This window comes from Azospirillum argentinense, from assembly GCF_000632475.1.
Taxonomy (GTDB): Bacteria; Pseudomonadota; Alphaproteobacteria; order Azospirillales; family Azospirillaceae; genus Azospirillum; species Azospirillum baldaniorum.
Genome location: NZ_CP007793.1, coordinates 2151778 through 2267120, shown reverse-complemented (window position 1 = coordinate 2267120; position 115343 = coordinate 2151778). Strand labels below are relative to the sequence as shown.

General features: G+C 68.4%; 90 protein-coding genes and 4 pseudogenes (2 of these 94 only partly in view). 30 read left to right on the top strand and 64 right to left on the bottom strand.

Annotated elements, in window-relative coordinates; all coding sequences use genetic code 11:
• From fliD to ABAZ39_RS10610, 16 genes are all read right to left on the bottom strand, one after another.
• Positions 1-901, bottom strand: the 5' portion of a protein-coding gene (gene fliD, locus ABAZ39_RS10685; RefSeq protein ID WP_038529254.1) for a flagellar filament capping protein FliD. It extends 797 nt beyond the left edge of the window; only the first 901 of its 1698 coding nucleotides appear in the window; the start codon lies at positions 899-901; the stop codon falls past the left edge of the window.
• Between the two features lie 159 nt (positions 902-1060).
• Positions 1061-1885: a flagellin gene (locus ABAZ39_RS10680; protein WP_038529252.1), complete on the bottom strand. Its 825-nt coding sequence runs from the start codon at positions 1883-1885 to the stop codon at positions 1061-1063.
• Between the two features lie 106 nt (positions 1886-1991).
• Positions 1992-2897: a flagellin gene (locus ABAZ39_RS10675; RefSeq protein WP_038529250.1), complete on the bottom strand. Its 906-nt coding sequence runs from the start codon at positions 2895-2897 to the stop codon at positions 1992-1994.
• A gap of 95 nt (positions 2898-2992) precedes the next feature.
• Positions 2993-4714, bottom strand: a complete 1722-nt coding sequence (flgK, locus tag ABAZ39_RS10670; protein ID WP_038529248.1) for a flagellar hook-associated protein FlgK — start codon at positions 4712-4714, stop codon at positions 2993-2995.
• Between the two features lie 22 nt (positions 4715-4736).
• The gene (locus ABAZ39_RS10665; protein WP_038529246.1) at positions 4737-5213 is read right to left on the bottom strand and encodes a hypothetical protein; all 477 of its coding nucleotides are present in this window, start codon (positions 5211-5213) and stop codon (positions 4737-4739) included.
• Positions 5214-5370: 157 nt separating this feature from the next.
• On the bottom strand, positions 5371-5628 hold the full coding sequence (locus tag ABAZ39_RS10660; RefSeq protein WP_038529244.1) for a hypothetical protein: 258 nt from the start codon (positions 5626-5628) through the stop codon (positions 5371-5373).
• A gap of 17 nt (positions 5629-5645) precedes the next feature.
• The gene (gene flgE, locus ABAZ39_RS10655) at positions 5646-6956 is read right to left on the bottom strand and encodes a flagellar hook protein FlgE (protein WP_038529242.1); all 1311 of its coding nucleotides are present in this window, start codon (positions 6954-6956) and stop codon (positions 5646-5648) included.
• Between the two features lie 58 nt (positions 6957-7014).
• Positions 7015-7674 carry a flagellar hook assembly protein FlgD gene (locus ABAZ39_RS10650; protein ID WP_038529240.1) on the bottom strand — a complete coding sequence of 220 codons (660 nt, stop codon included), beginning with the start codon at positions 7672-7674 and terminating at the stop codon, positions 7015-7017.
• A 365-nt stretch (positions 7675-8039) separates the two neighbouring features.
• Positions 8040-9188, bottom strand: coding sequence for an acetylornithine deacetylase (argE, locus tag ABAZ39_RS10645; protein ID WP_038529238.1), 1149 nt, complete (start codon positions 9186-9188; stop codon positions 8040-8042).
• Positions 9189-9298: 110 nt separating this feature from the next.
• Positions 9299-10258 carry an agmatinase gene (locus ABAZ39_RS10640; RefSeq protein WP_038529236.1) on the bottom strand — a complete coding sequence of 320 codons (960 nt, stop codon included), beginning with the start codon at positions 10256-10258 and terminating at the stop codon, positions 9299-9301.
• Positions 10259-10313: 55 nt separating this feature from the next.
• A complete protein-coding gene (locus ABAZ39_RS10635; RefSeq protein WP_038529234.1) occupies positions 10314-10736 on the bottom strand; it encodes a RidA family protein in 423 nt (140 codons plus the stop codon).
• A 116-nt stretch (positions 10737-10852) separates the two neighbouring features.
• The gene (locus tag ABAZ39_RS10630; RefSeq protein ID WP_051657945.1) at positions 10853-12976 is read right to left on the bottom strand and encodes a dipeptide ABC transporter ATP-binding protein; all 2124 of its coding nucleotides are present in this window, start codon (positions 12974-12976) and stop codon (positions 10853-10855) included.
• Between the two features lie 4 nt (positions 12977-12980).
• Positions 12981-13844 (bottom strand): ABC transporter permease, encoded by an 864-nt coding sequence (locus tag ABAZ39_RS10625; protein WP_247881570.1) that lies wholly within the window; start codon positions 13842-13844, stop codon positions 12981-12983.
• A gap of 1 nt (position 13845) precedes the next feature.
• On the bottom strand, positions 13846-14802 hold the full coding sequence (locus ABAZ39_RS10620; protein ID WP_038529233.1) for an ABC transporter permease: 957 nt from the start codon (positions 14800-14802) through the stop codon (positions 13846-13848).
• A gap of 67 nt (positions 14803-14869) precedes the next feature.
• Positions 14870-16372, bottom strand: coding sequence for an ABC transporter substrate-binding protein (locus ABAZ39_RS10615; protein ID WP_038529231.1), 1503 nt, complete (start codon positions 16370-16372; stop codon positions 14870-14872).
• A 322-nt stretch (positions 16373-16694) separates the two neighbouring features.
• Positions 16695-18110, bottom strand: coding sequence for an MmgE/PrpD family protein (locus ABAZ39_RS10610; protein WP_051657943.1), 1416 nt, complete (start codon positions 18108-18110; stop codon positions 16695-16697).
• A 164-nt stretch (positions 18111-18274) separates the two neighbouring features.
• Between ABAZ39_RS10610 and ABAZ39_RS10605 the strand changes: the two genes are divergently transcribed.
• Complete coding sequence (locus ABAZ39_RS10605; RefSeq protein WP_038529229.1) at positions 18275-19231, top strand: LysR family transcriptional regulator; 957 nt, start codon at positions 18275-18277, stop codon at positions 19229-19231.
• A gap of 12 nt (positions 19232-19243) precedes the next feature.
• On the opposite strand, the pseudogene ABAZ39_RS37850 reads toward ABAZ39_RS10605, so the two are convergent.
• Positions 19244-20191, bottom strand: a pseudogene (locus ABAZ39_RS37850) (AraC family transcriptional regulator).
• Positions 20192-20253: 62 nt separating this feature from the next.
• On the opposite strand from ABAZ39_RS37850, the gene ABAZ39_RS10595 reads away from it, so the two are divergent.
• Positions 20254-20988 (top strand): SDR family oxidoreductase, encoded by a 735-nt coding sequence (locus tag ABAZ39_RS10595; protein ID WP_038529227.1) that lies wholly within the window; start codon positions 20254-20256, stop codon positions 20986-20988.
• A gap of 20 nt (positions 20989-21008) precedes the next feature.
• On the opposite strand, the gene ABAZ39_RS10590 is transcribed toward ABAZ39_RS10595, so the two are convergent.
• The 6 genes from ABAZ39_RS10590 to ABAZ39_RS10565 all read right to left on the bottom strand — a co-directional run bounded on the left by ABAZ39_RS10590 (position 21009) and on the right by ABAZ39_RS10565 (position 29344).
• Entirely contained in the window at positions 21009-21923 is a 915-nt protein-coding gene (locus ABAZ39_RS10590; protein ID WP_051657942.1) for a sigma-70 family RNA polymerase sigma factor, read from the bottom strand.
• A 26-nt stretch (positions 21924-21949) separates the two neighbouring features.
• A complete protein-coding gene (locus ABAZ39_RS10585) occupies positions 21950-22285 on the bottom strand; it encodes an antibiotic biosynthesis monooxygenase family protein (protein ID WP_038529225.1) in 336 nt (111 codons plus the stop codon).
• A 168-nt stretch (positions 22286-22453) separates the two neighbouring features.
• Positions 22454-22873, bottom strand: coding sequence for a response regulator (locus ABAZ39_RS10580; RefSeq protein WP_038529223.1), 420 nt, complete (start codon positions 22871-22873; stop codon positions 22454-22456).
• A 30-nt stretch (positions 22874-22903) separates the two neighbouring features.
• On the bottom strand, positions 22904-26584 hold the full coding sequence (locus ABAZ39_RS32960) for a hybrid sensor histidine kinase/response regulator (protein ID WP_051657941.1): 3681 nt from the start codon (positions 26582-26584) through the stop codon (positions 22904-22906).
• Between the two features lie 16 nt (positions 26585-26600).
• Positions 26601-28247 carry an ABC transporter substrate-binding protein gene (locus ABAZ39_RS10570; protein WP_247881569.1) on the bottom strand — a complete coding sequence of 549 codons (1647 nt, stop codon included), beginning with the start codon at positions 28245-28247 and terminating at the stop codon, positions 26601-26603.
• 509 nt (positions 28248-28756) lie between these two features.
• Entirely contained in the window at positions 28757-29344 is a 588-nt protein-coding gene (locus ABAZ39_RS10565; protein WP_081862956.1) for a YajG family lipoprotein, read from the bottom strand.
• Between the two features lie 185 nt (positions 29345-29529).
• Between ABAZ39_RS10565 and ABAZ39_RS10560 the strand changes: the two genes are divergently transcribed.
• The 3 genes from ABAZ39_RS10560 (at position 29530) to ABAZ39_RS10550 (ending at position 33338) form a co-directional block, all read left to right on the top strand.
• Positions 29530-29919: a hypothetical protein gene (locus ABAZ39_RS10560; protein WP_144243502.1), complete on the top strand. Its 390-nt coding sequence runs from the start codon at positions 29530-29532 to the stop codon at positions 29917-29919.
• Positions 29920-29995: 76 nt separating this feature from the next.
• Positions 29996-31669: a glycosyltransferase family 2 protein gene (locus ABAZ39_RS10555; RefSeq protein WP_038529217.1), complete on the top strand. Its 1674-nt coding sequence runs from the start codon at positions 29996-29998 to the stop codon at positions 31667-31669.
• 139 nt (positions 31670-31808) lie between these two features.
• A complete protein-coding gene (locus tag ABAZ39_RS10550; RefSeq protein ID WP_051657939.1) occupies positions 31809-33338 on the top strand; it encodes a phytoene desaturase family protein in 1530 nt (509 codons plus the stop codon).
• 36 nt (positions 33339-33374) lie between these two features.
• On the opposite strand, the gene ABAZ39_RS10545 is transcribed toward ABAZ39_RS10550, so the two are convergent.
• The 19 genes from ABAZ39_RS10545 to ABAZ39_RS10455 all read right to left on the bottom strand — a co-directional run bounded on the left by ABAZ39_RS10545 (position 33375) and on the right by ABAZ39_RS10455 (position 51000).
• Positions 33375-34598, bottom strand: coding sequence for a beta-ketoacyl-ACP synthase (locus tag ABAZ39_RS10545; protein ID WP_038529215.1), 1224 nt, complete (start codon positions 34596-34598; stop codon positions 33375-33377).
• A complete protein-coding gene (locus tag ABAZ39_RS10540) occupies positions 34598-35323 on the bottom strand; it encodes a 3-ketoacyl-ACP reductase FabG2 (RefSeq protein ID WP_038529213.1) in 726 nt (241 codons plus the stop codon). The genes ABAZ39_RS10545 and ABAZ39_RS10540 overlap by 1 nt, the downstream gene beginning before the upstream one ends.
• Positions 35320-35796 carry a hotdog family protein gene (locus tag ABAZ39_RS10535; protein ID WP_038529210.1) on the bottom strand — a complete coding sequence of 159 codons (477 nt, stop codon included), beginning with the start codon at positions 35794-35796 and terminating at the stop codon, positions 35320-35322. The genes ABAZ39_RS10540 and ABAZ39_RS10535 overlap by 4 nt, the downstream gene beginning before the upstream one ends.
• Positions 35793-37004: a beta-ketoacyl-[acyl-carrier-protein] synthase family protein gene (locus tag ABAZ39_RS10530; protein WP_038529208.1), complete on the bottom strand. Its 1212-nt coding sequence runs from the start codon at positions 37002-37004 to the stop codon at positions 35793-35795. The genes ABAZ39_RS10535 and ABAZ39_RS10530 overlap by 4 nt, the downstream gene beginning before the upstream one ends.
• Entirely contained in the window at positions 37001-37615 is a 615-nt protein-coding gene (locus tag ABAZ39_RS10525) for a DUF3261 domain-containing protein (protein WP_038529206.1), read from the bottom strand. The genes ABAZ39_RS10530 and ABAZ39_RS10525 overlap by 4 nt, the downstream gene beginning before the upstream one ends.
• A gap of 49 nt (positions 37616-37664) precedes the next feature.
• Positions 37665-39983, bottom strand: a complete 2319-nt coding sequence (locus tag ABAZ39_RS10520) for an MMPL family transporter (protein ID WP_038529203.1) — start codon at positions 39981-39983, stop codon at positions 37665-37667.
• On the bottom strand, positions 39980-40597 hold the full coding sequence (locus tag ABAZ39_RS10515) for a LolA family protein (protein ID WP_038529201.1): 618 nt from the start codon (positions 40595-40597) through the stop codon (positions 39980-39982). Before ABAZ39_RS10515 ends, ABAZ39_RS10520 begins: the two co-directional genes overlap by 4 nt.
• Complete coding sequence (locus tag ABAZ39_RS10510) at positions 40594-41001, bottom strand: acyl-CoA thioesterase (RefSeq protein WP_038529199.1); 408 nt, start codon at positions 40999-41001, stop codon at positions 40594-40596. Before ABAZ39_RS10510 ends, ABAZ39_RS10515 begins: the two co-directional genes overlap by 4 nt.
• Positions 40998-42701, bottom strand: a complete 1704-nt coding sequence (locus tag ABAZ39_RS10505) for an ApeI family dehydratase (protein ID WP_051657938.1) — start codon at positions 42699-42701, stop codon at positions 40998-41000. The genes ABAZ39_RS10510 and ABAZ39_RS10505 overlap by 4 nt, the downstream gene beginning before the upstream one ends.
• The gene (locus ABAZ39_RS10500; RefSeq protein WP_051657937.1) at positions 42698-43279 is read right to left on the bottom strand and encodes a COG4648 family protein; all 582 of its coding nucleotides are present in this window, start codon (positions 43277-43279) and stop codon (positions 42698-42700) included. The genes ABAZ39_RS10505 and ABAZ39_RS10500 overlap by 4 nt, the downstream gene beginning before the upstream one ends.
• On the bottom strand, positions 43260-43508 hold the full coding sequence (locus ABAZ39_RS10495) for an acyl carrier protein (protein ID WP_014239597.1): 249 nt from the start codon (positions 43506-43508) through the stop codon (positions 43260-43262). Before ABAZ39_RS10495 ends, ABAZ39_RS10500 begins: the two co-directional genes overlap by 20 nt.
• A gap of 5 nt (positions 43509-43513) precedes the next feature.
• The gene (locus ABAZ39_RS10490) at positions 43514-43774 is read right to left on the bottom strand and encodes a phosphopantetheine-binding protein (protein ID WP_014239598.1); all 261 of its coding nucleotides are present in this window, start codon (positions 43772-43774) and stop codon (positions 43514-43516) included.
• Positions 43761-44543: a lysophospholipid acyltransferase family protein gene (locus ABAZ39_RS10485; RefSeq protein WP_038529197.1), complete on the bottom strand. Its 783-nt coding sequence runs from the start codon at positions 44541-44543 to the stop codon at positions 43761-43763. The genes ABAZ39_RS10490 and ABAZ39_RS10485 overlap by 14 nt, the downstream gene beginning before the upstream one ends.
• Positions 44533-45264, bottom strand: coding sequence for a beta-ketoacyl synthase chain length factor (locus ABAZ39_RS10480; protein ID WP_081862953.1), 732 nt, complete (start codon positions 45262-45264; stop codon positions 44533-44535). The genes ABAZ39_RS10485 and ABAZ39_RS10480 overlap by 11 nt, the downstream gene beginning before the upstream one ends.
• Positions 45265-45278: 14 nt before the next feature.
• Positions 45279-45686, bottom strand: coding sequence for a hypothetical protein (locus ABAZ39_RS10475; RefSeq protein ID WP_038529195.1), 408 nt, complete (start codon positions 45684-45686; stop codon positions 45279-45281).
• Positions 45687-45764: 78 nt separating this feature from the next.
• A complete protein-coding gene (locus ABAZ39_RS10470; protein WP_051657935.1) occupies positions 45765-46871 on the bottom strand; it encodes an alpha/beta fold hydrolase in 1107 nt (368 codons plus the stop codon).
• Positions 46872-46937: 66 nt separating this feature from the next.
• Positions 46938-47384 carry an excinuclease ABC subunit A gene (locus tag ABAZ39_RS10465; protein ID WP_081862952.1) on the bottom strand — a complete coding sequence of 149 codons (447 nt, stop codon included), beginning with the start codon at positions 47382-47384 and terminating at the stop codon, positions 46938-46940.
• 432 nt (positions 47385-47816) lie between these two features.
• Complete coding sequence (locus tag ABAZ39_RS10460) at positions 47817-48842, bottom strand: aldo/keto reductase (protein WP_038529193.1); 1026 nt, start codon at positions 48840-48842, stop codon at positions 47817-47819.
• Between the two features lie 349 nt (positions 48843-49191).
• Positions 49192-51000: an ABC transporter ATP-binding protein gene (locus ABAZ39_RS10455; protein WP_038529191.1), complete on the bottom strand. Its 1809-nt coding sequence runs from the start codon at positions 50998-51000 to the stop codon at positions 49192-49194.
• 896 nt (positions 51001-51896) lie between these two features.
• Between ABAZ39_RS10455 and ABAZ39_RS10450 the strand changes: the two genes are divergently transcribed.
• The 7 genes from ABAZ39_RS10450 to ABAZ39_RS37815 all read left to right on the top strand — a co-directional run bounded on the left by ABAZ39_RS10450 (position 51897) and on the right by ABAZ39_RS37815 (position 59647).
• Positions 51897-53831, top strand: a complete 1935-nt coding sequence (locus tag ABAZ39_RS10450; protein WP_038529189.1) for a sigma-54-dependent Fis family transcriptional regulator — start codon at positions 51897-51899, stop codon at positions 53829-53831.
• Between the two features lie 175 nt (positions 53832-54006).
• Positions 54007-55065, top strand: coding sequence for an ATP-NAD kinase family protein (locus tag ABAZ39_RS10445; protein WP_038529187.1), 1059 nt, complete (start codon positions 54007-54009; stop codon positions 55063-55065).
• A 40-nt stretch (positions 55066-55105) separates the two neighbouring features.
• Positions 55106-56089 (top strand): thiamine pyrophosphate-dependent dehydrogenase E1 component subunit alpha, encoded by a 984-nt coding sequence (locus ABAZ39_RS10440; RefSeq protein ID WP_038529184.1) that lies wholly within the window; start codon positions 55106-55108, stop codon positions 56087-56089.
• A 41-nt stretch (positions 56090-56130) separates the two neighbouring features.
• Positions 56131-57162: an alpha-ketoacid dehydrogenase subunit beta gene (locus tag ABAZ39_RS10435; RefSeq protein ID WP_038529182.1), complete on the top strand. Its 1032-nt coding sequence runs from the start codon at positions 56131-56133 to the stop codon at positions 57160-57162.
• Between the two features lie 18 nt (positions 57163-57180).
• Positions 57181-58314: an acetoin dehydrogenase dihydrolipoyllysine-residue acetyltransferase subunit gene (locus tag ABAZ39_RS10430; RefSeq protein ID WP_038529180.1), complete on the top strand. Its 1134-nt coding sequence runs from the start codon at positions 57181-57183 to the stop codon at positions 58312-58314.
• A gap of 60 nt (positions 58315-58374) precedes the next feature.
• Positions 58375-59160 (top strand): SDR family NAD(P)-dependent oxidoreductase, encoded by a 786-nt coding sequence (locus ABAZ39_RS10425; protein WP_038529178.1) that lies wholly within the window; start codon positions 58375-58377, stop codon positions 59158-59160.
• Positions 59138-59647 (top strand): hypothetical protein, encoded by a 510-nt coding sequence (locus ABAZ39_RS37815; protein WP_247881568.1) that lies wholly within the window; start codon positions 59138-59140, stop codon positions 59645-59647. The genes ABAZ39_RS10425 and ABAZ39_RS37815 overlap by 23 nt, the downstream gene beginning before the upstream one ends.
• A gap of 17 nt (positions 59648-59664) precedes the next feature.
• Here ABAZ39_RS37815 and ABAZ39_RS37810 read toward each other — a convergent pair.
• Positions 59665-59931 (bottom strand): annotated as a pseudogene (locus tag ABAZ39_RS37810) (transposase); the annotation flags it as partial.
• A 22-nt stretch (positions 59932-59953) separates the two neighbouring features.
• Here ABAZ39_RS37810 and ABAZ39_RS36810 point away from each other — a divergent pair.
• Positions 59954-60356 (top strand): annotated as a pseudogene (locus tag ABAZ39_RS36810) (hypothetical protein); the annotation flags it as partial.
• On the opposite strand, the gene ABAZ39_RS10415 reads toward ABAZ39_RS36810, so the two are convergent.
• Positions 60253-62166, bottom strand: a complete 1914-nt coding sequence (locus ABAZ39_RS10415) for a di-heme oxidoredictase family protein (RefSeq protein WP_038529174.1) — start codon at positions 62164-62166, stop codon at positions 60253-60255. The pseudogene ABAZ39_RS36810 and the gene ABAZ39_RS10415 overlap by 104 nt on opposite strands.
• Positions 62167-62531: 365 nt before the next feature.
• On the opposite strand from ABAZ39_RS10415, the gene ABAZ39_RS10410 reads away from it, so the two are divergent.
• The 3 genes from ABAZ39_RS10410 (at position 62532) to ABAZ39_RS32955 (ending at position 66403) form a co-directional block, all read left to right on the top strand.
• Positions 62532-63842 (top strand): ferritin-like domain-containing protein, encoded by a 1311-nt coding sequence (locus ABAZ39_RS10410; RefSeq protein ID WP_038529172.1) that lies wholly within the window; start codon positions 62532-62534, stop codon positions 63840-63842.
• Between the two features lie 61 nt (positions 63843-63903).
• Positions 63904-65757: a LodA/GoxA family CTQ-dependent oxidase gene (locus tag ABAZ39_RS10405; protein ID WP_051657934.1), complete on the top strand. Its 1854-nt coding sequence runs from the start codon at positions 63904-63906 to the stop codon at positions 65755-65757.
• 19 nt (positions 65758-65776) lie between these two features.
• Complete coding sequence (locus tag ABAZ39_RS32955; protein ID WP_051657933.1) at positions 65777-66403, top strand: hypothetical protein; 627 nt, start codon at positions 65777-65779, stop codon at positions 66401-66403.
• A 22-nt stretch (positions 66404-66425) separates the two neighbouring features.
• Here ABAZ39_RS32955 and ABAZ39_RS10395 read toward each other — a convergent pair whose 3' ends face one another.
• Positions 66426-68075 (bottom strand): Hint domain-containing protein, encoded by a 1650-nt coding sequence (locus ABAZ39_RS10395; protein WP_144243499.1) that lies wholly within the window; start codon positions 68073-68075, stop codon positions 66426-66428.
• Between the two features lie 521 nt (positions 68076-68596).
• Between ABAZ39_RS10395 and ABAZ39_RS36805 the strand changes: the two are divergent.
• Positions 68597-68921: pseudogene (locus ABAZ39_RS36805) on the top strand (transposase); the annotation flags it as partial.
• A 500-nt stretch (positions 68922-69421) separates the two neighbouring features.
• Here the strand turns inward: ABAZ39_RS36805 and ABAZ39_RS10385 are convergent.
• Positions 69422-70120: a response regulator transcription factor gene (locus ABAZ39_RS10385; RefSeq protein ID WP_038529166.1), complete on the bottom strand. Its 699-nt coding sequence runs from the start codon at positions 70118-70120 to the stop codon at positions 69422-69424.
• Positions 70117-72426 (bottom strand): hybrid sensor histidine kinase/response regulator, encoded by a 2310-nt coding sequence (locus tag ABAZ39_RS10380; protein ID WP_200885617.1) that lies wholly within the window; start codon positions 72424-72426, stop codon positions 70117-70119. The genes ABAZ39_RS10385 and ABAZ39_RS10380 overlap by 4 nt, the downstream gene beginning before the upstream one ends.
• A gap of 203 nt (positions 72427-72629) precedes the next feature.
• On the opposite strand from ABAZ39_RS10380, the gene ABAZ39_RS10375 reads away from it, so the two are divergent.
• The 6 genes from ABAZ39_RS10375 to ABAZ39_RS10350 all read left to right on the top strand — a co-directional run bounded on the left by ABAZ39_RS10375 (position 72630) and on the right by ABAZ39_RS10350 (position 88700).
• The gene (locus ABAZ39_RS10375) at positions 72630-74258 is read left to right on the top strand and encodes a c-type cytochrome (RefSeq protein WP_038529164.1); all 1629 of its coding nucleotides are present in this window, start codon (positions 72630-72632) and stop codon (positions 74256-74258) included.
• The gene (locus ABAZ39_RS32950; RefSeq protein WP_051657932.1) at positions 74255-74902 is read left to right on the top strand and encodes a TorD/DmsD family molecular chaperone; all 648 of its coding nucleotides are present in this window, start codon (positions 74255-74257) and stop codon (positions 74900-74902) included. Before ABAZ39_RS10375 ends, ABAZ39_RS32950 begins: the two co-directional genes overlap by 4 nt.
• 11 nt (positions 74903-74913) lie before the next feature.
• Positions 74914-77385, top strand: coding sequence for a trimethylamine-N-oxide reductase TorA (gene torA, locus ABAZ39_RS10365; RefSeq protein ID WP_038529162.1), 2472 nt, complete (start codon positions 74914-74916; stop codon positions 77383-77385).
• Positions 77386-77529: 144 nt separating this feature from the next.
• Positions 77530-78177 carry an acrylate utilization transcriptional regulator AcuR gene (gene acuR / locus ABAZ39_RS10360; RefSeq protein WP_038529160.1) on the top strand — a complete coding sequence of 216 codons (648 nt, stop codon included), beginning with the start codon at positions 77530-77532 and terminating at the stop codon, positions 78175-78177.
• 48 nt (positions 78178-78225) lie between these two features.
• Positions 78226-79218, top strand: coding sequence for an acrylyl-CoA reductase (NADPH) (gene acuI, locus ABAZ39_RS10355; protein WP_038529158.1), 993 nt, complete (start codon positions 78226-78228; stop codon positions 79216-79218).
• Positions 79219-79688: 470 nt separating this feature from the next.
• A complete protein-coding gene (locus tag ABAZ39_RS10350) occupies positions 79689-88700 on the top strand; it encodes a DUF4347 domain-containing protein (protein WP_038529156.1) in 9012 nt (3003 codons plus the stop codon).
• A gap of 614 nt (positions 88701-89314) precedes the next feature.
• Here ABAZ39_RS10350 and ABAZ39_RS10345 read toward each other — a convergent pair.
• From ABAZ39_RS10345 to ABAZ39_RS10335, 3 genes are all read right to left on the bottom strand, one after another.
• Positions 89315-90082, bottom strand: a complete 768-nt coding sequence (locus ABAZ39_RS10345) for a hypothetical protein (RefSeq protein ID WP_144243497.1) — start codon at positions 90080-90082, stop codon at positions 89315-89317.
• 559 nt (positions 90083-90641) lie between these two features.
• Complete coding sequence (gene mutL / locus ABAZ39_RS10340; RefSeq protein WP_038529152.1) at positions 90642-92540, bottom strand: DNA mismatch repair endonuclease MutL; 1899 nt, start codon at positions 92538-92540, stop codon at positions 90642-90644.
• Positions 92541-92616: 76 nt separating this feature from the next.
• Positions 92617-93459: a hypothetical protein gene (locus tag ABAZ39_RS10335; protein ID WP_038529150.1), complete on the bottom strand. Its 843-nt coding sequence runs from the start codon at positions 93457-93459 to the stop codon at positions 92617-92619.
• Between the two features lie 333 nt (positions 93460-93792).
• Between ABAZ39_RS10335 and ABAZ39_RS10330 the strand changes: the two genes are divergently transcribed.
• Positions 93793-94998: a hypothetical protein gene (locus ABAZ39_RS10330; RefSeq protein ID WP_038529148.1), complete on the top strand. Its 1206-nt coding sequence runs from the start codon at positions 93793-93795 to the stop codon at positions 94996-94998.
• 518 nt (positions 94999-95516) lie between these two features.
• On the opposite strand, the gene ABAZ39_RS10325 is transcribed toward ABAZ39_RS10330, so the two are convergent.
• A complete protein-coding gene (locus ABAZ39_RS10325) occupies positions 95517-96308 on the bottom strand; it encodes a hypothetical protein (protein WP_144243496.1) in 792 nt (263 codons plus the stop codon).
• Between the two features lie 235 nt (positions 96309-96543).
• Here ABAZ39_RS10325 and ABAZ39_RS35495 point away from each other — a divergent pair, with 235 nt between their 5' ends.
• On the top strand, positions 96544-97068 hold the full coding sequence (locus ABAZ39_RS35495) for a calcium-binding protein (protein ID WP_247881567.1): 525 nt from the start codon (positions 96544-96546) through the stop codon (positions 97066-97068).
• A gap of 5 nt (positions 97069-97073) precedes the next feature.
• Here the strand turns inward: ABAZ39_RS35495 and ABAZ39_RS33990 are convergent.
• Together ABAZ39_RS33990 and pgi are read right to left on the bottom strand one after the other, a co-directional pair.
• Positions 97074-97879, bottom strand: a protein-coding gene (locus ABAZ39_RS33990) for an IS5 family transposase (protein ID WP_088123925.1) whose coding sequence is annotated in 2 segments (ribosomal slippage) — positions 97074-97552 and positions 97552-97879 — 807 coding nt in all. Because the reading frame shifts where the segments join, the coding sequence is not laid out codon by codon here.
• Positions 97880-98172: 293 nt separating this feature from the next.
• Positions 98173-99816, bottom strand: a complete 1644-nt coding sequence (gene pgi, locus ABAZ39_RS10315) for a glucose-6-phosphate isomerase (protein ID WP_038529144.1) — start codon at positions 99814-99816, stop codon at positions 98173-98175.
• A 189-nt stretch (positions 99817-100005) separates the two neighbouring features.
• On the opposite strand from pgi, the gene ABAZ39_RS36500 reads away from it, so the two are divergent.
• Complete coding sequence (locus ABAZ39_RS36500) at positions 100006-100173, top strand: hypothetical protein (RefSeq protein WP_176025273.1); 168 nt, start codon at positions 100006-100008, stop codon at positions 100171-100173.
• Between the two features lie 90 nt (positions 100174-100263).
• On the opposite strand, the gene ABAZ39_RS10305 is transcribed toward ABAZ39_RS36500, so the two are convergent.
• From ABAZ39_RS10305 to ABAZ39_RS10270, 9 genes are all read right to left on the bottom strand, one after another.
• Positions 100264-101727 (bottom strand): M16 family metallopeptidase, encoded by a 1464-nt coding sequence (locus ABAZ39_RS10305; RefSeq protein WP_247881566.1) that lies wholly within the window; start codon positions 101725-101727, stop codon positions 100264-100266.
• A 1-nt stretch (position 101728) separates the two neighbouring features.
• Positions 101729-103147 (bottom strand): M16 family metallopeptidase, encoded by a 1419-nt coding sequence (locus ABAZ39_RS10300; protein ID WP_051657931.1) that lies wholly within the window; start codon positions 103145-103147, stop codon positions 101729-101731.
• A 139-nt stretch (positions 103148-103286) separates the two neighbouring features.
• Positions 103287-103889 (bottom strand): DUF3035 domain-containing protein, encoded by a 603-nt coding sequence (locus ABAZ39_RS10295; protein ID WP_051657930.1) that lies wholly within the window; start codon positions 103887-103889, stop codon positions 103287-103289.
• 84 nt (positions 103890-103973) lie between these two features.
• Positions 103974-104477 (bottom strand): signal peptidase II, encoded by a 504-nt coding sequence (lspA, locus tag ABAZ39_RS10290; protein ID WP_014239673.1) that lies wholly within the window; start codon positions 104475-104477, stop codon positions 103974-103976.
• A 150-nt stretch (positions 104478-104627) separates the two neighbouring features.
• On the bottom strand, positions 104628-107483 hold the full coding sequence (gene ileS, locus ABAZ39_RS10285; protein ID WP_038529140.1) for an isoleucine--tRNA ligase: 2856 nt from the start codon (positions 107481-107483) through the stop codon (positions 104628-104630).
• Between the two features lie 207 nt (positions 107484-107690).
• Positions 107691-108398 carry an orotate phosphoribosyltransferase gene (locus tag ABAZ39_RS10280; RefSeq protein WP_051657929.1) on the bottom strand — a complete coding sequence of 236 codons (708 nt, stop codon included), beginning with the start codon at positions 108396-108398 and terminating at the stop codon, positions 107691-107693.
• 88 nt (positions 108399-108486) lie between these two features.
• A complete protein-coding gene (locus ABAZ39_RS36495) occupies positions 108487-108663 on the bottom strand; it encodes a hypothetical protein (RefSeq protein WP_198129204.1) in 177 nt (58 codons plus the stop codon).
• A 6-nt stretch (positions 108664-108669) separates the two neighbouring features.
• Complete coding sequence (locus ABAZ39_RS10275) at positions 108670-109626, bottom strand: bifunctional riboflavin kinase/FAD synthetase (protein ID WP_038529138.1); 957 nt, start codon at positions 109624-109626, stop codon at positions 108670-108672.
• Positions 109627-109808: 182 nt separating this feature from the next.
• A complete protein-coding gene (locus tag ABAZ39_RS10270; RefSeq protein ID WP_014239679.1) occupies positions 109809-110258 on the bottom strand; it encodes a MaoC family dehydratase in 450 nt (149 codons plus the stop codon).
• A 353-nt stretch (positions 110259-110611) separates the two neighbouring features.
• Here ABAZ39_RS10270 and ABAZ39_RS10265 point away from each other — a divergent pair, with 353 nt between their 5' ends.
• Positions 110612-111433 carry an SDR family NAD(P)-dependent oxidoreductase gene (locus ABAZ39_RS10265; protein ID WP_051657928.1) on the top strand — a complete coding sequence of 274 codons (822 nt, stop codon included), beginning with the start codon at positions 110612-110614 and terminating at the stop codon, positions 111431-111433.
• On the opposite strand, the gene ABAZ39_RS10260 is transcribed toward ABAZ39_RS10265, so the two are convergent.
• Positions 111430-112062, bottom strand: a complete 633-nt coding sequence (locus ABAZ39_RS10260; protein ID WP_038529136.1) for a septal ring lytic transglycosylase RlpA family protein — start codon at positions 112060-112062, stop codon at positions 111430-111432. The two genes, ABAZ39_RS10265 and ABAZ39_RS10260, sit on opposite strands and share 4 nt — an antisense overlap.
• Positions 112063-112194: 132 nt before the next feature.
• Between ABAZ39_RS10260 and ABAZ39_RS10255 the strand changes: the two genes are divergently transcribed.
• The 3 genes from ABAZ39_RS10255 (at position 112195) to ABAZ39_RS10245 (ending at position 114834) form a co-directional block, all read left to right on the top strand.
• Positions 112195-113136 carry an alpha/beta fold hydrolase gene (locus ABAZ39_RS10255; RefSeq protein WP_038529134.1) on the top strand — a complete coding sequence of 314 codons (942 nt, stop codon included), beginning with the start codon at positions 112195-112197 and terminating at the stop codon, positions 113134-113136.
• Between the two features lie 121 nt (positions 113137-113257).
• The gene (locus tag ABAZ39_RS10250; protein ID WP_038529132.1) at positions 113258-114271 is read left to right on the top strand and encodes a DUF6352 family protein; all 1014 of its coding nucleotides are present in this window, start codon (positions 113258-113260) and stop codon (positions 114269-114271) included.
• A 98-nt stretch (positions 114272-114369) separates the two neighbouring features.
• Positions 114370-114834, top strand: coding sequence for a bacteriohemerythrin (locus ABAZ39_RS10245; protein WP_175428670.1), 465 nt, complete (start codon positions 114370-114372; stop codon positions 114832-114834).
• Positions 114835-114884: 50 nt separating this feature from the next.
• Here ABAZ39_RS10245 and ABAZ39_RS10240 read toward each other — a convergent pair whose 3' ends face one another.
• Positions 114885-115343 carry the 3' portion of a PRC-barrel domain-containing protein gene (locus ABAZ39_RS10240; RefSeq protein WP_051657926.1) on the bottom strand. The gene runs 51 nt beyond the window's last position, so 459 of the gene's 510 nt are visible here — the last part of the coding sequence; its start codon lies beyond the right edge, outside the window; the stop codon is at positions 114885-114887.

Below are 115343 nucleotides of genomic sequence, written 5' to 3'. Positions count from 1 at the left end.
TCGCACTCTTGATCGACGCCAGATCGGTGCCGATCTCCACCCCGATCGTCTGGCCGGGCAGGGCGGCGTAAAGGTCGAAGGTCAGCCCGTCGACGGCGTCGGCGATGGTGTTGCTGCTGCGCTCCACCCGCACCCCGTCCACGGTGACGACGGCGTTCCGTGCTGCCACCAGCTCGTTGGCGTAGCCGCCGTCGGCGTCGGTCAGGCCGAGGCCGGTCAGGACGCCGCTGCCGCCGTCATCAAGGGTGATCGCCTTGCCGGTGTCGTTGGCGGTGAGGATCAGCTGGTACTGGCTGTCCGTCACCTTCACGATGCTGGCGGTCACGCCGCTGGTGGATTTCCGCGCGTTGATGGCGTCGCGGATGTCGGTCAGGGAATCCCCGGCCTCCACGTCGATGGACACGGCGGTGCCGCCCGCGACGCCCAGCGTGAGGGTGCCGGACTGGCCGAGCGCGGCGCCCTGGCTGTCGGTGGTCGCGGCACCGATCTTGTGGCGGGTGGCGAGCTGCTCCACGACGATGGAATAGGTGCCGGTCTCCGCCCCGTCCGCCGCGGTCACCGACAGCACGTCGCCCGCCGCGGTGGAGCCGCCGCCCGACAGATAGGCGGTGCGTTCCTCGAACAGGTTGCTGCCGGCGCCGGTCGAGACGCTGCGGTTGCGCAGCCCGTCCAGCGACGTGTTCACCGCCAGCAGCAGCGACTGCATGTCCTCATAGGCGGCGATCCTGGCCTCGTTGGCGGTGATCGTCGTGTCGATGCGGTCGGCGCGGGACAGGCGCTTCTGCACCGACGCCTCGATCAACGCCGAATAGTCGATGCCCGTGCCCGACCCGCTGGCGATCAGCGACGAACTGCCGGTCGATGCGGCGGTCGAGGATGAGGTTGAGGACACCGTCGTCATGCGGGTCTCCGGGGACGGGAAGCCCTCTCCCCTTTGGGGAAGAGGGTGGCTCGAAGGGCCGGTGAGGGGGGTGTGCGTGGCGGTGCGTTCGGCGACAGCCCAACCCCCTCACCCTAACCCTCTCCCCGGAGGGGAGAGGGAAGGAGTGGGTAGACAGCCTTACCGCAGCAGCTGCAGCAGGTTCTGCGGCATCTCGTTGGCCTGGGACAGCACGGCGATGGCCGCCTGGGTCAGCACCTTGGTCGAGGCCAGCTCCGCCTGCTCCGCGGCGACGTCCACGTCCATGATCGCCGACTGCGCCGCCTCGGTGTTCTCGATGGAGGTGTCGAGCACCTGGCCGCGGAACTCGAAGCGGGAGATCAGGGCGCCCACGTCGGCCCGCGCGCTCGACAGCGTTTCCACTGCCGTGTCCAGCGCGGTCAGCGCGGCGCTCGCCGTGGCGGAGGTGCCGACGTCCAGCGTGCCGATGGACAGGCCGGTGGTGTTCACGTTGGCGATGGTGACGGTGATCTTGTCGGTGCTTTCCGTGCCGACGCGGAAATCCACGCCGTTGGCCCAGGCGCCGTTGCCGTCCAGCAGCGGGTCGTCGTTGAAGCGGGTGCCCGACGCGATGCCGTCGATCTCCTCGATGAGCTGCTGGAACTCGGCGTCCAGATAGCCGCGCTCGGTGTCGGTGACGGCGCCGGACAGCGACTGGGTGGCCAGCGAGCGCATGCGCTGCACGATGTCGGAGACGCGGGACATGCCGCCGTCCGCCGCCTGGAGGATCGAGGAGCCGTGCGAGGCGTTGGTCGCCGCCTGCTTCAGCACCGTGATGTCGGAGGTCAGCGAGGTGCCGACGGCCAAGCCCGCCGCGTCGTCCGACGCCTTGGTGATGCGCGAGCCGCTGGCGATCTTGGAGACGGAACTCGACTGGTTCTCAGAGTTGATGTTCAGGTAGCGCAGCGCGGAGTTCGCCGCCGTGTTGGTGGAGATGACGGGCATGATGTGCCTCCTGGTCGGAGCCTGATCGGATGGTGGGGCCGCCTGTGCATCAGCCCTCAGTGCGTCTCACGGCCGGCGCCGCGAAAGCTGGCGCGGAATCTTTGGCTCAGAGGAAATCGTTCAGGTTGGTCTGCTGGAGGATCTTCATCAGGCTCATGGTCGACTCCAGGTTGGCCTGAAGCTGCGACAGCCGCGTCGTCGCCTCGGCGAGGTCGATGTTGCGGATGTCCTCGACGTGGGTTTGGAGGACGAGCTGCTGTTCCAGGTGGCGGTCGATGGTCCGCTCCAGCGTGGCGGAGGCGGAGCCGAGCTTCGTCTGCACCACGGTCAGCCCGTCCGCCGCCGCGTCGGCGAGGTCGGACGCCTCGTCCACCAGGGCGGTGTCCACCGGGTTGGTCGGCATGTTGGCGATCAGGCTGATGGAGCGCAGCGCCTTCTCGATGGACGGGTCATCGGCGGTGACGCCGTACTGGACGATGAGGTCGTCGGCGGCCTGGAAGTAGGAAACGCTGCCGTCGCCCTTGTAATAGGTCGTGTCGGCGGCGGAGGGGCTGGTCGCCGTCGGCAGTCCGTCCAGCGACACCGGTGCGCGGTCGGTGCGCCCCCCGGCGAACAGGTAGCGGCCTTCCTGCTGGGTGTTCAGCAGCCCGGCGAACTCCGTCATCAGGGCCTGCGCCTCGCTTTTGATGCCGTCCGCGGCGCCGCTGCCCGCCCCCTGGAGGCTGGCGACGAGGCTGCGCACCCGGTTGGCGAGGTCGATCATCCCGCCCACGGCGTCGTGCATGGTCTGGATGCGCCCGTTGACCACCTCCCCCTCGTCGACGTAGCGCTCGGAGCGGCGGTAGTGGCTCTCCAGGTTGACGAGGCGCCCGCTGTCGCCGGCGATGCCCTTGTAATCGACCGACGCCTCGCCGGTCGCCGCCTGCACCTGGGCGGTGGCCACCCGTGACTCCGCCGCCAGCATGTAGCGGACGAGCTGGTTCTGGTGGTTGAAGGTCGCGATCCGTTCCATGCCGGCCCCTTTTCATATGCCTCATGCGCCGGCGGGCTCCGGCCGCATGCGCGGCCGGGACCGCAGTCGCGGTCCAAAGCGGATTGCAATCCGCTTTAGCGAACCAAATTCAACGCCGTGTCGAACATCTCCTGCACCGCCTTCATGACCGCGGCGGCGGCCTGATAGGCGGATTGCAGGTTGCTGATCGCGGCGGTTTCCTCGTTGACGTTCACGCCGCTCTGCGAGGCCATCGCCGACTCCAGCCCGCTGGCGTAGGAGTCCTGGTCTTCGTAGGCGGTGGCGGCGCGGGAGGCGGCGGTCGCCGCCCCCTGGATGATGGCGCCCGCATACTGGGAGAAGGTGCCCGTCCTCCCGGACAGGCCACCCGCCGTGTCGAAGGACTGCGCGCCCGAGAAGGCCGTCTTCAGCGCCTGCGCCACCGAGCCCTCCCCCGCGGACAGCGCCGATCCACCGGCGGCCAGCGTGGCGGAGGTGGAGAGCGCGCCGGTCGCCAGACGCCCGCTGTCCTGAGCGATCGCGTCGCTCACCTTGAGGTCGGCGGCGCCGGTGCCGGTCAGCAGGTCGTTCAGCCCGAAGCGGGCGGAGAAGCCCTTGCCGTCCGCCCCCGCGGTGCCGTCGCCGCCCAGCGCCACGCCGTTCGCGGCGTTGTCGGCCTGGATGACCAGCCGCCCCTGCGCGTCGAGATGGGCCGAGAGCGAGTCCATCGCGTCGATGGCGTCCACCGCGTCCTGCACGGTGGCGTAGGCGGAGAGGTCGAGGTCCAGAACCTCCACCGCCGTGCCGTCCGCCGCCGTGACGGCGACGCGCAGCGTACCGCCGCCGTTCAGCGCGTCGCTGCCCGACACGCCGGCGGTTCCGGTCAGCGCGTTGGGCGGGGGAAAGGCGGTGCCCTGGTTGTGGAGGACGTTCAGCGTGTCCTTCAGCGTCAGGGCCAGCTCGTCCAGCCGGGCCTGCTGCGCCGGCAGGTCCCTGTCGCGGACCTGGATCAGCCCGCCCAGCGTGCCCGAGGAGACGGAGGCGGTGACGTCCTTCCCGTCGATGGTGATCGGGTTGAAGCTCGTCCCGGCGCCGACCGTGGTGGCGGGCGTGTAGGACAGCCGGTGCACCGCGGAGTCCAGCAGCGACGTGCCGGAAGATGTGGAGACCCGGACCATGCCGTTGGCGTCGGTCTGGTAGCGGATGTCGATGTCCCCGGCGAGGCTCTTCAGCGCGGTGTTGCGCTGGTCCTCCAGGTCGCCGGTGTCCTGGCCGAGCGCCTTGCCGGTCTGGATGCGGTCGTTCAGATCCTTCAGCGTGTCGAGCGTGCCGTTGATGCGGGTCACCGTGTCGGCGACGGCGCGGTCGGCCTCGCCGCGCAGCTCCTGCACCGCCTTGGCGGTGGAGCGCAGCGTCTCCGCCACCGCGGTCAGGTCGTCCATCACCGCCGCCTTGGCGCTGCCGCTCTCCGGGGAGGTCGCCAGCGTGGCCAGCGTCTCGCCCAGCGTGTCGATGACCGAGCCCAGCGAGGACGTGGAGGTGGTGGCGCCCAGCCGTTCCTGGAAGCGGTCCAGATAGTCGCTGACCGTCCGGCTGAGGCCCAGCCCGGATTGTGCCGCGACCAGCGACGTCATCAGGTAGCGGTCGACCGTGCTGCCGATGCCGGCGACCTCCACCCCGGTGAAGCCGACGGCGGTGTCGCTCGCGGTCGACTTGGCGGTCTTGCGGGTGTAGCCCTCCGTGCCGGCGTTGGCGACGTTGGCCGAGGCGACCGCCATGCCCACCTCGTTGGTGCGCAGCGCGGAGGTGGCGATGCTGCCGGCGACGCGCAGGGACATGACGGATCTCCTGTGCAGCGGGTCAGGCGGTGACGGCGAAGTGCTTCGCCCCCGCCGCGCGACCGAGCGCCGCGTAGGAGCGCGCTGGGCCGGACACGGAGGCGGCGGCGCGCAGCGCAGCGCCGATGGCCGCCTGCCGGGCCTGTCGGGCTCTGGCCTGCGCCTCCAGCGCGCGCACCGACCGGCCGAGCGGGGCCAGCGCGCCGTCCAGCGCCTTGCGCACGGCCAGCCGGGTTTCCAGCGGCACGCGCTTGCTCTGCGCCGCGGCCAGCGCGTCGTGCAGCGTTCCGGCCTGGCTGTGCAGGAGCATCTGCATGGCACCCGCTGCCCGCAGGGCGTCCACCGCGCGCCCCTCCCGCGCGGCGCTGGCGGCGCGCTCCGCGTGCCCTTCCAACTCCGCGACGAAGCGGGCGATGACCGCCACTGGGTCCGGGCGGGAGGCGGGCCTGGGAGATGTGGGCGGGTTGTGCGGGGTGGGGAGCATGGCGGTCTCCTTCATGTGTTCCCTCTCCCCTCTGGGGAGAGGGTTAGGGGGAGGGGGTTGCGCGTGTGCCGGACAAAGCGCCATGCGCAACTCCCTCACCGGCCCTCCGGGCCACCCTCTCCCCACGAGGAGAGAGGGCTATGAAGGGCGAATGCGGGCATCCTTCGAGGCGTCAGCCGCGCAGGGCGCCGGTGCGGCGGTAGGCGGTGGCGGCGCGCTGGGCGCTGCCGGTCTGGCGAATCGCCGCCTGCACCGCGGCCCGTGCCGCGGCGATGCGCGCCCGCAGGCCCAGCAGGTCGTCGATCAGCGCGAGGCGCTCCGCCGGTACTGGGACCGGCTGGGACCGGTGATGGTCCACCCGCTGGGCGAGGCGGCGCAACTCGGTGTCCAGAGCGGCTTCGCCGTCGAGAAGCGGTTGCGCGGGCTGCATGGCCGTCACCGCCGCCGTCAGCGCTTCATGGCGATCAGCGTGTCCATCATGTCCTGTGAGGTCGTGATGACCTTGGAGGCGGCGGAATAGGCTTGTTGGGCGACGATCATGCGGCTGAACTCGTCGGTCAGCTCGACCGTGGAGCTTTCCAGCGCGCCCGCCGTCACCGTCCCGGCCTTGGCGTCGCCCGCCGTGCGGAGCTGGTACTGACCGGCCGCCGCCGTCTGGGTGAAGGTGGTGCCGGTGACGCTTTCTAGCCCGTCGGCGTTGGCGAAGGTGGCGATGGGGATCTGGTAGATCGCCCGCGTCTCGCCGTTGTCGAAGACGGCGCGGACGATGCCGTCCTTGCCGATGGTCGTCCCGGTCAGGGAGCCGGGCTTGTAGCCGTTCTGCGTCGTGGTCTCGACGCTGACCGAGGGCGTGCTGTCGCCCGATGCGTGCTGGGTCAGGCCGTTGTTGCTGTTGGCGGTGCCGAGGTTCAGCGCGACCGCGCTGCCGCCGGCCCCGGTGGTCCATCCATCGACGGTGAAGGACAGGGCGGACAGGTCGGCGGGGGTCGTCGTCCCGTCCGCGGCCACCGTGGCGGCGGAGGACAGCGTGCCGTCGGTGTTGAAGGAGAGCTGGATGGGGAAGCCGGCGATGGTCCCGGTGGTCCGGGTGGCGTCGGAGGACATGACGGGGTCGGAGGCGTCCAGCTCCCACGTGTTCTCGCCGGTCTTGGTCCAGCTCAGGGTGATGGAGTGGCTGACGCCCAGGCTGTCGAACATCTCCATGTCGGTGGTGAAGCTGTCGCCGGTGTTCGCGTCCGAGGGCAGGTTGGCGTCGATCCCCATGGTCGAGGTCGCCTTGGGCGTGCCCTTGATGTTGGCGACGTTGACCGGGACGAGGCTGTCCACCGATCCCTTGTTGCCGGCGGTGACGGCGCCGTTGGCGTTCAGCGCCCAGCCGTAGAGATAGTAGCCCTCGCTGTTCGACAGGTAGCCTTGGGCGTCGGTGGAGAAGGAGCCGTTGCGGGTGAAGGCGACGGTGCCGTCCGCCGTCTCCTCCGACACCACGAAGAAGCCCTCGCCGTTGATCGCCATGTTGGTGGAGACCGACGACGACTGGATCTCGCCCTGCGCGCTGATGTTGCGGTAGGTGGTGGCCAGCACGCCGCCGGTCTGCTCGTCGATGGTCGAGGTCTTGTTGATGTAGGAGTTGAAGTTCGTCCCGGTGCTCTTGAAACCGGTCGTGCTGGAATTGGCGATGTTGCTGGAGATGGAGGCGAGCGCCTTGCTCTGCGCCATCAGGCCGGACGTGGCGCTGTACATCGCGCTGGTGATGCTCATCGTCGCACCTGTCGCAAGAAAGGGGATGGGACTGCGGAGGAGGCCGGGAGGGGGCGGCTCAGCTCAGCGACAGCACGTCGTCGGCGGGCACGCTGACGCCGCCGATGCCCAGCGCCGCGCTGGTGCCGGAGGTGTCCACGGAGGTGACCGTGCCCTTGATCCGCGTCTCGGTGGCGATGGCGGCCTTGCTGGAGTCCAGCGCGGTGACGGTCAGGCTGTAGGTGCCCGACGTGTGGACCGCGCCGTCGCGTCCCGTGCCGTCCCAGGTGAAGGAATGGCTGCCCTGGCCGGTGGCGCCGCTGTCCTGGTAGACGATGGCCCCGTCCTCGTCGCGCACCGTCAGGGTGACCGACGCGGCCTCGCTGTTCAGCGAATATTCCCAGTTGGCCGCGCCGTTCTGCAGGGCGGTCGTGTCGCCCTCCGCCGTCACCGTCCGCCCGAGATAGCCCAGCGCCGAACTGCCGGTTCCCAGCGCCTGCACCGCCGAGGTCAGCTCGTCCAGCTTGTCGCTCATGGACATCTGCTGCTCCAGCGAGGAGAGCTGCACGAGCTGGCTGGTGTATTGGGCGGTGTCCACCGGGTTGGTCGGGTCCTGCACCTCAAGCTGCTTCAGCAGCAGCGTCAGGAAGGACTGGTAGCTGCCGGCCAGCGAGGCCGAGGAGCTTTTGGCGGACGAGGTGGTCGTGACGGTCGAGGAGCTGAGCGAGTCAACCTGCATGGCGGCCTCCGGGATGCAGCCTCCCCGTCGCGGGAATCGGGGATTCCGCGTCCGTTTCGGCGTGATGATCCAGCGTGTGGTCCGGGAGGAGGCGCCGCAGGGCGGAGCGTTGTCCCGTTCTGTGGCTATCCACGGAGGGGAACGGAAAAGCTGGCGGACTTTTTTCAGCGTGGGCGGAAAAGCGGCGGGAGAGGCCGCGTGGGGCGCGCCGTCGAGGATGGGTCCGCCGAGCTGGACGGGGTGCACGGCGCTGTGCCGCCGCTGTGCCGTTGCACCATCGGCCCCGATCGTGCGACGGGGAGAAACGGGATCGTCGCTTTTTGGTTTGCTAAGTTTGAATCACGTCAGCCCTGTGGCGGGCGCGGTCACGCCAGCCGGGCGAGCAACGCATCCAGCATGCGGTCGCAGGCGGTCAACTGGTCCTCCGCGACGAACTCGTCCGGCTTGTGGGCCTCGCCGATGCTGCCGGGGCCGCAGACGACGGTGGGAATGGACAGGCGCCGCTGGAACAGGCCGCCCTCGGTGCCGAAGGAAATCTTGCCCAGGCTGTTGCCGCCGGTGAGCGCCTTGACGAAGGACACCACCTCCGCATCCTCGTCGGTGTCGAGGGCGGGGTAGCTGGACAGCTCCGTGATGTCCACGGCGGCGGCGGGGAAGGCGGTGCGCAGACGCTTCTCCATGGCCTCCGCCTCGGCGCGGACGGCGTCGAGCAGAGGGTCCACCGGGTCCTGCGGCAGGTGGCGGATCTCCATGTCGAGACGGCACTGGTTGGGCACGATGTTCAGCGCGGTCCCGCCCTGGATGACGCCGGCGTGGATGGTGGTCCAGGGCACGTCGTAACCGGCGTCGCGCGCCCCCTCGGTCTGCACCCGCTCCTGAAGGCGGCGCAGGCCGGTGAGCATGTCGCAGGCCATGTGGATGGCGTTCAGCCCTTGCGGGGCGAGGCTCGAATGGCACTCGGCACCCCGGCAGTCGATGCGCAGCGCCGTCTTGCCCTTGTGGGCGGTGACCACCTGCATCAGGGTGGGTTCGCCGACGATGCAGAAACGCGGGCGGACCGGCAGGGCGGCCATCATGTCGATCAGGCGCCGCACGCCCAGGCAGCCGACCTCCTCGTCGTAGGACAGCGCGAGATGAAGCGGCTGGCTGAGCGTCCGCCCGGAGGCCCGTTCGGCCAGGGCCATCGCCGCGGCGATGAAGCCCTTCATGTCGGCGGTGCCGCGGCCGTAGAGATTGCCGGCCCGGCGGGTCAGGCGGAAGGGATCGCAGGTCCAGGCCTGCCCGTCCACCGGCACCACATCGGTGTGGCCGGACAGCAGGATGCCCGGACGGTCGGCCGGGCCGACGCTGGCGAAGAGGTTGGCCTTGCGCCCGTCCTCGCTCGGCACCAGCCGCGTGGCGGCGCCGACCGCCTCCAGCCGCTCCTTCGCCCAGAGGATGAGGTCGAGGTTGCTGTCGCGGCTGACCGTGGGAAAGGCCACCAGCCGCTCCAGAATGTCCAGCGTCGCACCCATGGCGGGATGGTCCTTCTTCCTTGGTCGTCGATCGGCTTCGGCTTTTCCGCGCCGACGGGACGGAGGCGGCCGTCGGCCGGCCTCCTCCGTTCCTCGTCAGGCCGCGCCGCTCACTTGGCGTCGAAGTAGCCGGCCTGGATGGTCTTGCCGATCAGGTTGCAGATGATGCGGCCGGCGGTGATCGCGGTGATGCCGTTCACGTCCTTCTTGGGCGTGATCTCCACGATGTCCATGCCGACGACGCGGCCCTTCTTCACCAGGCCGTGGATCAGCGTGCGGATCTGGGGATAGGTCACGCCGCCCGGCGCCGGGCCGTTGACGGCCGGCATGATGGTCGGGTCCATGCCGTCGGCGTCGATGGTCAGGTAATAGCGCCCGCCGTCGGGAATGCGGTCGAGCACCGCCTTCATGCCGACGTCCTGCAGCTCCACGTCGGGGATCAGCACGGCGCCGTAGGCCTGGGCCGCCTCGACCTCCTCCGGCCGGGCGCTGCCGGCGGAGCGCAGGCCGATCTGGAAGATCTGGCCGACATGGTCCATCTCCGCGGCGCGGCGGATCGGGCTGGAATAGCCGCCGCGGGCGCCGTTCACATGGTCGCGCCAGTCGAGGTGCGCGTCGATGTGCACGAGCGTGATCGGACCCTGATCGTTGTAGGCGCGCAGCACCGGGATCGGGATGCCGTGGTCGCCGCCGATGATGATGGGAAGCATGCCCTTGGCGAGCATCGCCCGCACCACCGCCTCCGCGTTGCGGTAATGCAGGTCGAGGTCGCGCGGGTTCGCCTTCACGTCGCCGCAGTCGACGACCTTGATGTCCTTCCCGCCGAGCAGCGGACCGCCGATGTCGAAGTCCCAGCGCTCCAGCTGGCGCAGCGCCCGCTCGGTGTAGCGGCGGACCCAGGTCGGGGCGTTGGTCTGGTCGTTGGTCACCTCGTCGATCGAGTAGGGATCGCCGTAGGGGATGCCGAGGATGCCGATGTGGCCGTCGAGCTGGTCGAGATCCGTGCAGATGGGGAAGTCGAGGAAGCTCTGCAGTTCGCGGCGCGGCGGATTGGTCAGGGTGCTGCTCATGGCGGGCGTTCCAGGTCTCTTTTGTGGCCAGGTTTCTTCTGTGTGATACGGGGGATCAGAGGGCGTCGGGGATCACGGCGATGGCATCGACCTCGACCACCCACTCCGGCCGCGCCAGGGCGCTGACGACGATGCCGGTGGAGACGGGATGGACACCCTTCAGCCACTTGCCGATGGTGCGGTAGACCGGCTCGCGGTAGCGCGGGTCGGTGATGTAGACGGTGATCTTGCAGATGTGCTCCATCTTCGCGCCGGCCTCGTCCAGCAGCATCTTGATGTTGCTCATGGCCTGCTCGGTCTGGCCGGCGGCGTCGCCGATGGCCACGCTCTCGCTGGTGTCGAGGTTCTGGCCGATCTGGCCGCGCACGAAGACCATCGCACCGCGGGCCACGACCGTCTGGCAGAGGTCGTTGTCCAGCGCCTGCTCGGGATAGGTCTTCTTGGTGTTGAACTTGCGGATGCGGGTGTGGGTGGTCATGGGTCGGTTCTCTCTTGGGTGAATGGGTGCGCCGGGCATGGTTTGGGCGTATCCGGGAGGCCGAAGCCGTCCCGGCCGTCACGCCGCCCGGAAAGGGTTGGCTGCGGATTAGGCGGTCAGTGCAGGGCCGCCAGTTCGGGAAAGACCGACGCCCGTTCCGCCAGCTCGGCCAGCGGGATGTGGCAGGCGATGCGGTGGCCGTCGGCGGCCGTCTGCACCGGCGGCGCGCGCTCGTCGCAGATGGCGCCGAGCTTGCGCGGGCAGCGGCCGCGGAAGGCGCAGCCCCCGCCGCCGGGCGGTGCGGTGGAATCCTCCAGCAGGATGCGCTCGGGCTCCGGCCCGTCCTCCGTTCCGCTCAGCCGCGGCACCGCCGACAGCAGCGCCTCGGTGTAGGGGTGGTAGGGCGGGCGCAGAACCCGGCCGATCGGACCCTCCTCGCAGATCGTGCCGCCATAGACGACCAGCACGCGGTCGGCGATGTGCGACACCACGGCGATGTCGTGGGTGATGAACAGGTAGGACAGCCCCAGCTCGTCCCGCAGGTCGGCGAGCAAATTGAGGATGTTCGCCTGCACCGAGACGTCGAGCGCCGACACCGCCTCGTCGCAGACGACGAACTCCGGATCGGTGGCCAGGGCGCGGGCGATGTTCACGCGCTGGCGCTCGCCGCCGCTCAGCTCGTGCGGGTAGCGGTCGGCGTAGGCGGCGGGCAGGCCGACGCGGGTCAGCAGGGCCGCGATCATCTCCCGGCGCTCCGCCTCGCCCTGGTGGCCGGCGAGGACGAGGGGGCGCTCCATGGCCGCCCCCACCGTCTTGCGCGGGTTGAGCGAGGCGGCGGAATTCTGGAAGACGAGCTGGGCGCGGCGGCGCAGGTCGCGGTCGCCCTCCTTGGCCTGCTTGATGAAGTCGGCGCCGTCGAACAGCACCGTGCCGGCGGTCGGCTCGATCAGGGCCAGCAGCGAACGGCCGATCGTGCTCTTGCCGCTGCCGCTCTCGCCGACCACGCCCAGCACCTCGCCGCGCTGGATGGTGAAGGAAACGTCGTCGACCGCCACCGTGCCGTCGCGGCGGAGCCACGGCAGGATCGACCGGCGCTCGCCGAAAACCTTGCGCAGCGCCTCGACCTGGACCAGCGGGGCGGAGCGGGTCGGCGGTGCCGCCGGCGCCCGGGACGCGGTCGACTCCTCCGGCCACGGTGTGCCGGACAGGGCCTCGGCCTTCCAGCAGCGCACGCTGTTGCCGGCGGCGTCCCCGCGCAGCGCCTGGGGCAGGCGGCGGCAGGTCTCCTCGGCGAACGGACAGCGCGGCGCGAAGACGCAGGAGTCGGGAGGACCCGACAGCTTGCTGACCGTGCCGGGGATTGAGGACAGGCGGTGCCGGCGGTCCGTGGTGATGCGCGGCAGCGCCGCCACCAGACCCTTGGTGTAGGGATGGACCGGCCGGGCCAGCACGTCGCGGGTGCGCCCGGTCTCCACGACCTCGCTGCCGTAGAGGACGCAGACCGAGTTGCAGATGCGGTTGACGATGCCGAGGTTGTGCGAGACGAACAGGGCGCTCAGATGGTGGCTCTCGCACAGGCCGGCGAGCAGCTCGATGATCCGCGCTTCCACCGTGACGTCGAGCGCCGTCGTCGGCTCGTCGAGAATCAGCAGCTTGGGGTCGCAGCCGAGCGCGGTGGCGATCAGCACGCGCTGCTGCATGCCGCCCGACAGCTGGTGCGGGTAGGACTGCGCGATGCGCCGCGGCTCGCGGATGCCGACCTCGGCCAGCAGCTCTTCCACCCGTGGTGCTGCCTGCCGGGGGGTGAATCCCTTGTGCTGGACCAGCGGTTCGGCGATCTGCCGCCCGACGGTCAGCGCCGGGTTCAGCGAGGTGAATGGGTCCTGGAAGACCGCGGCGATGCGGTCGCCGCGCAAGCTCCGGCGGTGCGCGGCGGACAGGCGGCGCAGGTCGGTCCCCTCGAACAGAATCTCGCCGCCGTCGATGCGCCCGGCCTCGCCCAGCAGGTCGAGGATGGCCATGGCGACGGTGCTCTTGCCCGAGCCGGACTCGCCGACCAGCCCCATGACCTCGCCCGGCCGGATCGCGAAGCTGACGTCGCTGGCGGCGCGCAGCGTGCCGCGCGGGCTGGCGTAGTTGATGGTGAGGTTGCGCACCTCCAGCAGGGCGGACACGGCGGTCGCGGGGGCCGGGCTCGGATCGGGGGACGCGGCGGCGGAAAGGGGCACGAGAGCGGTCATGGGGTCAGTGTCCTCCCGTGTTGCGGGGGTCCAGCACGGCGCGCAGTCCATCGCCCAGCAGGTTGATGCCGATCACGGTGATGCCCATGGCGAGGCCGGGGCACAGCGCGATCCACGGCGCCTGCTCGACGAAGGGCCGGGCCTCGCTGATCATCAGGCCCCAGTCGGAGGAGGGCGGCTGGGCGCCCATGCCGATGAAGCTGAGGGCGGCGCCCAGCAGAATGGCGAAGACGACACGCAGGCTGGACTCGACCGCCAGCGGCGGCCAGATGTTCGGCAGGATCTCGTGGAACAGGATGTAGGCGGTGCTCTCGCCGCGCAGCCGGGCGGCGGTGATGAACTCCTCCTGCATCAGCTCCAGGGTGATGGCGCGGGTCAGGCGGACCACCTGCGGCACGTAGACGATGCCGATGGCGACGACCGCCTTCCACAGGGCCGGCGGCGTGACCGCCAGGACGAGGATGCCCAGCAGGATGGGCGGGAAGGACATCAGCACGTCCATGCAGCGCATGATGATCTCGTCGGTCCGGCCCCGGCCGTAGCCGGCGACCAGCCCCAGCGGCACGCCGACGAGCAGGCTGATGGCGGTGGCGGCGACGCCCATGACCAGCGAGTTGGTCGTGCCGACGAGGGTGCGGCTGAACACGTCGCGGCCGTACTCGTCGGTGCCGAACCAGAAGTCCGGCCCCGGCGGCTGCAGCCGGCTCATGATGTTCATCTCGTCGTAGGGGTAGGGGGCCAGCCATGGGCCGGCCACGGCGACCACCAGCAGCGGCGCCAGCAGCGCGATCCCGAGGACGAGCGAGGTGGGCCAGCGCTTCGGTGCGGAGCGGGGGGGCGCGGCGGGGGTTTGGCTCGCGGCGGTCATGTCAGGCGTTCCCCATGCCATGGCGGATCTTCGGGTTGACGAACGCGTAGAGGAGGTCGGCCGCCAGGTTCGCCAAGCAGTAGGCCGTCGAGATGATCAGGATGGTCGCCTGGATCAGCGGCAGGTCGTGGCGCTGGATGGCGAACAGCAGCAGCCGGCCCATGCCGGGGAAGGAGAAGACCGTCTCGATGACCACGACGCCGCCGAGGATCAGGCCGAAGTCGATGGCGAGCACGGTGATGGTCGGCAGCAGCGCGTTGCGCAGGGCGTGGCGGACGATCACCACCTTCTCCGGCAGGCCCTTGGCGCGGGCGTATTTTACGTAGTTGGTCTGCAGGACGTCGATCATGCTGGAGCGGGTCAGCCGCGCGATGCGGGCGATCAGCATCAGCACCAGCGTGACGACCGGCAGGACCAGATGCGACGCCCAGGGCACGAAGCCGTCGGCGAGCGGCGCGTAGCCGCCGGTCGGCAGCCATTTCAGGTAGCTGCCGAAGACCAGCACCAGGACGATGGCCCAGAAGAAGTCGGGAACGGCGATGCCGAGATAGGACACGCCCGAGACCATCTGGTCGGCCATGCGCCCGCGGCGCACCGCGGCCAGGACGCCGGCGCCGATGCCGATCACCGTCACCACCGCCAGGGCCACCACCGCCAGGACCAGGGATCGGCTCAGCGCCTCCATCAGGATCGGCGCGACCGGCTGCTCCAGCACCAGCGAGCGGCCGAGATCGCCCTGCAGGATGCCGGCGGCCCAGCGGCCGTACTGCACGATCAGGGGCTGGTCGAGACCGAGCTTGACCGTGATGGCGTCGATCACCTCCTTCGAGGCGAACTGCCCGGCGATCATCGACGCGACGTCCCCCGGCATCGCCTGCGTCACCAGGAAGACGAGGATCGACATGACGACCAGCACCATCGCCAGATAGGCCAGCCGGGTGAGTGTGTAGAGGAGCATGGAGAGAGCTTCCCTTGGCCCGGGGCCGTCGGGAGCGCGGCGGGCGCTCCCGACGCCGTCGACGGCTCTACTGGCCGACCGAAACGTTGCGCAGGTCGAGGAACATCATCGGGTGGGAGGTGAAGCCCTGCACCCGCGCGCTCACGCCGTTGACGTGGTTGATGACGTAGGGGATGACGCCGGGAGCGTCCTGGACGGCCAGCGCCTGCACCTCGCCATAGAGCTTCTTGGCCTCCTCCTCGCTGGACGCCTGACGGGCGCCGTCGAGCAGCTTGTCCATCGCCGGGTTGGCGTAGTTCCACAGCGCGGCGTTCCACGACCCGCGCGAGTGGTACCAGGGGTAGACCGAGGTATCGATCGTCGGGCGGCTGAAGAAGCCGTCGATGTAGAAGCCCGCCTTGCCCTCGATGTCCTTCAGGAAGACGTCGAAGGGCACGCGCTGCACGTTGACGGTGATGCCTGCCGGCTTCAGCAGCTCGCGGACCGCCAGCCCCAGGCGCTCGCGGGTGGCGCGGCCGGCCGGGGTGTAGAGCGTGACCTCGAAGCCGTTGGGATAGCCGGCCTCGGCCAGCATCTTCTTCGCGGCGGCCGGGTCGCCCTTGGCGATGGGCAGGTCCTTGTTGAAGTAGGGGTGGCTCGGCGGGATCGGCGAATGGGTCGGCGTGCCGTAGCCGAACAGGGCGATCTGGGTGATCGCCTGCTTGTCCAGCGCCGTCGCCACCGCGCGGCGGACGCGCACGTCGTCGAACGGCTTGGTCGTGCCGTTCATGATCACGCCGTCCCAGGTGGAGGTCGGCACGGCTTCGGCCTTCAGGTTCGACGTCGCCTTGACCTTGTCCACCGCCTCCGGCGGCAGGTTCCAGGCGAGGTCCAGCTCACCCGTGGTCAGCGCCGCCACTTGGCTGGCCGTCTCGGGCAGGATGCGGATCACCACCTCGTCCAGCTTCGGCAGGCCGGCCTCGAAATAGGTCGGGTTGCGCTTCACCACCATGCGGTCGCCGGGCGCAAAGGAGACGAACTGGAAGGGGCCGGTGCCGACCGGGTTGGAGGCCAGCGTGTCGAGGGCGTCGCGCGGCACGATGCGCGCCTGACGCTCGCCGAACAGCTCGGCGAAGCCGGAGTAGGGGGACTTCAGCGTGAATTCCACCGCGTGGGAATCCACCGCCTTCATCGACTCCACGATCTCGAAGTTCACGCGGGCGGTGGAGCCGGTCGCCTTGTCCTGGATGCGGGTGATGGTGGCGAGCACGTCCTCGGCGTCCATCTCGCGGCCGCTGTGGAACTTCACGCCCTTCTTCAGGAAGAAGGTCCAGGTCTTGAGGTCGGCGCTGTGCTCCCAGCGCTCGGCGAGGTCCGGCTTCAGCGTCATGTCGGCGGCGATCGCCGTCAGGCCGTTGAAGAGGAGGTAGGCGGCCACATACTCCTGGCCGCCCTTCATCTTGGCGGGATCGAGGGTGTTCAGGTTCGAATCCACCGCCACCTTGAGCGTGCCGGCGGCCTGCGCGGACAGCGCCGTGCCGGAGAGGAGGAAAGCCGAGAGCACAGCCCGTGCCACCAACCGTTTCACCATGATGAAGCCTCTCTGCTTGCGGGGTCCGTTGTGGACCTTGGTTCCTGTTGCCTCGACGCTCTCACAGACGTGTCACGAACGGAATGACCGAGGACGCGCCGTCCGGTGGTCCAGGGAATGCCTAAAAAATACTCATTTTTGCGAATGCGAGCGGGATGCCCGATTTTCGACCACAGACAAAGTCCGGATTTCTCCGCCGGGATTTGGTTCGTCCCGCCGATAATCATGCCTAAAAATTAGGCTCACTCGTCGGCGCTTGTCCCGTACCATGAATGTTTTTTGTCGGCACCATGAATGCACCCGTATGGTATCGGAGTGGGGATCAGTCCGTACCGCCGTCCAGCACCCCATCCAGCAATCCGCCCAGGCCGGGCAGGGCGTCGATCGCCAGCAGGCGCCGGTGGAGCCGTTGCGCCGCCGCGGGTCCGATGGCGCGGGCGGCGCAGGCGAGGAACTTCGCGGTGTGGGCCTCCATCGACAGGGGGCGGGCGACGGTGCCACGCGCCGAGGCGCAGAAGCGGCGGACGCTTTGCCCCGTTCGGATCTCCACCGTCACGTCGGCGCCTTCCGGGGCCAGCCGCGCCCGGTCGGGATCGGCGTTCCAGCCGGGATCGGGCCGCAGGCTGACGCGCTCCATCGCCGCGCGCAGGCGCGGGTCGGTCAGCGTCGGCCCGGTCAGATGATCCAGCGTCAGGTCGCCGTGCAGCATCACGCAGGCCACCGCGAAGGGCAGGCTGAAGCGGGCTTCGCCGGGGGTGGCGGGGCGATCGTAGGTGAGGTTGGCGGCCACCACCGGCGGCACGACGCAGCGCACCGCCGCGATGTCCGACGGGTCCAGCCGGTGCTCCGCCATCAGGTCGCGCACCGCGTCGGCCGCGGCGTGCGAGGAGAGGCAGACCGGATAGGCCTTAGTGTCGATGCCGGGGTCGAGCAGGTGCCACCGCCGGCCCAGCTCGTCCAGCGCCATGGCGTCGAAACGGCCCTGCGCCATCAACCGGGCGAAGCCGCGCGGGTCCTCGACCACGCCGTGCGGCACGGTCCCGCCGCGCATCGCCAAGCGCACCGCGCGCAGCCCGTTCGCGGCGGCCTGGGCGGCCAGCAGCGGCTTGGCGCCCGTGCCGAAGCAGGCCCGTAGGCCGCCGGTCCCGCAGAGCGCGAAGGCGATGGCATCGGCGGCCCGGTCGCCGTCCAGCCGGAAGGCCTTGGCCGCCGCCGCCGCGGCACCGACGGTGCCGAACAGCGCGGTGGTCCACCAGCCGGCTTCGTACACGCCGTTGCCGAGGGCGATGGCCAGCGCGTATTCCGCCTCCGCCCCGGCCACCACCGCGGTCAGCAGATCGGCCCCTGTTCCGCCGACGGCCTCCACCGCGGCCAGGGCGGTCGGCACCACCACGGCGGAGCCATGGACGAAGCCGGCGTAGCAATTGTCGTCGAAATCCAGCGCGTGGGCGGCGGCGGTGTTCGCGAAGGCGGCCCCTTCGGCGCACCGCCGCCCGCCCCCCAGCAGGGTGCATGGACCGGTGGCGTAAATGTCCAGCGCTTCCTCCCGCGCCATGCGGGCGGCATCGGCATCGGCGCCGGCACCGGCCAGCGCCACGCCCAGCGTGTCGATGATGCAGCCGCGGCCGACCGCGGCGGCCTCCTCGGGGATGCCGGCCCGTTCCAGACCGGCCAGCCAATGGCCGATGAGCCGGGCAGCGGGAGGGGCAGCGGGAGGGGCGGAGGGAGAGGTGGTCATGGCGGAACCTCGCGCGGATGGGCGGACGATCCGGCGAGGCTGCCAGCGACCATCGTCCTCCGTCAGGCCAAGAAAGGACTTTCATGGTCAGGATGAATTGGATTCATAATGCGGCACCCCTCGGGCACCACCGCACCCACCGACCGACGGAACCCGGCACCGCCATGCGCCACCGCGACTTTGACCTGGATTCCCTTGAAGTGTTCGTGACGGTGGCGGAGCTGGGCAACATGACCCGCGCGGCGGGCCAGCTGGGGCTGACCCAGTCGGCCGTGTCGCACGTGGTGCGTCAACTGGAAACCGCCTTCGCCACCCAGCTCTTCGACCGGAGCATCCGGCCGATGGCGCTGACCGCCTCCGGCCACCGGCTGTGGCACTGGAGCAAACGGATCCTCGGCGACGCCCGCCAGTTGCCGGCGGTGATCGGCGGCAAGGATGCGCTCTTCGTGCCGGAGCTGAGGCTCGGCTGCATCGACACGCTGGCCGCCCCCTTCATGCCGCGGTTGCTCCAGCAGCTCCGCGACAGCGTGCCGTCCTTCAGCATCGCGGCGGGCCTCAGCCGCCAGCTGCGGGAGCAGTTCATGGCCCGGCGCCTGGACGTGATCTTCACCAACGAGTCCTTCGACGACCTGGATCAGGTGGACAGCTTCCGGCTGCTCAGCGAGCCCTTCGTGCTTCTGGTGCCCCGCAGCGCGCCGGATGTCGCCGACGAGGCCGGGCTGCGCGCGCTCTCGCAGGCTTTGCCGCTGATCCGCAACACGGTGGACAGCAGCCTGGGCCGGATGGTGGACCAGCACCTGCGCCGGCTGGGCATGGAGATCCCGCGCAGCTTCGCCTTCGACGCCGTCGACACCATGATGGCCATGGTGGCCGAAGAGATGGGGTGGAGCCTGCTTCCGCCAACCGCGCTGGTGAAAAGCCGCCAGCATCTGGGGCGGCTGAAGGTGCTGCCCTTCCCGGCGGCCAGCTTCCGCCGGTCCGTCTTCGTGGTCGCCCGCAAGGGCGAGCTGGGGTCGCTGCCGGCGCGCATCAACAAGGTTGGCCGTGGCATCCTCACCCAGGGCTATTTCACGGACGTGTTCGCCTCTTCGCCTTGGCTGAAGCCGATGATCGGGCGTTGACGACCCCCGGCCTCATCCGTCGGCGCGCGGCCGGCTCCCGCCGTGGCGCCGGCCCCCGGGCGCGATGCCGAAGGAGCGGCGGAAGGCATGGCCGAAGGCGCTTTGCGACCTGTACCCGACCGTGCTCGCGACGCTGGCGACGTCGGCGCCGTGCCGCCCCAAGGCGGCGCGCGCGAGGGTGAGACGCCAGGCCCGCACATAGGCCAGCGGCGTCTGCCCCACCCGGCGGGTGAACTGCGCGGAGAAGGCGGCGCGCGACATGCCGGCGACGGCGGCGAGTTGCGCCACGGTCCACGGTCGCGCGATGTCGCCGTGAACGGCGCGCAGCACCCGGCCGAGGCGGGGGTCGGACAACGCGCCCAGCCAGCCCATCCCGACGGCCTCGCCGCCCGCCGCATGGGCGCGGATCGCTTCCACCAGCAGCACGTCGGCGAGGCGGGCGGTCACGACCCCGTGACCCAGAGGGGCCCGCTCCATCTCATCCCCCAGCAAGGCGAGGATCGTCGACACCGGGCCCGATCCGGGGGAGGAGCGCGGGATCAGCAGGGCATCCGGAAGCATGTCGAGCAGGAACGCGGCGTTCCCGTCGGCGAAGGAGACGCTGCCGCCGATCGCGATCATGGCGCTTCCGCCAAGCTGAACGGTGTCGTGGCCGGGCATGCCGAAGAGGCTTTGGCCATCGGTGCGGGGCAGGGCCGGATCGCTGGCGACGGCGTAGGGTATCCGTCCGATAAGGCAGACATCCCCGGCGCTCATCAATCAGGGAGGATGACCCGGGAGGATCAGCCAGTTCGTGCCCTTCAGCAGCGCCACGAACTTCAAGCGGTCGAGCGCCGGGAATTCCAGCGCCCAGTCGTTCGCGGCCTCCAGCCGGGTCAGGCGGCTGACCCGGGGACCAAGGACGTCCAGGACGTCCGACAGCGGATCGGCGGCATGACAAGACGATCGCGACAAAACCACGGACCCTCTCTCACAGATGATCTTGCACCATGCCTGAACTGCGTGTGCGAAGGAGAAAGGCAATGGGCATGGACGGCAAGGTCGTGGTCATCACCGGCGCGAGCAGCGGCATCGGCCGCGCCACAGCGATGCTTCTGGCCGAACGCGGGGCGTTCGTGGTCCTGGGCGCCCGCCGGGACAGTGCGCTGGCCGAGGTGTCGGGCGCGATCGCCGCGGCCGGCGGCATGGCCGTTCACAAGGTGACCGACGTTCGCCGGCGCGACGATCTCGAAGCTCTGGTCGCCCTTGCCGTCGAGCGGGGCGGCAGGGTCGATGTCCTGGTGAACAGCGCGGGGATCGGTCCGATCTCGCGCTTCGACGCGCTCCGCGTCGAGGATTGGGACGCGATGATCGACGTCAATCTGCGCGGCACGCTGTATGGCATCGCTGCCGTTCTGCCGCTGTTCCAGCGTCAGAAATCCGGCCACATCATCAACATCGTTTCGACCGCCGGCCTCAAGATCCTGCCCACCATGGGGGTCTATGCCGCGACGAAGAACGCGGTGCGCACCGCCACCGAAGCCCTGCGTCAGGAGGCCGGACCGCATCTGCGGGTGACCGAGATTTCCCCGGGCTTCGTTGCAACCGATTTCGCAGCCTCCATGACCGACCCCGCCATCCGGGAGGCGATGGCGAAGCGGGCCGCCACGGTCTCGATCCCGCCGGAAGCGATCGCCCGCGGCGTCGTCTACGCCATCGAGCAACCGGATGATGTCGATGTCGGCAGCATCGTTATCCGGCCGACGGCCCAGGACTGAGCGTCTGTTGTTCAGGGGCGTCACACCGTGACGCGCATCGCCGTCGCATCGGTGGAGGCCTTCCGGTGCATCGAAGCGCCGTCCACACGCCGCAGCTTGTCGGGGTTTCTGGTGATGTAGAGCGCGACGATCTTTCCCTGCTCGATCTGCAGGGCGGTGGTCTGGACGATCCCGCCGCCTTCGACGGAAATGAAGCCGGCGAGCCCATCGATGACGGCGTAGCGTATGAGAAGCGATGGAGCCTGCTTGAACTCCTGCGCGAGCTGGAGGTGTCGCGCCATCACCTCGCCGATTCCGATCAGTGGACGCTGCGAGGCCGGCACCTTGCCGCCGCCGTCCGTGCTTGCGGTCACATCATCGGCAAGAAGCAAGCGCAGCCGGTCCATGTCACCCTCGCGCGACGCGGTGAAGAAGGCGGCGGCGATCTCCAGCCCTTGTTCCTTCGTCACCGCGAAGCGTGGGCGGGCCGCCTGAATGTGGTCACGCGCCCGGCTGGCCAGTTTGCGACAGGCCGCTGTTTCACGGCCGATGGCGTTGGCGACATCGTCGAACCCCATGCCGAACACGTCGTGGAGCAGAAAGGCCGCTCGCTCCAACGGGGACAGACGCTCCAGCGCGATCATCAAGGGAAGCGTGATGTCGTCGATGGCGTCCGGTTCCTCCGCGTCGACGATCGGTTCCGGCAGCCACGGCCCGATGTAGGTTTCGCGCCGGCGCCGTGCCGATTTCAGTTCGTTCAGGCAGAGGCGCGTGACGATGGTGTGCAGCAAGGCCGCCGGTTGCCGGACTGTCTCACGGTCGGTCGACAGCCAGCGGAGATAGGCATCCTGAACGACGTCCTCGGCATCCGCCACCGATCCAAGCATCCGGTAGGCGAGGCGGATGAGGCGGGGGCGGATGTCGGCGAATGACGGGTCGGTGGAGCGGTCGTTCATGGCCTTGCTGCCTCGCCATGCCTTCGTTAATCCGCGTGAACGGCGCTGACCGTATAAAGGCTGGGCGCGACCGATGTCGCGAGACCCGCGAACATCTTCAGTTGCTCCTGCGTCTCGGGCTTCCTCATGAAGCCCTCGAAGTGCTCCTTGGAGGCCCATTGAGCGTAGTTGACGACCGTCTTCCCGTCGAGGCTGCTGTGGATGCTGACCGATAGGAAGCCGGGCTGGTGGCGGATGGTGTTTTCGGTCGCTTCCGACAGCGCCTTCGCCAGGTCGGCCTGCGTCCCCGGCTCGACCCCGTAAACGTTTATCAGCGTCAGGCACGGGGACTGGGGATCAATCGTCGCTGTGTGCTTGGCCATCGTCGTCTCCCTTGAAAGTGCAGCCACGGGGGAGATGACAACGCCCACTCCCCGGACTGTGACATGCGGGGCGAAAAAACCAAAAATGCCGGGCGTTTATCGGCTCATGGCTGAAGAGCGACGTGTCCTGCGGTCCTCTCAGGGGGCAATGGCGCAATCAGGTTGGCTTCAGGTCAGCCATTGCGTCATGCCGACGTTGCTGGACACCACCGCGTCGATGCTGTCGCGCAGCTTGGCGAGGCTGATCGGCTTCACCAGATAGCCGTTGACGTTGTGCTCCTTGGCGAAGCGCACGGTGCTGAGGTCGGCGTCGCCGGTCAGGAAGATCACCGGGGTCTTGTCCACGTCCTTCACCTTGATCCCGCGCACGCCCTGGAGGAATTGCTTGCCGTTCATCGGCGCCATGTGGATGTCGCAGAAGACGATGTCCGGGCGTGTGCGCACCACCTCCATCAGCCCGTCCTTGCCGTTCGAGGATTCCAGGATCGAGCGGACGCCGATTTCCTTCAGCACCTTGCGGATCAGGCCGCGGGTGAAGTTGTCGTCCTCGACGATCAGGATGCTCAGCTTCGAGTAATCTACCGCCATGGTGGGCTGACCTTGTTCAAGACGTCGGTTTCAAAACGTCGGTGCGGGACTGTGCGACGCCCGCATCGCGGCGGTCGCGGTGATCAGCTCGTCCAGGGTGGCGTCCAGCATGCTGGCGAGGAGCGCGGCGGTCTCCGCGTCCCCGGCGTCCAGCAGGTCCTGGGTGTCGCCGGCCAGCCGGCCCAGCCGGGCCGCCCCGATCGACAGGGCCGCCCCCTTCAGCGTGTGGACCGCGTTGCGGGCCGGGCCGGCGGCTCCGGCCTCCAGCGCCGTCACGGCGGCCTGGATCAGCCCCGGCGCCATGCCCAGGAAATCACCGAGGAAGACCATGGCGTCCGGGTCGTCGCGGCCGAAATTCTGGCTCAGCTGGTCGAGGTCGAAAATCTGCGGGTCGATGTCGGCGTCCGCCCAACTCGGCGCGAGGGATGCTTCGGCGACGGCCACCGGCTCCGGCTTGGCGGGCGTCCGGCGGGCCGGCAGGCGCAGCGAGCGGGCCTGCGGCAGGAAGCGGTCCAGCGTTTCGGCCAGCAGCCGGGATTCGATGGGCTTCGTCAGATAGCCATCCATCCCCGCCTCCAGGCAGCGCTGCTGCGTGCCCGGCAGGGCGTCGGCGGTCAGCGCGACGATGGGCAGCCGGTCCACCGCCCCGGCGCCCGCCCCCGTCCCGCTCAACGCCTCCGCCAGCTCCCGTTCGCGGGCGCGGATGGCGTGGGTCAGGCCGAAGCCGTCCATCTCCGGCATGTGGAAGTCGGTCAGCAGCAGGCCATAGCGTCCCGGCTGCAGCATCTCCAGGGCGCGGGCGCCGTTGTCGGCCATTTCGATGGCGTAGCCGCGCTTGTTCAGCATGCGGCGGATCACCGTCTGGTTGATCGGGTTGTCCTCCGCCACCAGGATCAGCGCCCCGGCCGCGATGGCGGATTCGATGGGCGGCGGTTCCCAGCCGGTGGCGTCGTGCTCCCGCGGCTCCGACCGCCGTTCCAGGCTGGCCCGGCCCAGCGCCGCCGCAATGGTCAGCCAGACCCGCCGCCGCCGCAGAGGCAGATTGACGGCGCACAGCAGTCCGATGCGGTCGGCTTCCGACATGGTGGAGGCCAGCGCCCGCGGCACGGCCAGGATGACCGCGGGGACCGGACCGTCGGCGAAGGCGGGGGACTGCACGATGGCGCGGCAGCAGGCGATGGCGGCTTCGGATTGCACCCCGCCGTTGACCAGCACCACCAGCCGCTCCGGACCGGCCTGGGTGTCGGTCACCGCCTGGAGGCCTCCGGTCAGATCGTACCAGCCGAGCGGGGCGATGCCGGCGGCGGCCAGGATGCCTTGCAGCGCCCGACGCCCGTCGCCGTCGAAGCCGACGGCCACCACGCGGGCGTCGTCCACCGCCACCGCCGGGGCCGCCGGTGTCCGGGGCTGCGGGCAGTCGGCGGTCGGGGCGGCCACCGCGAAGGGCAGCTCGAACCAGAAGGTGGAGCCCTCGCCGAACACCGAGTCCACCCCGATGCCGCCCCCCATCATGGTGCACAGCTTGTGGCAGATCGTCAGCCCCAGCCCGGTGCCGCCGAAGCGGCGCGACGTGGAGCTGTCGGCCTGCTGGAAGGGCTGGAACAGCTTGGCCCGCTGCTCCCCGGTCAGGCCGATCCCGCTGTCGGTCACGGCGAAGCGCAGCATCACGCCTCCATCCGCGGGGCCATCCGCGGCGCCATCCGTGCCGGACCGCGGTTCGGCGCTGACCGTTACGGCGACGCTGCCCTTCTCGGTGAACTTGACGGCGTTGCCCATCAGGTTGATGAGGATCTGCCGCACGCGCGTCGGGTCGCCGGTCAGACGGTCGGGAACACCCGGCCCGACGTCGACGGACAGCTGAAGCCCCTTTTCCTCGATGCGTCCGGCCACCAGCTCCGCCGACTCCTCGACCACCTCCAGGGGGGAGAAGGGGACGGATTCGATCTCCATCTTCCCCGCCTCGATCTTGGAGAAGTCGAGGATGTCGTTGATGATGATGAGGAGCGCCTGGGCCGACGACCGGATGACCCCCAGCATGCCGTGCTGTTCCTCGGTCAGGTCGGTCTGATCCAGCATCTCGGCCATCGCCGTCACGCCGTTCATCGGCGTGCGGATCTCGTGGCTCATCACCGCCAGGAAGGAGGACTTCGCCCGCGTCGCCTCCTCCGCCTGGTTCTTGGCCTCGTGCAGGGCGGTTTCCCGCTGGGCGATCTCGGTGACGAAATGCTGCACCGAGCGGGCCATGGCCCCGACCTCGTCCCGGCGTCCGGTGTCCACGATGGCGCCGGTCAGCGGGTTCCCGGCCAGATGGACCATCTGCCTCTGCAGACGGTCCAGCGGGCGGGTGATCGAGCGGGCGGCGAAGAAGGCCCCGGCGATGGCCAGCAGCAGGCCGGCGGTGGCCCCGAGCACGAGGGCGGACCGCAGGAAGGCCCCGATGGTTTCGGCGTTGCTGCGGAACGTATCGTTCAGCGCGCTGGCGCCCGACGCCATCTCCTTGGCGTCCGCGTCCATCTGGGCGATCATCAGATCCTGGACGCTCAGCCCCTCGCGCACCTTGTCCAGGCTGTCCCGCCAGCTGGCCACGGCGGACATCATGCCGCCGCGCACCAGCGGGGGCAGCGCGATCCGCTCAATCTGCTCCTCCACCGCCGCGCCGTCCGCGATCAGCGCGATGGTCGCGCCGATGTCCCGGTGGCTCACCGCGTCGGCGGTGGCGTGCGCCAGCTTCAGCACGGCGATGGTCACGCCCTGCGCCTGCTGTTCGGTCTCGTTGGCCGACACGGCGTGGGCGGTGAGTTCGGTGACCTCGTTCAGCGTGGCGGCGTAGGCCGTGCCGTAGACGTTCAGGATCTGGTCGATGCGCTTTTCCAGCTCCTGTGCGCTGTCCCGGATGTCGCCGCCGTCCATTAACGCGCTGGACACCTGCGCGACCGCCGCGACGATGCGCTTCTGCCCCCGGCTCCCGCGCCCTTCCGCGGCGGCGGCCCGCTCCAGCGCGTCCTCCAGCGCTTCCGCGCTGTTGCTCAGGCGCAGCATCAGCACGCCGGTGTCGTGCGTCCCGGAAGTGCCGGGGGCGGCACCGCCGCCTTGAGGCTGACCGTGTTCCCGGGACAGCCGGGCCGCCTCGTGCCGCCACAGCCCGGCCAGCGCGGCGTAGATGCTGCGGGCGTTGTCCAGCACGTCGCGGTGCAGGGTCAGGCGGCGGTCGGAGTCCGCCACCGTCTCGGCATAGCCGAGGTTGGCGAGGTTCTGGCGCTGGCGGGCGGCGTCGGTGATGTCGATCAGCCGGGCCGCCTGCTGGGCCATGGCGCCGATCAGGGCGTCGTTCCGCTCGGTGACCGCCTTCAGCTCCTCCATCTGCGTGGCGTAGCGGTCCAGAACCCGCCGCGTCTCGCTGACGGCGCTTTCCAGCGCATCGTCCTCGGTGGCGTCGGCCAGGGCGTCCAGCTGGCGGCGCGCCTCGCCGGTGTGGGCATCGAAACGGACGGCCTGCGCCGCCCGCCGGCTGGCCGCGGTGTTCAGATAGTCGGAGCGCGCCGCCTCCGCCCCCAGCAGTTCGCGGTAGATCGTGCCGGCGGTGACCACCGAACCGTTGGCGCGGTCGGATTGCTGGAGCAGGAACCACGCGACGATGGCGATGGCCGCCGCCACCAGCACCGGCATGCCGCCGACCGCGGCGATCCGCTGGGCGATGTTGGTGCGGGTCATCACCGCGCGCCGCCGCTCACTGGGCGAGATCGACGTGGTGGAACAGGTGCAGGCCGAAGGGATTCATCCGATAGCCCGTCACCTCCTCGCGCAGCACCATGAACACCATGGAATGGGCCAGCGGCAGCCATGGCGCCTGATCCTTGAAGATCTCCTGCGCCCGATGATACAGGGCGGTGCGCTTGGCGACGTCGGTGGTCTGCTTGGCCTCGATGATGACGTCGTCGAAGCTGCGGTCGCACCATTTGCCCATGTTGCCGCCGCCCTTGCGGGCTCCCTCGCAGCTCAGCAGCGTGTAGAGGAAATTGTCCGGGTCGCTGTTGTCGCCGGTCCAGCCGATCATGCCCAGCTGGTGGTCGCCGTTCATCAGCCGCTTCATGTAGACCGACCAGTCGTCGGTCACCAAGGTGGCCTTGACGCCGACCTGGGCCAGATCGTTGGCCATCATTTCCGCCGCCCGCTTGCCGGCGGGCATGTAGGGCCGGGCCACCGGCATGTGCCACAGCTCGATCTCGAAGCCGTTGGCGTAGCCGGCCTCGGCCAGGAGCTGGCTCGCCCCCTTGGGGTCGTAGGGAATGTCCGCGATGGCGTCGTTGTAGCCCCAGCTCGTCGGCGGCAACGGATTCTTCGCCGTGCGCCCGGTGTCGCCGTAGAGCGCGTCCACCAGCGTTTCCTTGTCGATGGCCATGCTGAGCGCCCGGCGCACCCGCACGTCGTCCAGCGGCTTCCGTTCCACGTTGAAGGTGAGGAAGGCGACGTTGTAGCCCTCCTGCCGCAGCAGGGTCAGCGACGGGCTGTTCCGGATCTTCGGCAGGTCGGTCAGGTTGGGATAGGGCATGACGTGGCATTCGCCGGCCTGCAGCCGGTTCAGCCGGACCGTGGCGTTGGGAGTGATGGCGAAGACCAAGTTGTCAAGCGGCGGGCGCCCGGCCCAATGCCCCTCGAACGCCTTGTACTGGAGCAGATTGTCCTTCTGGTAGGAGAGAAGCTGGAAGGCGCCGGTTCCCACCGGCTCCAGGTCGAACAGCTCCGGCGTGCCGCGCTTGGTCATGGTGTCGGCGTATTCCGCCGAGGTGATGGCGGCGAAGACCATCGACAGGTTGGCCAGGAAGGGCGCCTGCGGCCGGTTGAGGGTGAAGCGCACCGTCAGGTCGTCCACCGCCTCGATCGACTTCAGGATCGACCCCATGGAGAGGTCGTTGAAGTAGTTGTAGGCCCCGTTTCCGACCGAATGGTACGGATGGTCCTTGTGCCATTGCCGGAAGAAGCTGAACAGCACGTCGGCGGAGGTCAGCGTGCGCGTCGGCGTGTAGCCGGGCGTGTCGTGGAAGCGCACGCCGGACCGCAGCTTGAAGGTGTAGACGGTGCCGTCCGGCGAGATGGTCCAGGATTCCGCCAGCGCGGGCACGATGCTCTTCGACTCCGCATCGAATCGCACCAGCGTGTCGTAGGCGTGCAGGATCGCGTCGAAGCTGGTGTTGGTGCGGGCCAGCGCCGGGGCCAGATTGTCCGGGTTGCCTTCCGAACAGAAGACCAGCGTCGATGCCGCCTCGGCCTTCTGCAGCGCTCCGGTGCCCGCCAGAGCCGCCACCGCGATCAGGGCCGCGATCGGGAATGCCCCGCCCAGCCGGGCCAACCCACTTTTCAACAAACCTGCCTTCACTGCGTCGTACTCCTTCGACCGATCACCTGCCCGAACCCCCCAATTGGCTCGCGGAGATTAAAGCCAAAAGACGCTTACTTGCAATTGATGATATCTTTCATAAGACAATCTTTAAGTTTCTCCGGGGAAACAATGCTTCTTCGTCGAAATCTTCTGTAACGATCCGGATGCGTTGAGAAGGGTGGCGGGGTGACCCTTCTCAACGCTGCCCATTCCATGACGCGTTTCTGGAAAGGAGGATGGGGGAGAGGCACCCGGTGGCCACTCGAAGAGTGCCGGCGCGGCGCCAAGGCCGACACCTCATGCCGGGGGACGGAAAGACGGCCCGGCTTGCGGCATTTCCACAGAATGATGGACCCGGCTCAGGACCCTGCGTGAAGCACCATGACCTTTGAGGATTTCCTCTGAGCCGGATCGCATCTTCAAAAATGAAGAAAACCTGTGTTGCTGAGGCGCAGCCATTTGTCCGGGGCTGCGCCATTCATGGCCGTTGCCATATCCGGAGTCGTTCAGCGTGCCCTGACAACGGTGAGGAAGGCGGGGTTGTCGAGGGCTTGGTCAATGGCCGCCTGCATGCTGTCGTTGGTCATTTTGGTCAGCTCATCCACCGAGCCGAAGACGCCGGTCGCGAACGGGTTTCCCGTATCCTCGCGGTTGTCTTCCACGACCTTGCTGTAGACCGGCTGGCCCGTGTTCTTATCCAGGACCGCGACACGGAACCGCGCGTGCGCCTCCTTGCGGACCAACTGACTACAATCGAGCTTCTCGACCGTGATGTCCAGACCGTAGCTTCCGCCATTGCTGGCGGCGAGAAGGCCGCGTGCCTTGAGAGCGTCCTCGAAAGCCTTGTGCACCACGTCCTTGACCGGGCCTGACGCTTCGATGGTCTTCAAGGCGTTGCCATAGCCGCCGCGGATCGCGCCCAGATGTTTGCCGGTGTACTTGCGCGCGTCGGTGACGGTGAGCACCTCGACCTCCGGCTTCGCCAACGGTGGTTTCTGCACGGCAGCCGGACTGTAAGTCATCGGCACCTGATGCGTTGAGCAAGCGCCCAGCAAACTTGCTGCAATCAGAGCCCCCAGCGCGGCCTTTCGCATCCCTGCGGTTCCTTCGGTTCGTGAATCGGCCGTCGCATGCGTGTTCACGCAAGCTGTTGCCACTCAGGCGAGCGTATACGTGAAGCGCAGGGAGAGAAAAACTGAAATCTTAAGTATGGGCATTGACGGGGATCACCCGAAAAGGAAGTATGCCGCACCTTCGCCACACCGAAAAGGACCGGCCTGTGCGCAACATTCTGGCGGCCGCCGCCATTCTCTTTCTGGCCGCCTGCCAGACACGACCGATCACGACGACTCAGGAACACGCTGTGCCCCCTGGGGCGCAAGCTCTGCCGCTGAACGCCATCGAGCTCGCCATCGTCGAGGCCGGTGCCAAGCGCGGCTGGCATTTCCAGCACATCGCGGATGGACAGGTCCGCGCCACCTACACCAAGTGGCCGTGGGTGGCCGAGGCCGATGTGTTGTTCTCGAACCGGAGCTACCGCATCCAGTACGTCAGCGCAAAGAACATGGAGCGCAGAAACGACGGGGTGGAGCGGGCCTACAACCGCTGGGTTGGCAATCTCGAACGCGACATTGCGGCCAAGCTGGACCAGATCGCTGCTCGCCGCTGAGTTCGGTCGCTTGACGTTGCTCCTGCAACAGGGGTAGGAGGTCGCTTCTCCGACCGGCAAGCCTCATGGAGACGGCATGAGCATCCGGGCCTGCGCCATCATCCCCAGCCACAACCACCACACGGCGCTCGGCGGAATCGTCGCGGCGCTGCGAGGGCATGGGCTGGAGGTCATTCTGATCGATGACGGCAGCGGTGAGCCTGCCCGCACCGCCATCGCGGCGCTGCACGCCCCTGCGGACGGGGTCGAGGTGCAACGGCTGGAGGTGAACCGGGGCAAGGGCGGCGCCGTCATGGCCGGCCTCCGGCGCGCTCATGAGCGCGGTTTCACCCACGCGGTGCAGGTGGACGCCGACGGGCAGCATGACCTTGCGGCCGTTGCCGACCTCTTGTCCACCGCGGCGGCGCATCCCAATGCGCTGGTCAGCGGTCGGCCGGTCTATGACCACTCCGTCCCCCGCTCGCGGCTGATCGCGCGCTGGGCCACCCATGTGTGGATTTGGGTGGAGACGCTGTCGCTGCGGGTGAAGGACAGCATGTGCGGCTTCCGCGTCTACCCGCTGGCCCCCACCATGGCGGTGCTGGACAGCGAGCGGATCGGCACCCGCATGGACTTCGACCCGGAAATCGTCGTTCGCCTGTTCTGGCGTGGCGTTCCGCTGATCCACATCCCCGTGCGGGTCGTCTATCCCGAGGGAAACACCTCCAACTTCAACCTCCTGCGGGACAACGTGCTGCTGACGCGCATGCACACGCGCCTCGTGCTGACCATGCTGCTGCGCCTGCCCTCGGTGTTGCGCAACCGCCCGCCAGGAAGGGGAGCCGACGCGCACTGGTCGACCGTGGGGGAGCGGGGCGCCTGGTGGGGCATGAGGCTGGTGACGCTGGTCTACCGGCTGCTCGGCCGGCCGGGCTGCATCGCGCTCCTATGGCCGGTGGTGAGCTACTTCTATGCGACCAACGCCGCGGGGCGGCAGCATTCGCTGGGTTTCCTGGCGCAGGCCAACGCGGCGAAGGGCCTGCCCGCCCCTTCCTGGTGGGACGGGCTGCGTCACCACATGAGCTTCGCGGTCAAGGCGCTCGACACCTTCATCGCCTGGGCCGCCCCGGAGCGCACCGGCCCCATCGCCGTTGACGGGGCGGAGGCGCTGAGCCGTCTCGCCGCGGAGGGGCGGGGGGCGCTGCTGATCGTCTCGCACCTGGGCAACGCGGAGTTGTCGCGGGCCCGCCTGGGGACCCGGTTCGAGAAGGACATCAACGTGCTGCTGCACACGCGGCACGCCGTCCGCTACAACCGGATGATCCGCTCCGTCCGTCCCGACGCCGCGGACCACACCATACAGGTCACCGACATCGGCCCGCAGACCGCCATCGATCTCAAGGAGAGGGTGGAGCGTGGCGAGTGGATCGCCATCGCCGGGGACCGCACTCCGGTGGAGTTCAACGGCCGCGTAAGCCGGGTCCCGTTCCTCGGCAGGGACGCCGCCTTCTCGCAGGGACCCTACGTGTTGGCGGCGTTGATGGGCTGCCCGGTCTATCTCCTGTTCTGCCTGCGCGAGGGGCAGGGCCATCGCGTCACCTTCGAGCCCTTCGCCGAGCGCATCGAGTTGCCGCGACGCGGGAAGGACGAGGCGCTCGCCGCGCTCGCCGCGCGCTACGCGCAGCGGCTGGAACACCATTGCTTGCGCGATCCATTGCAATGGTACAACTTCTTCGATTTCTGGGCCGACCCGAAGACGGGACCGCGGTGATACCTCTCCACGCAATGATACAGCCTAAGATGGCGTCGCGCGGGGCGAATCGTATAGAGTGTGCGACCCTCGTCCTGCATGGCCCGGCCTTCCTTCCATGACGCATCGTCCCTCGTCCGGTCAGTCCTCGGCGTGGCCGATGCCGACGTTCGGCGGTTGGCCGGCCGGGGAACACGAGCATCACGCGGTGGTGGTCGGCGCCGGGATCGGTGGGTTGTCGGCCGCAGCGACTCTGGCGGCCCGCGGGCTGAAGGTGCTGGTGGTGGAAGCGCACGACCGGCCGGGGGGTTACTGCTCGTCCTGGCTGCGCAAGGTCCGCGGCCGGGACGGCTCGGTGGGGCGCTACATCTTCGACGCCGGGGTGCAGGATTTCAGCGGGCTCGGCCCGCGCGGCCCGCTGCGGCGGCTGCTGGACGGCCTGGGCGTGGCGCAGCGCATGGACTGGCGCCGGGTCCGCCACCGCTATGTGCAGGACGGCCTGTGCCTGGATGTACCGGACCAGCCGGCGGATCTGGTGACCCGCCTCCAGGCGCTGTTCCCTCAAGAGGCGCCGGGGATCGCCGCCTTCTTCGCCGAGATGGGGCGCGTCTACGCCGATCTCTACGCCGATGTGGACGAGACCGGCGGCGTGCCGATGCCGCCCGCCACGCTGGAGGCCATGCGGTCCTGGACCGCTCGCCGGCCCGACGCCTGGCGCTGGATGCACCGCCCCTACGCCGAGATGCTCGACACCCATCTGCGCGACCCGCGGCTGAAGGCCCTGCTGACCACCATCAGCGAGTACGTCACCGACCGCCCCGAGCTGCTGCCCGTGCGTGAGATGGCGCCGCTGTTCGGCTACTATCTGGAAGGCGGCTGGTACCCGGCCGGCGGCTCTCAGCGGCTGGCGGAGCTGCTGTGCGCGGTGGTGCGGGAGCGGGGCGGCGCTGTCCTTCTGCGCACCCGCGCCGAACGCATCCTGACCGAGGACGGCCGGGCCGCCGGCATCGCCACCGCCGACGGAACGGTGCACCGGGCGCCGCTGGTGCTTGCCAATTCCGACGTGGTCGGCACGTTGACGCGTCTGGTGGACCCGGCGCTGCTGCCCAGGCGCTACGCCCAGCGTGTGAAGGGTCTGAAGCGCGGCCCCACGGCGGTGCTGGTCAGCCTCGCCGTGGAGGGCGTTCCGGACCTGCCGGCCCGCGTGTTCGTCGGGGCGGACGGCCTGCATTTCGGAATCGGCAACCCGAGCGCGGTCGATCCGTCCCTGGCCCCGGAGGGCCACGCCGCCGTCACCATGCTCTGCCTGCGGCCCGAACCGGAGGCCGCCGAATGGTTCGCCGCCGGAAAGGCCGCCAACCGCCAGCGCAAGGAAGCCTTCGCCGACCGTCTGGTCGCCGCCGCGGAGAGCGTGCTTCCCGGTTTGCGGGGGCGCATCCTCTACCGCCAGACGGCCAGCCCGACGACCTTCACCCGCTACGCGCTCGCCGACAATGGCGCCATCTACGGCGCCGCCCGCGGTCAATGGTGCCCGCCGAACAAGACGCCGCTGCCGGGGCTGATGCTGGTCGGCGCCGGCTGCCAAAGCGGTCCCGGCGTCGAGGCGGTGGTGATCTCCGGCGTGAGCGCGGCGAACCTGGCAACGGGGGTCCCGGCGGAATCCCCGGCGGAGTCCGAGGCGGCGGAGTAGGCGCCCGTCTACCCGCGCCCTCCTACCCGCGCCCTCCTACCCGCGCCGGAACACCAGCGACGTGTTGATGCCGCCGAAGGCGAAGTTGTTGGACATCAGGAACTCGGTGTCGATCCGCCGGCCCTCGCCCATGATGTAGTCCAGCTCGGCGCAGCGTTCGTCCACATTGTCCAGGTTGGCGGTAGGGGCGAACCAGCCCTCGCGCATCATCTCGATGCCCAGCCACGCCTCCAGAGCGCCGCAGGCGCCCAGCGAATGACCGAAATAGCTCTTCAGCGAATGGATGGGCGCGCGCGGGCCGAAGACGGCGTGGGTCGCGGCGGTCTCGGCGATGTCGCCCCATTCGGTGGCCGTGCCGTGGCCGTTGACGAAGCCGATGGCGTCCGCCGACACCCCGGCGTCCTCCAAGGCTAGGCGCAGGGCGATCTCCATGGTCCCGGCCTGCGGCTGGGTGACGTGGTTGCCGTCGGAGTTGCAGGCGAAGCCGACGATCTCCGCGTGGATGTTGGCGCCACGGGCGAGAGCGCGCTCGCGTTCCTCCAGGACCAAGGTGGTGGCGCCTTCGCCGATCACCAGCCCGTCGCGGTCGCGGTCGTAGGGGCGGGGGCTGGTGTGCGGGCGGTCGTTGCGGGTGGAGGTGGCGAACAGCGTGTCGAAGACCGCCGATTCGGTCACGTCCAGTTCCTCGGCGCCGCCGGCGATCATGGCGTCGGCCTTGCCCCATTTGATCGCCTCGTAGGCGTAGCCGATGGCTTGGCTGCCGGAGGTGCAGGCGCTGCTGGTCGGGATGATGCGGCCGGTCACGCCGTAGAACAACCCGATGTTCACCGCCGCCGTGTGGCTCATCATCTGGATGTAGCTGGTGGCGTTGAGGGTCTTCGACGCGCCCTGGGTCATCAGCTCGGCGAAGGCGATCACCGGGGCGGGGCTGCCGAACGACGATCCGTAGGCGATGCCCACGCGCCCGCCGCGGACGAACGGGTCGTTCAGCAGGGCCGCGTCGTTCAGCGCCTTCTCGGTGGCGTAGACCGCCATCCGGGAAACCGGCCCCATGGTCCGCGTCTTCTTGCGCGGGTAGCGGTCGTCCACCGAAAAGCCGGTCACCGGGGCGGCGAGGCGCGTGTTGATCCCGTGGAAACGGTCCCACTCCGCCATGGTGCGGACGGCGGTCTCGCCCTTCGCCATGCGGGCGCGGATGGTCGGCCAGTCCTCGCCCAGCGCGCTCACCCCGCCCATGCCCGTGACGACAACCCTGCGCATCACACCATACCCCCGTTCACCGCGATCACCTGCCGCGTCACGTACGCCGCCCCGTCGGAACACAGGAAGGACACCACCGACGCCACCTCCTCCGGCCGTCCGGCCCGGCGCATGGGAACCAGCTTCAGGGCTTCCTCCATGGGCAGCCCGTCGGTCATCTGCGTTTCGATGATGCCGGGTGCCACGCAGTTCACCGTGATGTTCCGTTTCGCCAACTCGATCGCCAGCGCCTTGGTGGCGCCGATGATGCCGGCCTTCGCGGCGCTGTAGTTGACCTGCCCGCGGTTGCCGATCAGCCCCGACACCGAGGACAGCGTCACGATCCGCCCGCCCCTGCGAGCCGAGACCATCGGCATCACCAGCGGCTTCAGCACGTTGTAGAAGCCGTCGAGGTTGGTGTTGAGGACCGAATCCCAATCGTCGTCCGCCATGGCCGGGAAGGCGGCGTCGCGGGCGATGCCGGCGTTCAGGACGGCGCCCCAATAGGGGCCGTGCGCCTCCATGTCGGCCTCCAGCGCGGCGCGGGCGGCGTCGCGGTCGGCGATGTCGAAAGCGAGCAGCCGGCCCTCGCCGCCGGCGTTGCGGACGTCGGCCAGCGTCGCCTCGCCGCCGGCCGCGTCGCGGCCGTAATGCACGACCACCGCGAAACCGTCGGCGGCCAGCCGTTCCGCGACCGCGCGGCCGATGCCCTTGCTGGCCCCGGTGACCAGGATCGTCTTCTTCATCGTTTGACCTGTACCCCTTGGCTGGCGAGCAGCGCGGCCGTGTCCTCGGGCTGGTAGACGGTGAGCTGGGCCTTCGCCAGCTCCTCCCCGGTGCCCGCGCGCGTCACCACACAATCGAAAGACCCGATGTTCTCGTCCCGGAAGACCGGCGCCACCGACACCTCCAGCCGCTCGCCGATGGCGAACCAGGGAACGGAGGCGCGGAAGTCGCGCGTGCCCAGCAGCAGCCCGAGACGGACGTCGCCGCCGGCTTCCCTGGCCTCGGCCCCAACCTGGGCGCCGCAGGTTTGCGCCATCCACTCCACGGCGACATGGGCCGGGGCACCGCGCCCCGTCACCACGAAGGGCGCCCCCTCCCGCACGGTCAGCGCCGACACGAAGCGGCCGTCCACCCGTCCGACCGCCTCGTCCAGCAGGATCATCGGCCGCGCGTGGGGCAGCAGATCCTCGATGGGCCACGGACACGCGCTCATCGCCGGTCCCCCCGGCCCAGCACCAGGGCCACGTTGCTGCCGCCGAACGCGAAGGAGTTGCTGAGCATCGCCGCCGGCCCGGCGGGAAGCCCGCCGGAGAAGGTGGCGCCGGGGCCGATCAGGTTCAGCGGCGGGATCTCCGGGTCGGGCGCACCGTCCCACAGGTGCGGGGGCAGCCGGCCGTCCGGGTTGTGGGCGGGGTTCAGCGTCAGCCACAGGAACGCCGCCTCGCACGCCCCGGCGGCGCCCAGCGTGTGGCCGGTCATCGCCTTGGTGGAGCTGCACGGGGTCGCGTCGCCGAACAGCGCGTGCACCGCCTTGCCCTCCATGGAATCGTTCAGCGCCGTCGCGGTGCCGTGCAGGTTGACGTAGGCGATGTCCGACGGCGTCAGCCCGGCGTCGTCCAGCGCCGCCCGCATGGCGGCGAGGGCGCCGTGGCCCTCCGGGTCGGGGGCGCTGACATGGTGCGCGTCGGAGCTTTCGCCCACGCCCAGCAGCCGCACCGGGGCGTCCTCCGCGGTCAGCAGGAAGACCGCCGCCGCCTCGCCGATGTTGATGCCGTCGCGATTGGCGCTGAAGGGATTGCAGAGGCCCGCCGACACCGCCTCCAGTGCGCTGAAGCCGCCGAGCGTGGTGCCGCACAGCGTGTCGGACCCACCGACGACAGCGGTGTCGCACAGCCCGGCGCGGATCAGCCGCCGGGCGGACGCGAACACCTTGCCGCTGGAGGAGCAGGCCGTCGCCACCGTGTAGGCCGGCCCCGGCAGGTCCAGCGCGCGCGCCGCGAATTCCCCCGGCCCGCCGGTGGCGAGCTGGTCGTAATGGAACGGACCCGTCCACGCGCCATTGAGGCGCATCGCCGCGAAGCCGGCCTCGGCCTCGGCCATGCCCGAGGTGCTGGTGCCGATGATCACGGCGATCCGGTGCCGGCCGTGGCGCGCGGCCGCCGTTTCGACGGCGTCCCGGATCTGCTCCAGGGCCAGCAGCAGCAGGCGGTTGTTGCGGCAGTCATAGGTTTCCAGCCCTGCCGGCACCGGCGGCAGCGGCGTGTCCACCGAACCGACATGCACGGCGCGGCCGGGCACGAAGCCGGAGCGCGGGCGCAGGCCGTCGCGGGTGCCGACAAACAAGGCGTCGGCGACCGCGCCCGTTCCGGTGCCGATGGGAGTGGCGAGGCCCAGGGCGGAAAGTCCGAGCGGACGGCTCATGGCGCCGCCGCCTGGGATGCTGCCGTGGATGCCGCCATGGACTGCACCTCGATCTCGTAGCCCCAGGCGAGGTTGGCGTAGCGCAGCGTGCCGGTCCACGGCGCGCCGTCGACCCAGCTGCGTTCGGCGTGCAGCACCTCCTTGCCGCCGATGCGCACGCTGCGGCGGTGCGCGTCGGCGCTCAGCGTGCCGCCCGCGGGGGCGAGCGCCTGCCGCACGACCGCTTCGGGCCAGTACAGCACGACGATGTCGGCCAGCATGCTGCCCGGCCGCAGGGCCGGAGGCAGCCAGGGTGCGGTCTCCACCTCCAGCCCGGCATCGCTCCAGGTGACGGTCATGGCGCGGCGGCCCAGGCTGTCCACCCCGACCAGCAGGAAACGCTCCGGCGTGACGCTGATCCGGCCCTCGAAGACGAAGGTCTGACCGTCGCGGCTGGCGGTGATGAGCTGCGCCGCCTCGACGCTCTGCCCGAGATCGGACGGGCGCGGCAGGGCCAGCGGCTCGCCGGGGGCGAGCAGCGGCGTGCTTGGGTCCGCCGGGCCGCCGCCGGGCACGGAGGCGCACGCTCCGAGCAGGAACAGGAGCGCGACCCACCCCTTATGCATGGTCATGACGTGAGGCGATTTCCCAGAAGCGAATCTGACGTAGAGCATACACCAATCAGAGTAGCCGCGCATTGTTTGTGGCTTCATTGTGGCGTGTGCCGCGCGCGGCCAGCGGTGCGAAAAGAAAGGCAATCGAGATTCCGACCAGCATGGTCACACCGAAGCTGTGCACCGCCGGAACGGCGCTGAATGCCAGAAGTCCGAAGGACAGCAGGGTCGTCAGCGTCGCCAGCCACACCGCCAGCATGGTCACCGGCTGCTGCTCCACGCCGCTCTCCGCGCAGAAGACGGCGTAGTCCACGCCGATGGAGAGGATCAGCACCAGCGCCATGGCATGGAAGAAGGTGAAGTCCTGCCCCATCAGCCCCACCACCGCGGGCGCCAGGATGAGCGCCGCCGCGGGTGGCAGCAGCGCCCACAGCCCCCCGCGCCAGCCGTAGCGCCACATCAGCACGGGCAGCATCAGCAGCCCCGCCAGCCCGGTCAGCAGCAGCGCGCGGTGCCGGTACTTGGCGAGCAGCGCCGAGAAGTCCGCCGTCGGATTGACCAGCCGGACGCCGGCCGTGCCGGCCACCGCGGCGCGCACGGCGTCCGGATCGCTCAGCCCCTGCAAGGCCACCACATGCAATCCCGGCCCAAGCACGAGCTCGCGCAGGAACGGCACGCTGTCCGCCGCCAGCGCGTCGTCGAGAGTCAGCACCCCCTCCGGCGCCTTGTTCGGCTCGGCCGGCGGCAGGCCGAGGCTGGCGCGCTGCGCCGCCAGCAGCGGACCGTCGAGCGTCGTGGCGACCAGCGCGCGGTTTTCCCGCTGCGTCCGGGCGGACGGCACGAAGGCGGCCGGCATCTGGTAGCCGGCGATGCTTCCCTTCGCCTTCAGCCCGGCCAGCGTGGCGGCGAGATCCTCCTGCCGCCGCAGCGCCGCCTCGTCGTCCGCGGCCTGCACCAGCAGGAACTGCGCGGCGGTGGTGGCGCCGATCAGCCGTTGGATCTCGTCCTGCTCGTGCCTCAGCTCCGCCGAGACCGCCTGCAACCGCCGGACGTCGTCGTCCGCCGACAGCCGCGCCAGCCCGACCGCTCCGGCCAGCACGCAGCCCAGCACGAGAACGAGGCGCACGCCACGCCAGCGCCGCTCCTCCCAGAAGCTCCACAGGCCCGCCGCGGCGCGCAGCATCAAGGCGCCGTGCGTCAGCCGCCGCGCCCGGTCGAGCGAGGGCAGCCACAGCACCACCGTCAGGAAGGCGCCCACCAGCCCGATGATCGAGAAGGCGGCGATCTGCCGGAGCCCCGGAAAGGGCGCCAGCATCAGCGCCGCGTAGCCGATCAACGTGGTGACCAGCCCCAGCGCGATGCCCGGCAGAACGTGGCGCAGCCGGTCGCTCGGGCTCCCCGACAAGGGGTCGAACAGGCTGGCGCTGTAATGCAGGCTGTAGTCCACCGCCACGCCGATCAGGCTGGACCCGAACAGCAGCGCCGCCACATGCAACTCGCCAAACAGCAGCAGACTGCCGCTCAGCCCGACCGTCATCCCGACGCCCAGGGCCAGCAGATTGTGCAGCAGCGGCCCCGGCCGGCGGAACGCCAGCCCCACCAGCAGCATGGTGCCGACCAGCGACAGCGTGCCGAGCGTGGACGCCTCGGTGATCGCGGTCTTGGAGCCGGCGTGCGCGAAGAACACGGCGCCCAGCCGTTTCACCGTGACGTCCGGCATGTCCCGAACGGCGGCGTCGAAAGCGCCAACCAGCCGGTCCTGCAAGTCCAGCTCGAACGGTTCGCCGGCGAGCACGGCGCTGACCAGCACCCAGGTCGTGCCGTTCTCGGTGACGCTGAGCATGCCCTCGTCGGGGGTGAGGCGCGACAGCGGGAAGGGCAGGTTGGTCAGGAAGGAGGGCAGCAGCAGGAACGGGTCGGTGCGCAGCAGCCCGGCATCGACGAGTCCGGCGAAGCCGAACGCCTGGGACAGCGCGCGGGTGGCGACCTCCTCCCCCTTGCCGGCCGCCAGGAGCGCCCGGTCGCCATCGCTGAGCAGGCTTTGGCGATGGGGGAAGTAGAGAGCCCCCAGCCGCTTCAGCCGGTCGACGTCGATGCCCTCGCCGATCCGTTCCACCTGCCCCGTGGCCAGAAGGGCGTCGCCAAGCGTCGTCGCCGCCTTGCGGGCGGTCTCGCGGTCGGCGTGCCCGACCAGCGCCAGCACCCGGCGACCCAGCGCCTTGGTCACCGCGTCGTTGGCGCGCTGCAGGACGGGGTCCTGCTCCTCGCGCGGCAGCAGGGCCAGCAGATCGGTGCGGAAGCCCAGCCCGTCGTGAAGGCGCAGCGCGAGATAGCCGCTGGCCAGCAGGACGAGCGCGAGCCAGAGCAGCGCCCCCAGCCGTCTCACGGACGGCCCGCCGAGGCCAGCAGCGCCGCCTCGTCCGCCGTCGGCGGCTCCGCCTTCAGGATCTGGTCGCGGAAGGTCAGGCGGTCGCGGTCGCCGTCGGGCTTGACGATCTCCACCTCATCCACGAAGCGCCCGCCGCGCACGTCGATGGCGCGGATCGGCATGGTCGGATCATCGGCCCGGCGCGGCGTCAGGTGGAGGGTCCAGGCGTCGGTGCCGCCCCCGCGCTCCACCGCGAACATGTCCTCCAGCGCCTTCCAGTCTCCGGTCAGCGCGCCGCCCAGCATGGTGTAGAGCTTCGACATGAAGGGCAGGCGCGCGGCGGGCAGGCGCATGGTCTCGTTGCCCTTCACCTCCTGCACAAGGCCGGCGGGGCTCATGACGGTGGTGACGGCGAAGGGGGTTTCGGTGCGCCAGATCAGCCCGCGGCCGGGCGCCAGGACGAAGCGGCCCTCGCTCTTCAGCGGCGCCTGGAAGCCCTTGAGGAAACGCTCCTGCACGAAGGCGCCGCGCAGTACCTGCCCCTCGCTCAGTGTTTCGGCGGCCAGCGTTTCGGCAACAAGCACCGGGAAGGCGGCCAGCAGCGCCAGGAGGAAGACGACGATGCGCGTCACAGCAGAGCCCTCACCTTGTCCGTGAACACCGCGGGGCATTCGAAGCACAGCTCCGCCCCGTCCTCCTTCACCGCAAGCTGCACGGTGCGCGCCTTGGTCAGCAATTCGCCGCTCGGCTCGTCGTGGATGCGGTAGTCGATGCGGATGCGGTTCTCGTACTCGACCAGAGTGGCGGTGATCCGGATCGACTGGCCGAAGCGGATCGGCCGCACGTACTTCACATGGAGGTCGACGATGGGGAACACGTATCCCGACGACGCCATCTCCGGATAATTGTAGCCGATGCGGTCGAGCAGCGCGCAGCGCGCCTGCTCCAGATACCGGGCGTAGTTGCCGTGCCAGACCACCTGCATGGGGTCCAGGTCGTAGAACTGCGCGCGGGTGCTGACCTCTGCCGAAATCATGGGGCGATCCCCTCCACGCCGATGGAGCCGGAGGACAGCGTCTCGTCCCCGCAGCGGTACTCGAAGGTCAGGCGCCGCCGTGCCGGGGCGTGGCGCAACGCCAGCGTCACCAGCGTGTCCGGAACGGTGACGCGCCGGAACTTCACCTGGAGCGACTGCGCCGCCTCGATCCCGAGGCCGAGATGCGTGTTGGCGAACGTCACCGCCCAATCGATCTGCGCCACGCCCGGCACGATCGGCATACCGGGGAAATGACCGTCGAGCTGCGCAAGGTCGCCGGGAATGAAGAGGTCCAGTTCCACCCCGTCGGCAAGCGGCCGGACGGCGCGAACGTCGGGAGCGGTCGGCCGATGTGTGGCGATCACAGGCATGACGATCTCAGGCAGGGCACTCTCCTCGAACAGGGCGGCGATGTCGGCATGCCGACGCTTGCCCAGCGCGCCATCCGGCAGACGGCTCACGAAGCGCCAGCGGCGCGGCAGGCCGGCGGGTTCCTGAACGGCGGACAATTCCCGGCGCAGCAGGCGGCCGAAGCGGAAGGCGCCGATGTCCGCCAAGCGCGCCGCACCCTCGGCGCTCGGCACCACGACGGCGCAGAGCTGTTCCAGCGTCAGCACGACGGCGTCGGCCACCAGGGGGGAGCGCCGCAGCTGCGCCTCCACCTCGGGCAGGCTGACGCGCTTGCCCTCCACCTTCGCGATCCGGTCGGCGCGGCCAAGGACGCGGAAGCCGCCGTCCTCGGCCATCTCCACGAGGTCCGAGCCGACATGCTTCCGGCCCTCGACATGCGTCGCGCCGACCCGCAGGCGACCGTCCGGGGTGCGTCCGGCGACGACGCCGGGCAGCGGGCGCCAGGACGGATCACCGGCCTCGCGGCGGCGGTGGGCGATGGCTCCGGTTTCGGTGCTGCCGAAGATCTCGGTGACCGGCGTGCCGAAGACGGCCGCCGCCTCCCGCGCAGCGGGCTCCGGGAGAGGGGCTCCGGCCGACAGCACCAGCGCCGGACGCCGCGACGGTGGCAGCGGCGCGATCCCAGCCAGCCGGGTCAGGTGCGCCGGGCTGGTGACCAGCACGGACCCAGCGTCGAGCGCGGCCAGCGCCGTCTCCCACAGCTCGTGCATGGCGCTGGCGAAGGGGCGGCCGGTGACCAGCGGCCACAGCAGGCGGAAGTTCAGACCGTAGACGTGCTGGTGGGGGACCGTGGCGTGCACGCGAGCGGTTGGCCCGGCGAGCCGCCCGAGCACGGCTTCGGTCGCCAGCGCTTCGGCCTCCAGCATGCCGAGGGTGCGAACCACCCGCTTCGGCTCGCCGGTCGAGCCGGAGGTGAAGAAGGTCAAGGGCGTCTCGGGGTCGAGCGGGGCGAACGCCATCCCCTCGCCACCCGGCCCCAGGTTGCCGCCGAGATCGCTGCCGAGATCGCCGCCGACCGGGATGGCCCCGTCCGCGGTCAGGGCGGCCAGCGTTCCCGGCTGGGCGTTGGGCGGTATCGTCACCTCGGCGCCGGCGTGCAGCAGCGCCAACAACCCCACCGCGCCCCAATAACCGTCCGCCGCCACCAGAAGCCCGCGCCGGCACCCCTTCAGCCGTGCCGCGTTGCCGGCCACGTCGACGCGGAAGCGGGCGAAGGTGACGCCGTCGGCAACCGGCGCGTCGTCCGGCCGCCCCACGGCGAGCAGACGGGACAGCGGAATGGCGGTCATGCCCCGGCGTGCCTCCGGCGCATGGAGCGGCGGACCAGGACTTCGCCGCCGAACAACAGGCCCATGACGATGTAGGCGATGAGGCCGGTCCACAGCGCCCACGCCTCGTCGCTGCCCCACAGGGCCAGCGCCCCGGCGACGGCGGCGTTCGACACCAGCCAGACGGTCCACACCACGGTGACGGTGCGGCAATAGGCCTGACCCGCCGGTGGCAGGTCGGGCTCCTGAAGACGGGCGAATCGCTCGACGAGGCTGGGCGGGCGCAACAGCGAGGCGCCGAACACCGCCGCGGTGCCGAGGCTGAGCGCGACCGGATAGGCCTTGGCCGCCAGCGCGCCATCGAGCGCGGCGAGCACGCCGACCAGGGCCGCCGCCGCCGCCAGCGGCAGGCGCCAGACCCGCGCCGCAGGCGAGGAGCACATGGCGAAGCGCGCGCCGATCAGCGCCAGGGCCACCGCCACGAAGGCCAGCGGCGGCACCAAAGCCCGCCCGCCATAGACCAGCACGGGATAGAGGGCCCCGGCGACGACCAGGGCCGCGACGCCGAACGGGGGCAGCCTATTCCTGGAGGAGGGCATGCACGCGGTCGAGAACATCGCCGACCGTACGGACGCTCTTGAACTCCTCGGGCTTGAACTTGCGGCCGGTCAGTTCCTGCAACTTCACCACGAGATCGACCGCGTCGATGCTGTCGAGGTCGAGATCCTCGAACAGTCGCGCCTCGCGGGAAATCTTCTCGGGCGGCACCTCGAACATGTCTTCGAGATAGCTTTGGAGGCGCGCGTAAATTTCATCCTGCGTCAGCATGGCCCTTACTCCGCACGCTGGGATTGAATAAAGCGGGCGAGAGAGCGCACGTTGGCGAAGTGCTGCTTCACGTCGTCGGTCACGGACTCGATCTTGATGCCGTAAGCCTTGCGCAGTGCGACGCCCAGTTCCAGTGCGTCGATGGAATCGAGGCCCAGCCCGTCGTTGAAGAGCGGTTCCTCGCTGTCAATCTCTTCTGGGGCAATGTCTTCCAGCTTGAGCGCGTCAACAATCAAGGTCTTCAACTCACGTTCAAGCTTTTCCATCGGCCAACCGTTCCGCAAAATAATCCTCCAAGCTGCGCACCAACTTTCTGGCCGCCAGCGAGCGGTACTGATAGCCGAGCAACCCGGTAACGTCCAGACGATCCCCTACCATGACGCGAAAAATCGGTCGGCGTGGCGGGATCATCCACCATTTTTCGCCCTTAATGAGCGTGGGCGGATTGCAGGTTATCGTGACCGGTTGCACCTCGGCTTCCAGCAGGGTCGCCAGATTGGCGAAGCCGCGGCGAAAGCGGACCGGCTCGCCGGGGACGGTGCGGGTGCCTTCGGGGAAGATGATGAGTCCGTCGCCGGCCTCCAGCGCGGCGCGGCAGGCGTCGAGCAGCGCCTCCGGGTCGAGGTCGTTGCGGATGTAGCCGGCGCCGCGCACCATGCCGCCCAGCCAGCGGCTCCCCCACAGTTCCTTCTTCACGATGCACTGGGCGCGCGGCATCAGCGCCATCAGAATCACCACGTCGAGCAGCGAGGGGTGGTTCGCCACCACCAGCTTGCCACGTCCGTCGCGCAGGCGCTCGGCGCCCTCAACCTTCAGGTCGATGACGCGCAGCACGCGCAGCATCCGGATGTAGAAGCGGAAGATCAGATGGACGAGGTGTTGGCAGCGCTGGCGCCGGACCGCGCCCGCCGGGCTGGTCAGCGCCACCAGCGGAAAGACGGTGGGCGCCAGGATCGCGCCGCCGCCGAACAGGAAGGCGAAGGCGAATCCGGTGGCCGCGCGCCGCCACAGCCTGTCCAGAAACCTAATCGGCACGGCGCCACACCCAGTCGAGCCGCGCCCCGCGCGAGGTTGCCCGGGGCGCTCCGGACAGCAGGAATCGCATGAAATCGAGCGCCGTGGACTCCGCGGCCGGCCCGCCGGCCGCCGGTGCACACTGCAGCGCAAGCCCTTCGCCCTCACCATCCGCGGGGCCGAGCGCCAGGGCGACCACCAGGGGCAGGGCTTCGTCGGCTGCGGTGCGGAACGGCGCGTACTCGTCAGGCATCGGCGCGTCGGTGTAGAGCAGCAGCACCGGCTCCGACGGGGTTTCGGCCAGGCTGGCGGCGGCTTCCAGGAGCCCGAAGCCGAAGCTGTCGGGACCGGCGGCCAGCGCCGTGTGGCCGCGGCGGTTGCCGGTATGGATGGACAACAACCCGGCCAGACCGTGATGCACGGACAGGCTGAATTCGGCCGGCGATGGCAATTCGCCCTGCCGCAGCGAGTCGATGATGCCGACGGTCCGCGCCAGCTCCCCATGGCCGGAAGCGAGGACGTAGCGCGCCGTGTGCGCCGCGTCGCCGCAGGCCAGCGCGGCGGCGATCAGCTTCTGTCCGATGGGCGAGGCACGACGGCGCAGCATCATGGGAAGCGCCGGCAGCGGGCCATCGTCGGGCATGGCGGGCGCGCCCGCCCAGTCCCGCCACGCGGCCCGGGTGCTGCGGTCCGGTGCCCAGGCACACCAGCCGCGGATGGCGACACGCAGGGTTTCAGTCATGATGCGGGCCGGACTCAGTGTTTGGCTTGGCGCAGGCGCCGTTCGATCTCGTCTTGCAACGCGCGCACCAACTTGTTGTAAGCCTGATGAACGGTTTCACCATGCTCCCGCAGGTTGGTCGTGGACACATGATCGATGGTGTAACTTTCCTGCGAATACCGGATTTCGACGACCGCCTCGTGGTCCTTCCACGCCTTCGTCGCCAGAATCTCACCGGGCGCCTTCCACTCCGCGGTCCAGCCGCGGTCGGTCGCCGCCTCCATGATCGTCCGTTGGAGCGCGGCGGCGGGCAGGTCGCGCGATGCCGCCGGAATGGGCTGGTCGGTTACCCTGTAGATGGGTTGCCGACGGCTGCAGCCGCCGAGCACGGCGACCGTCGCGAGAATTAGGAAAAGCGCGCGGATACCGGTCTTCAAAGTCATGTCCTGCCGTTTCCGGACGCCATGGGGGCGAATCGGGACCCTATCATGACAGGGTCACGTTGTGGATAGAGGGGTGCATCAATTTTGCGGTGCGGTGGCCGGCGTGGGCAGGCGGTTGCCGGTCTTGCCGTCGATGGCCGGCTTGGGAGGGCGTGGGGCGGCCACCGCCCGGGGCGGGGGGCAGCCGCGGTGCGGTCTGGTCATCAGGGCCGGGCATGCCTGGGCGCGCGCGTCGGCACCGCTTGGCAGGGCGCGCCGTGTGTCGGACACCCATGAGGCCACGTCCTGCGTCACCCGGTCGCCGTCCAGCGTGCGCATCAGCAGGTGCCGCCCTTTCGGATAGAGCGCGATGCGCGTGTCCGGCGGCAGAGACCTGGCCAATGCCGCCACCCCGTCGCGCGGCACATGCACATCCAGGTCGCCCAGCATCAGCAGCACCGGAACGTCCACCTTGCGCGCCTCGAAACGGGCGTCGTGCATCAGGTCCACGATGCCGGCCAGCGTCTGGAAGCGCGTCCGATGGATGATCAGAGGGTCCTCGCGCATGCGCCGCAAAACCACCGGATCGTCGGTGGAGGGGGTGGCCACCCGAAGCGGCGGCACCGTCATGTCCGGCACCAGCGAACCGAGGATCATGGCCGCATCCAGCGTCACCGTCGCCCGAAAGCCGGTGCCCCAGACCGCCGGAGCGGACAGCACGATGCCGGACAGCAGTCCCCGCTCCGCCCGCGCCGCCGCCAGAACGACGACCGCACCGCCCATGCTTTCGCCCAGCAGATAGACGGGCACGCCGGGATGGCTTTCGCGCGCCAGCCTGGACAGCGCGACGACATCCTCGGCCATGCGTTCTCCGCCGTACCAATGACCGCGCTCCATGGCCTTTCCGAAGCCACGCTGGTCGATGGCGTAGGTGGCGATGCCCGCCTGCGCCCACAGCCGCGCCGGCCGGTCGAACGCGAGGCCGTAATCGTTCATGCCGTGGACGGCGACGATCACCGCGCGCAACGCGCTCTCCGCCTGCCAGGTGTGAAGCGGTATCGGCGCGCCGTCATTCGCGATCATCGCCCCGTCCGTCAGCACCGGAGTGGCGGTCACGGCCGGCGGTGGGGGCGGCGGATCGGCGGTGCAGGCGCCGGTCAGCGCCGTCGCTGCAAAGGCCGCCGCCAGCAACAGCCGACGCCGCATCGCTCACTCCTCGTCTTCCGTATCCGTCCAGGCATCGCTGCGGCCGCAAGGCCCATGCCGGCCGCTCTACTTGGCGCCCAGTTTGACCACGGTTCCCTTGAGAGCCACGCCTGCCATGATGTTGCCAGCGCCGCACATGTATTCCGTGTTGCTGTTCGTCTCCGTGTTCTTGTAATTGCTTTTGATGTTGATCACCGCATCACCGCCCTGTTTGCGGGCGCGCTCCTGCAGTTCCAGAACGGCGCTGAGGAAGACCCACTCGCAGGCTTCCTGATCGGACTTGTTGAAGGCGTTGGTCTTCTTGTTGGTCGCCCATTCGCCGAGGTTGGCAACGGGCTTCGGGTGCTTCTGCTCACCGAAATAGAGCTTCACGCCCCTGTCCAACTTCTCCTGAGCGGCGGCTGTGCCGAGGGCAGCCCCCACCGGGAACATGAGGCGCTCATCGCGGGCCAGTGCCGGAAAACTGGCAGTGACGATTGTGGCAATCAGCGTTAATGCGGCGGTGCAGTTCACAAATCCTCTCAGGGTAGGAGCTTTTCATGGGCGTTCCATCTTAGGAAGAGCCGCGGGCTATGCAACCGCTTTCAAAGGGTTCCGGTTGGCAAGCGCACCGGCCTGGGCCACGTGCCGCAACCCATGCGACGAAACCAAGCGGATTCGAACGGTCGTCCCAGCAGCCTGACGAGGGGGGATGATGAGGAAGCCGAGGCGGCGATCAGGTCTTCCCGGATCGCCCCCGGGGATCCCCCTCCGTGAGTCGACTGTCAGGCCACAGAGAGACCGACCTGATTCTGGCGCTTCCACGGCAAGATCGATCCGGCTCAGGTCTTCGCCTTATGCGCAAACGCCTCAGGGGCCGTTGCCGGGTGGTTCAAGCTGCCGCAAAGGCGCTGGGTCGTTCGAAACGGCCCTTTCGGGAATGGGGCACGGTGCTCCGGCGTGGCCTTAAGGTCCGGCCGGAGAGGTGGCTCGCACGGGACGCCCTTCGATGGGGTAGGCGGGGTCGTTGTAGCCTGGAGACGAGGGATGTCCGGTCGTCACCAGCCGGTCGATCAGCGCCTCGTCCTCGGCGGTGAAGGCGTAATCCAGCGCGCCGAGGTACGCGCGCCATTGCTCTTCCGTGCGCGGCCCGGCGATCGGAGCGGTCACAAGGCGGTTGTTGAGCACCCAGGCAACGGCGAATTGTCCCGGCGTGATGCCGCGCGATTCGGCATGGCTCTTGATCTCCTGGGCGATGTCCAGGCTTTCCGGGCGCCATTCCGTGTTCATCATGCGCCGGTCCTTGCGGCCGGCGCGGGTGTCGGCGGATGGTTCATCCCCGGGGCGATATTTGCCGGTGAGCACGCCGCGGGCGAGCGGGCTGTAGGGGACCACGCCCAGGCCATAGTGGCCGCAGGCGGGCAGGATCTCGACCTCCGGCATGCGGTTGAGGGCGTTGTAGTAAGGCTGGCAGGCCACCGGCCGGTCGATGCCAAGACGGTCGCACAGACGGCAGATCTCGGCGATGCGCCAGGACCGGAAGTTCGACACGCCGAAAGCGCGGATCTTGCCGCTGCGGATCAGGTCGCCCAGCGCGGCAACGGTCTCCTCCAGCGGCGTGTCGGGGTCCTCACGGTGCAGGTAGTAGAGATCGATCCAATCCGTGCCCAGGCGCCGAAGGCTCGCGTCGCACGCCACGTGCAGCCGGCGCCGCGAGAGGCCCCGCTGGTTCGGGCCCGGTCCCGTGGGATTGCCGACCTTGGTCGCCACCACCCAGCGCTCGCGGTCGCCCTTCACGGCGCGGCCGACGATTTCCTCCGACCGGCCTTCGTTGTAGACGTCGGCGCTGTCGATGAAGTTGATGCCGGCCTCCGCGGCTTCCGCGACGATGCGCACAGCCGTCGGTTCGTCGGTGGGGCCGCCGAACATCATGGTGCCAAGGCACAGCGGCGACACCTTCACGCCACTGCGGCCGAGCTTGCGGTAGTCCATCGTTGCCACCCTCCCGTTGTGCTGTCTTGGCCGGCCCGGCCCGCCATCGCGGCTGTGGATGATGCGCGTTGCCCTGGAAATGGCTTGCCGAGACGATGACGGAGTCCAAAGCCCACGTTCGGTGGAACGATCGTTCCGCGCCAGCCGGGCTCCGTTGAGATCGAACCACACATGACAGGCCGGAGCCAGCGTCGAAGAGAGGGGCGCCGCCGAGGAAAGGCGGAGGCGATCCGCCCCTCATCGGCGGCCGGCGATCCGGTTGGTGATAAAACCGCGCACCACGACATTCCCGGCGGTCACGGGCTGCAATGTTCGCGTCGAGGCTGCGGCACGATCGAACGCTCCTCTTTCAGCCGCTGATCCGACGGTTGGTCTCCGGTGCCGACTGCTGCTCGAACAGGCGGCGGTAGAGACCGGACGGACGGTGCAGCAGGGCGGCGTGGGTTCCCTCCTCGACGATATGGCCCTGGTGGAAGACCAGGATGCGGTCCAGGCTGCGCACGGTGGACAGGCGGTGGGCGATGACGAGGGCCGTGCGACCCTGCATCAGGCGTTCCATCGCCTCCTGGATCAGCGCCTCCGACTCCGAATCCAGGCTGGAGGTCGCCTCGTCGAGGATCAGGACCGGCGCGTCGGCCAGGAAGGCGCGGGCCAGCGCCACCCGCTGGCGCTCGCCGCCGGACAGCTTGACGCCGCGCTCGCCGACCAGCGTCGCGTAGCCCTTGGGCAGGCGCGCGATGAAGTCATGCGCGTTGGCCAGCCGCGCCGCCCGTTCGATCTCCGCCGCGGTCGCGCCGGGGCGGCCGTAGGCGATGTTCTCCGCAAGCGAGCGGTGGAACAGGATCGGCTCCTGCGGGACGATGGCGATCTGCGAGCGCAGCGAGGTCTGCGTCGCCCTGGCCACGTCCTGCCCGTCGATCCGGACGCACCCCCCGGTCACGTCGTACAGCCGCTGGATCAGCTTCACGAACGTTGTCTTGCCCGAGCCCGACGGCCCGACCAGCCCGACCCGCTCGCCGGCCCGGATCGTCACCGACAGGTCGCGGTAGAGCGGCGTCGTGTGGCCGCCATACCGGAAGGTGACGCGGTCGAAGCGCACCTCGCCAGCCGTGATGCGCAGGGGCACGGCGTCCGGCCGGTCCTCCACCCCCAGCGGTTCGGCGTGGATGGCCACCAACTCCTCCATCTCGTTGATCGAGCGCTGGAGATGGTTGATGTGCATGCCGATGTCGCGCAGATAGCCATGGACGACGAAATAGGTGGTCAGCACATAGGCGACGTCGCCGGGCGTCGCCTGCCCCCGCCACCACAGCCACAGGGCGGTCGCCACCACGCCGCTGCGGATCATCAGCAGGATGACGAGCTGGGCCGTGCTGTGGCGGGTGTGGCGGGTCCAGGTGCGGCTGGTCCGGCGGCTCCATTTCCCGACGATCTGGGCCAGCCGCTCGTCCTCGCGCGGCTCGGCGCCGAACGCCTTCACCACCGCGTTGCAGCCGATGGCGTCGGCCAGCGTGCCGCCGAGCCGCGTGTCCCAGGCGTTGGACAGCCGCGCCGCCGGGGCGATGTAAAGCGTCGCGAAGAGCACGGTCAACCCGATGTAGACCGCCGTCCCCAGCGCGATGACGAGCCCCATCACCGGCCATTGCAGACCGAGCAGCAGCATCGTTCCGGCCAGCACGACCAGCGACGGCCACAGCGCCAGCAGCAGCGTGTCGTTCAGTGTGTCGAGCGCCCACATGCCGCGCGTGATCTTGCGGACGATGGAGCCGGCGAAGCTGTTGGCGTGCCAGTCGGTTGAGAAGCGTTGGACGCGATGGAAGCTGTCCTGGCCGACGTCGGCCATGATGCGCAACGTCAACGGGATGACGCCGCTCCAGGCGAGGTGGCGCAGCACGACCATTCCGGCGCCGAGCCCGACCATGGCGGCAAAGGCGCCGACGGCGGCGTCGCGCGCCGTCTCGCGGTCGTCCGGCAGCAGAGCCAGCGCGTCGACCAGACGGCCGGCGAACAGCGGCATGAAGACGTCGGCCAGCGTCGCGAGCGCGATGGTGCCGGCGATCCAGGCCACCAACGGCTTCCGGCGGCTCCAGTGACGGAAGGTGAAGGCGAGAACGGCGCGGATTGCGTCCGTCCGGCCGGTGCGTTTCAAAACAGCCATGACTCCGTTCGGCGCGGGAACGCGCCGTCTCCACGGCGGACGGCCCAAGACGCGGCCATGGCTGTGGCGCGATCAGGGCCGGGCGGCGCCGTCCAATGAATGGGAATATCGATGACCGTTGCCGGGCTCAAAAAGCCCGCGGTCCACCCTTGCGGTTGGGCGACCTAACGGTTGACCGGTGCGGGAGATGTCAGCAGGCAGGTCGTACGCATGCAGCCTCCCAACTTGCAGAAAAAAACCGAATAGCCTAGATAGCAGGCTTCAAGGGATGCGCCAATACGCCTTTTGTTATAGTTTGGTTGCGCCGTTGGAATGATCCTGCGGACCGCTTCGCAATTACGTGCGACCGTCGTGGAACCGTCCGCGGCCCGGTCGAGCAGTGAGAGCAGGAAGCGCGCGCGATTGCCGTTGTAGACCGCACCGCCGGCGTGCTGGTGTTACGCCTTCGCTGGCGACTTGCCGGAAGCGAGGTGGAGATCGTCACGGTCCATGGGCGCCGCTATCTGCTGACCGCCAAGCCGGATGCCTAGGTCACCGGCTGGCACCGTTACTTTGTCGCCGCTGGCGACCGTGTCGCCGCTGGCGGTTCGGGAGGACGCGGATTGCCCATGGACGCCCCGGACCGGGCGACCACGCGGCCAGCGGCGCGGCGGCAACCTCAGCCCAACGTGTCCCGGCGCGGCTCTTCAACGCCGCCTCGACGGTGCCTGGACAGAGGACCGTGGCCGAGCTGTCCTCGGCCGCCTGAACAGGGCCAGCCGGAGGCTCATTTCCGGGCCGCGGTGCAAGAGCCGGCAATACCATTGCACAAATTGCCGGTGCGACGGGGCGCTTGATATATTGCTCCGATTCGGCTGACCAGATCAGAGCGCTTGCGCTCCAGGGAGGATACGCTGATGGAGAACGCCAAAGCGGCGCACATCAACGAATTGGTCCGCGTCTCGGAAGGGATCGCGTCGAAGCGTGACGCCATCATCACCGAATCCTGGCGCCGGTGCGTGGCCGACCACAAGCTGGATCCAACCGTCCGGCGCGAGGCCTACATCCTGCCGCACGAGCGTCTGTGCCTGCACCGCGACGCGATGGACGAGTTCCTGCGCATGGCCCGCTTCGGGCTGGAGGCGCTGTATCATCAGGTGGCCGGCATGGGCTATGCCCTGCTGCTGACCGACAGCAACGGCGTCACCGTCGACTTCATCGGCGACCGGGCGTCGGACGACGACCTGCGCCGGACCGGCCTCTATCTCGGCGCGGACTGGAACGAGGGACGGGCCGGCACCTGCGCGGTCGGCACCTGCATCGCCACGGGCGAGGCGTTGACCGTCCACCAGACGGACCATTTCGACACGACCCACATTCCCCTTACCTGCACGGCGGCTCCGGTGTTTCACAGCGGCGGCGGGCTTGCGGCGGTGCTGGACATCTCCGCGCTCCGTTCGCCGGAGCCCAAGATCAGCCAGTATCTGGCCCTCCAACTGGTCAAGGCCTACACGCACAAGATCGAAAACGCCAACCTCTACAACAATTTCCGCCGGGAGTGGGTGGTCAAGCTCTCCGCCTCCCAGGAGTTCGCGGAAGTCGATCCGGACTTTGTGATCGCGCTGGACGGCGCCGGGCGGATCATCGGCTTCAATCACCGCGCGTGTCGATTGCTGGCCGGCGAGGGGGAGGACCGGGAGCAACTCATCGGACGATCCTTCTCCGACCTGTTCGACTGCCAGGTGGACGATCTGGTGCGGTTCGTGCGCTCTCTGCCCACCGATCAGCGCACCCTCCGCCTGCGGCGCAGCGGGACACCCCTGTTCGCGCAGGCGATGCCGCCGCCGGCCATCGCCGTCCCGCGCCCACGCAAAGGAGACGAGGGAAGCCTGCCCAAGCCGCTCCAGGCCATGTGCGGCGGTGATCCGGCGCTGAAAGCGGTGCTGACGCGCGCGGCGAAGCTGGTGAACACGCGGATGAGCCTGCTGATCCACGGCGAGACCGGCACCGGCAAGGAACACCTCGCCAAGGCCCTGCACCGGTCGAGCGTGCGCGCGGCCAAGCCCTTCGTCGCCGTGAACTGCGCCGCGCTGCCGGAGGCGCTGATCGAGAGCGAGCTGTTCGGTCATGAGCCCGGCTCCTTCACCGGAGCCACGTCGCGGGGCAAAAAGGGGCTGATCCTGGAGGCGGACGGCGGCACCCTGTTTCTGGACGAGATCGGCGACATGCCGCTGTCCTCGCAGACGCGCCTGCTGCGCGTCCTGGCGGAGCGGGAGGTCACCCCCATCGGCCGCACCAAGGCGGTGTCGGTGGACGTGCGCGTCATCGCCGCGACCCACCGCGATCTGGTCAAACTGATCAAGGCCGGGACGTTCCGCGACGACCTGTATTTCCGTCTCAACGGCGCGGTGTTCACCGTGCCGCCGCTGCGCCAGCGCGGCGACCTCGACTGGCTGATCGACCGGCTGCTGGCCGAGCGGACGGAGCGGGACGGCATCGGCTACGCCATCGCCGCTCCGGCGCTGGCGGCCCTGCGCGCCCACGGCTGGCCCGGCAACGTGCGCGAGCTGGTGAACGCGCTCGACTACGCCTGCGCCGTCTGCACCGACGGGCTGATCGAACTGATGGACATTCCCGACCCTGTGCAGCGCAGCGGCGTGTTCGAGGCGTGGCCGGCGGGCGCTCCGACGCCCGCCCCGGACAGCGCCGACCCCGCCGTCCGCCTGCGCGAGGTGCTGCGCCGCCTGCACTGGAACGTGTCGGCGGCGGCGCGGGACATGGGCGTGGACCGCTCGACCATCCACCGCCAGATGCGCCGTTTCGGCATCGTCCCGCCGCACCGGCTGGATTGAGGCATGCAACACCTGTTGCAACGCCCCTGCAACAGGTCATGCAACAGGTGAGGTGATCGCAACACCGCCACTCGTCGCGCAAACTGTTGCGGAACAACGATAGTCAGCTGCACGCACATTTGGCACGGCTCTTGCCACATCCCCCTTCAAAACATTGAAGCGAAGGGGAGGGGGCGTGGCACCGGTCATCGGCATCATTGCCAATCCAGTATCCGCACGCGACATCCGCCGGGTCGTCGCGAACGCGGCGAACCTCCAGATCACGGATCGCGCCAACATCGTCCTGCGCGTTCTGGCCGCGTTGCGCGCCTGTGGGGTCACCGACGTCCTGATGATGCCGGAAAATGGCGGCATCGGGCGTCATGTGGCGCGCGGGCTGTCGCGGGCGGCGGCGCACGGCGAGGCGTCCTATCCCGCCATTCACCCGCTGCCAATGCCGGTCACCGGCACCGTCGCCGACACCCATCGGGCGGCGGACGGGATGCGCCGGGCGGGAGTCGCCGCCATCGTCGTGCTGGGCGGCGACGGCACGCACCGCGCCGTGGTGGCGCACTGCGGGGCGGTGCCCGTGGCCGGCATCTCCACCGGCACCAACAACGCCTTTCCCGAACACCGCGAACCGACCATCACCGGGCTGGCGACCGGCTTGGCCGTGACCGGGCAGGTGCCCGCGGACATCGCCTTCGCGGCCAACAAGCGCATCGACGTGTCGCTCAACGGCCGGGTGGAGGAGATCGCGCTGGTCGATGTCGCCCTGGTGACCGAGCGCTACGTCGGGGCCCGCGCCCTGTGGAAGCCGGACAGCTTCCGCGAGCTGTTCGTCACCTTCGCCGACCCGGAGGTCATCGGCATGTCGGCCATCGCCGGCCTGCTGGAGCCCGTGACGCGGGAGGAGAGCGGCGGGCTGATGGTGCGTCTCGGCACACCGGCGTCCAACACGGCGGCGTCCGGCATGACGGTGCTACGCGCGCCCATCGCGCCGGGGCTGATGGCCTCGGTCGGCGTCGCTGATTGGCGCCGCATGCCGGCCGGCGTGCCCTTCGTGCCGGAGGTGAAGGCCGGCTCCATCGCGCTCGACGGCGAGCGGGAGATCGCGTTCTCGGCGCAAGACCGCGTGTCCCTGACGCTCCGGGACGACGCCTTCCGCACCGTGAACGTGGGCGGCTGCATGCAGCACGCCGCCCAATACAGGCTGCTGACCGGTGCCCCGGCGCCGGTCACGGCCGAGCTTTGAAGAACCCGCCTTTGAAAAACCTGACAGGGGAGAAACGTCCGTGACCAACAATCCTTATCCACTCGACAAAGCGGACCTGCTGCAAGCCTACCGGACCATGCGGACCATCCGCGAGTTCGAGGAACGTCTGCACATCGACTTCGCCAAGGGCGACATTCCAGGCTTCGTGCACCTCTACGCCGGCGAGGAGGCCTGCGCCACCGGCATCATGATGCACCTGAACGACAACGACCGCATCGCCTCGACCCATCGCGGCCACGGTCATTGCATCGCCAAGGGCGTCGATGTCCACGAGATGATGGCGGAGATCTACGGCCGTTCCACCGGCGCCTGCCGGGGCAAGGGCGGGTCGATGCACATCGCCGACCTGTCGAAGGGCATGATGGGCGCCAACGGCATTTTGGGCGCCGGCGCGCCGCTGATCTGCGGGGCGGCGCTGGCCGCCAAGTACCGGGGCGACGGCGGGGTCGGCATCACCTTCGTCGGCGACGGCGCGTCGAACCAGGGTACCTTCCTGGAGAGCATGAATCTCGCGGCGGTGTGGAACCTGCCGGTCGTCTTCGTGGTGGAGAACAACGGCTACGCCGAATCCACCGCCATGGAATGGGCGGTCTCCTGCGACAGCTACATCGACCGAGCCACCGGCTTCGGCCTGCCCGGCGTGACGGTGGACGGCACCGATTTCTTCGCGGTGCACGAGGCGGCCGGCGAAATCATCAGGCGCGCCCGCGAAGGCGGCGGCCCGGCGCTGCTGGAATGCAACATGGTCCGATTCTACGGCCATTTCGAAGGCGACGCCCAGACCTACCGCGCCAAGGGCGAGGTGGAGACCCTGCGCGCCAACCGCGACTGCATCAAGCTGCTCGCCCAGCGCCTGACCGAGACCGGCACCGTCGCCCCCGCCGAGCTGGAAACCATCGACCGCGAGGTGAACGCGCTGATCGAGGACGCCGTGCGCTGCGCCAAGGCGGCCCCGCTGCCCGTCGCCGCCGACCTGCTGAAAGACGTCTACGTCGCCTACTGAGCGGCCCACGCCAAAAAACGGCATTCACCGGAGGAAACACCATGTCCCGCAAAATCAGCATGAAGACGGCGATCAACGAGGCGTTGGACCTCGAAATGCGCCGCGACCCGACCGTCATCCTCATGGGCGAGGACATCGTCGGCGGCACCGGCGCGCCCGGCGAGGACGACGCCTGGGGCGGCGTGCTGGGCGTCACCAAGGGCCTGTTCGCCAAGCACGGCGACCGCCTGCTGGACACGCCCCTGTCGGAATCCGCCTACATCGGTGCGGCCATCGGCGCCGCCGCCTGCGGCATGCGCCCGGTCGCGGAGCTGATGTTCATGGACTTCATGGGTGTCTGCTTCGACCAGATATTCAATCAGGCGGCCAAGTTCCGCTACATGTTCGGGGGCAAGGCGGAGACGCCGGTGGTGATCCGCGGCATGGTCGGCGCGGGCTTCCGCGCGGCGGCCCAGCATTCGCAGATGCTCACCCCGCTGTTCACCCACATTCCGGGGCTGAAGGTCGTCTGCCCGTCGAACGCCTATGACGCCAAGGGCCTGCTGATCCAGTCGATCCGCGACAACGACCCGGTCATCTTCTGCGAGCACAAGAATCTCTACGGTCATGAGACCGAGGTGCCGGCGGAGTCCTACGCCATCCCCTTCGGCGAGGCGAACGTGCTCCGCGACGGCGATCACGTCACCATCGTCAGCTACGGCCTGACCGTCCACCGCGCCATGGAGGCGGCGGACGCGCTCGCCAAGGACAAGGTGGAGGCGGAGGTGATCGACCTGCGCACCCTGTCGCCCATCGACTGGGACACCATCATCGACAGCGTGGAGCGCACCGGCCGGCTGGTCGTGGTGGACGAGGCGCACCCGCGCTGCAACCTCGCCACCGACATTTCGGCCTTCGTGGCGCAGAACGCCTTCGGCGCGCTGAAGGCCGGCATCCAGATGGTCACGCCGCCGCACACGCCGGTGCCCTTCTCGCCCTCACTGGAGGACCTCTACATCCCCAGCGCCGAGGCCGTCGCCGCCGCCGTCCGCCGCACGATGGCCCCCTCGCCCCGCAGCACCCTCGCCGCCTGATTCCGGAGCCGCTTTTTCATGACCACTCCCAACGAGCGCATCAAGCCCATCGTCATGCCCAAGTGGGGCCTGTCCATGTCGGAGGGCAAGGTCACCGGCTGGCTGAAGCAGCCGGGGGCCACCGTCAACCTGGGCGACGACCTGCTGGAGGTCGAGACCGACAAGATCACCAACGTGGTCGAGGCCGGCGAGACCGGCGTCCTGCGCCGGGTGCTGGGCGAGCCCGGCACCGTCTACCCGGTGAAGGCGCTGATCGCCGTGCTGGCTGAACCCGACGTGCCGGACAGCGACATCGACGCCTTCATCGCCGGCTACGCCGTTCCTGCCGCCGACGGCGAGGAGGACGGGGCGGATGCCGGCCCGCGCTACGAGTTCGCCGAGACGGCGGCGGGCACCATCCGCTACGCAAGGCGCGGCGACGGGGCGACGACCGTGCTGCTGGTCCACGGCTTCGGCGGCGACCTCGACAACTGGCTGTTCACCATCGACGCCCTGGCGGAGGGCGCCACGGTCTACGCGCTGGATCTGCCGGGGCACGGCCAGTCCGCCAAGACGCTGCCCGACCCGACGCTGTCCGGCCTGTCGAAGGCGGTGCGGGACTTCATGGACGCGGTGGGCATCGGAGCCGCGCATCTGGTCGGCCATTCCATGGGCGGGGCGGTGTCCATGCGCACGGCGCTCGACGCGCCGGAGCGGGTGGCGTCGCTGTCGCTGATCTGCTCGGCCGGCCTGGGGCGGGAGATCAACCAGGACTACATCGCCGGCTTCATCGACGCGACCTCGCGCCGCGACCTGAAGCCGGTGCTGGAGACCCTGTTCGCCGACACCGGGCTCGTCAGCCGCCAGATGATCGACGACCTGCTGAAGTACAAGCGGCTGGACGGCGTGGACGGTGCGCTTCGGGCCATAGCGTCCTCAATGTTCGGGAACGGGGAGCAGACCGTCATTCTCGGTGAGACGGTCGGGGCCGCGAAGGTGCCGACGCTGGTCGTGTGGGGCGCGGAGGATCGCGTCATCCCGGCTGCCCACGCCACGGCGCTGGACTCCGCCGCACGGGTCGAGGTGGTCCCGAACGCCGGTCACATGGTGCAGATGGAGGCGGCCGGGACGGTCAATGCCCTCATCAAGGACCACGTCACGAAAAACGCCTGACCTTTCCACCCCTGCGGCCGGCTTGGGGCTCTCTCACAAGCCGGCCCTTGGAGACGCACCATGCCCAACCTCAAGGACAAGAACATCATCGTCACCGGTGCCGGCCGCGGAATCGGCGCCACCATGGCCCGCGCGCTCGCGGCCGACGGCGCGCGGCTGATCATCGCCGATCGCACGGAGGAGGACGCGAGGACGGTGGCGGAGTCCATCCGCGCCGGGGGTGGCGACGCCGTCGCGGTCACGGTGGACGTCCGCGACCGCGCCGGGGTCCGCCGCATGATCGATACCGCCGTCTCCTCCTTCGGACGCCTCGACGTCCTCTTCAACAACGCGGGCGTCGCCCAGACCAAGCCTTTTCTCGACATCACGGAGGAGGATTGGCGTTTCGTCACCGACGTCAACGCGCTGGGTGTGCTGATCGGCATGCAGGAGGCGATCAAGACCTTCCGTGCGCAAGGCGGGGGCGGAAAGATCATCAACACCGCTTCCATCGCCGGCAAGCAAGGGTACGAACCGCTCGCCCACTACTCGGCCAGCAAGTTCGCGGTGGTTGCCTTGACCCAGGCGGCGGCGCGTGCCTTCGGCAAGGAGAGGATCACTGCCAACGCGATCTGCCCCGGCGTCGTCGCAACGGAGATGTGGAAGATCATCGATAAGGGCTTCCGCGACACCGGCCTGACGACGGCCGAGGACGAGGCGTTCAACCATTTCGCGGCTGGCGCCGTGCTGGGCCGTCCTTCAACGGCGGAGGATCTGGTTGGGGTGGCGCGCTTCCTCGCCTCGTCCGATTCCGACTTCATGACCGGCCAATCCCTGCTGGTCGATGGCGGAATGGTCTTCACCTGACCGCAACCCGGCGCTGTCGAGACGACGCGCACCATCTCAACAAAAAAGGCTCAACGACAGAATTGGAGCGGATTCCGATCACTCTGGTTCATCGCCAGCGGCGCGGGACGAGGATAAAGCCGCCGCCGGCGATGCGCCGGACAATGATCAGCGTCAGTCCGAGCAGAAAACAGGCGAGGATCACCGGCATCCGATTATAGCCGCTGTTGGCGAAGATCGCTCGCAGCCAGCAGTAGAGCCGCTTGATCCGCGTCAGCAGCGCTCCGGCGCTGTCGGCGTCCTGGATGCCGGCGGCGTGGACGAGGACGCCGAGCAGGAAGCCCGAGGCGTCGACCGCGATGTGACGCTTGCGGCCCTTGACCTTCGTGGCCGCGTCAAAGCCTCGGCCGCCCCCTTTTCCGTCGTCTTGACGCTCTGGGTGCCGATGATGGTGGCCGACGGCGTCGGATCACGGCCCTCCTGCTCGCGCAGCATCACCACCAAGTGATGGCGCAGGCTCTCCCACACGCCAGATTCCAGGAAAGACCGGAAGTACCAGTAGACGGTCGGCCAAGGGGGGAAGGCCGGTGGCGGCGGAAGGTAGCGCCATTGGCCGCCGGTCCGTACGACGCAGAACAGCGCATCCAGCAATCGGCGCATGTTCGTGCTGCGAGGACGACCGCCGGGCTTCGGCGCTGGGAGAAGCGGCTCGATCAGGCGGTACCGGTCATCGTTCAGAGCTTGGCCGGCGCCGTAATCGCCAACCAGCCGACGGTCCTGAGGCGTCCACATCGGCGGTCTCCGGTAGTACATGCGGGCGCTAGAAATCGTTGCCGTTCGGTACATGGAACGCCTTACCGACGCTGGCGTCGAACCCTTCGTCGGTGGCGTCGGCGATTCCTACGAACCCGAAGGGGCAGCGCAGCAACCACGCCTTGGCCGAGACGATCAACAGCCCCTACAAGACCGAGGCGATCCGGCGCCGCGGACCACGGCGTAGCCTGGAGGCCGTCGAGTTCGCCACCTTGGAATGGGTCGACTGTTTCAAGGACCGGCGCATCCTCGAACTCGTCGACACCATTCCGCACGCCGGAGCCGAGGCGCGCTATCCGGTCAGAACGGCACCACCGCTCCAGGCAGGGGCGGCAGACGCAAGCTCGCCAGATAAGCGATCAGCGCCTCTTGGTCGTCATGGTTCAAGGCATAGAAGGCGTTGATCACCGGGTCCGCTTCGCTGCCGGCGCATTGATAGGGGAACTCGGCTGCGATGCCGTCCGGGCGGGTACCGCCATGGAAGCGGATCGCCTGGACCAGATCCAGCGCGCGTCCGTCATGCAGGTAAGGCCAGCTGTCGGCAACGCCCCACAGGGGCCGGGTCAGGAATTGCTGCGGGGGAACGGCGATGTCCGCCACGTCGGTGCCCTGTGGCGCGATGTCGGCGAGGCAGGGGCCCATGTCGTGCAGGCGCAGGTCGCTCAGCAGCGGCACCGCCAGGGGGCCTTCCGGCGTGTCGAAGGGCAGCCGGGCGCGGGCGTAGGCCGGCAGCGGCCCGGCCTGATCCTCGGCCTTCCCGCCGTCCAGATTGCGCCACGGCATCGTCGTAGCCGCCCGGCTCGCCAGCGTGTTCAGGTTGATCTCCAGACCGCCGACCGCGACCGTGTCGGCATCGGCGACCGCCTTGGCGTAGAGGGCGGCGACTGCCGCGTCCGGCGCGCCCTGGCGGACGGCCGCGCCGGCATCCGCCGACGCCTTGGCCAGCCGCGCCCGCGCCTCGCGCACCACCGGCAGATGGTCGGTGCCGGGCAGGGCGTTGACCAGGGTCGGGGAGGCGACGGTCCGCCTGCGCGTTTCCTCGGTGCGCCCCTGGACCCGCGAGGGCAGTGCGATCCCGGCGTCGGAGCCGGCCCGATCGGGATGCCCCAGTATGGTGCCCCACTCGATCGTCACCACCGGCCGGTCGAGCGTCTGCACCGGAAGATGGCAGGACGCGCACATGGCGCTGCCGGCCGGAAGCCCGGCGTCGGTTGCCGTGCCGGCGAACAACGCCGCGCCGCGGGCCACCTTGGCCTTGGCGGCCGGATCGGCCGGCGTCTCGACCACCGGCGGCCGGGTCATCGCGACGAAGCTCGTCAGCGCTCCGACGTTGCCGTAGCTCAGCTCGTTGATCACCCCGTCGGCGTCGTTGTCGTTGTTCTCCCCGACGATCTCGACCCCTTCCATGCTGAAATGGAACTGGGTCGCGGAGGCCGCGAAGTGGCGAACCGACGAGGCGATGCCCTTCCACTGGAACGGGCGCACGACCAGATCCGGGGAGACTCCGGTCAGCCGGCTGTAATCATAGACGATCCGCTGCGCCTTGCTGTCGTAGGTGGCGCCGAGCCAGCCGAAGGACAGGTTCTTGGCCGCCAGCGGCAGGGTCACCGGCTTGTTGGGCGTGTAGCGGGCGTGGTCGGCGAGAAGGGCCTGCTGCCCGAGCAGCTGCCCGGTGATCTCGTTGGCCAGCGCCTGGGTGTAGCCGGTCCCGAACACGTGCGGCGGGTTGCGGACCAGCTGGGTCAGGGGGTTGGGGAACTGGCCGTTGATGAAGGCGTTGTTGGCGATGCCGGCGGCGCCGCCGATCGCCGGCTGGGTGCGGGTCGCCGGTCCGGGAGGGTTGGCGCCGGCGAGGTCGGGCTGGACGGTGGCGCCGATCGAGGTGTGGCACTCGTAGCAGCTCTGGCTGTCGATGCCGTTCAGGCGCAGGAAGGGGATCGGCGGCGGCACGGTCCCATCCGCCGTCGCGTAGGGGCTGAACGGGGAGTTCGGGTAGAGCGCCTTGCGCTGCCACGCGCGCGGACCGTCCGCGCCCTCGCCCCAGCCGTCCTGCAGGGTGTAGGGATAGCTGAAGAAATGCGCGCCGGATTCCAGGATCCGCCGCAGAGGCACGCTACCCTTCATCACCTCCTGCTGCTGGATCGTCACGCTTTCGGTGATGTTGGCCTGCTGGGCACCCGCCTTGGAGGTGAGGAACGCGGAAAGGCCCATCATAACGATTGGCCATGCCGCGACGCGAACGCTTGCCATGCGCATGAACTCCCGATTTTTGCGTATCGCCCGATACTGTCGGAGCATTCCCGAAAATCAAACCAAATAATTCAGGTCAATATGCTTAGAAATCTAATTTTTTGTGATCTGAAATGCCAAAAATTCCGAAACTATTCGTGCTCGTTCAAATAAAATCCGGAGAATTGTGCGAATTATCAAAAATCATATCATTGTATGTCTATTCGATTCTGGACATTGACTCGTTGATTCTTTGAAATTTCTTCAAGATAGTCGGCGCATGCGACGCATCAACGCGCGCCGGAACAGCGGCGCGCGAGCGGCATCACCGAGCGGGAGGGACGCGGACCATGACTGAGCAAGGTCTTCTGGAGCGGGCGCGGGGGAAGACGGCGGCCCCGCTGTCGGTTGCCTACACGCCGATTTCGACCCTCCCGGATCTGCGCGCCGCCGCGCAGCTGGCGATCCAGGTCGAATTCACCACGGTGCCCGCCTATCTGACGGCGCTCTACTCGATCACCGACAAGGGTTCGGCCGCCTACCAGGCGCTGCGCAGCGTCGTGGTGGAGGAGATGTTCCACCTCAACCAGGCGGCCAACATCCTGGTCGGCATCGGCGGGCAGCCCAAGCTGACCGGGAGCGTGGTGCCCGTCTACCCGGCCTATCTGCCCTCGGCCAGCACCACCGCCACGCCCTATGTCGGGCTGTACCGCGCCTCGCAGGCGGTGTTCCGCAACGTCTTCATGGCGATCGAGACCCCCGCCCCCTTCACCGCGCCGCCGCAGGGCAGCGACTACCAGACCATCGGCCAACTCTACAAGGCCCTGTGGGACGGCATCGGGCACTGCGTCGAGCAGTACGGCGCGGACAAGGTCTTCGTCGAGAATCCGGCGGCCGAGCAGCGCACCGACATCTACCTCGGCAAGTTCGGCGGCAAGGCCGTGAAGGTGACCGACGTGGACAGCGCCCAGCTCGGCATCCAGCAGATCGTCCAGCAGGGCGAGGGCGCGGTGAACCCGACCCACCCGCTGGTCCCCCAGCAACCCTACGGCGCCTACGAGCATTACGGCGCCCGCACCGACGGCACCTATGGGCCGATCCTCGGCACGCCCTACGAGCTGTCGCACTATTACAAGTTCCTGCGCGTGGCCGACGCGCCGGATTTCCCCGACACGCTTCCCATCGTCTCCAACCCGCGGGTGTCGGACTTCACCAACGCCACGGCCGTCCAGGCGGTCAAGGCGTTCAACATCGGCTACAGCCTGATGCTGCAGAGCCTGGAAGCCTCCTTCACCAAGGCGGGCGGCGCGGCAGACTCCTATTTCACGCTGGCCCTGCCGCTGATGCACAACCAGTTGCCGACCCTGGCCAATCTGGTGATGCAGCTTCCTGTCTTCCCCGACGGCGACCCAACGGTCGGGCCCAACGCCGCCCCGACCTTCGAGTATGTCGAGGGCGCCAGCTTCGACGGCTTCCTCGCGGCGCTGCAGGCCCTCGACAAACTGCTGGCCGGTCAGGGGCTGCCCGCGCTGCTCGTCGCCCCGGTGGCGCCACCCGCCCCGCCGGGCCCGGCCCCCAAGCACCGGGAGGCGCTGCACGGGGTGATCGACGGCGTCCGGGCGCTGAAGAGCCGCTCCGACGCCACCGGACTCGGGCTGTAACCCGGCACCGCCCAAACGGCACCACCCAGCCCGGCCAGATCGGGACAGCGAGGGGAAAACCATGTCCAAAACCGTCTATTCCATCGTCCCCGCCATCGGCATCGCGCGCGTCGGCAACGCGCCGACGGCCTTCTACATCGGCCCCGAGACGGAGGGCGGCCTGCCCACCCTGCCCGACGGCCGGATCGTCGGGGAGCAGGATTTCCGCGACGACGAAGGCCGGCTGTGCCGGCAGGCGGCGCGCTTCCGCCTGATGCGCAGCGTCGACGGCGGACCGCCCGAGGAGGTCACGTTGAAAAGCAAGGGCGTGGCCTCGATCCGCTGGTACGTCCACCTCGCCAACAAGAAGTCGAGCTGGTACGAGTTCCAGACCTCGAAGGGCGAGGACGGCTACGCGTCGAACCACCCGCTGCGCAACGCCGACCGGACCGGCGCGGAGGACCGGCGCGCCCTGATCATCGACGCCGGCCCCCGCTCGATCGAGGGAAGCGACGCCCCGGCCGAGCACTTCTCGCGCGACACCATCCCGCCGGGCTACGCCGGCAGCTTTCCGCCCGAGGGGCTGAAGCCCTACCCCATCGACACGCTGGGCGAACTGCGCACCGACGAAGAGGGCCGCCTTCTGGTCCTGGGCGGGCTGGGGCATTCCGGATCGGACAGGCCGTCGCCCCACATCGGGCAATACGCCAACAACGACGGCTGGTGGGACGACACCTCGGACGGGCCGGTGTCGGTGAAGATCAGCCTGCTGGACGATGAGGACGGCCCCCCCGACGTGGAGGTCGGAGGCGCCTGGGTGATGGTCGGACCGCCCTCCTACGCGCCGCAGATCCCCAATCTGGTGACGCTGTACGACACCATCTTCGACGTCGTGGTGCGCAAGCAGGGGCTCCGCCCCGACCTGTTCGCGGACGGGATGTGGAAGACCGGGCCGACCGGCTACAAGCCCTTCTTCGAGACCGACATCAAGCCGATCTTCGAGCGCGTTGCCCGCTACCCCTGGGTCGCGGCGATCCCGCCGAAGCCGCACAGCTTCGATTTCGCTAGGCTCGGCGATCCGGATCCCAAGCTCAACGGGTTCCGCGCCTACATCCTCGACATCATCCGCCCGCCCGGCGCGGACAATGTCCTGGTGAACGCCAGCACCGGCGCCACCGCCATGCCCTATCTGGCCGGCGACGACGCGCTGGGCGCCTCGAAACCCGGCACCGTCACCGTGGCGACCTCGAAGTACCTGCGCCTGACCGACACCCAGTATTTCCTCCTCCAGCAATGGGCCGACGGCTGGTTCGAGCCGGGGGCCGAACCGGCCGGGACCGCCGGCGATCCGGTCACCCGCGGCGTGCTGGCCAACTGCGTCGGCGGCGCCTTCTCGCCGGGCATCGAGATGACCTGGATCTCCCGCAACCCGGCCATCTACGACGGCCCCTTCCGCATCAAGGCGCGGCCGGACGTGTCCGGCCCGCTCAGCCTCGGCTTCGATCCGGCGGCGGGCATGGAGCCGGGCGACGTCAGCCGCTACATGGCCGTCCCCTGGCAGGCCGACTTCAACGAATGCTCGTCGCAGCCCATCGAGGGCCGGATCCTGTGGTGGTGGCCGGCGCAGCGGCCGGAATTCGTCTATCTGCCGCCCGATCCCAAGACCCTCCGGGCCGAGCCCAGCCCGGCCCTGGGGCCGCAGGTGTCGTGGATCGGCACCGAGTACAACCAGAAGGCCGACGACTACATCCAGTTCGCCGACGACCTGGACATGGTGAAGCTGTGGGACCAGCTCGGCTTCGTCTTCAACATCGGCAGCGCCGACGATCCCTATTTCGTCGAGGTGGCGCGCCGGCTTCCCCGCACGCCCGGCTCGCAGGGCGACACCGCGGGGATCGGCGAGCCGGCGCGGCCGCTGGTGGCCGATGTCCCCTGAAGCGTTGTCCCCTGATGCGTTGTTCCCTGAGGCGTCGCGCGACCCGCTTCCGGGCGCGCCTCCGGGCACGGACGCGGCGGACGTCCTGATCGTGGGGGCGGGGCCGGCCGGCTCCGCCTCCTTCGTGGAGGCGGTGGAGATCGGCTGGTGGTACGCGGCGGTGCTGCCGGGCGGGCGCGCCATCGTCACGCTGATGACCGACGACGACATCGCCCGCGCCGCCGGTCTGGCCGGCGCGGACGCCTTCCGCTCCGCCTGGGCGGCCACCGCACGCCTGCGCGATCTGGTTCCGCCGCCGGAAGACGCCCTCGGCGCCGGAGCGGCGCCGGCGGTCTTCTCGGCCGCCTCGCAGCACGTCGACCGGGCGGTCGGCGCCGGCTGGATCGCCGTCGGCGACGCGCTGATCGGCTTCGACCCGCTGACCTCCTCCGGCATCGCCGGGGCGCTCGACGACGCGCTGGCCGCCACCGACACCATCCTGCGCTGGTTCTCCGGCGACGGCGCCGCGGCGCGCGCCGCGGCGATCGGCTACGCCCGGCGCGCCGAGGACACGCTGCGCCGCTATCTGGCCGAGCGGACCCGCCATTACACCGCCGGGGGCCGCTGGCCCGACGCTCCCTTCTGGAGCCGCCGGGCCGCGCGGTGAGCGTGGATGCGGTGAGTGTGGATCAGGCCGACGCCACCCGGTCGGCCACCCAGCTGTCGAAATCCACGTGCAGGCTTTCCGGCAGCTTGGCCCGGACGGCGCGGTCGTCCTGGGCGGCGTCCCGCAGAAGCTGGACCTGGATCTGATAGTCGCCGACCACGATGCCGTTGGCGATCATGGTCGTCGGCCCATCCCCCTCGGGAACGAGCCACAGGTTGAACAGGCCGCCGCCGGTCTGGATCTCCTGGCGGGTGGCGGTCACCGTCGTCGTGCCGTGGCGGGTCAGCACCGTGTCGCCGACCGCCAGCGCCCCCGCATGGACCGTGCCGGCCGGCGTCACCACCGGGTGGGTGGCCGATCCGGCGAGGGTGGCGCCGTCGGCGAACTCCAGCACGGTGATCGGCCCGCTGTGCGGCTGCGCCAGGGTCGCCTGCACCGGCCGGGTTCCGTCGCCGCTGACGACGACGTCCTCGGACGTGAAGTCCTCCACCGCCTTGGTCGTGCCGTCGGCGAGCGTGATCTGCGTGCCGGCGACCAAGCAGTGCCAGACAAAGACGATGGGCTTGATGAAGGCGACGCCGTCCTTCGGATCGGTGTCCGGCTTCAGCGAGCTGACGATGCTCGACCAGCCCGATCCGTGCCTTTCATAGTCCTCGAAGGTCACGGAGACGCGGGCGCTGAAGAAGGACTGTGTGTCCGCAGTCCAATTTTTGGAAGGAAATTCGATGGCGTCGCCCGCGTCGTTGTAGGGCGGCCTCAGCAGGAACTTCAGCGTCCGCCCTTCGGGGTCGGAATCGTCGATTCGGAAGTGCGGCAGGTAGCGCGAAGCGTCGCCGCCGGTCAGTTCGGAGATGCCGCCCTCCTTGTGAGCCAAGTAGAATTCCAAGAACGGGGGGTAGCTGTCGAGCGGAGCCAGCTTGTAATCGAACTTCATGCTCCCGGACAGGGGGACAAGCAGAGGATTTGTGCCAAGATAGTACATATCTTGCCAATACCAGTAATCGACGTCGGTTTTACCTGTGCCGTTATTGTAGCCGCGCGCCAGACCGATGACGATGTCGTTCAGGTCGCCGGTCTGGCGGTCGCTGCGGATGGCGGGATCGACGACAATCGGGTCACGCGACGCTTGTGAGGCCCAGGGAGCCGCGGTTGAGGACACCTCGACCGTGCCGTCCTGGTAGGTGATCGCGAAGGAGATGATGCCGGTCATCGTACCCGTCGGCAGCGGCGGCAGGGCGGTTTCCGGGTTGGTCTCCACGAAGATCGTCTGGGTGGCGAAGCTGACCGCGACACCGGAGGCCAGCGAGGTCTTGGTGCTGCCGTTCTCGTTGACGACGTTCAACCAGACGATGGCCTGGGCCACCGGCCGGATCCGGCTCAGGACGGCGCGGGCGGTGACCGCTTTGTTGCTCTGACTGCTCGAAATGAACTCGACATACTGGCCGTCGGTAACCCCGCTGCTCTCGGTCGCTCTGTCCGTCGCCGCGCCTCCGCTCCGGATGGCCTTGAACAGCCCCGGGTAGCGCGCGGGGGTCAGCCCGCTGCGTTCGGCGTTGTCCTGCAGGAACGCCGTGTGCGCCGGATCGCCCGCCGACGGGACGTTCCCGGCCTTCAGCCTCTCCAGGATGTGAACCAGCCGGTCGTTCTGGGGTTGGGTCAATGCAACGCTCATAAGTCAATCGCTCCAATCAATGATTCGTTGATTCGTGAGCAAACAAAAATCATTACTTAGGATATAAAGGTATCGCGCGGCATCAAATCCAGGGACTACGCCATGATTACCCATGTATGATTTCCGAAAGCTCAGGATTTATATTTTGCTATACTTATTTTAATTTTCAACCATGGAGAGGGCTGCTGATTGCAGCAGGGACGCTTGTTGCCGAACGCCCCCCGTCCGCACAGATCCGTGCATGCAGCTTTCCCGCGTACGGCTGCCACCATAACAGTTGCGCCGAAACAGCCTCCCTGATGTCGATGTGAGTTTTTAGAGTGCCTCACAGCCCGTATCAGAAGTCAGGTGACGGTAGGCGGCGGTCATGTCCCTGAACGTGGTGTAGGAGCTGTGGACAACCGGCCCGCCGCAGCGCCATTTGAGCCGGCGTAGGCGGGCCGGTTGTCCACAGCGGGGCGGTCATCGTGGAACTTCGGTAGAGTCTGGTCACCACACCTCAACCCGACCGAAGGGTGACCGGCACGCCCAAGGCGCTGTTCGAGACCATCTACTGCGCCCGCGGCCAGATGGAGAACCGGATCAAGGCGCATAAACTGCATCTCGCCTCCGACCGGACGTCGTGCAGCAAGGCCACGGCCAACCAGTTCCGGCTGCTCATCCATAACCGCTGCCTACTGGCTGCTCCACACCTTGCGCGGCTTGGCGCCGAAGGCGTCGTTCTGGCGTGACGCACAGTTCGACACGCTGCGCCTCGGCCTCATCAAGGTGTCTCTGCCGACCAGCGTCCCCTACCGGGAAAGCCTCGCGATGTTGGCCGCCCGCGCTGCCAAGCTGCCGCCGTGATCGCCGGGGCGACATGCCCCCGAACAAACCTGTCCCCGCAACCCTCCAGCCCCGTCATGCCGCGCCGTTGGCGCCACCCATCGACGCGCCTTCGGACAGCCGATCCCAAACGCTGGTGAATGATCCGGGCTAGGCACGCGCGGCAGCCCCACATCATCCCCCACCGCACCATTAAAGCGAACATTCGTTCGCTTTAGACTCATATCGCCTCATTCGCCGGCGGGCTCCGGTCGCATGTGCGACCGGGACCGCCGTCGCGGTCCAAAGCGGATCGCAATCCGCTTTACCCGCGGCACCGTCTCAAGACCGACCATCGGTTCGTCTTGGCGCGAGACCAACCGGAACCGCGCGACATAGGACGTCAAGGACGCCGCCGGTGGCGTGAGCCCATCCAGCAGGAACCGCACCTAACCCGACAGCGTCATCGCGCGGATCCGGCGCGGTTCAGAGCCACCGAACCGGGGCAAGGTCAGTACACGGATGCATTCTCCTGAGGCCGGTTATTGACCTAACGCATCCAGTTTGGCGGTCAGCAGATACCCGAGTCCATGGACGGTGACGATCTCCACCTCGCTTCCGGCAAGTCGACGGCGAAGGCGTGACACCAACACGTCGGCGGTGCGGTCTCCATACACCCACTCCCGTCCGCAGATCGCCTTGCTGATCTCCAGCCGATCCGACGGCCGGTCGAGCGTGTGGATCAGATGAACGAGCAGCCGGCTTTCGGCCGGGGACAGCACCTCGGTCCGCCCGCCGACCGACAACCGCCGGGTCTGGGTGTTGAGTTGAACGGTCTTGCCGACGGTCACGACCCTTTCCTCGTGCGCTTCGCGCGGCGCGTCGATGTGCTTGGCGATGCGCGCCCGCAGCAAGGCCGGCTCGACCGGCTTGCAGATGTAGTCGAGGGCGCCCAGCCCCAGGCCGAGCAACTGGTCGTGAGAGGCCGACAGGCTGGACAGCACGATGAAGGGCGCCCTGGCTTCGGCCTGGATGGTCTGGGCGAGCAGCAGGCCGTCGGTGTCCGGTAGCCGGCGGTCCAGGATCACCAGATCGAACCGCTGCCGTTTCAGTGCGGCCCGCGCCTGCTCGCCGTCGGCGGCGCAATGGAAGCGATGCCCCATCTGCGTGACCACATCCTCGACCATCAGCTGGATCAGGACGTCGTCGTCGACGAGAAGAATGTCGGCGGTCTCGGTCACGCTGAGAAGTCCTCTGCGAAGCGGTTCCGCCAATCCGGTGGCAGAGAGCATGCGAGCAGGGAACCATGCTCTTTGGCCCGCGTCGCCGCGCCGACAGTGCCATCCTCATGCGCCGCTTCGATCCGGCGCAGCCGGTCGGCGATTTCGTCCAGACCGAAGGTCGCGGCTCCGCTCGCCAGCTTGTGGGCGAGGGCGGCAAGGGCGGCATCCCGCTCCGCCGGGTCGGCGACCTCCAGCATCGTACGGAACTCAGTCCAGCCACGGGTGAACGCTTCCGCCATCCGCCGCCGGGCGGTCGGCGACAGGCCGTCAAGCAGGCCGCCCGCCCCCACCGCCGGTCGCGCCGCCTTGCCCCGGATGGCCTTGCCCAGCGCGGTCGCGTCCAGCGGCTTCTCCAGGATGGCCTGGAACAGTCCGGCGTCGGCAGGCGAGGCGCGGACCCAATCGGCGTTGGCGCTCAACAGGATGATCGAGGCATCCGCCAAAGCCGGATTGCGACGGATCTCGCGGGCGAAGCCCGGTCCGGTGCCGTCCGGCAACCGATAATCGAGGAGGAAGACGCCATAGGCGTCCGGGGCCGCAAGCAACAGGGCATGCGCCTGCTCCAGGGTCTGGGCGTGGTCCACCGACAGGCCCATGCGATCCAGCATGGCGGCGGTGACCTGGGCATTGATCGAGTCGTCGTCGACCATGAGGCAGTTCTGGTGGAGACGGTCGTCCGGCATGCTCTGCCGGGCCGGCGGTTCGGCCGGGGATGCCACGACCAGTGGAAGGCGCACCTCGACGACGGCCCCTTCCCGAGGGTCGAGAACGGCGATGCCGCCTCCCAGCGCCAGTGTCATGCGCTGTGCGATGGCCAAGCCGAGGCCGGACCCGTTGCGCCCCGTCGTCCGGGGCCGCAGCCCGACGGGGGCTTGCGCCAGCATGTCGCGGATCTCCTCGGGCATGCCCGGCCCATGGTCGGCGACCCGAAAGACCAGCATGCCGTCTTCCACCCGCAGGCCGACCAGCACCCCACGGCCGTCGTCATGGCGCAGGGCGTTCTGGATCAGGTTGCCCAGAATCTGCTGGATCATCGACCAATCCAGCCGGACATGCTCCGACAGGCCCGGCGCCATCTCCAGGCGCAGGGGCACGCCCAGCTGACGGGCGGGAATGTCCTTGATCCGCACCAGATCGCTCAAAGCCTCGCGCAGGCACACCGCGACCGGACGCGGTTGCGGTGCCTGATGCTCGAAACGTGAGAAGCTGAGCACATTCTCCAGGGTCGTGTTCAGCGACCGGGCCGCGATGTCCAGAAGCTCGACCAGTTCCTCCTGCTTTTCCGGGCTGGCCCCCTTCATCAGGCTTGCGGCCCCCAGGACGCTGTGGAGCGGCGCGCGGATTTCATGGGACATCGCCGCCAGGAAAAGCGACATGGTGCGTTCCGCCTCGCGTGCCCTGCGGATCGCCTGATGATGCTCGGTCACGTCGTGCAGCAGCATGATCTGCCAGGGCCGCAGCTTGTGGACCGTATCCTCGACCGACCGCAGGCGGATGTCGAAACAGCGGCTGCCCTGGCGGGTCTGCATCCAGATCGAATTCCACTCCGTGCCCGGCGTGGCGACGATCTGGTCCACCACCGCCTGGAGTTCGCTGCGGTGCGGTTGCAGGGCCAGACGGTAGGTCAGCGCACCGGCCTCCGGCATGTCGAGGAAGAATTGCAGGGCCGCCCGGTTGGCCGTCAGCAGCCGGCCATCCTCGTCCAGGATGAACACCGGATTGCGCAGGCTTTCCAGCGCCGCGAAATACTGGTCGCGCTCGCGCGTCAGCCGCCGCAGGCTGTCGCTCAACGCCTCCTCCTGCGGCGCGGCCACCGCCCAGGGAACCAGCATCGCCAGCTCGACCTCGTCGAAGAAATCGTCGAGCCTCGCCCGGAACGCGTCGCCGCTGCCGAACTCCCGCGCACCGTCCGGCAGGTCGCCCAACCGGTTGCGATAGGCGCGCCGGTAAAGTTTGAGCAAGCCGTTGTTCAGTTCCAGCGGGATCCCGGCGTCGTGGTGCGTCTGCGCGATGTGGCGGAGCCTGTCGAAACGCGGGTCGGTGCGATAATTGTTGTGGCCGCTGTGCCCATCCCTGCGCAACGGGTCGGACAGATAGGCGGCAAGGCCCTCGTTGAGCGCCACTGTGGCTTCGGTCCAGGCCGCCCGCATGGAGCTGGTCTGGTCGGCATAGCCCTTCTGCTTGGCCAGCCGGATGCCCTCGTCGACCAGCGCCCCGCATTCGGCCCGAAGGGCGTCGGTCAACCATTCGGCCCGCCGCTTCATCCGCACCCATCCTCCAGCCATTGCACCGTCGAGGTTCCGGCTCCCGGACTCCAGACGGCCAGCTTACGGCCGGTGCGGCCGGTGTAAAGGGCATCGTCGTTTACATCGCGTTTACATCTTGCTCACAGGCGTGACGCCTATGGCGCCGCCACCGTCGCTACGCTGCTTCCATCGGTCGGTACCATTCGAAGGAAGCACACGACATGGCACTTCATCGCAGGACCCTTTACCGTCTCACCGGGGGCGCGGCGCTGCTGGGCGTGCTGGGCTTCGTGGTGCTGACCTCGCCGTGGACATGGTCCGCCACCCACCCGGGCCGGACCCTGCCGGACGAGGGCGGAGCCGACCTCGCCAATGGGCGCAAGGTCTTCGTCGCCTCCGACTGCGCGACCTGCCACAAGACCCCCGGCCAGGAGGACGACACCGTCCTGGGCGGCGGCTGGGCGCTCGACACGCAGTTCGGCGTGTTCCACATGCCCAACATCTCGCCCGATCCGGAGACCGGCATCGGCGGCTGGACGCTGGCCCAGTTCGACCGTGCGCTGCGGGAAGGCGTCGGGCCGGGCGGAGCCTGGCCGGACGGCCGGAACCTCTATCCGGCCTTCCCCTACACCTCCTACCAGCGGCTGAGCGGAACCGATGTCCGCGACCTCTACGCCTACCTGCTCAGCCTGAAGCCGGTCGGCAACAAGGTACCGGACCACGACCTGAAGTTCCCCTATGCCATGCGGCGCGGCGTCGGCGTCTGGCGGCTGGCCTTCCTCGACGGCAAGCGCGGCGAGGAAGGCCCGGTTCCCGCTGGTGTCGACGCGGCCCAGTACCGGCGTGGCGAATATCTGGTGGAGGGGCCGGGCCATTGCGCCGAATGCCATTCGTCGCGCGGCCTGATGGGGAACGTCATCGCAAGCCAGCGCTACGGCGGCGGCAAGTCCCCCGACGGCGTCGATTACTTCCCCAACATCTCCCCCGACGAGACCGGGATCGGCTTCTGGTCGGTCAACGCGATCGCCAACTACCTGCACACCGGCGTCAGCCCCATCGGCCGCACGGCGGCGGGCGACATGGCGGAGGTCGTCAAGAACACCGCGCAGCTTCCGCGCGAGGACCTGCTGGCGATGGCCGTCTATCTGAAGCATGTTCCCGCCGTGCACAAGCCGGCGCCCGGCATGCCGGAACCCAACCGGACCGACACGCTGGTGATGCTCCGCAACGCCGTCGCCGCCGCGCCGACGCTGCCGACGACGCCGGAGCAGGCCATCGCCCAGGGCGGCGACGTCTGGGTGGTGGCGACCAAGCCGGTGTGGCTCGAACAGGCGGCCGTCGGCGGAGCGGTCCCGGAGCAGGGCAAGCTGCTGGGCGGCGCCCCGGTGCATGTCGCAGCCCGCAACGCCGACAAGCTGGAGCTGGTGCTGAAGGGCTGGCAGATGGCGGAGGCGCCGTCGGTCGTCTATCAGTCGAAGGGGCATCGCGTGATGCTCGCTGTGCTCGACCAAGCGGCGGCGGCGGCCGTGAAGCGCGGCAAGCCGGAAACCGACGCCGACACCGGCCAGTCCTGGGTCCCGGTCGAGGTCACCCTGTGGTCCGACGCCGTCAACCTGAACGCGGACCGCAAAGCGCTGTGGGATTACAGCCAGGCGACCTACCAGAAGGCGTGCTCCGCCTGCCATGTGCTGCCGGACAAGCAGCATTTCACCGCCAACCAGTGGGTCGGAACGCTGAAGGCGATGAAGCGCTTCACCTCCTTCAACGACGACCAGTACCGGCTGATCCTCACCTACCTGCAGAACCACTCGAAGGATCTGCGCCCGAACGGCAAGGAGGCGGCGAAATGAGTGGAGCCATCACGCACGCCTTTTCCGGGGAGACGGACCTCGTTGCGGTCACCGACTGGCTGGCGCGGCAGTTCCTGTCGCCCCCCACCATCGAACAGGTCGAGGCGGCGCGCACGATGCCAGGGCAGATCGCCCTGCGCCGGTTCGGCGAGGCGCTCGGCCAGCCCGCCGCGGCGGACGCCCTCTGCCAGCTGCTTGCCGCCGGTTCGGTGGCGGACGTGACCTTGGCGGTCCAGCGGCGGCACACCGCCCTGTTCGAAGGCATCTTCCGCCAGCGGTCCGTTCCGCCCTACGCCAGCCTGTGGGACGGCACCGGGCGGCTCTGCGGCCCGGCCGTCGACCGCATGCAGGCTGCGCTGCGCGATCTCGACATGCGGGTCGGGGCGGACTGTGCCGAACCGCCCGACCACGTGGCGATCCAACTGGCGGCGCTGGCGGAGGCGATGCGGCAGCAGCGGACCGCGACGGTCGCCGACCTGCTGGACCAGATGCGGGTCTGGACCGGCCGCTTCGCCGGGGCGCTCATCAGGGCCGACGGCGTCGGCTATTACGGCAATCTCGCGCGCTTCCTGCTCTCGCTGCTCGACCGGATCGTGGATGGTTCCGCGACGGTGGACCGTGGCCGCGCAGCCGCAGCGATCTGAAAGGTCTGACCATGAACACGACAAAGAGCTTGACGATGACCGGCGGTCCGCTGCTTTCCAAACGGGCCTTCCTCAAGGGATCCGCGGCGGTGGCATTGGGGCTCTCCAGCCTGCCGCTGCTCGCCCGCGGCGCGATCGCACAGACGGCGCCCAGGAAAATCCTGTCCGGCTGCCACTGGGGCGTCTTCTACGGCAAGGTCGCGGACGGCCGCGTGACCGAATTCATCCCGTGGGAAGGCGATCCGGCGCCGTCGCCGCAGCTTCCCGGCGTGATGGACTCGATCTATTCGGAATCGCGGATCCGTTATCCGATGGTGCGCCGCGCCTGGCTGGAGCAAGGCCCCGGAGCCGATCCGGACGGGCGCGGCAGCGGCGATTTCGTCCGCGTGAGCTGGGACAAGGCCATCGAACTCGTCGCCGGTGAGATCACGCGCGTCCGCGCCCAACACGGCCAGCAGGCGGTCTTCGCCGGCTCCTATGGCTGGAAGAGCCCCGGCAAGCTGCACAATTGCCAAACGCTGCTGCGCCGCATGCTGAACCTGACCGGCAGCTACACCAACAGCTCCGGCGACTATTCCACCGGCGCCGCGCAGGTGATCCTGCCCTATGTGTCCGGCTCGATCGAGGTGTATGAGCAATGCACCACCTGGAAGAACCTCGCCGAGCATTGCGAGCTGATGGTGTTCTGGGGCTGCAACCCGCTCAACAGCTCGCAGATCTCCTGGCAGGTCGCCGACCATGGCGCTTGGCCCGGCATCGCGATGATGAAGGCGGCCAAGACGAAGGTTCTCTGCATCGACCCGATCCGCACCGAAACCTGCCAGGAGCTGAACGGCGAATGGCTGACGCCGCGTCCGCAGACCGACGTGGCGATGATGCTCGGCATCGCTCATACCCTCTACACCGAGAAGCTGCACAACCAGGACTTCCTCGACCGCTACACCAACGGCTTCGACAAGTTCCTGCCCTACCTGCTGGGCAAAACCGACGGAACGCCGAAGAGCGCCGACTGGGCCGCCGGCATCTGCGGCCTGCCCGCCGAGACGCTGCGCGATCTGGCACGCCGCTTCGCCGCCAAGCGGACCATGCTGGCGCTCGGCTATTCGACGCAGCGCCAGCATCATGGCGAACAGATCCATTGGATGCTGATCACGCTCGCCGCCATGCTCGGACAGATCGGCCTGCCGGGGGGCGGCTACGGCCTCAGCTATCATTATGCCTCCGGCGGAGCGCCGACCCATACCACGCCGATCCTCAAGGCGATCGACGACGCGTCCGGTCAGGCGAGCGACGGGGCGGCCTGGCTGTCGCAGAGCGGAGCGGTGTCGATCCCGGTCTCGCGTCTGGTCGAGACCCTGCTGAACCCCGGCAAGACGATGCAGTTCAACGGGCATGAGATCACGCTTCCGCTGATCAAGCTCGCCTACTGGGCCGGCGGCAACCCGTTCTCTCACCAGCAGGACCGCAACGAGATGCTGCGCGCGTGGCGCCAGCTCGACACCTTCATCGTGCAGGATGTGCAATGGACCGCGTCGGCCCGCCACGCCGACATCGTGCTGCCGGCGACGACGTCCTATGAACGCAACGACATCGAGCAGGTCGGGGATTACGCCCTCAGCCACATCGTCCCGATGAAGAAGATCGTCGATCCGGTCTTCGAGGCGCGCAGCGACTTCGACATCTTCGCCGCCATCGCCGACAAGCTGGGCAAGGGCTACGCCTTCACCCAGGGGCTCAGTGAGATGGATTGGATCCGCGGCATCTACGAATCCGCCAAGATCGAATCGCGCGCCAAGGGCATGGAGATGCCGGTCTTCGACGTCTTCTGGGACAGCAACAAGCCGCTGGAATTTCCGCTCGGCAAGGAGCAGGCCGACTTCGTGCGCCATGCCGACTTCCGCGCCGATCCGCTGCTGAACGCGCTGGGGACGGCGTCGGGCAAGTTCGAGCTGTATTCGACGGCCATCGAGAAGTACGGCTACGACGATTGCCCGCCGCACGCCACCTGGATGGAACCGGTCGAGCGGCTGGACGGACCGACGACCCGCTATCCCCTGCATGTGGCCGCCAATCACCCGCAGATGCGCCTGCACTCCCAGCTCTGCGGAACCGTCAACCGGCAGAGCTACGCCATCGCCGGCCGGGAGCCCTGCTGGATGCATCCGGAGGACGCGCGGGCGCGCGGGTTGTCGGATGGTGATGTGGTCCGTGTCTTCAACGACCGTGGCCAGATCCTTGCCGGTTTGAAGATCACCGACGACATCTGCCGCGGTGTGATCCGCATCAACGAAGGCGGCTGGTTCGACCCGGCGAACGCCCGGGAAATCGGCAGCCTGTGCCGGTATGGGGATGTCAACAACCTGACGACCGGGCTGTCGACCTCGAAGCTGGCGCAGGGCAACTGCGGGCACACCGGGGTTGCCGAGGTGGAACGGTTCAAGGGAAACCTGCCACCCGTTGTGGTCTTCAGCCAACCGGCCTGAGGAGCGAGGCGGGAGCCGATGTGATGGGCGGCCAAACCGTCACATCGGCTCGGTCGCGCTGTCCCCGCGCGATCGAACGGCGCCGCCGTGCGCCGCGTAGAGTTGGCGCTTTATTTTATAGACGGTCGGTCTATAATTAACCCCATGAGCACGACCGACCCATCTTTGAAGCCTCGCCGACGGGGGCGCCCTCCGAAGCAGGACGGCGCCTATCTGGACACCAGGGAGAGGCTGGTCAGGACCGGCGTCGCCATACTCACGGAAAAAGGATTTTCCCCCGTCGGCATCGAGGAAATCCTGGCGTCGGCGGGCGTGCCGAAGGGATCCTTCTATTATTACTTCGGCAGCAAGGAAGAGTTCGGCGGCACGCTGATCGCTGCCTATGCGGAATACTTCGCGCGGAGGCTGGATCGCTGGTTCCTGGATGAGTCCCGTCCTCCGTTGCAGCGTCTGCGCGACTTCGTCGAGGATGCCAAGGCGGGCATGGCGCGGTTCGACTTCCGCCGTGGATGCCTGGTCGGCAATCTCGGCCAGGAAATGGGCACGCTTCCCGAGCCGTTCCGTGAAAAGCTGCATCTCGTCTTTCTGGATTGGCAGGCCCGCACATCCCGCTGTCTGCGGGCAGCGCAAGCGGCCGGACAAATTGGGATCGATCTGGATTGCGATCACCTGGCCGAGTTCTTCTGGATCGGCTGGGAGGGTGCTGTGCTGCGGGCAAAGCTGGAACGAAGCCCCGCCCCTCTCGACGCCTTTTCCCGCGGCTTCTTCGCGGCCTTGCATCGTCAGGCATAGACCGGGCGTCTCTGGACGTCACCCGCACCCAACCCGTAGGAGGGTTCAATGTTTCAAGCCATCCTGATCGAGAAGGACGGCACGGACGTCCGCGCCGGCCTGTCCACCGTCGATGACGACCGCCTGCCGGCGGGCGACGTGACCGTCCGCGTCACCCATTCGACGCTGAACTACAAGGATGCTCTGGCGATCACCGGAAAGGCGCCGGTGGTCCGCAGCTATCCCATGGTCCCGGGCATCGATTTTGCTGGTGTCGTGGAGCATTCGGCACACCCCGCCTACAAGGCCGGCGACAAGGTCGTCCTCAACGGCTGGGGTGTCGGCGAGCAGCACTGGGGCGGCCTTGCGGAAAAAGCACGCGTCAACGGTGATTGGCTGGTCCCGCTGCAAAGCCCGTTCACGCTCCGTCAGGCGATGGCGATCGGGACGGCAGGCTACACGGCCATGCTCTGCGTCATGGCGCTCGAACGGCATGACATTACGCCGAACAAGGGGGAGGTCCTGGTCACCGGCGCCGCCGGTGGGGTCGGTAGTGTCGCCGTCGCCCTGCTGTCGAAGCTCGGCTACGAGGTGGTGGCCGTCACCGGCCGCCCGGAAGAGGCCGATTACCTCAAGGCGCTGGGCGCCAAGGAGGTGCTTGACCGCGCGCCGTTCCAGGACTCCGGCAAGCCGCTGGCCAAGGAACGTTGGGCCGGCGCCGTGGATGTCATTGGCGGCCAGATCCTCGCGAATGTCTGCGCGGCCATGAAATATCGCGGCACGGTGGCTGCCTGCGGTCTTGCCGGTGGCATGTCGCTGCCCACGACCGTGGCGCCCTTCATCCTGCGCGGCGTGACCTTGGCCGGGGTCGACAGCGTCATGTGCCCTAGGGAATTGCGGATCGAGGCCTGGTGCCGCCTGGCCGATGACCTCGATCCGGCCAAGCTGGATGGCCTGACGAGGGAGATCGCCTTCTCCGATGTGATTCCCACCGCCGCCAGCCTGCTCGATGGGCAGGTCCGTGGCCGCGTCACCGTCGCGATTTCTCCCACACCCGCATAAGTGCACTGATCAGAATTCCACGACCGTTCTGGGCGGTCGCTTACCGGCGGTCTCCGCCGACACCGCTGCTCATGCATCTCGGAACCCACCAGGAAGGCTCAGCCTGCGCAGCAAGCTCTCCGTTGGGTTCCGTCACCCTTCGCAGGCGCAAGCCACCGAGGCGGCCATCGCCGCCGCGGTCCTCAACCGCATGCTCGACCTCGGACGCCCGAACTCTGTCCGCGTCGCATCGGCAGTGATGCCGCTGGCCATCAGCACACGCCTGCGGCAAGAGCGGCAACAGAGCCTGCAGGATTATGTGGCGTTGTGACAAAATATTTCAATTTTTGACATAACGCTCTGTCGATTGAACACGCAATAGGCCTTCTGATAGATAGAAATTTGTAGGCAGTCTATCTATTGCAAAACAATCTACGCGCGAACGCGATAGGCCGATTGCCCTAAGCGATGGAAACAGCAAGGGCACAGTCATGGACACGACCAACCTCATCGCTTCCGCCGTCACTTGGACGATTCCGCGTCCTGCCGATCCCACCGCCAACGGTGGGCGCATGGAGGCCGTGTTCATCGACACCGGCCTTGCCGACTGGCAGACGCTCATGGCGGGCGTGGCCGCGGGGATCGAGATCGTGCTCATCGACGGCTCGGCGGATGGGCTGGCCCAGATGGCGGCTTGGGCGGCGGGGCGGTCGGGTTATGACGCCATCCATGTGCTGAGCCACGGCGCCGCCGGGCAGGTCCGGCTGGGCGCGCTTCTGCTCGACACCGCCGCCGTGGCGGACCGCTCCGCCGAACTGGCCGCGCTCGGTGGCGCGCTGACGCAAACGGGCGACCTTCTGCTCTACGGCTGCGATGTGGCGAGCGGAGACGGCACGTCCTTCATCGCCGCCTTGGCCGAAGCGACCGGAGCCGACGTCGCGGCCTCGACCGACCGGACGGGCAGCTTCGCCGCCGGCGGAAACTGGGTTCTGGAGGCCGGGATCGGAAGCCTGGAAACGTCGTCCCTGGTGTTCCAGGGCTATGCCCATGCGCTGGCTCCCCTCGCCCCAACCGCCGGCAACGATTCGCTGACCGGCACCGTCGGCGACGACAGCATCGCCGGCCTTGCCGGCAACGACACCCTGAGGGGCAACGACGGAAACGACACCCTGGACGGTGGCGACGGCGACGACACCCTCTACGGCGACGCCGGCAACGACAGCCTGGAGGGCGGCGACGGCAACGATTATCTGGACGGCGGCACCGGCAACGACACCCTCGTCGGTGGCGCCGGCAACGACAACCTCGTCGGCGGCGCCGGCAATGATTCCCTGGTCGGCGGAGCCGGCAACGACACCTTCAGCATCGGCAGCCTTTCCGACTACACCAACGACGACATCATCGACGGTGGGGCCGGCGACGACACCATCCGCTTCTTCAGCACGACGGCAGGGGACACCCTGGTCCTCAACAGCAATGTGACGGACAGCGACGGCACCATCAGCGTCGTGATATCGGGCACCGCGACCGGCGGGATCAACAGCGCGGCGGTGAACATCGACGCGTCCGCCGTGACGCTGGCGGGCGGCGTCACCATATCCGGCAACGGCGAAGCCAACACGCTTACCGGATCGGCCCAGAACGACACGATCAGCGCCGCCAATGGCAACGATACCCTGTTCGGCGGTGCCGGCAACGACAACCTGAGCGGCGGCAACGGCGATGACTCGATCGTCGGCGGCACCGGGAACGACTACCTGGACGGCGGCGCCGGAAACGACAGCCTGTTCGGCGGTGATGGCGACGACACCTTGAGCGGCGGCGCCGGCACCGACCGCCTGTTCGGCGGCGACGGCGACGACGTCTTCCTCATTTCCGCCGCCGCCGATCATACCGCCGACGAAACCATCAACGGCGGGGCCGGAAACGATGTCATCCGCTTCGTCTCCTCGTCGTCCGGCGCCATCCTGGTCCTCAACAGCAACCTGACCGACAGCGACGGCACCATCACCATCGACGTCTCGCGCAGAGCCGACGGCACGACCAGCAACTCGGCAGTGGGGGTCGACGCGTCCGCCGTGACGCTGACGGGCGGCGTCACGATCATCGGCAACGCCGGAAAGAACGTCCTGACCGGATCGGCCTACAACGACTCGATCAACGGCGGCAACGGGGACAACGTCCTGGATGGCGGCGATGGGGACGACACCATCATCGGCGGCACCGGCAACGACACCATCATCGGCGGAGCTGGAACCGACTCCCTCTTCGGGGGGAGCTTCAACGACGTTTTCGGCATTGCCGCCGGTTCCCACCACACGGCCAACGAAACCATCGACGGCGGTACCAGCTCCGACACCATCCGGTTCTACAGCGCGACCGACGGTGACACCCTCACCCTCAACAGCAATCTGAAGAACGGCAGCAACAACTTCACCATCGCGATAACCGGCGACGTTAACGGCGCGGCCAGCAACGCTTCGGTGAATGTCGACGCGTCCGCCGTGACGCTGGCTGGCGGCCTCAAGATCTTCGGCAGCGGCGGAAACAACGTGCTGACCGGGACGGCCCAGAGCGATTCGATCGAAGGCGGGGACGGCAACGACTCCATCAACGGCGGGGACGGTCGGGACACGCTGAACGGCGGAGACGGCAACGACACCCTCATCGGCGGCGGAAACAACGATTCCCTGAACGGCGGGGACGGCGACGATTCCCTGGAGGGCGGCACCGGCAACGACACCCTGACCGGTGGCGCCGGCAACGACACGTTGACCGGCGGTGCCGGCAACGACGTCTTCGTCGATCCCAACGGCGACGTCATCACGACGCTGGAGAGCGGCGACATCATCCGGTTGACCGGTGGGGCTGCCCAGATGCTCGGCGCGAGCCATCTGCAGTACGACAGCGGCACCAAGACGCTGACGGTGGATTGGGACAAGAACGACACCTTTGGCGGAGGGTCCGACGTCGTCATCACCTTCACCGACGCTCCCAACCTGACGACCTTCACGATCACCGACAACGGCGCCTTCGCCGACATCACGATGAGCGCCGCCCCGACCGGCCCGACCGTCACCGATGCGAACATCTCCATCTCCGGCGGCAGCGGGACGGGCGGTGCCTACAAGATCGGCGACACCGTCACCGCGACCTGGAGCAACACCGCCACCGGCGACAACAACACCGACGCCCTCACCGGCGTGACGATGGACTTCAGCCAGTTCGGCGGTGGTTCGGCGGTCGCGGCGACCAACAGCAACGGCGTCTGGACCGCGACCTACATCATCACGGCCGGCTCCATCGACGCCACCAACCGCAACGTCTCGGTGACCGCGACCACGGCCTCGGGCAGCACCACGCAAGCCGACGGCACCAACGCCACGGTGGACAATGTGGCGCCCACGCTGACGCTGGGCAACATGGCGGGCCAGGCGTCGCTGGTCGGCACGAACAGCACGCTGCGCATCGGCAGCACGGTGACGGCGATCTGGGACAACAGCGGCAGCGGCGACGGAAGCGACAACACCGACACGATCGCCAGCGTGACGGCGGATTTCAGCCAGTTTGGCGGCGGTTCCGCGGTTGCCATGACGAACACCGGCGGCGTTTGGACCGCGACCTACACCGTCGTCGCCGGAAGCTTCGACACCACCGGCCGCAACGTCTCGATCACGGTCACCGACAACGCCGGCAACAGCACGACGCTGACCGACACCGCCAACCACAAGCTGGACAACGTGGCGCCCACGGTGACGGACGCCAACATCGCCATCTCCGGCGGTACCGGCACCGGAGGGGCCTACAAGATCGGCGATACGGTCACGGCGACCTGGGACAACACGCTGAGCGGTGACAACAACACCGACACGCTGACCGGCGTGACGATGGACTTCAGCCAGTTCGGCGGCGGTTCGGCGGTCACGGCGACCAACAGCAACGGCGTCTGGACCGCCACTTACACCATCACGAGCGGCTCCATCGACGCCACCAGCCGCAACGTGTCCGTGTCCGTCACCGACAACGCCGGCAACAAGACCACCACCGCCGACGCCGCCAACGCCATTGTGGACAATCAGGCGCCCAAGGTTACCGATCCGGCGATTTCCATTTCCGGCGGGACGGGAACCGGCGGCGCCTACAAGATCGGCGACACCGTCACGATGACGTGGGACAACACGCTCGCCGGCGACAACAACACCGACACGCTGGCCAGCGTCACGGTGGACTTCAGCCAGTTCGGCGGCGGCTCCGCGGTTGCGGCGACCAACAGCAACGGCGTCTGGACCGCGACCCACGCCATCACGTCGGCACCCGGCGGCACCGCGAACCTCAACGTGTCGGTCACCGCCACCGACAACGCCGGCAACGTGAAGACCACGGCGGACACCACCAACGCAACGCTGGAGGTCGCCGTTCCCACGGTGACGGACGGCAACATCGCGATCTCCGGCGGCAGCGGCACCGGCGGCGCCTACAAGATCGGCGACACCGTCACGGCGACCTGGGACAACACGATCGACGGCGACAACAACACCGACACCGTGTCCGGCGTGACGATGGACTTCAGCCAGTTCGGCGGCGGTTCGGCGGTCGCGGCGACCAACAGCAACGGCGTCTGGACCGCCACTTACACCATCACCTCCGGCTCCATCGATGACACGAGCCGCAACGTCTCGGTCTCCGCCTCGCTGGCGGGTGGCGGCACAAAGACGACAGCCGACACGACCAACGCCACGGTTGACAATCAGGCTCCCACGGTGGCCGACGGCCACATTTCGGTCTCCGGCGCGACGGGAACCGGCGGCGCCTACAAGATCGGCAATACCGTCACCGCGACCTGGGACGACACGCTCCTCAACGGCGACAACAACACCGACACGCTGGCCAGCGTGACGTTCGATTTCTCCGCCTTCGGCGGCGGCAGCGCGGTGGCCGGCGTCAACAACGGCGGCGTCTGGACAGCGACCTACACCATCACCGGCGGCTCCATCGACGCCACCAACCGCAACGTCTCGGTGACCGTCACCGACGACGCCGGCAACGTGACGACGACGGCGGACTCCAGCAACGCCACGGTGGACAACATCGCGCCCACCGTCACCGACGCGAACATTGCGATCTCCGGCGCGACTGGGATCGGCGGGGCGTTCAAGATTGGCGACACCGTCACCGTGGTGTGGAACGGCACCGCCGACGGCAACACCGACACGCTGGCGGGCGTGACGGTGGACTTCAGCCAGTTCGGCGGCGGCAGTTCGGTCGCGGCGACCAACAGCAACGGCGTGTGGACCGCCACCCACACGATCGTCAGCGGTTCCATCGACGCCACGGGCCGCAATGTGTCCGTCACCGCCACCGACGACGCCGGCAACACGAAGACCGGCATCGACAGCAGCAACGCCGTCGTGGACGACCGGGAACCGTGGGCGAGGGACAGCTTCATCGCAATCTCCGGCGCGACCGGAACCGGCGGGGTCTACAAGATCGGCGACACCGTCACCGCGACCTGGGACAACAGGATGGTGGGGGGTGACAACAACACCGATTCCCTGACCAGCGTGACGTTCGACTTCTCCGCCTTCGGCGGCGGCAGCGCGGTCGCGGCGACCCAGACCGGCGACATCTGGACGGCGACCTACACGATCACGGCCGGCTCCATCGACGCCGCCAACCGCAACGTCTCGATCACCGTGACGGACGATGCCGGCAACATGGCCACGGGGACCGACACGACAAACGCCGCGGTGGACAACGTCGGCCTCACTGTCACCGATGCGAACATTTCCATCTCCGGTGGGACCGGAACCGGCGGTGCCTTCAAGGCCGGCGACACGGTCACCATGACGTGGGACAACACGCTGAGCGGCGACAACAACACCGACACGCTGGCGGGCGTGACGGTGGACTTCAGCCAGTTCGGCGGTGGCTCCGCGGTCACGGCGACCAACAGCAACGGCGTGTGGACGGCCACCTATACCATCACCGGCGGTTCCGTCGACGCGACGGGCCGCAACGTCTCCGTGACCGTCACCGACGATGCCGGCAACACGACCACGCGGGCCGATACGGCCAATGCCACGCTGGACAACGTCGCCCCCACCGTTACCGACGCGAACATCTCGATCTCCGGTGGGACTGGAACCGGCGGTTCTTTCAAGACCGGCGACACGGTCACGATGACGTGGGACAACACGCTGAGCGGCGACAACAACACCGACACGCTGGCCGGCGTGTCGGTGGACTTCAGCCAGTTCGGCGGCGGCTCCGCAGTTGCCGCGACCAACAGCAACGGTGTCTGGACGGCGACCTACACGATCACCGCGGGCTCCATCGATGCCACGGGCCGCAATGTTTCGGTTTCCGTTACCGATGACGCCGGCAACACGACCACGCGGGCGGACGGCACGAACGCCAGTGTGGACAACGTCGCCCCCACGGTGACGGACGCGGCGATCTCCATCTCCGGGGGTTCGGGCCCGGGCGGCGCCTACAAGGCCGGTGACACGGTCACCATGACCTGGGACAACACGCTCGCCGGCGACAACAACACCGACACGCTGGCGGGCGTGACGGTGGACTTCAGCCAGTTCGGCGGCGGCTCCGCGGTCGCGGCGACCAACAGCAACGGCGTGTGGACGGCCACCCACACCATCACCACCGGTTCGCTGGAGGCGGCCAATCGCAACGTCTCGGTCACCGTGACCGACAATGCGGGCAACGTCACCACGCGGGCGGACACGACCAATGCCACGGTGGACAACGCGCCTCCCGCCGCGCCGGCCATCACCGGTTTCTCCAGCGACACCGGAAGCTCGTCCAGCGACCACCTGACCAACGACACCACACTGGTGCTGAGCGGTACGGCGGAGGCCAACGCCCTGGTGACCGTCAAGCTGGGAGGGAACTCCATCGGCACGGCGAACGCCAACGGGTCCGGCGCCTGGACCTTCGATTACACAGGCACGGTTCTGCCGGCGGGCACGCACAGCTTCACCGCCACAGCCACCGACTCCGCGGGCAACGTGTCCACGGCCTCGTCGCCCTTCACCGTTACGGTGGACACCGGCGCCCCGTCCGCCACCCTGACGCTGAGCGACACCAGCCTGGACGAGACGGGGGCCGCGACCCTCACCATCACCTTCACCGAGGCTCCGGTCGGCTTCGCGCTCGACGACCTGTCGGTGAGCGACGCCACCCTGTCCAACCTGACGGTCCAGGCGGGCTCCAACGGGCTGGTCTACACCGCCACCCTGACGCCCAACCTGGACGTTGAGGCGACGGGCCGCACCGTCACGCTCGGCACCGGCTGGACCGACGCGGCGGGCAACGCGCCCGCGGCCACGGTGTCCTCGCCCGCCTTCTCCATCGACACGCTGGGCGTGGCGGGCGTCATCGCCACCCCGTCCGGGACGGTGACCAGCGAGGCCGGCGGCGCCGTCACCGTCGCCATCGTCCTGGCGACCCGGCCGCGCGGCGACGTGACCATTCCGCTGTCCGTCTCGAAACCCGGCGAGGCGCAGATTTCGGTCGGCAGCCTGACCTTCACCACGGCCAACTGGGACACCCCGCAGACGGTCACGGTCACCGGCCTGGACGACGGCGTGAACGATGGCGCGCAGGCCTACAACCTCGTGCTCGGCGCGATCACCAGCACCGACAGCCGCTACGCCGGGCTCGATCCGGCGGACGTGGCGTTGAGCAACGCCGACGACGATCCGCCGTCCATCGCGCTCGCCACGGCCACCCGCGATGACAGCACCACCGGCGACCCCACGGCCCGGGTCACCGGCACCGCCGACGCCGGTTCGAAGGTGGAGGTGTGGCGCGATCTGGACAACGATGGCGTCCTCGATCCGGAGGACACGCTGCTGACCTCGGTCCAGCTCGGAGTCGGGGAGACGGCCTTCGCGATCGACGTGCCGCTGCCGAACAATGCGCTGACCGACCTGATCCTGGTGGCGGTGGACGCCGATGGGCACCGCTCCGCTCCGCTCGACGTGGCCCAGCGCTTCCGCACGGTGGAGACCGGCTCCGGCACCAACGTCACCAACGAAAGCAGTGTGGACAGCGACGGCAACGAGCGGGTGGACGTCGAGGCGGTGTCGGAGCAGGCCGGCGGGTTCGCCGAGGTGGTGCTGACCGACCAGACCGAGGATGACGGCGAACCCATGCTGACGGCCAGCGTGTCGGCGGGCACCCGGCTGGTTGCCAGCGGTCCGGCAACGCAGCAGAGCAGCGCGGTGGCCGGCCAGACGCTGAGCAACAGCCTGCTGATGCTCGCCGCCGGTTCCGACGAGACCGAAAAGGCGGCCCTGCAGCAGATCGCCAGCCAGATGCCGGCGGTCACCGGCTTCCTCGGCTCCTCCACACCGGTCACGGTGCGGCAGATCGTGGTGACCGCCAGTTCGGGCGGCGCGACCACCGGCCCGGTGACCATCCGCGGCACGGCGGACCAGGGCGATGGTGTCGCAGCGGTCGTGCTGGACACCCGGCAGGCTGCGGGCAGCACCGAGGTCAACCTGGACAACGTCAGCATCGCGGTCATCCTGGGCGAGGCGCGGATAGGCGGCGGCGCGGGCAACAACGCGGCCTACGGCGACTCCAGCGCCCAATTCATGCGGATGGGGCCCGGCGACGACACGCTGTCGGGCGGCGGCGGCAACGATACCATCGCCTCCACCACCGGCAACGACCTGCTGTCCGGCGACGACGGCGACGATCTGGTGCATGGCGGTGAGGACAATGACACGGTGATCGGCGGTGCCGGCAATGACACGGTCGGCGGCGGCACCGGCGACGACTATGTGTTCGGCGACACCGGCGACGACATGCTGTTCGGCGAGGACGGCGACGACTGGGTGATCGGCGGTGATGGTCGCGACATCCTGTCCGGCGGGGCCGGCAACGACCTGCTGTTTGGCGAAGGCGGCAACGACACCGTCTTCGGCGGCGACGGCAACGACATCGCCTTCGGTCAGGAGGGCGACGATATCCTGTCGCTGGAAGCCGGCAACGACATCGCAGACGGTGGCGACGGCAACGACACCCTGTTCGGCGGCGATGGCAACGATACCCTCTTCGGCGGGGCCGGTGCGGACCTGCTGTCGCTGGATGCCGGCAACGACCTCGCGGACGGCGGGGAGGGCAACGACACTCTGCTCGGCGGGGCCGGCAATGACACCCTCTTCGGCGGGGCCGGTGCGGACCTGATCGACGGCGGGGAGGGCAACGACGTGATCTTCCTCATCGACGGGGCCGACACCGTGTGGGGCGGAGCCGGAAGCGACCTCTTCGTGCTCGGCACCGGGGGTGGCGGATCGGTGGTGATGGATTTTACCGCAGGCACCGACCGGCTTGCTCTGACCGACAGCTCGATCAGCCTTGCCGGCGTGATCGCCTCGGCGCGGGCCGTCGGCGGCAGCACGGTGCTTGATCTGCGGCCCGGCAGCAGCGTTACCATCCAGGGCCAGACCGGGGATGTCGCGCGCTGGTTCGCCTGATCGGGCGGTTGGGCGGCCCCCGCACCCCGGAGATCGCCCGCCCGTGAGCCAAGCCATCCCTTCCACTGGCTTTGTCACGTGAACCGGACCGACGTTCAGGAAGCCGGAGCCCCCGACGGGTTCACGCCGCGGCGGTCCCGGCGGGAGGCCAGATGGCGCTGGAGGTTGAAGCAGTTATAGACGGCGGCGTGCAGGGAGACGAAGCGCTGGGCGGGACTGCCAATTGGTCATCGCCTATGTCAGGAGGTTGCGTAGGGTGCGGCCGGATATCAGGCGGCGTGGAGGTTGGAGATGTTGTAGACGACTGCATACAAGGGGATGTGGAGTTGCCCCGGCTCGGTGGACGGGTTGGGGCTTATTTCACTCCGTAACGCCGGGCCTCCTTTCGTAGTCAATCGGTGACGGATAGCTGAGGGCGGAATGCCGTCGGTGGGGATTGTGCCGTCCTTCGATAAAGGTGAAGACGGCGATGCGCGCCTCGGCGGACCGGCTGATGCGAGACCTTCGCTCGGTTGTTCTGTCGCGGGCCCTGCTCGTGCCGTGCCACCAAACCAATCTCACGGTAGGCAGCCCTGGGGGGGAACCAAGTTTATAGTTAGGTTCCCGATGGTGGTTTAGTTGGGATGCCTACGCCCCGAGCCAACACAATGAAACAAGACCCGTGAGGAGGAGGGCACTCTGCTCCAGAGGTGGTCACACCCGGACACGTCCGACCGGCGCCAGACCAACCGCATGTTCTCCTTAAGCGCACACACCGGCTCGATTTCGTGGCGCGCCAAGGTCCGCTTGACTTGGTTGGGATGGAGATCCAGCCACTTGGCAATTTCCTTCGTAAGCATGTGGTGCGCGGTGAAGTCGGCAAGCGCTTGTCCGGTGAGCGCCACATGCCGGTAGCGCTGAACGCTCCAGGCCGTGTCGAGCGTAGGCCGCCGCTCGATCTCGGGAGCTTCGATGATGCGGAACGACCAGCCGAGGCCTTCATAGACATCGGCGGCGAGCCGTAACTTCAGGTCATAATCCGCGTCGTCGTCAGGATTGTAAGCCTTTTTGATCTCGTAGATTTCGACCCGTCCGTTGGCCAGGTCGCGGCGCAGGTCGGGGAAATAGATGAGAGGGCGCGGGCGCCCCACGTGGATCTCGAGGCGGTGGGGTTGCGAGAGATAGGCGACGACGTTCGCGTCGGCCTCGCAATGCCAGAAGAAAGCGCGTTCGCGCTTGTCCTCCCAGGGAAGCGTCCGGCGGGCTTTGGCGCTCAAGTACCGACCCGTCGGCTTGCGGTGGCGGCCATTGATGATGCGCCGTATCGGGCCGCCCCGCGCATCGGCGACAATCCTTGCCGCAGTGCGCATTTGTAATACCGGCGAGCGGAGCCACTGACTCACTGAGAGGGATTCCCAAGGCCGGCAATCCGTGATTCGATTCCCTATCGCGATGGGGAGGAGCGAATGCCAGCGGCGTTGCCGATCCGGGAAGAGCTGAGCGCTAGCGAATTGCGTGCTCTGGCGCGGCGGGAGGGCAAAGGGCGGGTGGCGGCACGCATGTTCGCCATCGCCCATGCGCTCGACGGGGTGAGCCGGGCGGGCACTGGGCAGTGCGGTTGCTCACAGGGGAAGGGCTCAATCACGCATGACGATCTGTTGCCGCCGCTCGACTTGGTTGGCGCTTCCCCGTCATTCCAGCCAGCAGGCTGGCCGTTGCAGATAAATCCCTTTGCCTATCGGCCCGTTGGCGGGGCACTCGCCGATCATTCTCATGATGGCTTGCTCCCTTCGTCGCGCCGCCCGTTTCATAGCGCGATCTGCGGCGAGATGAGGCCGGTCAGCGGCCATCCAATGAGTGCTGGCGCGACGCCGAAGCGGGCCGTCTCCGGGTCAGTCTTATTGTGGTTTCAGGGTCAATTCGTGTGTGGTTGAGGGTCAGTCTATCTGTGGTCCGACAACCCTAACGGCGCCCGAACAGCCGCTCGATGTCCGACAGCTTCAACTCCACATAGGTGGGTCGCCCGTGGTTGCACTGGCCGCTGTGGGGAGTGGCCTCCATCTGGCGCAGCAGGGCGTTCATCTCCTCCACGCTCAAGCTGCGTCCGGCGCGGACGGAACCGTGGCAGGCCATGGTGCCGCACACATGCTCCAGACGCTCCTTCAGCGACAGCGCATCGCCCAGCTCTGCCAGTTCCTCGGCGAGGTCGCGGACGAGGCTTTTCACATCACTCTGACCCAGCAGTGCCGGCACCTCGCGCACCAGGACGCAGCCGGGGCCGAAGCCCTCCACCGCAAGGCCCAACTCGGCCAGTTCCGCGGCGCGGCCCAGCAGGCGGTTGGCGGACGGCTCGTCCAGTTCCACCAGCTCCGGGATCAGCAGGGCCTGCCGCTTCACGCCGCCCTCCAGGAGGGCGGTCTTCATCCGCTCATAGACCAGCCGCTCATGGGCGGCGTGCTGATCGACGATGACGATTCCCTCGGTGGTCTGGGCGACGATGTAGGTGTTGTGGACTTGGGCGCGGGCCGCGCCCAGCGGGTGGCTGTCCAACGGCGGAGCGGCGGCGGCCTGCGCCGAGTAGTCCGGCGGGCGCGCGGCGGGCGCGGCCTGCCAGCCGGCGAGACGGCCTTGCAAGGGAGGGAGCGGCGCCTGATGGGGCGCCTGGAAGGCGGTCGCCCGGTCGGCCAGCCCGCGCGGCACGACGGAGCCGTAGCTGCCGCCCCAGGATTGCGCCGGCTGGTGCCCCGGGCTGCGGTAGGGCAGGGGGGAAGGCGACAGGATGGCTCCATCCGCGTCCAGCTCGCTGTTCTCCGGGCGCAGCGCGCCCAGAGTCGCCAGACCCACGGTGGTCGAGGCGCGGTGCCCGGCCTCGGCCAGCGCGTGCTTGAGCGCGCCGACGATCAGCCCGCGTACCAGCCCCTGGTCGCGGAACCGCACCTCCGCCTTGGCGGGATGGACGTTCACGTCCACCTCCTGCGGGTCAAGGTCGAGGAACAGCGCCAGCATGGGGTGGCGGTCGCGCGGCAGGAAATCGGCGTAGGCCGCCCGCACCGCGCCAACCATCAGCTTGTCCCGCACCGGGCGGCCGTTGACGAACAGATGCTGGTGGCGGGCCGTGGGGCGGTGCAGGGTGGGCAGGCCGATCCAGCCGGCGAGCGTCACCCCCTCGCGCGCCGCCTGCACCGGCACGGCGTTGTCCTGAAAATCGCGGCCCATCAGGGCGCCCAGCCGGGTCAACCGGGCGTCGAGCAGGTCGCCCTGCGCCGCCGACAGGCGCAGCGTCGAGCGGTTGTCGCCGTCCAGCGTGAAGGCCACGCCGGGATGGGCCATGGCCAGCCGTTCGATGCAGTCGCCGATGTGGTCGAACTCGGTCCGGGCGGCCTTCAGGAACTTCAGGCGGGCGGGCACGGCGGCGAACAGGTCGCGCACCTCGACGCGGGTGCCCTGGGCCAGCGCGGCGGGCTGCGGCGCGCCCTTCAGGCCGGCGTCCACGGTCAGCGCCCAGGCGCTGTCGGCGCCGCGCGGGCGGCTGGTCAGGGTCAGGCGGCTGACCGCCCCGATGGAGGGCAGCGCCTCCCCCCGGAAGCCCAGCGAGCGGATGTCGAGCAGGTCGTCGGACGGCAGCTTGGAAGTGGCGTGCCGCTCCACAGCGAGCGCCAGCTCGTCCGGCCCCATGCCGCAGCCGTCGTCGGTGATGGTGATGAGCGACTTGCCGCCATCACGCACCACCACGTCGATGCGGGTGGCCCCGGCGTCGATGGCGTTCTCCACCAGTTCCTTGACGGCGGCGGCGGGCCGCTCGATCACCTCGCCGGCGGCGATGCGGTTGACGAGCGTGTCGGGCAACATGCGGATCGGCATGCGCCAAATATAGTAGGCTCAGGCGCGGAATGCCACCATGAGCGGGGGCGTGCGCGGCGAACGGCTGCGGCGGTCCTCAGGCCCCGGCGAACAGCCCCTTCAACCCCTTCAGCAGGCCGGCGGCCATGTTGGTGGCGGTGTCGTCCATGCCGACCGAGCGGACGGAGGCGAGGACGTGGGCGTTCGGCCCCTCGCCACCGTCGGTGACCGCCCACAGGCTGGCGCCTTGGCCGGGCCGGGTGTCGGTGAGGCGTCCCAGCGTTCCTCCCTTGATGGCCCCGAGCAGCGGGCTGCCGCGGTCGCTCCCGTCCTTCAACGCGATCATGCGCAGCGGATCGTCCGTTGTCTTCGACCGGCTGGTGAGGCCGAGCCGGTCGAAGACGACCTGCAATTCCCTGCCGCTGTTGGGCATGCCGATGCCGATCACGCCGGCCTCGGCGTCGGCATCCTCCGCAAACGGGTCCTTCACTCCGGCGGCGCGCAGAGCGTCCGGGATCTCGGGTTTGCTGAGGCCGTTCTTCGCCGCCAGCTTGTCCAGCAGGCCATGCGCAGCGCCACCCAGGAAGATCGGCTGGTCCTCGGGCAGGTTGAGCGTCTGGCGCAGCATGCCCATCGCCTGCCTCATGTAGTCGGCCTGCTTGAGGTCGTAATCGCGACGCGCGAGCATGGCGTCCACGCCCGCCGCCACCGGGTCCTTCACCGACGTCTCGTCGGCCTTTGGGGTCGTGAAGGAGATGACCCCGGCCTTCATGGCCCGGACCGCGTCGGGGGACAGGCTGACCGTGTCCACCGTGCCGTTGCGGCCGATCGTGGGAGCGAGGGGTCCCGAAGCGGAGGCATCGGGTCCCTTGGCCGGGACCGGCTTGGCGCCGGCGCCGAAAGCGGCGGGTGTGCTGCTGGTGACGTCGGTGATGGACATACGCGCTTTCCCCGCTTTTCGATGGCGCGGCCTTCGGGATGCATCCCGAGGTGGTGAGTGATGATGCCCCGCACGGAACTGGTTGTCCATGCGGCGGAAGTGTCCGGTTGGATGGTGGCTGTGCGGACCGGGTCGTCTCGTCAGGCCCTAAGGCGGCGTGACGATCAAAGCGGCGCTGCCGTGAAAAAAACAAAATATAATCCTGCTTGTTTTTCTTTGGTGTGTGAGAAAGACCGTAGGAAATACAAATGAATGCGTATTGCTGATTTATTTGAAAAGAACTTGTTGGCGGAGGAAAGTGCTTGTCCATTTTCTTATGATTTGGAGAGAGCGATGCCTGACACTCCCATCACCTACGCCTCGGCGGTCGATGTCCCAGTGGTGCGCCAGCCTTTCAATCTGCAGGGCCAGACCAACTCCCTCAACGTCACCATCGGCACGCCGAGCGGCCTGCTGCACGAGGTGCAGGTCGACACCGGTTCGACCGGCATCGTCATCCCCGCAACGTTGCTGATGGTTGACGGCGACACGTCGAAGGGACTGGCCGCCGGCGTTGTGTCGCTCGGGCCGGCACAGATCACCTATCGCCCGTCGGGGAACACGCTGGCCGGTTGCCTCTATCTCGTGCCCAGCTTGGCGCTTGGCGCGTCGCTGGACGAGTCGAAGCAGGTCGTTTCCGTCTGCGAGGCCGGGCCGCTGGTGGTCTTCGGCGCGCAATATGCCGGCAACACCGGCACGCCCGGCGTCCAGAACCCGGTCGATCCGGGCATGGGCATGATGGGTGTCGGCTTTGGCCGCCCGGCGCTGAGCTACACCGCGAACGCCGGTCAATCCGATCAGGTGGTCTACACGCTGAGCAACCCGTTCCTCTCGGCGTCGGTGGACGGCCAGCCGCTCTACCCGTCCTATCTGCTGTCCTCGGCGGGGAGCGGGACGGGTGGTTACATCGCGCTGGGTGTCACGACCGCCGAGTTCACGGCCGCCCCCTTCAACGGCCAGACCGTCGCGCTGACCTCGGCCAAGCCGCCGGTCACGCCGAACGTCACCAACGGCTGCAACTGCGCCCCGCCGTCGGGAATCTCCTGGCCGGCGGCGCCGGCCCAGCCCTATTGGCTGACCGGTCCGGCGACCATCACCATCAGCACGATCAACGACGCGCAGCCGCTGAGCGCCACGCTGCTGCTCGACAGCGGGGTCACCGGGGCGATGATGAGCGTTCCGCAGGTGAAGAACTGGGCGGCCAATCTCGGCGGGGCGGAGATCACCATCGCGGTGCCGAACGGGTCCAGCCCCGATGCGGAGCCGGTGATGACCTACAGCTTCGCCATGTCGAGCGCGGCCCCGGTCAAGGGCATCTTCGCCATCGATGCCGCGCTGTCCACCGCGGCGGCCCCGGCGTCGCTGGAACCGGTCCTGCCGAACGCCGACATCGCCTTCGTCAACACGGGCATCAACCTGCTGCTGGCCTACAACTATTTCTTCGACGCGCAGCTGGGCCAGCTCGGCTTCGCCACCACAGCAGCGGTCACGCTGCCGTAAGCGGCGGCCGTTCCTGCGTGGGGACCGCCCCGCTGTCCCGTACCGCCACGGCGAGGCGGGAAGGGAGGGGCGGTTCCAGGCACGGGGCGGTCACGCCGGGCCGGTCTTGTCGGCGGGGTGGCCGTCCTCCTGCGTTTCCGGTTCGCTGGGAGTGGCGGGGCAGCTGGCGCTGGACGGGCCGGTGACGACGTCGAAATCGAAATCGGACATGATGGGACCTCCGGTTTGTCAGGGAGGCCGCCGTGACCATCAAGAGGATTTTGCGTGCACCGCGTGCTGAAAACACAAAAGCCGCCTCGGGTCGGGCGGCTTTGGGTGCATCGTGGGTGTGCGATACCTAGGCCGCCGGTGTGTACCAGCGGTACCAAAATCGCCCCAGAAGGGCGGGAGAGGTGAGGCGCACGGGGTTCATGGCCTGCACCCTACGCCGGATCGATGTGCTGCACAAGGATTTACTGCGGCCGGCGCCTCGGTCACCGGCGGAACGACGTCCTGGCGGGGCACCCCGCTGCGCTGACTCAGCCGCCGTTGCGCCCCATGGCATTGGCCATGCGCGAGGCTTCTTCCTTCACGATACCAGCCACATCGTTCTCTGCTATGCCACGGGCGGCGTCCGACAGGGCTGACAAGGACACGCCGGCCTCTTTCAACTTGTTGCTTGCCGCCTCCTCCGCTCCACTCTGCTGGAAGCGCTGGTCGCCGAGATTCATGGTGTAGGGTGACACGATCCGGGTCGAGCGGGGCGGACCGTTCACCCGCCCACTGCCTCTGGGGTCAGCGCCGGGCTCCATTCCGGAAAGAGCGCGCAGGACTGCGCTGTAATCGTCCGAACCGCCCTGGCCATTCTTTTCCAGTTCCCCTAATCGTGAAACCAACTCCTTGCGCCGGGCAAGCGTGTTGTCCGTCGCTTTCAGCATTTCATCCGCAGTGACGCTGTCGGCGCGGGCGAAGAGGTTGGAGTTCTGGGTTTCGAACATCATGCTGCCGGTCGCGAAGCTGGAGCGGCGCGCTTGCTTCAGGCTGCCCATCAACGCGTTGTTCACATCGTCACCGGTGACCTTGCCGCTGTCCACGAGGTCGCCGAGCAGGGCACGCTCGTTCTGCTTCAGCTTGTTGAAAAGGTCCAGCGACGGCCCCTTCAGACTCGCCGCCAAGGTGCTCAGGGACAACGTGTCCTTTGTGCTCTCGGCGGTCGAGGTGGCTGCGCCGCCAATCTGATTGTTGTCGGCGGTGCGTAGCTGGGTGGTGCCTTTTGAGGAGGAGGCTGATGATGTCGAATATGCGCCAGTCAAGGCCGATTGAACATCCATAGCTGCGTCCTCCTGAGTTCCTGATTCCTTTCTCCTTCTATAGCCCATTCTTTCATTTGAAGCAATGGTCACGGCATAAAAGTAAGATTTCGATTCCTTAGGCATCTAAGCAATATCATGGTATGTTTTGATTTCGTATATCTATAAAAAATGTATTTGCTTTATACGGAATCGTGATAATTGTTTTTGTGTGCATTTATTGTGGGTGCACAAATATAATGTGTGGAGGATGATTGTGACTTACTATAGCTATGCCCTGACCAATGGAAATGATTTGGCGCCGAGCGGGTCTTACCCAGGATCCATCACGGATCAATTCTCGATTTACGGCCTGGGCGGCAACGATACAATCGTCGGCGGCTACTATGCTGATTATCTGGATGGCGGCGACGGCAACGATAACCTGTTCGGACATGGCGGATCCGATACGCTTCTGGGCGGTAATGGCGACGATACTCTGAACGGCGACACCGAGGCGGACCTGTTACACGGTGGTAGCGGATATGATGTGATCTACGGAGGGACGACTTCGGCATCGGGAAACGATACGCTGATCGGGGGAGGCTCTTACTCGTGGGACGAGCTTTACGGGGGTGCCGGTGACGACACCTACTTCCACGATCCGTTGCTAGGCGGAAATACCTACATCTTTGACACTGCCGACAGCAATCCCGGCTCAGCGGATAGGCTTGTTTTCCTCAATGCGACGTTGAGCGATCTTCAAGCGACCTGGGTCAACAACAACGACCTATGGATTTAGAGCGCCTAACAGAACCATCTCTGGACGAAGCGCCAGCAGATGAGGCTGGCCGCGATATGGTGAAAGGCAGTGAAGATGTCGGCGCGCCGTTCGTAGCGGACGGCGATGCGGCGGAAGCGGGCAAACCAAGCGAGCGTACGCTCGACCACCCATCGATATCGGCCGAGACGCTCGCTGCTTTCGACGCCACGCCGGGCAATCCGCGGAATGATCGCTCGTTGGCGCAGCGCCCGCCGGCAGTGAGCGAAGTCGTAGCCCTTGTCGGCATGCAGCTTGGCCGGTCGCCGCCGGGGCCGGCCCGCACACTGGCGGATCGCCGGCACGGCATCGACCAGCGCCTCCAGCAGCTTGCTGTCGTGCCGGTTGGCTGGCGAGATCCTCAGGGCGAGCGGGATGCCGTTAGCATCGACGAGGATGTGGCGCTTGGAGCCCGGCTTGCCGCGATCCGTCGGGTTCGGGCCGGTCTCCTCACCCCCCTTTTTGCCGGGACGCTGGCGCTGTCCACCGCCGCACGATCCCAGTTGATGGCGTTGGCATAGCCGAGACGGTCGAGCAGCACACGATGCAGCCGTTCCCACACGCCAGCCCGATGCCACTCGTGCAGACGCCGCCAGCAGGTCATACCCGAGCCGCAGCCCATCTCCACCGGCAGAAGCTCCCAAGGAATACCCGTGCGCAGCACGAACAGGATGCCGGTCAGCGCAGCACGATCGCACAGCCGGGGCCGTCCGCCTTTCGGCTTGGGCGGCTCCGGCGGGATCAGAGGTTCGATGATCGCCCACAAGGCGTCGCAAACAAGAGGGGCTGCCATGCCCCTACCAACCGTTCCCAGCCGGTTTTGTTACGCACTCTTACTTGAAATCAGATATCAATGATAACGGCCAAGTCGACAACGGCGTTTTGATCGAGAATTTCCGTACGAATTCCAACACTGTGGGAATTTCGACGATCGAGCAGCTTCAGGTTGGTAGTACGGTTTACAATTTCCCCGCGCTTCTGGGCGTTGTCTGATGATGCTGATCGCGCCATAGCGAATCAAGGAGAGGCGGGAAAGCGGCTGTCTGCCACTCTTCCGCCTCTCCTTCGTTCGCCGTAAAGGTCCGCTCAGCGGTGCTTGCGGTACCAGCCGATCAGCCCGTTGGTCGAGCTGTCGTGCCCCAGTGCGGCGGTCGGACCGTTCTGGAGTTCGGGCAGGATCTTGCCGGCCAACTGCTTGCCCAGTTCGACGCCCCACTGGTCGAAGCTGTTGATGGCCCACACGATGCCCTGGACGAACACCTTGTGCTCATACAGCGCGATCAGGGCGCCCAGAGTGTGCGGGTCCAGCTTCTTGAACAGAATGCTGTTGGACGGCTTGTTGCCCTCGAACACGCGGTGGGGGACCAGCGGCTCGACGGTCTCGGCCGGCTTGCCGGACTTGGCCATCTCGGCGCGCACCTCGTCGGCGGTCTTGCCGCGCATCAGGGCCTCCGGCTGGGCGAAGAAGTTCGACAGCAGGATGCGGTGATGGTCGCCGATGGGGTTGTGGGTTTCGGCCGGGGCCAGGAAGTCGGCGGGCACCAGCTCCGTCCCCTGGTGGATGAGCTGGTAGAAGGCGTGCTGGCCGTTGGTGCCCGGCTCACCGAAGACCACCGGGCCGGTGGCGTAATCCACCCGCGCGCCCTGGCGGTCCACCGTCTTGCCGTTGCTCTCCATGTCCAACTGCTGGAGATAGGCGGGGAAGCGGTGCAGATACTGGTCGTAGGGCAGCACGGCGTGCGACTTGGCGCCCCAGAAATTGACGTACCAGACGCCGAGCATCGCCATCAGCACCGGCATGTTGCGGTCCAGCGGCGCGGTGCGGAAATGCTCGTCCATCTCGTGGGCGCCGGCCAGCAACTCGTAGAAGCGGTCCATGCCGATGCCGAGCGCGATGGACAGCCCGATCGCCGACCACAGCGAATAGCGCCCGCCGACCCAGTCCCAGAAGCCGAACATGTTGGCCGGGTCGATGCCGAACTTGCGCACCTCCGCCTCGTTGGTGGAGACGGCGACGAAATGTTTGGCGACATGGGCGGGGTCGCCGGCGCTCTCCAGAAACCAGCGCCGTGCGGTGTGGGCGTTGGTCAGCGTCTCCTGGGTGGTGAAGGTCTTGGACGCGATGACGAACAGCGTCGTCTCCGGGTCCAGCCATTCCAGCGTCTCGCTGATGTGGGTGCCATCCACGTTGGAGACGAAATGCACGCCGATCTGCGGGTGCAGGTAGGGGGTCAGCGCCTCCGTCACCATCACCGGGCCGAGGTCGGACCCGCCGATGCCGATGTTGACGATGTCGGTGATCGGGTGGCCGGTGTAGCCGGTCCAGGCGCCGTCACGGACCTGCCGGACGAAGCGCTCCATGCGGTGCAGGACGGCGTTCACCTCCGGCATGACGTCCTGGCCGTCCACCATGACCGGGCGGTTGGAGCGGTTGCGCAGCGCGGTGTGCAGGACGGCGCGGTCCTCGGTGATGTTGATCCGCTCCCCGGCGAACATGCGGTCGCGCCAGCCTTCCACGTCCTGCTGGCGGGCGAGGTCGAGGAGAAGGGTCCGAGTCTCCTCGGTGATGCGATTCTTCGAATAATCGAACAGCAGGCCGCAGGCTTCCAGGGAGAAGCGGTTGAAGCGGTCGGCGTCGGCGGCGAACAGGTCGCGCATATGGAGGGTCGAAACGTCCTGGCGGTGACGGGCCAGGGCTTCCCAGGCGGGCGAACGGGTGAGCGCTGACATTGGGATTTTGCCTCCTTCTCGCGTGCGCGGAGCCTAGCATCGATCGGTGTGCGCCGGGTACGCGCCAAAGCGGCGCATCCAACGTGCACAAAGGTCTAGGTGAAGCGGTCTAGGTGAAGCGGACTATGCGGGGCGGTGGATGAAACCGGCAACCGCCGCCCTGTGTTCTTTTCGGGACAGGAGGTGACCATGAGCGATCCGAACAAACCCGAACAGAATCCGCCGGTTCCGACAGATGAGGAACGCCGCGAGGACGAACGGCCCGATCAGGTGGGGATCATCCCCGGCAAGGTGCCGGGCCGCCCCATCGACCCCGGCGATCCGCGCTTTCCGGGGAGCCAGCCGGACTTGGCGTGAGGGGGGTGGTCGCGGCGGGCCCCCACCCAACCCTCCCCCTGCGAAGCGGGGGGAGGTTGGGAGGGGGGCTTCACCGCAACCACGCCCCGGTCAGCTCCCCCCGTCGATCGTCCGTGTCGCGGTCACGCCTTCCGGACGGCCGACCAGCACGGTCAGCAGCCGGTTGGGATCGAGCAGCCGCTTGGCGACGCGCTGCACGTCGGCCTGGGTGACGCCGTTGATGAAGGCGTCGCGGCGGTCGAGATAGTCGATGCCCAACTCGTCGCGCTTGACCTGGAGCAGGATGCCTGCGATCGCCTGGGTGCTGCTGAGCTGGAGCGGGAAGCTGCCGGTGAGGTAGGTCTTGGCGTCGGCCAGCTCCTCCTCCGTCACGCCCTGGTCGGCCATGCGCTTCCATTCCTGGCGCATGATGTCCAGCGCCTGACCGGCCTTGGCGTTCACCGTGTTGCCGCCGGCCATCACCAGCGCGGAATGCTCCATCGGGATCAGGTAGCTGTAGACGCCGTAGCTGAGGCCGCGCTTCTCCCGCACCTCCTCCATCAGGCGGGAGCCGAAGCCGCCGCCGCCCAGGACGTAGTTCATCACGGTCGCCGCGTACCAGTCGGGGTCGGCGCGCTTGAGCCCGGTCTGGCCCATCAGCATGACGGTCTGCGCGGTCGGCCGGGTGGCGACCAGCGTTTCGCCCAGCCCCTTCGGCTCGACGTCGGGGATGGCGGCGTTCGCGGAGGTTGCGGGCAGGCCGCCGAACACATGGTCGAGCGCGCGGCCCAGATCCTCCGGGCTGATGTCGCCCGCCGCGGCGACGACCAGCCGGTCGCGCCCGAAGCCGTTCTTCACGAAGCCGCGCAGATCGTCCGGGGTGATCGTCGGCAGCGACTCCAGCGTGCCGCGGATCTCGTCGCCGTAGGGGTGGCCGGGATAGGCGGTGGAATAGAACAGCCGCCGTCCGACGTAGTTGGGGTCGGCCTGATCGCGGCGCAGGCTGGACAGAACGGCGGCGCGCATGCGCTCCACCGCCTCCGCGTCGAAGCGTGGCTCGGCCAGCGACAGGCGGGTCAGCTCGAACGCCTCGTCGCGGCGGTCGCTCAGCGTGCGCAGGCTGCCGCCGAAGCCGTCGCGCCCGGCGTCGTAGCCCAGCGCGATGGCGTTGTCCTGAAGCCGCGCGGCGAAGGCCTGGCTGTCATAGGGACCGGCGCCCTCGTCCAGCGTGCGGGCGGCGAGGTTGGCGAGGCCCTCCTTGCCCTTGGGGTCGGATGCCCCGGCCCCCTCGAAGGCCCATTCCAGGGCGATGATGGGGACCTTGTGGTCCTCGACCAGCCACGCCTCGATCCCGCCGGGGCTGACCACCCGCTTGATCTCGATGGCGGCGGCGGGGGTGACGACAGCGAAGGCGGTCAGGAGCAGGGTGAGGATGGTGACGATGGCCCCCTCCCTAACCCTCCTCCCCCTCTTCGAGGTGGAGGGGACCGGTTCGGCGCTCAGGCCCTCCACCGCGGAGCGGGGGAGGGAGGGACCCGCAGAGCGGGAGGGAGGGGGCACGATGCGTGCGATCATCTCAGCTTCCCTTGTCCTGGAGCGGCAGCAGAAGGCCGGTGACGTGGTTGGTCTGGCCCAGAACGGCGCGGGCCGCGGCGTTGACCTGATCGGCGGTCACCGCGTCGATGCGCACCGGCCAGTTCTCCACGTCGTCGATGCTCTGGCCGGTGGCGATGGCGGCGCCCAGCGTCTGGGCCGGGCCGGTCAGGCTGTCGCGGGCGTAAGCGGCCTCGGCCAGCATGCGCTTCTTGGCGGTGGCCACCTCCTCCTCGGTCACGCCCTTCTCGACGAGCGTCCGGATGTCGGCCTCCAGCGCCGCTTCCAGCTTCTCCATGGTCACGCCGGGGGCCGGCGAGGCACCCGCCGCCAGCGAGGTCATGTCCCAGGACGACGGGCTGTAGCCCAGCCAGGCCGAGGTGGCGATGCGCTGCTCGACGACGAGGCTGCGGTAGAGGCGGGAGGTCGGGCCGCCGCTCATGATCTCCGACAGAACCTGGAGCGGGTAGGCGTAGCCCTCCTTGTCGGTGCGGTAGGAGGGGGCGAGCCAGTTGCGGCGGATCGAGGGCTGGCGCACCTCGTCGTCGCGCAGGATGACCCGGCGGGCGGCGCTGATCGGCGGCTCCTGCACGCGGACGCGCTCCGGCACCGGGCGGGCGGCGATGCTGCCGTAATATTTCTCGGCGAGCGGCTTCAACTCCTCCGCCGTCACGTCGCCGGACACCACCAGCACGGCGTTGTTGGGCGCGTACCAGCTCTTGTAGAAGGACTCCGCCTCCTCCCGCGTCAGGGTGGCCATCTCCTGCGGCCAGCCGATGATCGGCGTGCCGTAGGGGTGGTGGACGTAGAGGGTGGCGTTGATCTGCTCGCCGATGCGGTCGGCGGGTTCGTTCTCGATGCGCTGGCGGCGCTCCTCGATGATGACGTTCCGCTCCGGATAGACGACCTGATCGGTGAGCCGAAGGTTCGACATGCGGTCGGCCTCCATCTTCATCACCAGTTCCAGCCGGTCGCGCGCCACGTTCTGGAAATAGGCCGTGTAGTCCCAGGAAGTGAAGGCGTTGTCGCGCCCGCCGTTCTTGGCGACGATGCGGGAAAAGGCGCCGGGCGGAACCTCCTCCGTCCCCTTGAACATCAGATGTTCCAGGAAATGGGCGATTCCCGACACGCCGCGCGGCTCGTCCGCCGCGCCCACCTTGTACCAGACCATGTGGGTGACCACCGGCACGCGCTGGTTGGTCACCAGCACGACCTGCATGCCGTTGGACAGGGTGAAGGTCTCGGGAAAGAAGACGCCCTTCTCGGCGGCAAAGGCCGGCGTGATGACGGGGATGGCGCTGGACAGGGCGCCAGTCAGGGCGAACGCCAGGACGCCCGCGGTGGCGAGCCGGCGCCAGGGCCGTTTCCAGGGTGGGGGAGCGGTGGGGCCGTTGGGGAGCATGGGCCTCTCGTTGGGAACGAAGGGGACGGGAATGCAAAAGGGGCGTCCCCGTCTGGGAACGCCCCCTAGATACTGGTGCGGCGAAGCGCCCGGAACAATGCCCCGAGTTGGAGCCCTGAATTCGGACCCTGGAAGCGGCTTAGAACAGCCCTTCCAGCGGCGCCTTGCGCTTGCGTTCGATGGTCGGGACGGTGCCGTCGTTCAGCGCCTTGCCGGTGGCCTGGGCCTCGCGCAGACGCTGGTTCTCCTTCTTCGGGTCGACGACCTCGTAGGGCTGCTCCTGCGTCTGCCAGAACAGCAGGGAGTCGATCCAGCTCTTGTCGGCGACGACGAGCTGGGTCGTCTCCTGATCGACCTTGTTGCGGATGCCCGGCTCGATGCCGCCCTTGGCGCCGGCCTGGGCGATCAGGGCCGACTCGCCCGCCGTGTGTCCGGCGGCAGTGGCAGCGGTGCGCGAGGAGCCGCCGAAGACGGAGGCGGCGGCCACCGCGGCCGACGTGGCGTCCTGCGGCCGCGCCGCGCCGGGGCGCGGCTCCGGCAGGCGGGCGAGGCTCGGCGGCATGGTCAGCGGCGCGCGGGACACGACCGTGAACTCGTCGGGGCTCTGGCGGTCGAGGCCGATGGAGCGGCGGACGTCGGAGCATCCGGTGAGCGCCAGCGCAACGAGCGCCAAGCCCAGCAGCGGGCCCCGCCCCAGGGAACGGGTGGAGCGCCGTGCGATGGAGGAGGCGAAGGAAAGCATGGTCACGTTCGAGTCCCGTCGTCTAGTCGTCAGGCCGCTTGTCGTCGGGCCGCGTCCCTTATAGCGGCTCCGTCGCGTGAACTATTACGACTTTTCGCGGCCGGCGAACAGCCCATCCAGCACGAGAAGCGCCACGCCGACGCTGATTCCGCTGTCCGCCACGTTGAAGGCCCAGAAATGCCACCCCCCGATGTGGAAATCGAGGAAATCGGCGACGGCCCCGTAGAGGAAGCGGTCGATCACGTTTCCGATGGCTCCGCCGATGACCATCCCCAGCGCCAGCGCGAGGTAACGCCGGTCGGCCTGCCGTAGCCACAGCAGCAGCGCCACCACGATGGCGAAGGCCACCGCGGCCAGGACGTAGGGCATCCAGGCGTGGGAGCTGCCGAAGGTGCCGAAGCTGACCCCGGTGTTCCAGGCCAGCACGAGATTGAAGAAGGGCGTGACCTCGATGACCCGTGGGTAGGGCTGCATGACCACGTCGAGGATCCACCATTTGGTGAGCTGGTCGAGGACCACCACCAGCGCGGCGACGGACAGGCCGAAGACCGTGTAGCCGCGGCTGCCGGACGTGGAGAGGCTGCTCATGGAGTGCTCCTGCTCCCTCTCCCCTCTGGGGAGAGGGTCGGGGTGAGGGGGTTGCGCGTTTGCCGGACGCGTCGAGGAGGCGGAACCCCCTCACCCTAACCCTCTCCCCAGAGGGGAGAGGGGATAAGGTACAGGCTCCGGCAACGCGTATTAGAACGCCGGTTCCGCGTCCACGGCTTCGGCGCAACGGAGGCACAGCGTCGGGTGTGCGGCGTTCGTGCCGACCTCCGGAAGGATCTTCCAGCAGCGCTCGCACTTGCCCCCTTCGGCGAGGCCGGACACCACCGCGATGCCGGCCACGTCGGGCAGGACGAACGCCCCCTCGGGCGCCGTGCCCTCCGCCACGGTGATCTGCGAGGTGATGCAGATCTCGGCGAAGTCCACGCCGTCGAGCAGCGCCTTGGTCGCCGCGTCCACGAAGACGGTCGGGTTGGCCTGCAGGGACGAGCCGATCCTCTTGTTGGCCCGCTCCAGTTCCAGCGCGCCGGTGACGGTGCGGCGGACGGTGCGGATGGACTCCCACTTGGCGGCAAGATCGTCGTTGCGCCACTCCGCCGGGATGGCCGGGAAGACGCGCAGATGCACGCTCTCCTCGTTCCAGCCCTCGACGCCGGTCAGGCCCTCGGGACGGGCGAGCCACGCCTCCTCCGCGGTGAAGCAGAGGATCGGGGCCAGCCACGCGGTCAGGGTGGAGAGCAGGTGCTCCATCACCGTGCGGACCGAACGGCGGCGGACCGAGCCCGGCGCGTCGCAGTAGAGGCTGTCCTTGCGGACGTCGAAGTAGAAGGCCGACAGCTCCACGGCGCAGAAATTGTGGATCGCCACCGACAGGTCGTGGAAGTCGTAGGCCTCGATCTTGGCGCGGACCAGCGCGTCCAGCTCCGACAGGCGGTGCAGGACCCAGCGCTCCAGCTCCGGCATCTCGGCGACGGCGATGCGCTCCGCCGGGGTGTAGTCGGCCAGCGCGCCGAGGATGTAGCGCAGCGTGTTGCGCAGGCGGCGGTAATGGTCGGCCTGGTACTTGATGATCTCCGGACCGATGCGCTGGTCCTCGGTGTAGTCGGTGCTGACCACCCAGAGGCGCAGGATGTCGGCGCCGTACTTGTCGCAGACCTCCTGCGGGGCGACCACGTTGCCCAGCGACTTGGACATCTTGCGGCCCTGCTCGTCGAGCGTGAAGCCGTGCGTCAGCACCGCGTCGTAGGGCGCCCGGCCGCGCGTGCCGCAGCTTTCCAGCAGGGAGGAGTGGAACCAGCCGCGGTGCTGGTCGGAACCTTCAAGGTACAACGAGGCCGGCCACTTCAGCTCCGGCCGCTGCTCCAGCACGAAGGCGTGGGTCGAGCCGGACTCGAACCACACGTCGACGATGTCCTTGACCTGCTCGTAGTCGTCCGCGCGGTAGGCGTTGCCGAGGAAGTCCTGCGCCGGGCGGGCGAACCACGCGTCGGAGCCTTCCTTCTCGAAGATGTCGGCGATGCGGTTGAACACCTCGGCGTCGCGCAGGATCGCGCCGTTGTCCTTGCGGACGAACAGGGCGATCGGCACGCCCCAGGCGCGCTGGCGGCTGATGCACCAGTCCGGGCGCTGCTCGATCATCGCGCGGATGCGGTTCTCGCCCTGGGCCGGGAACCACGTCGTGTCGGAGATCGCCTGCAGCGCCGTCTTGCGCAGGTCGTTCGTCTCCATGGAGATGAACCACTGCGGCGTGGTGCGGAAGATCAGCGGCGCCTTCGAGCGCCAGCTGTGCGGGTAGCTGTGCTTGATCCGGCCCTTGGCGAGCAGCGCCCCGACCTCCTGAAAGGCCTTCAGCACGGCGCCGTTGGCCTCGCCCGGCTTGCCTTCGGCGGTGTAGACGCGCAGGCCGGCGAACAGCGGGACGTGGTCGTAGTAGCGCCCGTCCTCGCCGACCGTCTGCGGCACCTCGATGCCGTTGGCCTGACCCAAGTGGAAGTCGTCCTCGCCGTGACCCGGTGCGATGTGGACGAAGCCGGTGCCGGCGTCGGTCGTCACGAAGTCGCCGGCCAGCAGCGGCACCTTGAAGTCGTAGCCGCTGCGGGTCAGCGGGTGGTGGCAGTAGCCGCCGGCCAGACGCGAGCCGGGGAAGCGGTGCAGCAGCCGCGCGTCGGCGATCTTGGTTTCCTTGAAGACGCTCTCGGCCAGCGCGGTGGCGACGACGAGCCGCTCGCCGACCTCGGCGAGGCTGCCCTCCTCGACCGCCAGCACCTTGTAGGTCGCGTATTCGATCTCGTCGCCGAAGGCGATGGCGCGGTTGCCCGGCAGGGTCCAGGGGGTGGTCGTCCAGATGACGATGTTGGCGTCGTCGACCTCTGGCGCCGGCGAGCCCCAGATGGCGAAGCGCGCGAAGACGGTGGTCGAGGTGTGGTCGTGGTATTCAATCTCCGCCTCGGCCAGCGCGGTCTTCTCCACCACCGACCACATGACCGGCTTGGCGCCCTTGTAGAGGCCGCCGTTCATGGCGAACTTGTGGATCTCGCGGACGATCTGCGCCTCGGCGGGCAGCGTCATGGTCAGGTACGGGTCAGCCCAGTTGCCCTCGACGCCCAGGCGGCGGAACTCGCCGGCCTGCACGTCCACCCATTTCTGGGCGAACTGGCGGCACTCGGCGCGGAACTGGTTGAGCGGAACCTCGTCCTTGTCCTTGCCCTCGGCGCGGTACTTCTCCTCGATCTTCCACTCGATGGGCAGGCCGTGGCAGTCCCAGCCGGGGACGTAGTTGGAGTCGAAGCCCTGCATCTGGCGCGAGCGGACGATGACGTCCTTCAGCACCTTGTTGACGGCGTGGCCGATGTGGATGTTGCCGTTGGCGTAGGGCGGGCCGTCGTGCAGGACGAACTTCTCACGGCCCTTCGCCGTCTCGCGCAGCCGCTGGAAGAGGCCCATGTCCTCCCAGCGCTTCAGCAGCTCCGGCTCCTTGGTGGGCAGGCCGCCGCGCATGGGGAAGTCGGTGCGGGGCAGGAAGACGGTGGACTTGTAGTCGCGGGTCATGTCGGGGATATCCTGAACCTGAAGCAGAACCGTCGGGCGGCAGCGGTCAGGCCCCCGACGCACGCACAAACGAGGCGGTCCCGGCCCCCCTCAGGAGGCCGGGTTGGTAATTCGCGCCATACGCGCCATGACCCACGCCGGATGCAGCATCGCGCGGGATATTAGCGGTGTGGGCGGTGCGGTCAAGGCGCGGCGCCTCCGGGTGCGTCAGTCGAAGCTGGCCTTGCCGCCGTGGGCGGCGGACCAGGTGACCGGGTCGTTCAAGAACTTCTCGACCTCCGACAGGGTGTTCTCGTCGAAGTACCGGTTCTCGCGGGCGACCTTCAGCACGTCCCACCAGGTGCACAGCTCGTGCAGGCGGACGCCGATGCGGTCCATGTTGGTCTTCGACTGCGGGAAGATGCCGTAATGGAAGATCACGAAGCTGTCGGTCACGGTGGCGCCGCCGTTGCGCAGCGCCGTGACGAAGTTCTCCTTGCTCTTGCCGTCGGTGGCGAGATCCTCGACCAGGATGACCCGCTGCCCCTCGGTCAGCACGCCCTCGATCTGGGCGTTGCGCCCGAAGCCCTTCGGCTTCTTGCGGACATACTGCATGGGCAGTTCCAGCCGCTCGGCGATCCAGGCGGCGAAGGGGATGCCCGCCGTCTCGCCGCCGGCCACCGCGTCGATGCTCTCGTAGCCGATCTCGCGCTCGATGGTCTGGACGGCGAAGTCCATCAGAGCCTTGCGGGCGCGCGGGAAGGACACGATGCGCCGGCAGTCGGTGTAGACCGGGCTCGCCCAACCGGAGGTGAAGATGAAGGGCGTCTCGGCGTTGAAATGCAGCGCCTTGATTTCCAGCAGGATCTTCGCGGCGGTGGCGGCAATCGTGGCCCGATCACCATTGGCAGGGGCGGGCAAAGCGGCGGTGGTCATGGCCTAACGGCTCCCAGGGAGGCTCAAACTGCCCCGTGTGTAGCCCCCCGGCGTGCGAATCGCAATGGGGCGGGCTTGCCCTGCGCCGTCACTTTCCCGGCAGGGTCAGCGCAATGCAGCGGGTCAGCACCGGGTTGCCGGTCATCTCGCGGTAGGCCTGGACGATGGCGGGCTCGGCGGCCTTGCATTGCTCCATCGTCTGGAACTCGATGGTGGTCGGGCCGCCCTGGTTCAGGATGAACAGCAGCAGGATCACGCGGTCCATCGTTGCTCAGCCTTCCGACCGCGGTTCCCGGGCCAGTACGGCGCGGGCCGCCGCGGCGTCCTGGACGATCTGGTCCTTCAACTCGTTGAAGCTGGCGAACTTGCGTTCCGGCCGCAGGAACTCGATGAGTTGGACGCGCAGGTGCTGGCCGTAGAGGTCGCCGTCGAAGTCGAGGATGTGGGTCTCCAGCCGCTCCACCGTTCCGCCCACGGTCGGGCGGCGGCCCAGATTTGCGACGCCGTTGCGCCACACCGTGCCCGCCCCCTGGTCCACCCCGGTGCGCACGGCGTAGACGCCGAAGGCGGGGCGCAGATAATCGGCCAACTCCACGTTGGCGGTGGGGAAGCCGATGGTGCGGCCCTTGTGGTCGCCATGCTCCACGCGCCCCTCGATCTCCCAGGGGGAGCCGAGCAGCCGGGCCGCCTCGCGCGGGTTGCCGGCGACCAGCGCGTCGCGCACGCGGGTGGAGGAATAGACGCCGTCCGCGTCGTCGGCCACCGGGCCGACCTCGGTCACGCCGAAGCCGTGGGCCGCGCCGGCCTGCCGCAGCAGGGCGGGGTCGCCGCCGCGGCCGTGGCCGAACAGGAAGTCGTAGCCGCAGACGACGTGCCGCACGCCCAGCCCGGCCACCAGATCCTCCTGGATGAAGGCGTCGGCGGTCTTGTGCAGGAAGCTCTCGTCGAAATGGCAGACGAACAGCAGGTCGACCCCCAGCGCCTCGATGTGGCGGGCCTTGACGCGGAAGGGCGACAGGCGGAAGGGGGCGTCGTCGGGACGGAAGACGGAGCGGGGGTGCGGCTCGAAGGTCATCACCGCCGAGGGCGCGCCGAGATCGCGGGCGATCCGCTGGGCGGTGGCGATCACCGCCTGATGGCCGCGGTGCACCCCGTCGAAGTTGCCCAGGGCGACGACGGCCCCACGGGCGTCCTCCGGCAGGTCGGCGGTGTGTCGGAACAATCGCATGCGTCACGCCCTGATGGTCTGCGGGCCGCGCACGGCCCCCGGAAACGATGGCGGCCCGCCGGGGCGGGCCATGCCATGGGCGTCTTATATAGACCGGAGCCGGCGCGTGGTCTACGCACCGGCGACCGGCAAGTCATTTCACTTGTTAAAGGCTTGCCCGTATTGAAGGCTCGCCTGCGGGATCAGCCGCGCGACGGGACCATCAGCAGGGCTTCGCCCTCGATCACCACCGTCTCGCCGACGGTGCAGACCGTGCGGACGACGGCGCGGCGCTTCTCCGGGATGATCTCGGTAACGGTGGCGCGGGCGGTCACCGTGTCGCCGGCGCGGACCGGCGCCTTGAAGCGCACGGTCTGGCTCATGTAGATGGCGCCCGGACCCGGCAGCTTGGTGCCGAGAACGGCGGAGATGAAGCTGACGCTCAGCATGCCGTGGGCGATGCGGCCCTGGAACATGGTGCCGCTGGCGTATTCCTGGTTCAGATGGACCGGGTTGGTGTCGCCGGAGATGCCGGCGAACAGCACGATGTCCGCTTCGGTAACCGTCTTCGCGAAGGACGCCGTCATGCCGACGGTCAAATCCTCGATGCAGTGGCCCTCGTTGTCCTTCAGGACTTGGCGAACATCATCCATACCGCGGTTCCTTTTCATCAAGCACCGGCAGAGCGGTGCGACAACACGTATGGTGCAACGCGATATATGCACTGCAACCACGTGATGGCAACACGACTCGCCTGAAAAAGTGAAAAAACCGCTAACCTCTTTCGAAAGAGGAGGCAGTCGAGGCGTCCTGCCTATTTCCTCCGGTCCGGCGATTTCAGTTCCGTGACAGTAAAAATCCAGAGCGGCTCCAGTTAATATGTACACTGACAATTCGGCCTGCTGCACCGCGGAATGCGCGGCGACTCGGGGGCGGATGGCTTGACTTCGCGCCGCCGCGGCCAACCGTCACCTCTCATCCCCCGAACCGCGATGGAATCCGAGCCATGCCCCACCGCTTCGCGCTGGTCACCGGCGGCACCTCCGGCATCGGCGCCGGCTTCGCCCGCGCCTTGCCCGCCGACACCGGCCTCCTGCTGGCCGCCCGCAACGCCGAGGCCCTCAACACCGCAAAGACGGAGCTGGAGGCCGCCGGACGCCGGGTGGAGGTGCTGGCCACCGACCTGACCACCGACGCGGGGCGGAACGCCCTGATCCAGAAAGCGGAGACGCTGGAGATCGATCTGCTCATCAACAACGCCGGGTCCGGCGCCTTCGGGCCGGTGCTCCACAACAGCCCGGAGGCGGAGCGGACGACGGTGGAGCTGAACGTGGTGGCGACCACGGTGCTGACCCGCGCGCTGCTGCCCGGCATGATCGAGCGGGCGGCCCGCGACGGCCGGCGGGCCGGGCTGATCCTGCTGTCGAGCACGGCGGCCTTCCAGCCGATCCCGTTCCTCGGGACCTACTGCGCCAGCAAGAGCTTTGTTCTGGCCTACGGCGAGGCGCTGGCGACGGAGCTGAAGCGCATGCCGGTGGATGTGCTGGTGCTGTGCCCCGGCGCCACCCGCACCGCCTTCGGCAAGCGGGCGGGCTTCGCCCTGAATGCCCTGCCGGGGGCCGCCGATCCGCTGGACGTGGCGCGGGAGGGGTTGCAGGCGCTGGGGCGCCGCACGGTGCATGTGCACGGCTTCGGCACCCGCAACATGCTGCGCCCCTTCCTGTGGTCGCGCCACGCGGCGTCGGACGGGCTGGGCGCGCTGCTGGCCGCCTTCGACCGGGGGCAGCGCGCCGGCAGGTCCGCCCGTCCGCCGCGCGGAGGGGCTTAGCGGTCGGACCCCGACCCGCTCTGTTGATCGGCGCGGGACGAACCGGCCCCGGACGACCCGGACAGAGCCGCGCCGTTGCCCTTCTTCTGGGAGCCCGGCTGCTCCGCCACCTGGGTCTGGTCGGCCTTCTCGGCCTTGGCCTCGACCTTTTCCTTCACAGCCTCGGTCGGCTGTTCGGACGGCTTGGCCTCGACGCGCACGGGGGCCACGCCGTCCTCGATCATGTCGAGCTGCTTGGCGGCCTTCTTCGACAGGTCGATGACCCGCCCGTCCACATAGGGGCCGCGGTCGTTGACGATGACGTCGACGCTCTTGCCGTTGTCCTGGTTGGTCACGGTGACCTTGCTGCCCAGCGGCAGTTCGCGCGAGGCGGCGGTCGGCTTGTTCTGGTCGAAACGCTCGCCGCTGGCCGTCTTCTTGCCGTGGAACGAGCCGCCATAGAAAGACGCCTCGCCCTCATGAACGATCACCGGCTCGCCCTCGTCCGTGCGCTCCACGGCGATCGGCGGCACCGACGCGTCCTTGGGGCTTTGCGCTTTTGAGGAAGGCTGGGCCTGGGCGGCGGCCATGGGGGACAGGGTCAGGGACAGGGCGCAAAGCGCCATGGACAGTGTACGCACCATGTGCATTCGAATGTACCTCCCAATGGACCTCGACAACACCTGGGGGAGGACGGGGGTTCCACCGGATGGCCGCCGGACGCTGGACCCACGCCGTGCGTTGATGCTTCAATCGTCCCGTCAACGAGGGAGAGCGCAGGAATGGCCGTGAGCGTGGCGGATCTGGGTGTGGGGCCACGGTTCGGCTGGGTGACGATGGGGGATGGGACCCGGCTGCGCACCGCCCATTGGATGGCCACCAAAGCCCCGCCGCGCGGCACCGCGCTGCTGCTGACCGGTCGGGCGGAGTTCATCGAGAAGTACACCGAGACGGCGGGTGCGATGCTCGCCCGCGGCTTCGAGGTCTTCGCCTTCGACTGGCGCAACCAGGGACTGTCCGACCGCCCCCTGCCCAACCCCCAGATTCATCACCTGGACAGCTTCGACACGTTGGCCGGCGATCTCGACGAGGTGGTGGAGCAACTGGTGAGGCCGCGGCAGCACGGACCGCTGCTGCTGCTCGCCCACAGCATGGGCGGGCTGGTCGCCCTGATGGCCCTGCTGCGAAACCCGGCCCTGTGCGACGCCGCGGTGCTGACGGCGCCGATGTTCGACATCTTCACCGGCCCGGTGCCGCGCCGCATGGCGGTCTGGCTGGCCGAACGCCTGTGCGCCCGCGGGCGGGCCGCCGAATACGCCTTCGGCCAGCACGATTACGACCCGGTGGAGGGGCTGTTCACCCCGGTCAACCCGATCACCTCCGACCCCCGTCGCTACGCCACCTACCACGACGCCTTCCGCGACCGGCCCGAGCTGCGGGTGGGCGGGGTCAGCTTCGGCTGGGTGAGGGCGGCCCTGCGCGCCGCCGACCACATCCGCTTCACCGCCCCGCTGGAGCGGGTAACGACTCCCATCCTGCTGCTGAGTGCCCCCGCCGACGCCATCGTCCGGTCGGAATCGCACCGGCTGGCCGCCGCCCGGCTGGGCAACGCCGTGCTGAAGGAGCATCCCGACGCAAAGCACGAGCTGCTGATGGAGCGCGACGACATCCGCGACCGGGTGTGGGCCGACGTCGACGCCTTCCTGGCCGCCCTGCATCTATAAACTGGGCATCTCTAAACTGGGCATCTGTAGGCCGGGCTGTGCTAGGTCCTTGGCGCGGGCGCCCGCGCGCCCACATGAGGGACGCTTTGCGCCTGCTTCTCTGCTCAAGGGTCTGCCTTCCATGTCCGATTTCTGGAAAGAGTCCGGTTTCCATCTGCTGACGCGTGACGCCGACGGCTGGCTCGCGGTCACACCGGACTTCCTGCGCGCCTATCTGATGCGGCCGGAGATGCGCCCGCCCGAGGACGCCTGCGAGACCGAACACACTCTGTTCGCCGGGCTGCTGGAGGATCCCGCCCGCCCCGTCCCGCCGGGCATGGTGGAGGCGCTGGCCGACTCGGACGCGCGGGAGAACTGGGCGGTCTGGCTGGGCTTCCGCGACCGGCTGCTCGCCGCCGGCACGGTCGAGGGCTGCTACCTCCGCCTGTTCCGTGAGGGCGCGCGGGGCGTGCCGGGGCTGTTCATCGACCAGATGGCCCATGTGATCCTGCGCAACATTCTGGACGGCACGCCGTCGGGCCTGCGCGCGCGGGCGGGCGAGCTGTTCTTCCGGCCCCAGACCGTGTCGGTGGACGACGGGCGCGTCCGGCTGGCCGACAGCGAGACGGTGGAGATGCTGGCCGCGACCGGCGGCTTCGGCAGCCTGGGCCGGCTGGTGGTGGAGGCCGGCACCGCCCCGCGCTCCGTCGATCTCGACATCCTCGACGAGACCAACCACCCCCGCTATTGGGAGCGCGACTCGCGGCACGACACCGTGCTGGACGTGACCTTTGCCGCGGCCGGGCTGGACGCGCTGTGCCGCGTCCTGGAAGGCTGGGTGAAGCATTTCCTGGGGGTGGGGGTGTCGATCCATCCCGTGCAGCGGATCAGCGACGAGCGCTGGGTCTGGCATGTCGGGCTGGACGGCGAGGCCACGGCGATCCTCAACGACCTCTACAACGGGGCCGAGGTGGGGGAGGAGCGGCTGGCCCGCATCCTGTCGCTGTTCCGGCTGGAGTTCGCCGACCCCGCGGCGATGCGCGCCGACATCGCCGGGCGGCCCGTCTATCTGGCCCTGGCGATGACCGCCGACCGCAAGCTGCGCCTGAAGCCGCAGAACCTGCTGGTCAATCTGCCTCTGGCGAAGATGAACTGACCGGCCATCCTATAACCATACTGTCAGTGTGACCATCTGCCGCCCCGGCGGCGGGTGGGCGGCGGCTTATAAGGATGTTTCCTGAAGGGGGAAACGTCATGCAATTAAACACAACGCAGCCGAAGACGATGAAGCCGAACCTTGCCGACCCGCGCTGGGAAACGATGGCGTGGCAGGACGGCTTCGGCGTCGGGAACGCCGTGATCGACGCCGACCACAAGCGCCTGTTCGAGCTGTTCAACGAGTTCGTCACCGCGGTGAACGAGTTCCGTGCCGACAGCGAGATCCAGGACGTGCTGAGGGACCTGCTCGACTACACCGACACGCATTTCGACCGGGAGGAGACGCTGATGCGCGAGCACGGCTATCCCGATTACACCGCCCACAAGGCGCTGCACGACAGCTTCGTCCGCCAGCTTCACGACGTGAACAGCGCGCTGGACGCCGGGGGGGAGAAGGGGGCCTTCGTGCTGGGCTTCCTCGCCAAATGGCTGTCCGGCCACATCCTGGGCGTCGATACCAAACTGGGTGCCTACCTGCGCGAGCGCGGGGTGGAGGCGTAACGGGCAAAGCCCCTCTCCCAGGGCGGGAGAGGGGCGCTGTCCCCTGATGGTTACTGCTTGTTCGACTCGCCGCTGTGCTTGGGGCCGCGGTTCAGCGAGGTCATGCTGTCGCTGTACTGGAACTCCGGCATGTCGCGCACGCTCGCCTGGGTGACGTCGCGCAGCGTGATCGGGCCGTTGCCCGGCAGCACGTCGGCCAGCGCGATGTCCGCGGCGATCTCCTTGCCGCCGATGCCGAGGAAGCCGCCGCTCTGGATCACCAGAAGCTGAGCGTTGCCGTCCGGGCCGAGGATCACGTCGGACACCTTGCCGACCTTTTCGCCATCGGCGCCGATCACCGTGCGGCTCATCAAATGCTCGACGCTGGCGCCACCCGTGGTGTTGCTTGCGGCGCCGCTTGCGGGCCCGGCCGGGCGGGCGCTCTGCCCCTGGTCCATGATGACCGAATTCGGGGCCTGGGAACTCGGGGCCTGGGTGGAGCCGCCGGTGCCGGTCTGGGCCGCGGCGGC

Coding starts and splice junctions, on each gene's coding strand:
- pgi (WP_038529144.1), bottom strand. CDS start 99,816: ATGTCAGCGCTCACCCGTTCGCCCGCCTGGGAAGCCCTGGCCCGTCAC.
- ABAZ39_RS37815 (WP_247881568.1), top strand. CDS start 59,138: ATGGCGGAATGGTCTTCACCTGACCGCAACCCGGCGCTGTCGAGACGA.
- argE (WP_038529238.1), bottom strand. CDS start 9,188: ATGGGTGCGACGCTGGACATTCTGGAGCGGCTGGTGGCCTTTCCCACG.
- ABAZ39_RS10305 (WP_247881566.1), bottom strand. CDS start 101,727: ATGATCGCACGCATCGTGCCCCCTCCCTCCCGCTCTGCGGGTCCCTCC.
- ABAZ39_RS10540 (WP_038529213.1), bottom strand. CDS start 35,323: ATGAAGAAGACGATCCTGGTCACCGGGGCCAGCAAGGGCATCGGCCGC.
- ABAZ39_RS10535 (WP_038529210.1), bottom strand. CDS start 35,796: ATGAGCGCGTGTCCGTGGCCCATCGAGGATCTGCTGCCCCACGCGCGG.
- ABAZ39_RS10395 (WP_144243499.1), bottom strand. CDS start 68,075: ATGAGCGTTGCATTGACCCAACCCCAGAACGACCGGCTGGTTCACATC.
- ABAZ39_RS10480 (WP_081862953.1), bottom strand. CDS start 45,264: ATGACTGAAACCCTGCGTGTCGCCATCCGCGGCTGGTGTGCCTGGGCA.
- ABAZ39_RS10435 (WP_038529182.1), top strand. CDS start 56,131: ATGTCCCGCAAAATCAGCATGAAGACGGCGATCAACGAGGCGTTGGAC.
- ABAZ39_RS10260 (WP_038529136.1), bottom strand. CDS start 112,062: ATGCACATGGTGCGTACACTGTCCATGGCGCTTTGCGCCCTGTCCCTG.
- ABAZ39_RS36500 (WP_176025273.1), top strand. CDS start 100,006: ATGAGCGATCCGAACAAACCCGAACAGAATCCGCCGGTTCCGACAGAT.
- ABAZ39_RS10555 (WP_038529217.1), top strand. CDS start 29,996: ATGAGCATCCGGGCCTGCGCCATCATCCCCAGCCACAACCACCACACG.
- ABAZ39_RS10410 (WP_038529172.1), top strand. CDS start 62,532: ATGACTGAGCAAGGTCTTCTGGAGCGGGCGCGGGGGAAGACGGCGGCC.
- ABAZ39_RS10680 (WP_038529252.1), bottom strand. CDS start 1,885: ATGCCCGTCATCTCCACCAACACGGCGGCGAACTCCGCGCTGCGCTAC.
- ABAZ39_RS10295 (WP_051657930.1), bottom strand. CDS start 103,889: ATGCTTTCCTTCGCCTCCTCCATCGCACGGCGCTCCACCCGTTCCCTG.
- ABAZ39_RS10615 (WP_038529231.1), bottom strand. CDS start 16,372: ATGGTGAAACGGTTGGTGGCACGGGCTGTGCTCTCGGCTTTCCTCCTC.
- ABAZ39_RS10580 (WP_038529223.1), bottom strand. CDS start 22,873: ATGGCGGTAGATTACTCGAAGCTGAGCATCCTGATCGTCGAGGACGAC.
- ABAZ39_RS10495 (WP_014239597.1), bottom strand. CDS start 43,508: ATGCTGACGCAGGATGAAATTTACGCGCGCCTCCAAAGCTATCTCGAA.
- ABAZ39_RS10265 (WP_051657928.1), top strand. CDS start 110,612: ATGCCCCACCGCTTCGCGCTGGTCACCGGCGGCACCTCCGGCATCGGC.
- ABAZ39_RS10325 (WP_144243496.1), bottom strand. CDS start 96,308: ATGGATGTTCAATCGGCCTTGACTGGCGCATATTCGACATCATCAGCC.
- ABAZ39_RS10280 (WP_051657929.1), bottom strand. CDS start 108,398: ATGACCACCGCCGCTTTGCCCGCCCCTGCCAATGGTGATCGGGCCACG.
- ABAZ39_RS36495 (WP_198129204.1), bottom strand. CDS start 108,663: ATGGACCGCGTGATCCTGCTGCTGTTCATCCTGAACCAGGGCGGCCCG.
- ABAZ39_RS10245 (WP_175428670.1), top strand. CDS start 114,370: ATGCAATTAAACACAACGCAGCCGAAGACGATGAAGCCGAACCTTGCC.
- ABAZ39_RS10300 (WP_051657931.1), bottom strand. CDS start 103,147: ATGCTCCCCAACGGCCCCACCGCTCCCCCACCCTGGAAACGGCCCTGG.
- ABAZ39_RS10620 (WP_038529233.1), bottom strand. CDS start 14,802: ATGCTCCTCTACACACTCACCCGGCTGGCCTATCTGGCGATGGTGCTG.
- lspA (WP_014239673.1), bottom strand. CDS start 104,477: ATGAGCAGCCTCTCCACGTCCGGCAGCCGCGGCTACACGGTCTTCGGC.
- ABAZ39_RS10330 (WP_038529148.1), top strand. CDS start 93,793: ATGCCTGACACTCCCATCACCTACGCCTCGGCGGTCGATGTCCCAGTG.
- ABAZ39_RS32950 (WP_051657932.1), top strand. CDS start 74,255: ATGAGTGGAGCCATCACGCACGCCTTTTCCGGGGAGACGGACCTCGTT.
- ABAZ39_RS10675 (WP_038529250.1), bottom strand. CDS start 2,897: ATGGAACGGATCGCGACCTTCAACCACCAGAACCAGCTCGTCCGCTAC.
- mutL (WP_038529152.1), bottom strand. CDS start 92,540: ATGCCGATCCGCATGTTGCCCGACACGCTCGTCAACCGCATCGCCGCC.
- ABAZ39_RS10630 (WP_051657945.1), bottom strand. CDS start 12,976: ATGACCGCTCTCGTGCCCCTTTCCGCCGCCGCGTCCCCCGATCCGAGC.
- ABAZ39_RS10590 (WP_051657942.1), bottom strand. CDS start 21,923: ATGAACGACCGCTCCACCGACCCGTCATTCGCCGACATCCGCCCCCGC.
- ABAZ39_RS10430 (WP_038529180.1), top strand. CDS start 57,181: ATGACCACTCCCAACGAGCGCATCAAGCCCATCGTCATGCCCAAGTGG.
- ABAZ39_RS10455 (WP_038529191.1), bottom strand. CDS start 51,000: ATGGCTGTTTTGAAACGCACCGGCCGGACGGACGCAATCCGCGCCGTT.
- ABAZ39_RS10565 (WP_081862956.1), bottom strand. CDS start 29,344: ATGCGAAAGGCCGCGCTGGGGGCTCTGATTGCAGCAAGTTTGCTGGGC.
- ABAZ39_RS10505 (WP_051657938.1), bottom strand. CDS start 42,701: ATGACCGCCATTCCGCTGTCCCGTCTGCTCGCCGTGGGGCGGCCGGAC.
- ABAZ39_RS10530 (WP_038529208.1), bottom strand. CDS start 37,004: ATGAGCCGTCCGCTCGGACTTTCCGCCCTGGGCCTCGCCACTCCCATC.
- ABAZ39_RS10350 (WP_038529156.1), top strand. CDS start 79,689: ATGGACACGACCAACCTCATCGCTTCCGCCGTCACTTGGACGATTCCG.
- flgK (WP_038529248.1), bottom strand. CDS start 4,714: ATGTCCCTGCGCGTCGCCGGCAGCATCGCCACCTCCGCGCTGCGCACC.
- ABAZ39_RS10525 (WP_038529206.1), bottom strand. CDS start 37,615: ATGACCATGCATAAGGGGTGGGTCGCGCTCCTGTTCCTGCTCGGAGCG.
- ABAZ39_RS10500 (WP_051657937.1), bottom strand. CDS start 43,279: ATGCCCTCCTCCAGGAATAGGCTGCCCCCGTTCGGCGTCGCGGCCCTG.
- ABAZ39_RS10460 (WP_038529193.1), bottom strand. CDS start 48,842: ATGGACTACCGCAAGCTCGGCCGCAGTGGCGTGAAGGTGTCGCCGCTG.
- flgE (WP_038529242.1), bottom strand. CDS start 6,956: ATGAGCATCACCAGCGCGATGTACAGCGCCACGTCCGGCCTGATGGCG.
- ABAZ39_RS10665 (WP_038529246.1), bottom strand. CDS start 5,213: ATGAAGGAGACCGCCATGCTCCCCACCCCGCACAACCCGCCCACATCT.
- ABAZ39_RS10550 (WP_051657939.1), top strand. CDS start 31,809: ATGCCGACGTTCGGCGGTTGGCCGGCCGGGGAACACGAGCATCACGCG.
- ABAZ39_RS10255 (WP_038529134.1), top strand. CDS start 112,195: ATGGCCGTGAGCGTGGCGGATCTGGGTGTGGGGCCACGGTTCGGCTGG.
- acuR (WP_038529160.1), top strand. CDS start 77,530: ATGAGCACGACCGACCCATCTTTGAAGCCTCGCCGACGGGGGCGCCCT.
- ABAZ39_RS10270 (WP_014239679.1), bottom strand. CDS start 110,258: ATGGATGATGTTCGCCAAGTCCTGAAGGACAACGAGGGCCACTGCATC.
- ABAZ39_RS10660 (WP_038529244.1), bottom strand. CDS start 5,628: ATGCAGCCCGCGCAACCGCTTCTCGACGGCGAAGCCGCTCTGGACACC.
- ABAZ39_RS10375 (WP_038529164.1), top strand. CDS start 72,630: ATGGCACTTCATCGCAGGACCCTTTACCGTCTCACCGGGGGCGCGGCG.
- ileS (WP_038529140.1), bottom strand. CDS start 107,483: ATGACCCGCGACTACAAGTCCACCGTCTTCCTGCCCCGCACCGACTTC.
- ABAZ39_RS10425 (WP_038529178.1), top strand. CDS start 58,375: ATGCCCAACCTCAAGGACAAGAACATCATCGTCACCGGTGCCGGCCGC.
- ABAZ39_RS10380 (WP_200885617.1), bottom strand. CDS start 72,426: ATGAAGCGGCGGGCCGAATGGTTGACCGACGCCCTTCGGGCCGAATGC.
- ABAZ39_RS10640 (WP_038529236.1), bottom strand. CDS start 10,258: ATGAGCAGCACCCTGACCAATCCGCCGCGCCGCGAACTGCAGAGCTTC.
- ABAZ39_RS10405 (WP_051657934.1), top strand. CDS start 63,904: ATGTCCAAAACCGTCTATTCCATCGTCCCCGCCATCGGCATCGCGCGC.
- ABAZ39_RS32960 (WP_051657941.1), bottom strand. CDS start 26,584: ATGACCCGCACCAACATCGCCCAGCGGATCGCCGCGGTCGGCGGCATG.
- ABAZ39_RS10510 (WP_038529199.1), bottom strand. CDS start 41,001: ATGATTTCGGCAGAGGTCAGCACCCGCGCGCAGTTCTACGACCTGGAC.
- ABAZ39_RS10275 (WP_038529138.1), bottom strand. CDS start 109,626: ATGCGATTGTTCCGACACACCGCCGACCTGCCGGAGGACGCCCGTGGG.
- ABAZ39_RS10545 (WP_038529215.1), bottom strand. CDS start 34,598: ATGCGCAGGGTTGTCGTCACGGGCATGGGCGGGGTGAGCGCGCTGGGC.
- ABAZ39_RS10335 (WP_038529150.1), bottom strand. CDS start 93,459: ATGTCCATCACCGACGTCACCAGCAGCACACCCGCCGCTTTCGGCGCC.
- ABAZ39_RS10650 (WP_038529240.1), bottom strand. CDS start 7,674: ATGCAGGTTGACTCGCTCAGCTCCTCGACCGTCACGACCACCTCGTCC.
- ABAZ39_RS10415 (WP_038529174.1), bottom strand. CDS start 62,166: ATGATGGGCCTTTCCGCGTTCCTCACCTCCAAGGCGGGTGCCCAGCAG.
- ABAZ39_RS10595 (WP_038529227.1), top strand. CDS start 20,254: ATGGGCATGGACGGCAAGGTCGTGGTCATCACCGGCGCGAGCAGCGGC.
- ABAZ39_RS10250 (WP_038529132.1), top strand. CDS start 113,258: ATGTCCGATTTCTGGAAAGAGTCCGGTTTCCATCTGCTGACGCGTGAC.
- ABAZ39_RS10605 (WP_038529229.1), top strand. CDS start 18,275: ATGCGCCACCGCGACTTTGACCTGGATTCCCTTGAAGTGTTCGTGACG.
- ABAZ39_RS10610 (WP_051657943.1), bottom strand. CDS start 18,110: ATGACCACCTCTCCCTCCGCCCCTCCCGCTGCCCCTCCCGCTGCCCGG.
- acuI (WP_038529158.1), top strand. CDS start 78,226: ATGTTTCAAGCCATCCTGATCGAGAAGGACGGCACGGACGTCCGCGCC.
- ABAZ39_RS10490 (WP_014239598.1), bottom strand. CDS start 43,774: ATGGAAAAGCTTGAACGTGAGTTGAAGACCTTGATTGTTGACGCGCTC.
- torA (WP_038529162.1), top strand. CDS start 74,914: ATGAACACGACAAAGAGCTTGACGATGACCGGCGGTCCGCTGCTTTCC.
- ABAZ39_RS10450 (WP_038529189.1), top strand. CDS start 51,897: ATGGAGAACGCCAAAGCGGCGCACATCAACGAATTGGTCCGCGTCTCG.
- ABAZ39_RS10635 (WP_038529234.1), bottom strand. CDS start 10,736: ATGACCACCCACACCCGCATCCGCAAGTTCAACACCAAGAAGACCTAT.
- ABAZ39_RS10470 (WP_051657935.1), bottom strand. CDS start 46,871: ATGCGGCGTCGGCTGTTGCTGGCGGCGGCCTTTGCAGCGACGGCGCTG.
- ABAZ39_RS10585 (WP_038529225.1), bottom strand. CDS start 22,285: ATGGCCAAGCACACAGCGACGATTGATCCCCAGTCCCCGTGCCTGACG.
- ABAZ39_RS10625 (WP_247881570.1), bottom strand. CDS start 13,844: ATGACCGCCGCGAGCCAAACCCCCGCCGCGCCCCCCCGCTCCGCACCG.
- ABAZ39_RS10475 (WP_038529195.1), bottom strand. CDS start 45,686: ATGACTTTGAAGACCGGTATCCGCGCGCTTTTCCTAATTCTCGCGACG.